We start from the raw sequence: 86,558 nt of genomic DNA, 5'->3' as shown, positions 1-86,558 counted from the left end.
TCACCTTCTTCGCATCACTTGCCTGCACCGTCTGAATGGCATTGCCGGCATAGATCGGCCGCTTGAAGGTGTCGGATGAGATCACCTCGATGATCTCCGAGACCTGGGCGACATCAAGCAGGGCAGCGACGCGCGGCAACACGTTCTTGCCGGTCGAGGTGGCAGCCGAGATGATCGTGTCGTAGGCACCCGCCAGTGAAACGATCAGGTCGGAAAGCGGTTCGGCCAGATTGTTGGCAAGTTCGTCGCTTTCGGCCAGCAGCACCTTGGCGACGCCGGAGAGTTTTGCCGCGGCATCGGCGGCTGCCTTGGCGCCCTTGCCGGCGACCAGAACATGGACGTCGCCGCCGATCTGGCTTGCCGCCGTCAGCGCCTTGGCGGTCTGGTCGGAAAGGCTTTGATTGTCGTGGTCGGCCAGAAGAAGAATAGTCATGATGGTGTTCTCTCTTTCATGGCTTAAAGCACGCCGGCTTCGTTTTTGAGCTTGTCGACCAGTTCGGCGACCGACTTGACCTTGACACCGGCCTTGCGGCCCGACGGTTCCTCGGTCTTCAGAACCTTCAGCCGCGGCGTGGTGTCGACACCGAAATCGGCCGGGCTCTTCTTGTCGAGCGGCTTCTTCTTCGCCTTCATGATGTTCGGCAGCGAGGCATAACGCGGTTCGTTCAGCCTGAGGTCCGAGGTGATGACCGCCGGCAGCGTGATCTCGATCGTCTGCAGGCCGCCATCGACTTCGCGGGTGACCTCAGCCTTGCCGTCAGCGATTTCGATCTTCGAGGCGAAGGTGGCCTGGGCGGACCCCAGCAGTGCTGCCAGCATCTGGCCGGTCTGGTTCGAATCGTCGTCGATCGCCTGCTTGCCGACGATGACAAGACCCGGCTGCTCGGCATCAACGATGCCCTTGAGGATCTTGGCGACGGCGAGCGGCTCGACGGCATCGTCGGTCTCGACCAGGATCGCCCGGTCGGCGCCCATGGCAAGGGCGGTCCTCAGCGTCTCTTCGGCCTTGGCCGGACCGATCGAAACGACGATCACTTCCTCGCACCTGCCGGCTTCCTTCAGCCGCAGCGCCTCTTCCACCGAGATTTCGTCGAACGGGTTCATCGACATCTTCACATTGGCAAGCTCGACACCCGTGCCGTCCGGCTTCACCCGGATCTTCACGTTGTAGTCGACGACCCGTTTTACGGGTACGAGAATCTTCATTTGCAAAACCCCTTTTATTTCCTAGACTGCCGGCCGTCAGTGCGGCCGTTCGGCAAGCAGCGCCCAGAAGGCGAAGAGCGGTGTGCCCACCGACCTCATGGCATGTTTGATTCCAGGGATATTGTAGAACGATCCGCCGATACCAGGCGAAAACCAGTCCCCTTCCCCTTGCTGAAACTCTCCCTCGGAAAGCACCAGATAGACTTCCTCGGGCGCATGGTCATGGTCCGGATAGCGCACCTGAGGCGCCATTAACGTCACACCGAGCCACAGGTCGTTCCGCTCCTCCAATCCTCCCGGGCCGATGATCATGGCATTGGCATGCCCATCGACGAAATTGTCGTCGGCCGTGTGGTCATACTTGGTGCGCCGACGCCATTCAAGCATCGGCTCGATGCCTTTGAAGGCCTCGATTAATCCCGTCAGCGAAGGATAGGACGTATCGATCGCGAGCGCCAGATCGAGGTGATGACACACCGGCAACCGGCTTCCCTCTCCCGCACGTGCGGCTCCCCGCCGTTCCAACGCCGCAAAAAACTGACCGATCGAGCGGCGTGCTTCCGGCGCCCTTGCGAATTGGTCGAAAGCGGCAGACGCCGCATCCACGAAAAGCTGCAGGCTTTCTCCGCGTAAACTCATGTCATCCCCCCGAAATGAGCGGCCGGCGAGCGGCCCCTCTTGCGATCATATATCCTTGGCGATGCGCAGGCCGTCATAGATGGCGGCATGCGTGTTGCGCGCAGCGACAGCATCGCCGATCCGAAACAGCTGGAACTTGCCCTCGGGATTGCGAATGACGGATTGAGGTTCCCCGGAAAGAAGCTGGTCGTGCGACATCTCGCCGAGATTGCTCGAGCTGGGTTTCAGCTCGAAATAGAGCTCGTCGAGCGGGATGGTCCCATGGTTGACGACGATCTGGTCGAAGCTGTGCTGCCGGGCAATCCCGCCATAATCGCTGCCGACATGAGCGACGAGCTGATTGCCGCTTTTCTCGACAGCTTCCAAGCGATAGGTGACGGTGAAGGTCACGTCGTGCTTCTGAAGCGAGCGCATATAGGGCACCAGGTTCATGGCCATAACTTCGGGCGCGAAGGACCGGTCCGGCGTCATGATCTCGACCTTGGCGCCGGCCTTGGCCAGAAACTCCGCCGCCTGAAGGCCGGCATGGTCGCCGGCATCGTCGAAGATCAGCACGTTGGTTCCAGGCTTCACGTCGCCGGAGATGATGTCCCATGACGAGACCACCAGCTCGTTGCCGCTCGAGAGAACCTCGGTATGCGGCAAACCGCCCGTCGCGATGATGACGACATCGGGATTCTCGGCTTCGATCGAGTGAGCTTCCGCCCAGGTGTTGAAATGGAAGGTGACGTCGTATTTCTCGCACTGGCTCATGCGCCAGTCGATGATGCTTATCATTTCCTTTCGGCGCTCGCTCTGGGCGGTGAGCCGGATCTGGCCGCCGGGATTGTTCGCCGCTTCGAAAACGACCACCTGGTGGCCGCGTTCTCCGGCAACGCGCGCTGCTTCCAGACCGGCCGGGCCGGCGCCGACGATGACGACCTTTTTCCTGGCGTCGGCCTTCGCCACCATATGCGGCATGGTCAGTTCGCGGCCGGTGGCGGCATTGTGGATGCAGTAGGCGGCCCCGCCTTGATAAATGCGGTCGAGACAGTAATTGGCGCCGACGCAGGGACGAATGTCCTCTTCCCGCTTCTCGATGATCTTGCGGACGATGTGCGGGTCGGTCATGTGGGCGCGGGTCATGCCGATCATATCGACCTTGCCGGAGGCGATCGCATGGCGCGCGGTGGCGACATCAGGGATCTTCGCGGCGTGGAAAGTCGGGAAGTCTGTCGCGGCGCGGATTTCGCCGGCGAAATCGAGATGCGGCGAATTCGCCATGCCCTGGATCGGGATCACGTCGGTCAGGCCAGCGTCGGTATCGATGTGACCGCGGATTACGTTCAGGTAGTCGATAAGGCCGCTGTCCCTGAGGCGCCTGGAGATTTCGATGCCTTCGGCCTTGCCGGTGCCGCCCGGAAGACATTCGTCGGCCGTGTAGCGCACGCCCAGGATGAACTCGTCCCCGACCCTCTGCCGGATCGCCTTGAACACATCGAAACAGAAACGCAGCCGGTTGTCGAGCGAGCCGCCATAGGGACCATCGAGCTCGTTGGTGAGCGGCGACGTGAACTGGTCGATCAAGTGGCCGTAGGCCTCGAGTTCGACGCCGTCCATACCGCCCGCCTTCATGCGTTCGGCTGCGTCGGCGAAATCCTTGATGATGCGCTCGATATCCCAATCTTCCAACTTCTTCGGAAAGGCACGATGGGATGCCTCGCGATGATGCGATGGGGCGACAACCGGCAGCCAGTCGCCCTTGTCCCAGCGTGTGCGCCGGCCGAGATGGGTGAGCTGGATCATGATCGCCGCCCCCTCTTCGTGCACGGCGTCGGTCATTTCCCTGATCCACGGAACGATTTCGTCCTTGTAAGCCAGCAGATTGTTGAAAACCGGCGGACTATCCCTGGACACCGCAGCCGAGCCCGCCGTCATCGTCAATGCCACTCCGCCCTTTGCCCGCTCCACCGTGTAGGCACGATACTTCTCCTTCGGCATACCGTCTTCGGGATAGGCCGGCTCGTGGGAGGTGACGATAATACGGTTACGCAACTTCAAGTGCTTGAGCTGATAGGGCTGAAGGAGAGGATCGTTCGACATGGGCCGCGGTTCCGATTAAAAATACCAGAGGAAACGCTAGGCGTAATGTACATATGTGTCAATATTGAAAACATTATGGTCGTTATTTTTGACACTTCTGTACATTTTTCTTGTGCGCGACCTCGGAATTTGATAGGAGATAACCTATGGATCAGGCTTTGAACGACACCGGTTGGCGCGGATCACAGGAAGGATGGCTGGAAGCAGCTTACCACTCACTGCTGGAGTCCGGCGTGGATTCGGTGAAAATTCTGCCGCTGGCGAAAAAGCTAAATCTCTCGCGCACGAGCTTCTACTGGTTCTTCAAGGATCGGGAGGAGCTGTTGAGTGCACTCGTGGCGCTATGGCGCGACAAAAACACCGGCAACATCGTCAAGCGATCTGAGGCTTATGCGGAATCGCTCGCCGAAGCGATGCTCAATGTCTTCGATTGCTGGCTCGACAACGATCTGTTCGACGCGAAGTTCGAATTTGCCGTGCGCAGTTGGGCGCTGCAGTCCGACGAGCTTCTCGCAGAGGTCCAGAAGGCCGATCAGATTCGGCTGGAGGCGCTCAAGCGCATGTTCATGCGGTTCGGGTTACCAGAAACGACATCGGATGTCAGAGCGCGTACAACTTACCTCGTCCAGATCGGATACATCTCCATGCAATCAAGGGAGGAACTCGCCGTCCGCATGAAACGGATTCCCGAATATATCGCGATCTACACGGGCGAAGTGCCGCAGCAGAGGGAGCTCGATCGCTTCTTCTCCCGGCATGGCCACAAGCCCGATTAGAGGAAAGCCGAGATGAGCGTTTCCTTGAGGATCGGTATTATTGGCGGCAGCGGCTGGCTTGGCGGAGCCATCGCCGCCTCGATCCTCGACGCGGGTTTGCTAGAGCCTCGAAAGCTCTCTCTCTCCTATCGCGGTAAACAGCCGGATCGTTTCTTGAATTCTTTCTGGACGGCCGACAATCAGGCGCTGGCCGACCGCTCGGACGTGATCTTCCTCTCAGTCCGTCCTGATGACTGGCATCCCCTTGATGTCGATGCCGGCGGCAAGCTCGTCATTTCGGTGATGGCGGGGATTGGTCTCGCCGCCCTTTCGCAACACCACAAGACCGGCCGTGTCGTCCGCGCCCTGCCGAATGCGGCTGCCGAAGTGGCTAAGTCCTATACGCCGTGGATCGGCACAAGCGAGGTCACGGAAAATGACCGGGCCGTCGTCCGCGCCATTTTCGAGGCCTGCGGATCGCAGGACGAGGTCGCAAGGGAAAGCGACATCGATTACCTCACCGGCCTTTCCGGCTCCGGACCGGCGTTGCCGGCGCTGCTTGCGGCTGCCATGATGGATGACGCCGTCGCCCGCGGCCTGCCGGCGGAGATTGCGCGCCGCGCCGTCAATACGGTGATGACAGGCGCCGGTCGCCTTTTGGAGCGCCGCGACGAAAGTCCCGAAGACGTCGTTCAGACCTTTCTCGATTATCGCGGTACGACGGCGGCGGCCATCGAAAGCATGCGCGCTGCGGGATTCGACGCGTCGATCGCCAAGGGTTTGTCGGCGGCATTTGAGAAATCGGTGAGTATGGGAAAGGTTTCCTGACGACCGTTGGGGCGGGCACTGCGGCACCCCGCTCGGCAAGACCAGCCGCTAAACAGAGGGAACGACAATGAAAAAACTACTCGCAACGACATGTCTGACATTCGGCCTGATTGGCGGAGCGTCTTTCGCCAGCGCCGCCGAATGCGGCAGCGTGACCATCGCCAGCATGAACTGGCAGAGCGCCGAAGTTCTCTCAAACCTGGACAAGTTCATCCTGAACGAAGGCTATGGCTGCAGCGCTGACATCACCGTTGGCGACACCGTCCCGACGATCACCTCCATGGCCGAAAAAGGCCAGCCGGATATCGCGCCCGAAGCCTGGATCGATCTTCTCCCCGACGTCGTCAAGAAGGGCACGGAAGAAGGCCGCATCGTTCAGGTCGGTTCTCCACTGCCGGATGGCGGCGTGCAGGGCTGGTGGATTCCGAAATATCTCGCCGACGCTCATCCCGATATCAAGACCATCGGCGACGTGCTGAAGCATCCGGAACTCTTCCCCGATCCCGAAGACGCGAAGAAGGGCGCCATCTTCAACGGCCCGCAGGGCTGGGGTGGCACTGTCGTCACCTCGCAGCTCTACAAGGCCTTCGAAGCCGAGAAGGCGGGCTTCACCCTCGTCGATACCGGCTCGGCCGCCGGTCTCGATGGTTCAATCGCCAAGGCTTACGAGCGCAAGGAAGGCTGGGCCGGTTACTACTGGGCGCCGACCGCGCTGCTCGGTAAGTATCAGATGGTCAAGCTCGAAGCCGGGGTGCCGCAGGATGCCGCCGAATGGAAGCGTTGCATCACCGTCGCCGATTGCGCCGACCCGAAGCCCAATGCCTGGCCGGTCGATCATGTCGTCACCCTGGTTGCCAAGCCCTTTTCGGAAAAGGTCGGGCCTGAGGTCATGGGCTATCTGGCGAAGCGCTCCTGGAGCAATGACACGGTCAACAAGCTGATGTCGTGGATGACCGACAACCAGGCAACTGGTGAAGACGGCGCCAAGCACTTCCTGAAGGAAAACAAGGACCTTTGGACCAAGTGGGTCTCGCCTGAGGCGGCCACGAAGATCGAAGCTGCGCTTTAACATTGACTATCGCGGTGCGCGAAAAGCGCACCGCCTCTCACAGCCGATAAAATCAAAAAGACTGCAGCGGCTCTTTGAAGAAAAAGGGGATCCGAATGGAATGGTTTTATAAATTCCCACATATGGATGACGACGCGCTTCGCAATTTGAAGAAGGCGATCGATGACGGCTTTCGCGGATTTACCCGCGCCTACGGCGACGGCATCGAAACCCTCTTCATTCCGCTGCAGCATTTCCTCATCGCCGCCGAACGGTTCATGACGCAGACGCCGTGGCCGATCATCACCGCGATCATCCTAGCCATCGCATGGCTTGGGAGCCGCAGCCTGAAGGTCGTCTTCGGCTGTCTGGTGACGCTGCTGCTGATCGGCTATTTCGACATGTGGGACGATACGATGCGGACGGTCTCGATGATCTTCGTCTGCACGGTTCTTTCCATCGCCATCGGCATTCCGATGGGAATATTCATGGCACGTTCCGACCGGCTGCAGCGCGTGATCAATCCGATCCTCGACGTCATGCAGACCATGCCCAGTTTCGTCTATCTCATCCCTGTCGTCATGCTGCTCGGCATCGGCAAGGTGCCGGGACTGATCGCCGTCGTCATCTACGCCATTCCGCCGATGATAAGGCTAACGGACCTCGGCATCCGGCTGGTCGACAAGGATGTGCTGGAGGCAGCCGATGCCTTCGGGACCTCGAGCGCGCAGAAGCTGTTCAAGGTGCAGCTGCCGCTCGCGCTTCCCACCATCATGGCCGGCATCAACCAGACGATCATGATGGCGCTGGCCATGGTGGTCATCGCATCGATGATCGGCGTCCAGGGCCTCGGCCAGCCGGTGCTGAAGGCGATTGCAAACCAGTATTTCACCCTGGGTATTTTCAACGGCCTTGCCATCGTCGGCATCGCCATCATCTTCGACCGAGTCAGCCAGGCGTATGGCAAGAGGCTCCAGAAGCATCGGGAGATCGTCCATGGCTGATCAGCGTTTCGGCGGCATCAAGATCCGCCATCTCTACAAGATCTTCGGTCCCAACCCCTCCGCGCATGTCGATGCCGTCCAGAAGGGAATGTCAAAGACCGAACTCAACGAAAAGCACGGTCACGTGCTGGGCCTGAGGGATATCAATGTCGAGATTCCCTCCGGCCGCATCCAGGTAGTCATGGGCCTTTCGGGGTCGGGGAAATCGACGCTCATCCGCCACATCAATCGTCTGATCGATCCAACCGCCGGCGAAGTGCTGGTCGACGGCGTCGATGTCGTGAAGATGAACGAGACCGAATTGCGGGCGTTTCGTCGGCACCAGACGGCGATGGTGTTTCAGAAGTTCGCGCTTCTGCCGCACCGGAATGTTCTCGACAACACCATCTTCGGCCTCGAAGTGCAGGGCGTGGAGCGCGCGAAAGCGACCGACATCGCCATGCGCTGGCTGGAGCGGGTCGGCCTGAAGGGCTTCGAGCAAAGATATCCCAACCAGCTTTCCGGCGGCATGCAGCAGCGCGTCGGCCTGGCGCGCGCCCTTTCCAACGACGCGCCGGTCCTTCTGATGGATGAAGCCTATTCGGCGCTCGATCCTTTGATCCGCACGGACATGCAGACGGTGCTTCTCAACATTCAAAAAGAGATCAAAAAAACTATCGTCTTCATCACCCACGATCTCGATGAAGCACTTCGCCTGGGCGACCAGATTGCCATCCTGCGCGACGGCGAAGTCATCCAGCAGGGCACCAGCCAGGACATCGTTCTGCGTCCGGCGGACGAATACATCGCCAACTTCGTCAAGGAGGTCAATCGAGGCCGGGTCATCCATGTCGAAGCCGTCATGACGCCGCTGCACTCCGGTGCGGCGCCGGTTGGACTGGCGATTGCGGCAGGCACGACCGTCGAAGAGGCCGTCCGAATGCTGGCATCGGCGCCAGAGGGCGATGCCAGGGTCGTTTCGCCCTCCGGGGAAACATTGGGGCTTGTCACTTTCCGGCAGCTCGCGGGCGCGATGGTGAATTCGCAGGAGGTTGCCCCCCGACGCGATAGTGCCCTGTCGGTCGCCCTCTGACGCTCCAGATGCGGCCGTCTTTCCGTTTGCTGGCGACACCGATTCAGGCACGTCGCCAGCTCATGTCGGCGCGCATGGGGATTCCGATAGCTCATACCGCTCGCATCGGTCTCCGTCCGGCTTGCCGAGCTATCACGACAGCGACGGCTCGCATGCCATGAGCGAGGCCGAGATCTGGGAAATCATCGACGGATTCGTGCAGGCTGCCCGACAGCGTGCTGGAATGGCGTCAGCCTACTCGATAACAACACCAGTGAGCATTTCTTCGAGGAAGGCGACAGCCTGGTGCTGGCCACCACCGATGCGTCCGCGAACTGGCTGGGCGAGGAATTGCGCTCGCAGAGTATCGATGTCATAGAGATCGGAGATTGCGCCGCCCCGCGCCAGGCGCCCTATGCCTTCTATGAGGATAGGCGAGCTGCCTTGGAGCTGTGACGCCCGCTCCCGCTACGCCCTAATCGACCTCTTCCTGTGTCCGCAAGCCGCGCACGAACAACCTCTCGCCAGCGCTTGCGTATACATTTTGCGCAAGGCCAGTCCAGACTGCGTCGCGAAAAGCCGCTTAGCCGACTTTATCGGGCGCCGGCAATTGCTCCATCGCCACGGAGTAATAAGATGATTTTCGACCAAACCATGATGGTTCACGGTCCCAGAGCCAAGCCCCTCCACCCATCACCCCCCAAAAAAGGATGGAAGGGATCATACATACGCACCCCATCCCGTGCGTATGCCTGCATGCCTGTCTGCTTGCCGAAGGCTATAAGCGGTCCACTATAGAACCTTCGGCAGGCGACTGCGCAGATCCCGGATTGGGGCGTTTTCCATAGCTTCAGATGATGATGCGCATCAAGGCCAGACCGTAGCGTTTGTGCCTTTCGTGGCCTCACGGATACACCCTATAAAATTGCCCCTCTGCGTAATCGTTTCATCACCGGCTTATCATTATAGCAGGTGGTGCGAAGGCTTGCCTATTGTTCAAAGGTCTGCCAGTTCCTGGCTTCAGGCTGCGGAGAGCTGACCGGATTGGATCTGTCGACAAATGCATTTAACCGCTTGGTTTCCTTGACGCATGCCACGCTCGAACTCGACCTGTGTCGACTTGCACATGGTGCTGATCTCTCTGCCGATACCACGCGGATATCCACATGCTCCGCCGAGGCGTGCTGCGTTCCAGGCCCCGTTCGGCTAAGATATAGCCAAGCATCGCCCATTACTCCCGCCCGCAGGCGCTGACAAAGCGGAGGACACCGATCGATGGCGACCGGCGGGGCCAATAGAGGTACGCACATCAATCCGTCGACACGGATCGCGTGTCGCGTCGAAATCTGCGAGCGGTTGAGAAGGACAAGTCAACGCAGCCACGTTGAACAATGGGGGCAGCATGTCGGAAAATAGCGCGCCGCAATTCTCATTTCGATTTCGCGGCTCGTCCTTCGACAACATGGTCGAAACCCTCGGAGGCGCTTTTGGCGCATTCGATGCAGAGCCTGTCGGCCGGGCTCAGGAGTTCCACTGGGGATTGGATTTTGCCGCGACTGACGATGCGGTACTGCTCACCGGTTATCATGAGGCCGAGTTTCAGTTCAATATCGAGCCGACCGTCGATACGGCGGAGTATCTGTCGATCGTTGTGCCACGCAGCGGCGGTATGGGGGTCACCTATGGCCCCCGCGTCGCCGAGGCCGGGCAAGGAAAACTGCTTCTTTACAATAATTTCGAACCCAACAGCGTCATCATGCACGGGCAAGCGAACGTCATCGACGAGCTGCTGGTCAACTGGCCCGTCATCCTGCAGACGATCGGCCAGACCTTCGAGATGCCCTTCAGCGGCTCTCTCGACCTGCTGCCAGAACTCGATCTATCCAAGCCGGCCGGCCGGATGATCGGCAGCCTCACGGAAACGATCATCCAGGGCATGCGCGACGATGGCCCCTTGCTGCAGTCGCCGATTGCCATGGCGCACCTGACGCAGGCGCTGGCCGATCTGGTCGTACGCCTGGTGCCTCACCGGCTGTCGCATTTCCTGGAGAACGGGCCTGCCCTGATCGCACCCCGGCATGTCCGCAAGGCGATCGAATTCATGCACGCCAATATCGATCAGCCGATCACCATGCCGAAGGTGGCCGAAGCGGCGGGCGTATCCAGTCGGGCGCTGGAAACCGGTTTTCGTGCCTTCAGGGATACCTCTCCCGCAGCATACCTGCTGACGCTCCGTCTGCGCGCAGCGCGCCAGGATTTGCTCGATCCAGAGAGCAAGGACACCATGAAGGCCGTCTGCCTCAAATGGGGTTTCTTTCATTTCGGCCGGTTTTCCGCGGTTTATAAAACGACATACGGGGAATATCCGTCCGACACCAGGAAGCGCGCGATGCGGCGATAATGGCCGTGCATTGCCGAAGTGAATAAACCATCCGGGGCGCTGGCGCGATGGTTCGACAGAAAAAACAGGATGAGCAGATTTGGCCGCGTCCGTTGATAGAGCGGCCTAGCCAGCTTCCTTTATCTCGTGCCGTTCGCCGCTGGGCGAATGGGCCATAATGCGATTGCGGCCTTGCGTTTTGGCGTCGTAGAGGGCGGCGTCGGCCTCGGTCAGGAGACGGTTCGGGTTGGCCCGCAGGACCGCTCCCGTCGCGCAGGATACGCCGATGCTGGCCGTCACCCTTCCGAATTCGCTGCCGGAATGAACGATACTCTCTTGGGCCAGGCGACGAGCGAACTGCTCGGCAACGATCATTGCTCCTTTGGCGCTGGTGTCGGGGAGGAACACCACGAATTCCTCTCCACCGTAGCGGGCAACGATATCCGCCGGTCGGCTGACCGACTGGCGCAAACACATGCTGACGACACGCAGGCATTGGTCGCCGGCGGGGTGGCCATAGGTGTCATTATAGGCTTTGAACCGGTCGATATCGACCATCAGAAGGCTGAACGGCGTGTTCTTCCGGGCGCTGCCTGCCGTCTCACGTGCGAAAGCTTCGTCGAAGGCCCGGCGGTTGACCATGCCGGTCAGCCCATCGGTCTCGGCAAGATTTTTCAGCTGTTCCGCCGATAGCCTGAGTGCGATTTCTGCCTGCTTCGTCGCCGTGATGTCCGAGACCACAGCCATTGCCGCACCGTCTTCCGCAAGCCTTGTCCGGATGCTGCGCCAGTCGCCGTTATGAAGCTGAACTTCTTCGTCCTTGTTGCTGTGCAGTGAAGCAGTAGCAGCCTTGATCCACTCCTCCACATCCCCTTCCGGAACACCGGGCCGCTCACCGGTTTCGGCGACGCGGCGCAGGATGTCGCTGATATGGGCGCCGACCACGCGGGCCTCTCCGGAGAGCGGGAACGCATTGCGATACTGATCATTGCAAAAGAGGATAAACCCTCTGCTGTCGTACATGGCGATGCCATCGGACATGCCGGCCATCGCATGCGAGAGCAGGTTCTTGCTTTCGCGCAATTCCCGCTCCAGGGCGGTGCGCTCCGTAACATCTCGCGTTACGCCTGCGAGGCCGATCACACGCCCCTGCTTGTCCCTCAGCGGAACCTTGGAGGCGAGCAGAAATCTGCCTTCGATACGCTCGGTGGAATCGATCAGCGGCACCCCGGTGTCAATGACCTGCTGCTCGAGATGATATAATTCCTCGGCGAGTGGTCGCGACATCAGATTGAAATCCGACAATCCGATCATCTCCGCCGTCGTCCTGAAACGGAAGAGGCGGGTCATGTTTTCATTGACGGTGATGAACCGGCTGTTTCGGTCCTTCACATAGAGATAGTCGGGTGACTGCGAAAATGCGGTCACCAATATGCTTCGTTCCAACTCCCATTGCTGCGTCTTCAGGAGAACGAAACCGCCCAGAACGGTCGCCAGGCAATTCAATACGGCCAGGGGAAAACCGACGCCGGCCAGCACATGGGCATTCACCAAGGTGGGAAGCATAGCCATCGACAGGACCAATGCAAAGCCGAGTGCCAGGCTCAGCAGCGCAACATCCATCGGTCCCGGAGATCTCTTGCGGGTCCAGACATGACCGGCCAAACCGATACCGGTGGCGATGGCCATTGTGATGATCCCGTCGACCATCGCCGTACCGCCGACGGCAAAACGAAAGGCAATCGCCAGCGCTGCGGCAAAAGCCGCCGCGATCGGCCCCCCGAACATGCCGGCCAATACAAGTGGCGAAAAGCGCAGGTCGACATAGATGCCGGGATGGAATTCAACGGCCAGCAATATGGATCCGATGGAGGCGCCGCCGGCTATGATTCCGAAGGCGATTTTTTCCTGCCTGAAGGCACGGCGCTGAAACTGGATGGAAAAAAGCGCCCACAGCGAGATCGCCAGGCACACGAATGAAAGGTTGCCACCGAATTGCGTCCAATTGCCATTCACCGCGCTGGATCCACCTTCCAAGCTATGTAACGAAGCTGTCATACGACAACACTAGTTTGAGCTTCGTTAAACCGGGGCCTGTCAGCCTCATTCTTTGGCTGATGCGCCCGCGAGCCTGGCACGAACTCCTAGCGCAGCAAGGCGTCGATCTCGGCGCGCGAAGGCATGGCGGGGGCCGTGCCTGGCCGGGTCACGGCGATTGCCGCCGTCGCGCAACCGAAGCGGACGGCCTCGATCGGCGCATATCCTTCGGAGATCGCTGTCGCGAAGCCGCCCAGGAAGGCATCGCCAGCGCCCGTAGTGTCGACGACGTTGCCCGCAGAAAAGGCGGGTACAAATTCGCTCTGACCGGCCGTGTGATAGAAAGCGCCGCGTGCACCGAGGGTGATGATGACCGCTCTCGCTCCGCGATCCAGCAGGGTACGGGCCGCGGCTCGTGCCTGGTCATCCGTTTCGATCGCATGCCCCGCCAATTCGGCCGCCTCCACCTCGTTTGGAACGATGAAATCGCACAGGCCATAGATGCTGTCCGGTAGCGTGCGGGCGGGCGCCGGATTGAAAATCGTGGTGCCCCCTGCCCTTTTCGCCATCGTCAGGCCATGGACAGCCGCGTCGAGCGGTTGTTCAAGCTGGGTCATAAAAATGGCGGCGCTTTCGATCTCCGCCCGGTTCGCATCGACATCTTCTATGCCGATTAGACCAGCAGCACCCGGCGCGACGATGATGGCATTGTCGCCGCTCATTTCGTCGACGAAGATGAAGGCAGCACCGCTGGAAACGCCGTCCATCTTCATCACATTGGCTTTGACGCCGGCCACGGCATAGGCCGCAAGGGCCATCTCGCCGAACGGGTCGTTGCCGACCCGAGAGATGAAGGTTACCGTGCCGCCGGCCTTTGCCGCGGCTATTGCCTGGTTGGAGCCCTTGCCTCCCGGCCCAAGCGTGAAGCCCGACCCCATCAGCGTCTCGGCAATATGGGGCAGGCGCTTGGCCTTATAGGCGGTGTCGGCGGCAAAAATACCCAGAATGACGATTCCGCTTTTCCCGCTCATCTGACCGCCTCATCCGCCGGGATGACGCCCTTGGTCAGAAGGAAGCATCCATAAAATCGCAGTTCTCCCGTTGCGATCACACAATAGGCTTTTTTGGCGATGTCGTAGAACGTCATCCGCTCGACCGGATACATGGGCGATGACTTGCCTTCGGCGCGATCGACGATGACCTGGACTTCCTGTTGAATCGGCGGGATTTCGTCAGGCTTGCCGATCACTTCCATGCGCCCCGCCGAAGGCTGAATCGGGGTGTCCAGCGGGAAGACGGAGAGGACCGCATCTATCGCCTGCGGCGCGGAAATGTTTTCCATCGTCAGAAGCCTACCCAGACGCGTCTGGCGGGCGATCGAATCCGACGGAAAGTTCGTGTCGGAGATGACGAGATAGTCGCCGTGTCCCATGTTGCAAAGTGCTTGAAGAATATCGCCGTTGAGTTCGGCCCTGATTCCCTTGAGCATTTGATCTTTCCATCCCTTATAATGGCGGCAGTGCCGGCCTTGCATCAATTTTTATGCCCGGCGACCTTGGGCTGCGCGCACGGGCCACTCGAGCCCCGCACGATCAGCGATCCGTCGATCATCTCGTCTCCTGTGCCTGGCGGCTCTTCAAGGAGAAGGCTGACCGCCCGCCGTGCCAGCGTGTCGGCCGGCTGGCGTATGGTTGTCAGCCGTGGCACGACGAGGTTAGCGAGCGAAATGTCGTCGAACCCCGTCACGGACAGCTTGCGCGGCACGTCGATCTTTAGGTCGCGTGCAGCGCGTAGCGCGCCGATGGCCTGCTGGTCGCTGGCGGCCGCGATTGCCGTGGGTCGATCCTGTGGTGGGCGCGACAGCAGGTTGCGGGCAACTTTCTCACCGGACTCATAGTCGAATTTGCCATACGCGATTTCCAGTTCAACAGCCTCGCCGGTCTTTCCAAACAGGTCAATGCGGCCGACAAAGCCCTCTTTACGCATGCGCCCCGCCTCCGTGTCGGGTGGCCCAGCGATGTAGGCGATGTGGCGATGGCCCAACCCATAGAGATGGTCTGCAATCAGCGCGGCAGCTTGCGCATGGTTGGTCGACACCAAGGGAAAGGTGCCGAAGCGCCGGTCCAGCGATATGATTGGAACCGCTCCCTCCAAGGGGAGGCCCGAACCGTCGCTCGAAGCCACCACGATGATGCCACGCACCGACCGGTCGAGGAACGCGAAAACGTGGCTCTGCTCCGCCTCGCGATCGTCATGCGAACTAGCCAGCATGAGGCTATGCCCGCATTCGAGCGCGGCGCGCTCGACGCTTGCAGCAAGTTGCGCGAAGAACGGATTGGTGATGTCGGGAACGACGAGACCAATGACGTCGGTTTTGCTGGTGCGCAACGCTCTCGCGGTCACATTCGGCCGGTATCCGAGCGCAGAAATGGCGGCGCTGACCTTTTCGCGCAGCACAGGTTTGACCGCGGCTTCGCCCGACAGCACGCGCGAAACGGTGCCCACTGATACGCCCGCATACTCGGCGACATCCTTGATTGTAGGCATCTTTGACATTTTCGAACGTCCCGCTGCTACTTTACCGCTCCCGCGGTCATCCCGGCGATGATGTGCTTTTCCAGCATGACGCCGACAACAACCAGTGGCAGGATGCCGGCGGTGGAAAGAGCGGCCATCGACCACCAATTGATGCCCTGGCTGCCCGTCTGGCTGGCAATCATCACCGGCAATGTATTGGTATTGGTGGAAGTCAGCAGCGCGGCGAAGAAATATTCGTTCCAGCACAGGATCAGCGCCAGCAGAAAGGCGGCCACCATGCCCGGCAGAACGAGCGGCACGATGATGCGGGCAAACGCGCCCCAGATCGACAGTCCGTCGACAAGCGCTGCCTCCTCGAGCTCAACCGGAACCGTGGCGAACTGGTCGCGCATGATCCAGACGACAATCGGCAGGACCATCAGTGTATAGACGGCGATCATTCCCACATAAGTGTCCAGCAGCGCCAGTTCCTTGTAGAGAACGAGGAACGGCAGGGCGAGAACGACGGGCGGCATTATGAGCTGCGACAAGAAGAAGAACGAAATGTCGGAGTTGCGCATATGGCCGAACTTGTACGAAAAACGGCTGAGGCCATAGGCCGCGAGCGATCCGAGCACGACCGCAAGAGCCGATGCCGCGACCGAAATGATGACGCTGTTCCAGAGCCTGCGCATGAACTCGTCGCGCACGGTCGAGATCTGGAAAATCGTATCCGGGGAGAGCCCGAGCGAGCGCCAGCCAAGCCAGTTGGGGGCAAAATTGAACCAGGGGATCAGGTTGCCGCGCATGACGTCAGCCGCTGTCTTGAACGAGGTCGAGACCGTCCAGAACAGCGGGAAAATGCAGACAAATGCCCAGGTGACCAGCAGGCCGTAGATGGCGAAACGCATGGCCCACCAACGAATGCGCTGACCGCGCGCGTATTTTTCGAAATCGATCCGAACCATCAGAGCCTTCCTGTCATGCGCTTCACGATACGGTCGGAAATCTTCATCAGCCCGGTCATGCCGAAAACGATGATCACCAGATAGACGAGCGCGAGAAGGGTGCCGTATCCAACATTTGAACGGTCGCGATATTCGCGATAGATGAAACTGGTGACGGAATCGGTCGCCCCGCCGGGACCTCCCGATGTCACCGTAATGATGATGTCGGCGAGCTTGAGCTTGAAGATGATGCGGATCATCACCGCCGTTACCGAAACCGGCAGCATGAGCGGGAAAATCACCTTCCAAAAGCGTTGCCACCTGGTGGCACCATCGACTTCGGCCGCCTCCAGCACTTCCCGCGACAGGCCCTGCAGTCCGGCGAGCAGCATGATCATCATGAACGGAATGAAGGTCCAGGCATCCATAATCATGATCGAAAGCCGCGCCACGAGCGGATCGCCGAAGAAGGAGGGATTTTCCCAGCCGAGCCAGCGGGCGAACCGCGCGACCGGGCCGAAGCGGGTTTCCATCATCGACTTGCCGACCATCCAGCTCACCGCGACCGGCGACAACATCAAGGGCACCAGAAAGGTGACGCGCCAGAACTTGCGGGCAAGGATTTCCTGATTGAGGAGCAACGCCAGGCCGAACGCGATTGCGTATTCGACGACGATCGCCAGGCAATAAAGGATCATGTTGAGCAGGGCATTGCCATAGAACGGATCGGTGATCATCCGGCGTACATTGTCGAACCCGTTGAAGCGCCGCCCGGCCGAAGAGGCGAGGTTCCAATCAGAAAAGCCGATCCAGAGCGCAAAGATCAGCGGGAATACCACCATCGACACAACGAAAAGCGCGGCCGGTAGAACAAAAAGCGCCTTCTTGCCCGACTCGCCGTAAATGACGACGCGGGTGACGCAGAGAACTGCGGCCCAGAGAAAATAGGCATAAAGTATCGGGCGCCAGTTCGAAAAACCCCAATCGATCCAGCCCAACGTATGGGCACCCTGCAATGCAAATGACGTTACGAACCATATGGCGCTCAGCCACAGAACCGCTTGGCCCCAGAAACGACGGCTCGCGGAAATTGAGCCGGCTTCGACCGTGTGCAGCAGGTCGCCTTCGACTGTCGACATGATATTCCTCGCCCGAACAGAATGGGCGCTGGCGAAATCGTTGCCGATCCGCCAGCGCGCTCACAGCGCCGCGCGTCTGAAAGACGCGCAAAGGACGCTGTACACTTTGAATTGCTGCATAATTTTATCCTCAAATCGATTCCGATTTAAGGAATTATGCAGCAGTCACCGATCAGAGCCCGAGGCTCGTCCGATAAAGTTTCAGCTGGCTATCGCGGCCGATCTGGTCGGTGATCTTTTCCCAGGCGGCCGCAATCGCATCCGCGGTCTCCTGTGCCGACTCGTACTGTCCGGCAAAACCCTTCGCCAGTTCGTCTTCGGCGACGGAGTAATATTGGAAGATGCCGGGGATACGCGGTTCGATAGCGGCGTTCGGGTGGTTGTAGCTATCGACGTTCGAACCCAGATAGTCCTCGATATAGGCGCGGTCGTAACCTGCCTTTTCCCATTCGTCATAGTTGAAGTTGGACTGACGATAGGGTTGGAAGCCGGAGGGATAGGCCGACGTCCACAGAGAAAGATCCTTGCCGCCGAGATGGGCAGCAGCAGACCAGGCCGCCTTGCGCTTTTTCTCGTCGCTGGAGACCTGCTTGGTAACGTAAATGCCCCAGCCCAGATAGGCCATGTTAGGCGCTTCGTTATACTTGTCTTCCCACTGCCCGGTCTTGCGGTTGTAGACACGGTTGGAGCCGCGGTTGATGCCGAAGCCGACCACGTCGCCGACGACCGAGGTGTCGGAGGTGCGTGCGCTGGAGCCGACATCGCCCCACCACATCAACATTGCGCCGGTGCCGGCCAGGAACTGCGAGAAGGCTGTGGTGCCGGGATCGGCATTGATCTGGTCGGCTGGATAGGCCTTCGCCGCAATCAGATCCAAGACGTCCTGGATCGCCTGAACCCATGCCGGGTTATTGACCAGCGGCTTCATGTTTTCAGGATCGAAAAGCCAGGCCGGGTCGCCCGGATATTTAGCATAGGCCGTTGCGCGGTTCTCGATGAAATAGAAGCCGAAACCGCCCCATCCCTTGAGGGGATCGAGATAGCCGTAGGCTGGCTGACTGGTCAGCGGATCGGTCTTGCCGATCAGCGCCTGGGAAGCTGCATTCACTTCTTGCCAGGTCTTCGGCGGCTCGGCCATGCCGCTGATCGAGCCTTCGCCGAAGTAATCCTTGCGGTAGGCGAAGGTGTGGCAGTCGCCATCGATCGTCACGCGATAGGTCTTGCCATCCCAGGTGCCGACCGGTGGCTTCAGGTAGCTGACCATGTCGTCCGCCTCGATCTGCTTTGCAACCCAGTCAGGCATCTCGTCCAGAAGCCCGCGTCCGGCGGTGTCGCCTTCGAACGGTGCACCCATCTCCAGGATGTCGAAGTCGACCGTGCCGGTTGCGATCGATTGTTGAAGGCGAGCGTTGTAATCAGCCTGAGCAAGGTCGATCCAGTTGATCTTGGCGCCCGTATAGGCTTCCCACGGCTTCAGGAATCCGCGGAACAGGAAGTTGTGGAGGTTCTGATTGTTGAGCCCCATGAAGGTCAGCTCGACACCGGCGAACTCGCCCTGCTTGACATTGGCCTTGGTCGGACCGAGGCAAAGCTCGCCGACCTTCTGCCAATCTGAGTCCGTCGGCGAGCCCTTGCCGACACCTGGAATTTTCAGGATCTGGGCGCGCAGATCATCGGCAGCAAACGCCGTGCCGGCAATGCCGCCCATCGCGCCAGACAGCCCGAGCAGAGCTGCGGCACTTGCCGTTCCGCGCAAGACGTCGCGGCGACTTGCCTGACGGCGCATCAATGCATCATATATTTCAACTCTCATGCCTTCCTCCTCCATGTTTCGTTGTGCTGCCGCCAGCTGGCCTTGCCGGGCTGGCTCCAGTGCTTTTTTACACTGGCCTCGTGCGGAACTATCTGGTAACAAGAAAATGAAACGTTTCATATCTTGCCTGAAACCGCTCCTCCCGGTCTCGATTTCGAGAATTAGACGGCAGGTGGAAAAAGTCAACAGGAAATGAAACGTTTCATGGAGGAGGCCGGACAGGTAGTTTCAAATCGGCAAAAGGCGGCTCATCGGCCCTCTTGCAGGAAGCACCTGTCGTGAGATGTACGGCCCTTGGGGAGCGCCCGGGGGCCGGCAGAAAGCGAGTGGGAGGCACATGGCTGAGGTCAATATTTCGGGGGCACGCAAGGCCTACGGCGCGTTAAATGTCCTGCATGGCGTCGATATAGAAATCCGCGACGGCGAGTTTGTGGTGCTTGTCGGCCCTTCCGGTTGTGGCAAGTCAACTCTGTTGCGCATGGTGGCAGGGCTCGAAAGCATCACCGACGGCACGATTTCAATCGGCAGAAACGTCGTCAACAATCTCCCCCCGAAGGACCGCGATATCGCAATGGTCTTCCAGAGCTATGCGCTCTATCCGCACAAGACCGTTGCCGAAAACATGGTTTTTGCGCTTCGCCTACAGAAGCAGCCAGCCGACGTTATCAAACAGCGCCTGCAGGCGGCGGCCGAAACACTCGATCTCGTGCCTTACCTCGACCGTTATCCGCGCCAGCTTTCGGGTGGCCAGCGGCAGCGTGTGGCGATGGGGCGGGCCATCGTCAGATCTCCGCAGGTATTTCTGTTCGACGAACCTTTGTCGAACCTCGATGCCAAGCTGCGCGTTCAGATGCGCAAGGAGATCAAGGAACTGCACCAGCGGCTGAAAACCACGACCATCTACGTCACGCATGACCAGGTCGAAGCGATGACCATGGCCGACAAGATCGTGGTGATGCAGGGAGGCAAGGTCGAACAGATCGGCACGCCGCTGAAACTCTACGACCGTCCCAACAACACGTTCGTGGCAACCTTCATCGGCTCGCCGTCGATGAACCTCCTGAAAGGCCGGTACAAGGCCGATGGCGCTATCTTCGTCACCGAGACCGGCGACGAGATCAGTCTTGGTTTCACACCCGAAGCAACAGACGGGCAGTCCGTGCTCCTCGGCGTTCGCCCCGAACATCTGTCGCTCGCCGAACGCGGCTTGAAGGCAACGGTCAGCGTCACCGAACCCACCGGCCATGAAACGATGGTGTTCCTGCGCTACGGGCCGGGCGAACTTGTCGCGGTGTTTTCGGAACGCCATGAGTTCGAGCCCGGGCAAGTCGTGACGGTGGCTCCCCGTACGGAAAAGCTCCATCTATTTGATGCTGGATCGGGCAAGACGCTGCGGCTCGATTAAGCCGCCACGCCTTCGGATAAGGGACGCTTGACGGTACGTCGAATGAACAGGGATCGATGGCCTCGCAAATATGCGGTGCCATCAATCCCTGTTCTGTCGTTACTTGCAGATCGCCGCGGCCAGGAAGCCGCGCATTGCCTCGCCGAAGGGCGGGCGCATCATATATTCCGCTTCCACCATCTTGCTCTGGTGGTAGACGGCGCGCGGATGCGAGAAGGCGAGGAAGCCGAATTTGCCGTGATAAGCGCCCATGCCCGAATGGCCGACGCCGCCGAAGGGTAAGCCTTCCGCCGTGACATGGCTCATGCAATCGTTGACCGTCACCCCGCCGGAGGTCGTATTGTCGAGAACCCGGCGCTCCTCGTCACCATCCTGGCTGAAGTAATAGAGAGCGAGCGGGCGCGGCTTGGCATTGATCCGATCAATGACGTCGGCGATATCGCGATAGGCAATAACCGGCAGCACCGGCCCGAAGATTTCCTCCTGCAGCACGCGCATGTCTTCGGTGGGATCGAGGATCAGGGTCGGCGGTATGCGATGGGCCGATTGCTGGGAGAAATTCTCCGCCGCCGGGTTGATCTCGACGACGCGGGCACCCTTGGCCCTGGCGTCGGCGACCAGGCTCTGGACGCGGGCATGATGGCGGGCATTGACGATCGAGGTGTAATCAGGATTTTCCTTCAGCCCCGGATACATCGCGCCGACCGCTGCGGCCGCATGTTCGGCGAAGGCCGTCACACTTTCCTCGGGCACATAAACATGGTCCGGTGCCAGGCAGATCTGGCCGGCGTTCAGCGTCTTGACGGTCATGACGCGACGCGACGCGTCCGCGAGGTCGGCCGAGCGGCCGATGACGACGGGGGACTTGCCGCCGAGCTCAAGTGTCAGCGGCGTCAGGTTTTCCGCCGCCGCGCGCATGACGTGGTGGGCGATCGCGGTGCCGCCGGTGAAGATCAGATGGTCGAAGGCAAGTGATGTAAAGGCCGTGCCCGTGGCCGGTCCGCCCTGCACGACGGCGATTTCCGTTTCGTCGAAGGCGCCGGCAATGAGTTGCGCCATCAAGGAGGAGGAAGCCGGCGTCACCTCTGACGGTTTGATCATGGCGCGGTTGCCGGCGGCGAGAATGCCGGCAAGCGGCGCAAGGGCCAGCTGATACGGGAAATTCCAGGGGCTGAGTATCCCGACCACCCCCTTCGGCTGATAGACCACTTCGGCCACCGCGTCCGGGAATAATGCCTCGTGCTGCTCGGGCTTCAGCCATTCGGCGAGATGGCCCTTGGCATATTTGAGCGAACCGACGCAGGTGAAGACATCGAGAAGCAGGCTCGCCTCGACGCTGCGGCTGCCGAAATCCTGCGACAGCGCCGCGGCGATCGCATCCTTGTAGTCGACGAGAAGAGCGATGACGCGATCGATGCGATCGGCACGGGTTTGGATGCTTGGTGGCCCTTCCCTCAGGAAGGACGCCCTTTGCCGTTCGAGCAGCGCCTTCATGGCATCGGGACTGGTATCGGTAGCGATTGGGGCGACGGTGTTCATTCTTTCCTCCCTTGAACGGTGTCAGACGGCCGGCTGGCGCACGACCGGTTTCAGCACGATGCCCTTTTCGGCATCCTCCACCGCCCGGTTGATGTCGGCGAAATCATAGAAGGTGACGAGCCTGTCGAAGGGGAAGCGGCCCTGTCGGTGAAGGTCAATCAGCAGCGGGATCAGCACGTCGGGATTGGAATCACCCTCGACGATGCCGCGCACCCGGCGTCCACCGGAGAGAATATGAGTGAGATCGAGCGTCAGCGTCGCGCCATGGGGCGAAGCGCCGACAATGCCGCAGGTGCCGCGCGGCGCCAGCACCCGCACGCACTGGTCGATGACGGCGGGCACGCCGGAGGCATCGATCGCATAATCGACGCCCGCGCCCGTCAGCGCCATGATCGCGGCGACGGCGTCGCTCGCTTTGCCGTTGACGATATCGGTCGCGCCGAGTTCAGCGGCAAGCGCCAGCCGCGCCTCGTTGACGTCGACGGCGATGATGCGCGAAGCGCCGACGATCCGCGCCGCCATGACGGCGGCGAGGCCCACGGACCCCATGCCGAAAACCGCAAGCACTTTTCCCGGTTCGACCTTGAGCGCATTCATGACCGCGCCGGCGCCGGTCTGGATGCCGCAGGCAAGCGGCCCGAGCAGCGCCAGATCGGCATCGCTTGGCACTTTCACGATATTGCGCTCATGACAGAGCGCGTGGCTGGCAAAGGAGGATTGCCCGAAAATATTGCCGTTCACCCGCTCCCCTCTATAGGAGAGCCCGCTCGAACCATCGGCGCGCGAACCGAAGAAATTGCGCGGGAAGAATTCGTGGCAATAGGTCTCCTCGTGATCGTTGCAGCTCGGGCAATGACCGCAGGAATTGAAGGTCATGACCACGTGATCGCCTGGCGCTACCTTGGCAACGCCCGGCCCGACACGCTCGACGATTCCAGCACCTTCATGGCCGAGCACCACCGGCTGCGGCACCGGCAGATGCTGGTCGCGCATGACGATATCGGTGTGGCAAACCCCGGTCGCGACGACGCGAACCAGGATCTCCCCCTCGCGCGGCTCCTCCAGATCGAGGCTTTCCAGCGAAAACGGCATATGCGGCGCACGCGCCACCGCGGCATGAATCTTCATGGTTTCCTCCTCCTGATGATTTGCCCGCGAACCCTCAGCGGCCGCGCTTGTAGGCACCGAGCCCCGGCTGATAGGTCTTGTCGTCGAGGAACTGCTTCAGCCCCTCGTCGCGCCCCTTGGTCTTGTCGAGAAACAGCATCTGCTCCAGCTTGGCGTAGATGTAATCGTCGGCCAGATCCCAGGGCAGGTTGCGCACGCGCTTATAGGTATCCTTGGCGGCCTTCAGCGTCACCGGGTTCTTTTCGAGCAGGCTGGCGCAGATCTTGCGGACCCGAGTTTCAAGCTCGGCCAGCGGCACGGCCTCATTGACCAGACCCATTTCGGCGGCCTTGCGCCCGCCGAACAATTCGCCGGTCATGATGTAGTAGAGCGCGTCGCGATGGCGCATCACCTCGGCGACCGCGCGGGTAACGTTGCCGCCCGGCAGGATGCCCCAATTGATCTCGGAAAGGCCGAAATTCGCTTCCTCGGCGGCGATGGCGAGATCGCAGGAAACCAGCGGCGTGAAGGCGCCGCCGAAGCACCAGCCATTGACCATGGCGATCGTCGGCTTTTCGAAATACATCAGCCGGCCCCACCAGCCGCCGGATTGGCGCCGCGCCTTCAGCGTGGCATCGCGCGGCTTGTCGTCATTGTCGCGGAAATATTCCTTCAGATCCATGCCGGCGGACCAGGACTCGCCGGCGCCGCGCAGGACGAGAACGCCGCAGCGCTCGTCGCCCTCGAGTTCATCGAGCACTTCCATCATCCGGGCGTTCAAAGCCGGATTCATCGCATTGCGCTTTTCAGGGCGGTTCAGGGTCACGAAAGCGATGCCGTTATCGAATTCGACCAGAACCGGCGATTGATTTTCAGTCATGGGTCTACTCCATTGGTTTCGGCATTGAATGCCGGGGCCGCTTCATCAGGCCTGTCGTTGAAGGGTTTCGTCGGAATGCAACCGGCGTAGAACATGTTTCTGCACCTTGCCGGAGGCGGTGCGGGGAATACTCTCGATGAAGAGGATGCGGGCCGGGCGCTTGAAGGCGGAGAGCCTTGCCGCGCAATGGCCGGCAATCTCCTCGCCCGTTGCCGCGGCACCCGGCCGCTGCACGACATACGCGACGCCGCATTCGCCCCACCTGATATCGGGAATACCGACGACCGCGACGTCGAGGATATCGGGATGGCTTGCGAGCGCTGCTTCGACCTCGGCGGGATAAACATTCTCGCCACCGCTGATATACATGTCCTTCAGCCGGTCGACGATCTGATAGAAGCCGTTGGCTTCGCGGCGGCCGAGATCGCCGGTGCGGTACCAGCCGTCGGTGAAGGCGACAGCGGTCTCTTCAGGCTTGTTCCAATAGCCCGGCGTCACCGCCGGCCCGCGCAGCCATAATTCGCCGATCTCGCCTTCCCCGACGTCGCTGCCCTCTTCGCCGACGATACGGATGTCGAGAAGCGGTGCGGGAAGACCGACACTGCCGGGATTATCCTGGACGGCACGCCGGTCGATCGGCACATGCAGCACCGTTCCCGCCTCGCTCATGCCGTAACCGTTGACCAGTGCCACGCCATCGCCGAGATAGCTTTCGATCAACGGCTGGGTCAGCGGCGCGCCGCCGACGAAGAGCGCGTGCAGGCCGGAAAGAGCCGCGGCGCTATAAGCGGGGTCGCCGCGCAGGGCGAGCGCGATCTGCGGCACGGCGAAATAATGGCTGATGGCGCGTTGCCGATCGGCAAGGACTGCGAGTGTGCGCGCCGGCGTGAACCGGTCGGAGACGACAAGCGTGCCGCCCAGCATCAATGTTGTGCGCGCCACGGCGATCAGGCCGATCGTGTGGAAGAACGGCAGGTCGCACAAAGCGACCGATCCCGGCCCTATCTCGCCGACGAAGGAAAAATTGACGGCAGCAAAGAAGGCGTTGCTGCGGGTGATGACGACGCCCTTCGGCTGGCCCGTCGTGCCCGACGTATAGAGCAGGACGCAAGGCTGATCCGCATCGACGGGCACGGGCTCCCCCGGGAGGCTCGCCTCGATCCGCGCGGCAAACCCGCCCGGGCCATCGGCCGTCGCGATCACCGTCATCTGGGGATCAACGTCCGCAAGGCTTGTCACGGCTGCCGAAAACTCTTCGTCGTGGACCAGGAGAGCTGGCGTGCAATCGGCAAGGATCGGCCGAAGCTCGGCGGCATTGAGGCGCCAGTTAAGCGGCACGTAGATGGCGCCGGCGCGCTGGCAGGCAAAGGCAAGCACGAGCGAATCCATCGAATTGCGCGCCAGCATGGCGACACGCGCCCCGTCCCGCCGCTCTCCCAGCATATCGCGGAGGAAACCGGCGCAGCGGGCAATCCGCACATCGAGTTCGGCATAGGTCAGCTGCCGGCCGGTGGCGATCTCGAACAGAGCCCGACGATCCGGCGCGACGCGGGCGCGGTAGAGGATCGGATCATCCTTCACCAGTCCGCAATCCGCCGAAGAAGCCATCCCGGAAAAGGAATGCACCATTTTCTCCTCCCATGCCCGCCGCTCCTCCGCCGCAGGCATCAAATTTGTATGCAACACATACTAATATCTTTTTCCGACGAGATGCAAGAGGCTGTTTTTCGGCAAATCCGAGCCTTCGGAGGATCGCGGGAAAATATCCCTGCTGCCGCCAACAGGGATATTGACTAACCCGCTGATTTTGATGGTTATGATCCCCGAACGAAACGAGAGCGGACGATGCGCACAAAACCCCCGCCGGAGGATGTCGAAGCCGAGGAGGCCTCCTTTACGCCGCCGCTCGACGTCGGTCGGCTCGGCGATCTCCTGGGCTTTCATCTGCGCATGGCGCATGTCGCGATCTATCGCGACTTCGCTGAAACCATGGAGGAGCTTCGGCTGACGCAGAAGCAGCTCGCAGTGATGGAACTTGTCGCGGGCAATCCCGGCGTATCGCAGATCGACCTTGCCAATACGCTCGGCACCGATCGCGCGACCATGATGGCCCTCGTCAATCGGTTGGCGGCCCGTGACTTCATCGAGCGCCGTCCTTCCGCGGCAGATCGCCGGCGCCAGGAACTGCATCTGACGGAGGCGGGACGCGCCATGCTCGCGCGGGCACGCGCGCTGATCGCCATGCATGAACAGCGCTTCATCGAGCTGTTTTCGCCGGACGAAATGGATGCGCTGTTGGCCGCGCTGAAGCGGATCTATAAGGGGGGCTGAAACCCGCTTCCGCTTGTGAAGCAAGCAGCATTTAAGCCCATAGATTTCTATTGGGAAACTCCCGTGTTATGATCCCGGCCCTGGCGTTGTCCGCCGTGGGTTATGCACACGGAGACTTGTCTCATGAGTGAAATGGACGGGCTTTTTGCCACATTGCGACAGGCGGCTGACCCGCAGACGGTCGAGTGTATAGAAAACGTCGTCATGCATGGCTCGGATCGCGATCTCAATCGCATCAATGCGCTCGCCTTCGCCAAGACGCATCATCTCGATGAAGAGAAAACGATCGCAGCGCTTCTGCATGCAGCCCGCATAGGGGCGTTCGAGATGACCTGGAATGTCCTTTGCCCGGGATGCGGCGGAGTTCTTGACAGTGGCGCAACTCTCAAAGGGGTCGTCCATGAGACGTACCATTGTGCGCTTTGCGCCGCCGGATACGAACCCACCCTCGACGAGATGGTCGAGGTAACGTTCACAGTCAGTCCACGCGTTCGCAGGATCGCTGCCCACGACCCCGATCGGCTGACTCCGCTTGAATACTACCGCCAAATCTTCTTCAGCTCCGGCGTCGACTTGCCGGAGGATCTGGAAGCGAAGTTCGCCCGCATCATGTTGGAGATGATCGAGTTGGCTCCGGGCGAGAAGGCTTTCGTCTCACTGCAACTGCCGGCGCAATTCGTCATCATCTTCGATGCGGTAACGCACTCGGCGCAGTTCATCGACGTGAAGGGTGAGCCCACCGACGAACGTCAAAACCTCTCAATGGTCATCAGTCGGGGGCATGCGCTGAACGAAACGGTCACGCTGCGTCCCGGCTTGCTGCGGCTGACCCTTGAAAACCACACCGATAGCAGAGTCGTACCAAACGTTTGCATCGCTGGAGATGACCTGCACGATCTGCTGGGTAGCAGGCGCGCTTTTCTGACCGCTAAACGTCTGCTGACGAACCAGAGTTTCCGCGACATCTATCGGACCGACACGCTCGACGTCGACCAGCGCCTCAAAATCACCAGCCTGACTTTCCTCTTCACCGACCTGAGAGGCTCGACTGCTCTTTACGAGCGCGTCGGAGATCTTGCCGCTTTCGATCTGGTGCGGGCGCATTTCAGGGTTTTGCACGAGATCGTCGCCACGGAGGCCGGAGCGGTGGTCAAAACCATAGGCGATGCCGTGATGGCGACCTTTCCGAGCCCGGACCGCGCAGTGGCGGCCGCACTTCGGATGCGGGAGGCGATGCTTCGTCTAAATGCCGAACACGGCAGCGACGATCTCCTGCTGAAGATCGGCATCCATGAAGGACCATGCCTTGCAGTCAACCTGAACGACCGGCAGGACTATTTCGGCCAGACCGTCAACATCGCTTCCCGCGTTCAGGGCCTTGCCGATCCCAACGTGATCATGACGACGGAAGCGATTGTCGGGGATGCCCAGGTTTCGGAGATCCTGCGTGACAGCGGCATAAAATCCGCCTCCCGGATGGCGGAACTTCAGGGCATCGGGCGGGAAGTCAGAATTTTTGCCCTGTCGTGAGGTTGGTCTGCTCTTCGAGGTCAAGTGAACGTCAGCAGTTTCCGCTACGGTCCATTGCGGACTTTCATTGGGCAATCTGTGTTTGGCAGCTTCGCGCTTTCGCTCCGGCCAGAAAGGCCGTGGAGTCACGTCCTCCCAAGAGCAGACGTTCCCACGAGGCGAGCTTCCCGACCCTCGCTACTCGCCCAGGCTGGAAAGCAATTCGTCGAGCTGCTCCAACTGCTCCGGCAATGCGGCCGCCGAGCCCTGTAGTGCTTCCTCAAGCGCCTGCTTGGACGGATAGACTTCGTGGAAATTGAGTAGTGTCCTCCCGCCCTGGTCCTCGAAGGTCACGGTCGTGATCGCGCCCTCTTCGCCCTCGTCGTTGGTCCAGACGATGCGCTCGTTCGGCACCACCTCGAGATACTTGCCGTAGAAGGCCATGGTGTCCGAACCGCCGGCGCCGAATTCCAGCCGATATTTGCCGCCGGTACGGACGTCCATATCGCACGACACGAGCGACACGCCGGATACCGATTTTGGCATCCACCAGCGCTGGAACAGCTCGGGCTGGCTCCACGCCTTGTAAACCGTGCTCGGCGGCGCATTGAATGTCCGCGTTACGACGAGTTCGCGATCCCCTCTGCGCTCGACTGACGTGCGGTTCTGCGCATCACCTGCACTGTTAACTTGCTGAGTCATCCCTTCCCTCCTGTTTCATTTCGCTGATGATTTCGTCCAATGCTTCGAAGCGGGCCTGGAAGAGCTTGCGATGCGCCTCGATCCACTCGGCCTCCGCCTTGAGGCCGCGTTCCCCAAGCTTGCAGGTTCTCACCCGTCCGATCTTCTGCGTGACGACGAGCCCCGCCCGCTCAAGAACCTGGACGTGCTTCTTCATGCCGGTCAGCGTCATCTGGAACTTATCCGCGAGACTGGTGATCGACGCGTCCCCTCGCCCAAGCTGATCGATGATCCCGCGGCGGGTCGCGTCGGACAGCGCCGCAAACGAGAGATCGAGAGGAGGACCTAGATACTGAACCATCTAGTTCAGTATCTACCCTGTTCGCGCAGGAAGCACAAGCGTCCCGAACTTTCCACGCCGTAGACCGGCATCCGAGGTCATACGCCGCGGCGGCGGCAGCAAAAATCGTCTGGCGTGGGCCGACAGCTGCAGAAGTGTTTCGGCAGCTTCGCGCCCTCATCCTCGCCGTTCCCAGGCAAAGTGAGCCGCCCCCGAAAGCGACCATTCGTTCCCATTGCCCGTTTGCTGCCTTACGGAGATCGACGGGCGGCCCCGGATAAGGTTGCGAGCAACAGGATAGCTCCGAACCTGATACGGAATGGTTCTGTTGCATTGGCACGGCGTTGTGGAGACAGAAGGCGGAAAGTTTGAGGATATCTCTGTCAGATTTCAAAAGGTCGCCGGTTTCAGTGTCGCATTCTGTTGGACCGCCGGCCGCCGACCGGCAGACACAACTTCAGAATGTTGATTTCGAGGGCCGGATGAAGATGTTCGTCTCCTATTCCAGATACGGTGTCAGCACATCTTCGATCCATTTCATGAATGCGCGGACTCGGCGCGAAAGATTGCTCCGATGTGCTACGACGAGGGAAACGGCGAGCGCCCGGCGACGAAAATCGGGTATGATCTCCACAAGCGCTCCACTCTCTAAGTATGGGCCAATCCCCAAGAGTGGCGCCTGAATCAAGCCAAGGCCAGCGAGGGCAGCAGCTTCGTAGGTCTGCGCGCTGTTGACGTGTAGCGCACCTGGCAACTGAATCGTCGCGTAACTGTCGCCGTCCGGATATTCCCATCCATAGGGTCTTGCGCCTAGCATCGTCGAAAAATGAATTGTCCGGTGTTCCTGACGCTGGAGATCTTCTAGCGATCGAGGAGTGCCATAGCGCGCCAGGTAGGCGGGACTGGCAGCGTTGACCATGCGCAACAGTCCCAGTGGGCGGGCAATTAGCGTCTCGTCCCTTATGGGTCCAAGCCGCAATACACAGTCGAACCCCTCTTGAACCAGATCAACCTGGCGGTCCGTACTCGACACCTCCAGCTCCAATTCGGGATAAGTCGCCATGAAATCCGGCAAGACCGGCACGATCGTTTTGCGCGCAACCTCGGTCGGAAGATCGACCCGTAAACGCCCGCGAAGTGCCACGTGATCGCCTGCGAACATCGAGTGTAGGTCATCGACTTCAGCAAGCAGATCGCGGGCACGGGCATGAAATGCGCGCCCGTCCTCCGTCAACTGCACGCTGCGCGTCGTCCGGTGCAGGAGCCTGACACCGACATCTTCTTCCAGCTTCCGGACCGCCGTTGAGGCTCTCCCCTTTTGGATGCCCAGGCTATCGGCCGCGCGGGTGAAGCTCCCCATTTCTGCTACCGTTATGAAAATGAGGATGGGTTCGAGATTCTGCATTTTCGTGCCTCGGCATTGTTCTCCACAAAGAGAACAGTTAGTTAATTTCCTCGGTGTTTATCGTACCTAGGCGACACAGTAAGCTCCGAATATGGGATCCCCTCATCGGAGAATGACAAGTGTCCGAAACTATGAAGCTGCATCAGGTGCCTGAAACTATGACCTTGCATCGTGCCCTGTGGGCCGGCCGGATAATGAGCGCGTTTGTCGTTCTCGCTCTGGTGGCAGACGGCACTATTCAGCTTTTCGCGCCGGCACAGATCGCGAGCATGTTGCAGGAAACCGGGTTCGCGATGGACCTGACCCGTGTCGTGGGTCCGATCATACTCGCCTGCGCCATCCTTTACGCCATCCAGGCCACTGCCGTCCTCGGCGCGATCCTAGTGACGGGCTTTTTGGGAGGTGCCATCTGCGCCCATGTCCGCATTGGTGAGTTGGGGTCGCCGCCGGAAATCATTTCCCTGCTTCTGGGCGCGATGACATGGGGCGGCCTCTACGCGCGCGATCCCCGAATCCGGGCCATTCTACCGCTCATTCATTGAACCAACAGGGGCAGTGCTCTGTCCCTCATCATCAGGAGAAAACACATGTTTTTAGTAATGGGAATCACGGGAAAAGTGGGCGGCGCAACGGCGGAACATCTGTTGACGCACGGCAAGGAAGTGCGCGCGCTCGTCCGCAATCGCGAGAAGGCGGTTAACTGGGCGAACCAGGGCGTGGAACTGGTAGACGGCGATTGGAATGATTCGGCAGCCATCGAGCAAGCGCTCAAAGGCGTCGAAGGCGTGTTCGTCATGTTGCCGGCTGTCTGGGCGCCCTCGCCCGATTACAAAGAAGCAAAGGGCGTGATTGCAAACTATGTTGAGGCGCTCACCAAGGCAGCGCCGCCGCGAGTGGTTGCCCTTTCGTCGATGGGTGCGAACAGAACCAGCGGGCTCGGGATGCTCACGGCCTTGTCGCTTCTGGAGCAAGGTTTTCGCGACTTGACATCCCCAATCGCATTTGTGCGTGCAGGCGGCTTCTTCGAAAATTTCCTCTACGGCTTGCAGGTCGCCCGGGGCGGAACGCTACCGGTCTACTACAATCCGACAGACCGGAAATCGACCATGGTCGCGACGAACGACATCGGCGCGGAAGTCGCAACCCTTTTGACCGGGCCAGCGTGGTCAGGGCAGCGCGTCGTCGAGCTTGGTTCGATGGTCACCGCGGATGAAGTCGCGGAGCAATTGGGTGAAGTCCTGAATCTCGACGTGAAAGCCTTTGCAGTCCCGCGTGCAGGATGGGCGGAAGCGTTCGAGCAATTCGGCATCCCGAAGGGCCACACCGGACCTGCCGAAGAAATGTTTGAGGCCGTGAATGCAGGATGGATGGACCTCGGAATCGCGGGTACGGAGCACGTAGCGGGTACGATGTCCGCACGCGATGTATTCGAGGCTGCACAGAACACCGCCAAAGCGTAAATCCGGGACGGATCAAGTATGAGACGGAGACTGCCCGCTTCTGCGCCGGACGCATCGCGGGCAGAGCTCAACAGCTCAAAGCAACGCGAAGCGCCTCCACTCCCGCCTGCCAGGCTCAACCTTGCCGCGCAGGCGGTTCCTAGGCCAAATGCGGCTATCCACGTCTCTTCATTCCATAGCGGACCGGCAGCTTGCGGCCCCAAAGCGGTCGTTCACCCGATCCGTTGTGACGGTTACTATTGGCGCATTGCAGTCCTACGTCTGTTGGAACTTCCATATCAATGTGATTTGCGATCCAAGACCGGCAAATTCCAACTTTGACCAATGAACCCCGAGCCTAAGGCCAATCGGCATAGCCCGAGGAGAGCATGCTGTTTTCCGATCCGGCCGACGCGCGGGCGATCTCGCGGTAGCCGGCGGGGGAAAGGCCGGTCTTGCGTTTGAAGAAATGGCTGAAATAGGTCGGGTCGCGAAAGCCGAGGCCGTCGGAGATTTCTTGGATATTGCGGGCCGAGCGCTCCAATCTCAGCTTTGCCTCCTGCACCACGCGCTCGTGCAAAAGCTGGATCGGCGAGCGGCCGAGCGCCCTTTGGCAGATCGAATGAAGCCGGTCGGCGGTGACGCCCAATTCCGCGGCGTAGTCGCTGATGGGCCGGTGCTGGCGGAAGCCGGCCTCGACGAGTTGCCGATATCTTTGCAGGATCGATCCGGTTTCGCCCTGCCCGCGCGGCTCGCTTCTCTCGCCATCCCCGCGCCACAGCGCCATCAGGATCAACCTGATATAGGCGGACGCGACCATCCAGGAGGAACGCAAGGGATCACTGAGTTCCCGCACGAAACCCAAAATCAGCGGACTGATTTCGGCTATCAGCAGGGGATCCAATGCCTCGACCAGCCTGCGCTGCTCGGTGAAGATGCGCAGCGAATAGGATTCCACCTTGTCGCCGATCGCATCGACCATGATCTGCGGCGAGGTTCCAACGAGATGGGCAGCGGTTCCGGCAGAAATCGACAGGTCGCAGCGAGCCTGAGGCGGCAGGAAGGCAAGCAGCGGTCCCTGCAACGGCCGATCCTCGCCGCTGTCGAAGTGAAGCTCGGCCCGCCCCTCCCCGAGCAGAAGGAAATGGTGGAAATCGGCATAGAGTCCTTTCTGAAGACGGATGCGCCGATGCGAAAGCGACGGCGCGTGCCACTCGCCCCTGGCATAATGATGAATGCCTCCGTCCGTCGCCAACGCCTCTCCTCCGCTTCCACCAATCATTGCAGCAATCGCCGGATAATTACAATATTAACCCAATAAATCGCATTCCATCCGCCGATGATCGGCGTAACCTGACCGTCATCAGCCTTTGGGAGGAGGCATTCCGACAGACACACAGATGGTCAGGCGGCCTTGAGGCTGCGGCGTCGGCTCGTCTTTCTCCCCATGGCAACAATGCAAGCGCCAGCACATGGCGGGTGGGTGAAACAGTGTTTTCGGCAAAGCTGATGATCAATAACGAGGCGATGGAGGCTTTCGAGGGGGCCACCTTCGAACGCATGGATCCGCTGACCGGCGATGTCGCAACGATTGCTTCGGCGGGATCCGTCGCCGACATGACGCGGGCAGCCAATGCGGCCGCAGCCGCCTTTCCCGACTGGTCACAGACCGGCCCCGGCGAACGGCGCCGGCTTCTGAATGCCGCCGCCGATCTGCTGGAGGCCCGCACGCCGGAGCTCATTGCCGCCATGACCGGCGAAACCGGCGCCACCGCCCAATGGGCGGCGATCAATTGCGGGCTCGGCGCCGATATTCTTCGCGAGGCGGCGGCGATGACCACGCAAATATCAGGCGAACTCATTCCGTCGGGCATTCCCGGCAGCCTCGCTATGGCCGTGCGCCAGCCGGCAGGCGTCTGCGTCGGCATTGCCCCCTGGAACGCGCCGATCATTCTCGGCACCCGCGCCGTCGCCATGCCGCTTGCCTGCGGCAACACCGTTGTCCTGAAGGCCTCCGAACTCTGCCCGAAGACCCATGGCCTGATCGGCGACATCATGCGTGACGCCGGTTTCCCGCGCGGCGTCGTCAATGTCGTCTCCAATGCGCCGAGCGATGCCGCCGCAGTCGTCGCCGCCCTGATCGCCCATCCGGCCGTGCGCCGCATCAACTTCACCGGCTCCACGCGTGTCGGCAGGATCATCGCCGAAGCCTCGGCACGCCATCTGAAGCGCTGCCTGCTCGAACTCGGCGGCAAGGCGCCGTTCATCGTGCTTGCCGACGCCGATATCGACGAGGCCGTCAGCGCCGCCGCCTTCGGCGCCTTCATGAACCAGGGCCAGATCTGCATGTCGACGGAGCGGATCATCCTGATGGACGAGATCGCCGACCACTTCGTCGGCAAGTTCGGGACGAAAGCCGCGACCCTCGTTGCAGGCCACCCAGGGGACGGCAACACGCCGCTCGGGACGCTGATCAACGCAGAGGCGGTGCGCCGCGTCAGGTCGCTTATCGACGACGCGCTGCAGAAGGGTGCAGTCCTCGTCTGCGGCGGTCAGGCCCACGGGACGCTGATGGACGCGACCGTCATCGATCACGTGACGCCGGCCATGCGCATCTACCGTGAGGAGAGCTTCGGGCCTGTCGCGGCGATCGTCAGGGTCGGCAGCGTTGACGAGGCCGTGACGGTCGCCAACGACAACGAATACGGGCTCTCGGCCGCCGTCTTCAGCGCCGACGTCAGTGCCGCGCTTGCCGTTGCCATGCGGCTCGAATCCGGCATCTGCCACATCAATGAGGCCACAGTTTCCGACGAGCCGCAGATGCCGTTCGGCGGCGTCAAATCGAGCGGCTACGGGCGCTTCGGCGGCAAGGCCGCGATCGACGAATTCACCGAGCTGAGATGGATCACCATGGCATCGGGAAAACGGCACTACCCGATCTAATCACCAGATCGGGCGGGATGAACAATGGGAGCAGGCCCAAGAGGCCAGCATCAAGAGGGAGGAATGATTTCATGAACGGCATTTTCCGCAACGGAAAATTCAACGCAGCATCGCTCACCCGCCGCTCTTTCATCGCATCGGCCGCAGCGGGCGGAACAGCACTGGCGCTCTCCGGTCGCACGGCCTTCGCTCAGAGCGGCGATACGCTGAAGGTCGGCTTCATCAGCCCGCGCACCGGCCCGCTCGGCGGCTTCGGCGAGACCGACGGTTACGTGCTCGACCTCGCGCGCAAGGCGCTGGCGAACGGCCTGCAGGCGGGCGGCAAGACCTGGAAGGTGGAGATCCTCGACCAGGACACCCAGTCCGATCCCTCGCGCGCCGGCCAACTGGCGAAGGACCTGATCAACAACAAGGCGATCGACCTGATGCTCGCCGTCTCGACGCCCGAAACCATCAATCCGGTGGCCGACGCCTGTGAAGCGGCCGGTATTCCCTGCCTCTCGACAGTCATGCCCTGGGAAGCCTGGTATTTCGGTCGCGGCGCCAAGCCGGGCGCGCCTTCACCGTTCAAGTGGACCTATCATTTCGGCTTCGGCGTCGAAGAGTTCCACAAGGCCTATGTTTCGCAATGGAACCTGATCGAGACCAACAAGAAGGTCGGCGTCATGTATCCAAACGACGCCGATGGCAATGCGATCCGCACCCATCTGGCGCCGGCGCTTGCCAAGGCGGGCTTCACCATCGTCGATCCCGGCGCCTATGAAACCGGAACCACCGATTTTACGGCGCAGATCGCTCTCTTCCGGCAGGAGGGCGTCGAGATCTTCAACTCGTTCCCGATACCGCCAGATTTCGCCGCCTTCTGGCGTCAGGCCGCGCAACAGGGCCTTACCCAGCAGATCAAGATCTGCCAGGTCGCCAAGACGGGGCTGTTTCCTTCCGACATCGAGGCGCTCGGCGACCTCGGCTTGAACATTGGCAGCGCCGCCTACTGGCATAAGGCCTTCCCCTACAAATCGACGCTGACGGGCGTGTCCGGAACCGAGCTCGCAGACGGCTACGAAACGGCAAGCGGCAAACAGTGGACACAGCAGCTCGGCGCCAGCCTTGCACTTCTCGATGCAGGCTTCGATGCGCTGAAGGCCAGTACCGACGTCAAGAGCAAAGAGGCAGTGGCCAAAGCGATCAGCACGCTGAAGACGACGACGATCGCCGGCAAGGTCGACTTCACCAGCGGCCCGGTCGCCAACGTCTCTCCCGGGCCGATCATCGGCACGCAATGGGTGAAGGCGGCAGAGGGCTCGAAATTCGCGCTCGACTATGTCGTCACCGAAAACGCCACCGACCCCAATGTGCCGGTCGGCGCCAAGCTCATCGCTTATAACGGATAACGGATAACGGATAGTGCAGCAGCTAGCTCAAAATCGGCCGGGGGGAGCCTTTCTCTCGGCCAAGGGGATCCACAAGCGGTTCGGCGCGCTCGTCGTCCTGGAAAACCTGGATTTTTCCATGGGCGATGGCGACGCGGTCGGCATCGTCGGGCCGAATGGCGCGGGCAAGACGACGCTGCTCAGCGTGCTCGCCGGCGCCTTCCCGCCAAGTGCGGGAACCGTCACCTTCGATGGCGCCGATGTCACGAGCCGGACGGCGGCGGAGCGCTGCCGCTCCGGGCTCGTCCGGACCCATCAGGTTCCCAAACCCTTCAGCGGCATGACGACCTTCGAAAACGTCTTCGTCGCCGCATCGCACGGCAATGCCGCAAGCCGCGACGAAGCATATCAGCGGGTGGTGGATTCGCTGTCGCTCTGCGGCATGCTCGACGTCGCCAACCGCCCGGCCGACACGCTCGGCCTTCTCGATCGCAAACGCCTGGAGCTTGCCCGTGCGCTGGCCACGCAGCCGAGGCTGTTGCTGCTCGACGAGATCGGCGGAGGACTGACCGATGGCGAGGCGAGCGAGCTCGTCGAAACCATCCTCGAATTGCGCCGCCGCGGTATCGGCATCGTCTGGATCGAGCACATCGTCCATATCCTTCTGCAGGTGGCGGAACGGCTGATCTGCATGGACGCGGGCAGGATTATCGCCGACGGCGAGCCGAAAATGGTCATGAGCAATGCGGAGGTGGTCAAGGCCTATCTCGGAGGGACACCCGCATGAGCCTTCTCTCCATCCGCGACCTCGACGTCCGCCACGGCCTGCTTCAGGCGGTGCGCGGCGTCAGTTTCGATATTGCCAAGAGTGAGGTGCTGGCACTGGTCGGCGCCAACGGCGCGGGCAAGACGACGCTGCTCAGATCGATCGCCGGCGCCCATCTTCCATGCTCCGGCCAAGTCCTTCTCAACGATGAAGACCTGGCCGCCGTCCCTTCCCACAAACGGATCGCCAAGGGCATTGCCCTGGTGCCGGAAGGCCGGCGCCTTTTCTCGCAGATGACCGTGGAAGAGAACCTGCTTCTCGGAAAGAGCTGCGGCCGCAAGGGTGAATGGAGCGTCGACCGCGTCCTCGACGCCTTCCCGAACCTCAAACCCCGCCGCCACGCAAAGACCGGGCATCTCTCGGGCGGGGAACAGCAGGCGACTGCCATCGGCCGGGCGCTGATGAGCAATCCCGATATTCTTCTGCTGGACGAAGTCTCGCTCGGACTTTCGCCTCTGGTCGTCGATCGCGTCTACGCCCAACTGCAGGCATTGCTGACCTCGGGAACGACCATCGTGCTCGTAGAGCAGGACCTTGCCCGCGCCATGAGCGTGGCAAGCCGCGTCATCTGCATGCTGGAAGGACGCATCGTCCTCGACAGGCCGGCCGCAGCCGTCACTCGCGGGCACGTCACCCAGGCCTATTTCGGATTGCACCGGGCCGCCGGCGAAAGGAGCGCATCATGATCAACACTCTGATCCAGGGCATTCTGCTCGGGGGCTACTACGCCGTCATCGCCTGCGGCCTGTCCTTCATGTTCTCCGTCATGCGGATCATCAATCTCGCCCATGGCAGCCTGACGGTCGCGGCCGCATATGGGCTGTGGCTGCTTGCCGCCAAGGCCGGCATTCCGCCTTTCGCCGGCCTGCTGATCGTGCTGCCCGTCATGGCGATCCTCGGCTGGCTGCTGCAGCGATTCATTCTGGAACGCAGCGCCCGTGGCGGGACGCTGCTGCCGATCCTCACAACCTTCGGCCTGTCGATCGTCATCGACAACCTGCTGTTTGAGCAGTTCGGCGCCGACACACGGTCGCTCGCGCCCTTCATCGGCAACCTGTCCTATGCGTCCTGGCAGTTGCCGGGCCACATCTTCGTCGGCAAGCTTGCCGTCATGATGATGGTGACGGCAGTCTTCATTCTCGGGGGGCTGCAGTTTTTCCTCGGCCGCTTTGCGCTCGGCCGCGCCATCCGCGCCACGGCCGAGGATCCCGATACGGCAGGGCTGGTCGGCATCGATGCGCGCAGGGTCAATGCCGTCGCCACCGCGATCACCATGGTCACCATCGGGATTGCCGGGGCCTTTCTCGGGATGCGGGCAACTTTCAGCCCCTATGCCGGCGGCCCGCAGCTTCTCTTCGCTTTCGAGACGGCTGTCATCGGCGGAGCGGGATCGCTGTGGGGCACGCTTGCCGGCGGCATCGTTCTTGGCCTTGCCCAATCGCTCGGTGCGCAATTGCATCCGCAAGGCTTCCTGATTGGCGGCCACGCCGTATTTCTGCTGGTACTTTTCATCAGGCTGTCCCGCTTCGGCATGCCTCAACTCGACAAGCTCGGTGCGTTTTTCAACCTTCGTGCACGTCTCCGGAGCCCGACATGACCTTTGTCTCCAACGGCATATCGATAGAACGCTGGACGAAATCGTCGCGGGTGGCGCTTGGCTCCATGGCCGCGGTGCTTGTCCTGCTGATCTTCGCCCCCGCCGTCCTCGGCGCCGGCGCGATCGACCGGATGACGGCCCTGTTCATCTACGTAATTCTTGCTGCCATGTGGAATGCGCTCGCCGGTTTTGGCGGGCTGGTTTCGGTCGGCCAACAGGTGTTCTTCGGGCTCGGCGCCTACTTCACCATTCGGCTCGCCGATGCCGGGCTCGATCCGTTCATCGCGCTCTTTGCGGCCGCGATCGTGACCGGCGCGCTGTCGATCCCGCTTTCGCTGTTCATGCTGCGGCTGAAGGGCGGCGAGTTCGCGATCGGCATGTGGGTCATCGCCGAACTCGCCCACCTGCTCGTCAACCTCGACCGGCTGATCCAGGGAGAAACCGGAACCTCGCTGATCTCGCTCAACGTCTATGACAGCGGCACGCGGCGGGCGACAATCTACTGGCTTGCGCTCGCGTCCATGACCGCCCTGCTCGGTGCGCTCTTCATGCTGATGCGCAGCCGCGCCGGCGCGGCCATGCAGGCGATCCGCGACAATGAAGAGGCGGCGACCTCGGTCGGCGTGCGTGTGATCGCCACCAAGAGGCTGCTCTTCGTGCTCGCCGCCTTCGGCATCGCGATCGCCGGAGGCCTGTGGCTGGCGACTGCCACCACCTTCCAGCCGAAGACTTATTTCAGCGTCCAATGGACGGCCTACATGATCTTCATGGTGCTGGTCGGCGGGATCGGCAAGTTCGAAGGCGCGATCATCGGCGCCGTCCTGTTCTTCATGATCGAGACCTTCTTCGGCGGAGCCGGCGTGTGGTACCTGATCGGCCTCGGCGCCACCGCCCTGATTTTCTCGCTCTACCTGCCGCGCGGCCTCTGGGGCGAAATCGAGCGCCGCTTCGACCTGCAACTTCTTCCCGTCGGCTACCGGCTGAAATTGCCCGGTCCGAATAAGATCAAATGGGAAGAATGAGCCGGCTTCCGGATTCTATTGTGAAAGGTGACGTTGATGCTTTTTGGTAAAACAATCCTGGTAACCGGAGTGGCTTCCGGCATCGGCGCCCGGACGGCGGAACTGGCCGGCCAGATGGGCGCCGAGGTCATCGGTGTCGATGTGCGCGAGCCGGCCAATGGAGGCGCCGCCTTCATCACGGGCGATCTGTCCACGCCATCGGGCGTTGCCGAGATCGTTGCACGGCTCCCGACGCGCCTGGATGCGCTCGCCAATGTCGCCGGCCTTTCCGGCAGCACCGGCGTCGTCGCGACGCTCGCGGTCAACTTCTACGGTCTTCGCGCCCTGTCGGAAGCCGTGGCACCCCGCCTGCGCGAAGGCAGCGCCATCGTCAACGTCGCCTCGATCGCCGGCTACGGTTGGCGCGCCAATCTCGAGCGAGCAAAGTCGCTGACATCAATCGAGGGCTTTCCCGATGTGGCGGCGATCGTTCGCGAACACGGCCTCAAGGACGAGCAAGGCTACCCGCTCTCCAAGGAACTGCTCCTACTCTGGACCATGCGCGCGGCCCACCAACCATTGTTCAAGAACCGTGGCATCCGGGTCAATGCGGTCAGCCCCGGGCCGGTGGAAACGCCGATCCTTAAACAGTTCCGCGCCGTGCTCGGCGACGCCAGGGTCGACAGCGACATTACCCGCGTCGGCCGCGCCGGCACCGCCGCCGATATCGCGCCCGCCGTGCTCTTCCTCTGCTCTGACGGCGGGCGCTGGATCAACGGCGCCAATCTAGCCACCGACGGCGGCCTCGAAGCATCCATCAACGCCGAAGTCCTCGGCTTCTAGTTCTTTCCCTCAGGAGACCCCAGATGAATATTTCCCTCCTCATCAACGGCGCGGACCGCGCAGCCTCCGGCGGCCGGACCTACGACCGCCTAGATCCCTTCACCGAGAAGCTCGCAAGCCGCGCCGCCGCCGCCAATCTGGAAGACGTTGCCGCGGCCGTCGATGCCGCCGCCGTCGCCTTTGGCGCCTGGTCAAAGACCGGCCCTGGCCAGCGCCGCGCCATCCTGATGAAGGCTGCCGACATCATGGATTCCAAAGTGGGCGAATTTACTCGGCTGATGATCGAGGAAACCGGCGCGACCGCGCCCTGGGCCGGCTTCAACGTCATGCTCGCCGCCAATATCCTGCGCGAGGCCGGCGCCATGACGACGCAGATATCAGGCGAAATCATCCCGTCCGACAAGCCCGGCACGCTCGCCATGGGCGTTCGCCAGGCGGCCGGCGTCTGCCTGGCGATCGCTCCCTGGAACGCGCCCGTCATTCTCGCCACCCGCGCCATCGCCATGCCAATCGCCTGCGGCAACACCGTCATCCTCAAGGCATCCGAACAATGCCCGGGCACACACCGGCTAATCGCCACAGTGCTGACCGAGGCCGGCCTGCCAGCTGGCGTCATCAACGTTCTTACCAACGCGCCCGAAGATGCGCCTGAGATCGTCGCCGCGCTGATTGCCCATCCCGCGGTCAAGCGCGTGAACTTCACCGGATCGACCAAAGTCGGCAGGATCATCGCCGAGACCTGCGGCAGGCATCTCAAACCCGCTCTCCTCGAACTCGGCGGCAAGGCGCCGCTGGTTATCCTCGACGACGCCGATATCGACGGCGCCGTCAATGCCGCCATTTTCGGCGCCTTCATGCATCAGGGCCAGATCTGCATGTCGACGGAGCGGATCATCGTCGACGCGACGATCGCCGATCAGTTCGTCGCCAAGCTGGCCGCCCGCGCCAGCCAGCTGCCGGCAGGTGACCCACGCGGCCATGTCGTTCTCGGTTCGCTGATCAGCCTCGATGCAGCCAAAAAGATGGAAGAGCTGATCGCCGATGCGACGGCCAAGGGGGCAAAACTCGTAGCCGGCGGCAAGCGCTCCGGCACCGTGGTCGAGGCGACGCTGCTCGATCACGTCACATCCGACATGCGCGTCTATGCGGAAGAATCCTTCGGCCCGGTCAAGCCGATCATTCGCGTCTCCGGCGAGGAAGAAGCGATCCGCATCGCCAACGATACCGAATACGGCCTGTCGTCGGCCGTCTTCAGCCGTAACGTGCAACGGGCGATGGCAGTTGCGGCCCGGATCGAATCCGGCATCTGCCACATCAACGGCCCAACGCTGCACGACGAGGCGCAGATGCCCTTCGGCGGCGTCAAGGGCAGCGGCTACGGCCGCTTCGGCGGCAAGGCGGCGATCGCCGAATTCACCGACCTCCGCTGGATCACGATCGAGGATTCCGCCCAGCATTACCCCTTCTGACGACGAAACACATCACCGTGCCACAACGGCTATTGCAGTTGTGGCGCGGTCAATGTTCAGGCTGAGAAGCCATCCAGCGCATCGGCAAGTTTCAGCCAGAGATCATGGGGAGGCGAAGGAATTGGCCATGAATCTTCATCGGAGATCCGGATTTCGAAAGCGACCCCATTCGATCTGAAGCCCGCCAGCATCCGGCGAATTTCGTCGCCTTCTCCGTGAACGGGCCCGAACCCTGTTCGCCCAGCACGGTGCGGACCGTCGCCAGGGCGAGATTGAAGTTCTTCTGCAATTGTCCGAAGGCGCCGCGATGTTTGTCCCGCATGCCTCAATGGAGATCCCCGTGGGCGAGAGCGGCCATCGCATCGTTGAAATCGGACAAGTTATCGTCAATCGACACGATCAGCTCATTGAGGATGACAGCCGAACGGGAGATATCCGGATCGGCGTAGTCGGCATTCATCCGCCGCGTCAGATCTCCGCTCAGGACAGCCGTCGCCAATGCCGCGATCTCCGCGCAGAATCTGTCTTTCTGATCTTTGAGATCAGTTGGCGCTTCAATGCTGCCGGGATCATCGGGAAGTCGATCCTGATGGGCCGCATTCCAACCCGAACCGTTCGTTGTCTCGACCATGCACATCGAGCCTTAACGCAATACACCGCAGCCGTAGAACCAGCGGCAGATCATAAGTGCACAACTGCTATGGACCATGTCGTATTCCCGTATCCCTGCCGACCAATCGTGCCGCTGTCCCCGTGACAAGCGCGATCCCATCCAAGGCGGCAAGGCTTAAAAAAAGTGCTTCGGCGCCATCCCCGGTCGGATGTTTTGCGCGCGAAACGGATAGCATCGACGTATTTTTGACTATGATTGGGCGGCCTGCCACGCGTTTCGAAAGCTGCTGGTGATCCGAGGGGCTTGGCGGCGGCCGACGCCGATGAGGCGCCGCTTGCCTGCAAAAATTTCCGGGAACCTTTTCGGCCGATCTGCATCCAATGCCTGCTTCCAAAGGCGCCACCGCCGCAGAAGCCATTCCGTCACATGGACACAAAGGAGACAGATCATGTTGAAACAGATTCTCGGCGCAACCCTCCTGGCAGCCTCGCTCGGCACGGCTTCGATCGCCGCCGATGCAAAGCCGACCGACCCTCAGATTGCTCATATCGCCTATACGGCGGGGCAGATCGACGTCACCGCCGCGGATCAGGCGTTGAAGAAAAGCAAGAATGCCGAAGTCATTGAATTCGCCAAGACCATGGAGCGCGACCACAAGGCCGTCAACGATCAGGCGCTCGCCCTCGTCAAGAAACTAAAGGTGACGCCTGAAGACAACAAGATCAGCCAGTCGCTCTCGACTCAAGCAAGCAAGGAGTTGAAGACGCTTGACGCTCTCGACGGCGCGGCTTTCGACAAGGCCTATGTCGAAAACGAAGTCGCCTATCACAAGTCGGTCAACGATGCGCTTGCCAAGGTGCTGATCCCCTCGGCGCAGAACAACGAGCTCAAGTCGCTCCTGGAAACGGGCCTGACCCTGTTCAAGCAGCACCAGATGCATGCCGAGCATCTTGCCTCGACGATGAAGTAGACTGGCGATGCATTTGCTGACGAAATCGCTGCCGCTGCTGTGTGCGCTACTCTGGACAGGCGGCGGCGTCGCCTCTGCCGCGGAATACCAAGTCACCATTGCAGGGATGAAATACAGCGCGCCGCCTGCCGAACTGCATGTGGGCGACGTGATCGTCTGGCGAAATGATGATATCTTCCGGCACACGGTGACGGCCCGCGACAAAAGCTTCGATATCGACCTGCCGCCGAAATCGGAAGGTCGCATGACGATCAGCCGAGCGGGAGCAGTCGACTTCTATTGCCGCTTTCATCCGGCCATGACGGGCAAACTGGACGTCCGGCCATAGGGCCGGGCTTCAATCAAATACGGCAGGCGGAGGATTCCCATGACAGCCATTCCGGTTCCGACCGAGCGACAGCAGCAGCACCAGCAGCAGATGTCGACATTCTCCGACGCAGATCTCGTACCCTTGGCGAAAATGGGCGACGAGCCCGCCATCCGCACCATCATTCAACGCCACAACCAGCGCCTGTTCCGCACCGCGCGCGCCATCATCCGCAACGATGCCGAGGCGGAAGACGTCGTTCAGGCCGCCTATATCAAAGCATTCACCAATCTGGCGGCGTTCCGAGCCGATGCGCAGTTTTCGACGTGGCTGACCCGAATTGCGATCAACGAAGCGCTGGGCCGCGTGCGGCGCCGAAAGAACACAGCTAGGCTCGAGGAAATCGACATGCAGACGACATCGCCGGGCGGTGAAGTACTACAATTTCCTTCCTCCTTGTCCGCAACCGATCCAGAAACCGAGCTGTCGCGGAGCCAGGCGCGGCATCTCCTCGAACATGCGGTCGACGAACTTCCGGATGATTTTCGCGCCGTCTTCGTACTGCGTGATGTCGAGGGCATGAGCACCGACGAGGCCGCATCCTATCTCGGCATAAGACCCGAAACTGCCAAGACCCGATTGCACCGGGCGCGGAAGATGATGCGTCAGTCGATCGAAAAACGGCTCTCCGGCGCATTCTCGGCGCTGTTTCCGTTCAATGGCGCCCGGTGCGCTTTCATGGCCGATCGCGTCATTGCCGCCCTAGGCTCAGGACTCACAACGGGGTAGCCAAATAGGAGGATGGCGGCGAGGGTGATTGCGCCCATGAAGGTGTTGGCGCAGCGATCGTAGCGGGTGTGAATGTGTTACCCGTGTCCCCACCAAAAACTGCTTGACAATAACAAGACGACCGGTCATATATATATTCATGCCTAGACCAGCCAATCCCGAAACGCGATCGCGCCTCCTGGATAAGGGGGGAAACCTCATCAGCACCCGCGGCTTCAATGCCACGGGCGTGCAGGAGATTACGTCGGTCGCCGGTGTGCCCAAGGGTTCGTTCTACAATTATTTCGAAAGCAAGGAGGCCTTCGCTGTCGAGGTACTGACTGAGTATTGGGATTCGGTGGTTGCTACCTACGGCCCGATCTTGGCCGATCACAACATGGCGCCGCTCGCGCGTATCGCGCGCTATTTCGCGAGCCTAGCAGAGTTTCACGAGCGCCGCGGTTACGCGGTTGGCTGCCTGATCGGGAATATGGCGCTCGAGGTCACGCCGTCGAGCGAGCATGTACGCATTACGCTGGCGGCAATCTATCGCCAATGGATGGCCTCGCTCACCGAATGCCTCCGGGAAGCCCAGGCCCAGGGCGAATTGCCGGCCGGAAAGGACCCGGGACAGGTTGCCGTCGCGTTGATCGACGCGTTCGAAGGCGCGGTCACGCGTGCCAAGGTCGAACGTAACCGGTCGCCATTCGACAGCTTTGAAGGTTTCGTTTTGCCCGCCCTTGTAACCTGAACAATTTTGGCCGGTAAATATGCGACCGGTCATGTATTTGACAAGTTTCTCGCTGGAACGCCGCGACAACGAGTGCTGACCTTTATCCGCGGCAATCAAAGGAGCAAATCATGTCCACGATAATTACTACAGACGGCGTAAATATCTTCTACAAGGACTGGGGATCAGGTCAGCCGATCGTTTTCAGCCACGGTTGGCCGCTGACAGCGGACGACTGGGATGCCCAGATGACATTCTTCCTTCATCACGGGTATCGGGTGATCGCCCACGACCGGCGCGGCCACGGCCGGTCCGACCAGCCCAGCACCGGCAACGACATGGACCACTGGGTTGCCGACCTCGCGGCGCTGACTGAACACCTCGACCTGCGCGACGCGATCCATATCGGGCATTCGACGGGTGGCGGTGAGGTAGCTCGCTATGTCGCTCGCCACCAGGAGCGGGTTGCGAAGGCGGTGCTGGTCGCTTCGCTGACGCCGAACATGTACCGGAGCGAGGATAACCCGGCCGGTCAGCCGCCGGAGTGGTTCGAAGCGATCCGGGCCGGCGTGCTGGGCAACCGGTCGGAGTTCTACCGTTTCGTCCCTGAGAACCCGTTCTACGGCTACAACCTCGATGGGGCGAAGCCTTCGGAGGCAATCATTGCGAACTGGTGGCGCCAAGGCATGGCCGGCGGTGCCCTCGCTCATTACGCGACCGTCGACTCTTGGCTCGAAGATTATACCGAAGACCTCAAGAAGATCACTGTGCCGGTGCTGGTGATGCATGGCGAGGCTGATCAAGTCGTCCCGTTCGCAAGTTCAGTGCCGCGTGCGGTCGACCTGCTTAAGAACGGGTCGCTGAAGACTTATCCGGGCTACCCCCACGGCATGCTAACCACACATGCGGATGTCCTCAACCCTGACCTGCTGTCTTTCATCAGGTCTTGACGACACCTCTTGTCCATCATCGTATAGTGGTAACACTTGGGTTCGTAAATTGAGGAGGGTTCGGGTTTCGTCGTAGTGTTGAAGGAACGAACAAGAAGCTCAAACCCTCCTCGAGAATTCGTCGGCCAAGGCCCCTATCGAAGCGGCGGCCTTGGCAGCGTTACTCGGCCTTGGCGGAGGTCCACTCCGACGTCGGCCTCGCGCCCTACCTGCCCTAGACGATGCCCGACAGCGCCGCCGGTCGTCCACCCGCGCTCGACCACGCGACAAGGGGAAGTAGGGCTCGATCCGGCGCATCTGCGCCTCGTTCAGCAGGAACATGTCGGCCATCGGCAGCGCCACCTCGACGCCGCCACTGAATCAAACTGGCCCCGCTCCACAAGTCCGTTTATGGGTCCTGAGCCTAATCCAAAAGACATCATGACTGGCGATGCAGCTCAAAACTCAATCTGTCGAGTTCGTCCAAAACCTGTTGGATCCGGGCGCGCGCCTCCCGATCGGCGGCGTCCGTCATTGGCGCGGCGTAATCGGCGCCCTCTTGCCGCGGCCCCACAGGATGAAAGCTGAAAGGGCAAGCAGGATGACATTGAGGGGCAAGGCGGACGCTTCGCCGCGGGAGAGATGAAAGATCATCGCAGTGATCTGCAGCAGCACGCAGCCAAGCGCCGCAAGCACGGTCAGACGCGGCTGAATCCGAGTTAGGGCCGGCAGCAACACGCCCACTCCGCCGGCGAAATCGATAATACCCATGAGGCGCAGAAACCATGCGGGAACGTCGCCGGGCCATACCCACATTGCCGCCAGTTGGTCGACCGGCATGAAAAACTTCATACAGCCGAACAGCGTGAAGGCAATAAAGAGAAGCACCTGAGCGGACCATAGCCCGATTAGAAGCAACTTCCCCTGGGGCGCAGGCAAACCAGTCGCGGTGTTGGACATTCGAACCTCCTTGATAAGGGATGACGGCAATCCCGTCGAGCGAACAGATACAGCTGGAAGCTCATCGTGAAAACCGTTATATTTTCGTGAAAATTTATCGACAGGATCGATGAGATATGCAGCCCCACCCGACTTTGGATCAGCTTCAGGTCTTCCTGACCGTGGTGGAGAAAGGCAGTTTTTCAGCCGCGTCCCGCGCCCTCAACCGAACGCAGTCGGTCGTCAGCTATACGATCGCCAATCTCGAGGCGCAGCTCAGGGTGGCGCTTTTCAGCCGCTCCGGCACCAAACGGCCGCAGCTGACGGAAGCCGGAAGGTCGGTGCTCGAGGATGCCCGCCGGTTGCTCGGCGATCTCGATCTGATGCGGGCGCGCGTCCAGGCCCTGAGCGACGGGCTGGAGGCCGAGCTCAATGTGGCGATGAGCGCTATCGTGCCGACGGACATTGTCGTCGACGTGCTGCGTGCCTTCCGCAGTCATTATCCCACCGTCTCCCTGAATGTAACGGTCGGCACATTGGGGATCGTCATAGATGCGGTTAGCAATGCGAGGGCCGTCGTCGGCTTTGGCGGCGCCATGGCGACGAGGAACGATCAGATCGTTTTCGAACGGATCGGCCAGTCGGCGATGATCCCCGTCGCCGCCCCCGACCATCCACTTGCAAAGTTGCGCCGGCCGATGACCCTCGCTGATGTGCGGGACGAAACCCAGCTCGTCGTCTACGACGCTTCGGGCTTGACGAAGGGACGCGATTTCAACGTGTTCTCGCTCAAGACTTGGCGTGTCAGCGACAACGCGACAAAACATCTCTATATCCGCGGCGCATTGGGCTGGGGCGGACTTCCGGCATCCTTGGTTAGAGATGATCTCGCCGATGGCCGTCTCGTCCATCTCCAGTTTCCCATCTTCGACCAGGGTGAGTACCCCATCCACGTGATACGCAATGTCGCAAACCCGCCGGGGCCGGCGGCAAGGTGGCTTACCACCGAACTTCAGGCGCGGCTTTCAGCCACTGACAAAGACGGGGGAGATCAAAAGGGCGTCCATTGAACGAGCCGCACTCAGTTCGATGCGTATCCTTGCGATATCCAAATTTCGCAGGCATGTACAATATGCGCAGGAAACCGTGCGTCGGCTACCCGTTTTTCTACAGGAACTGCAGGAATTAACAGAGGCTTAAGCGCTTTAGCGACATCTCGCACGGGACTATTTTCATAATCCATATGCGGTGTTTCTTTGCGGTCGACTCTTTCACATTCACTTGCCCGGGTCTTCGGAACCCTTCGCAGTCTCGGAAGAGATAGAGGCGGCAACGTCGCGATCGTCGTCGCCCTCACCCTGGTCCCGATGATCATCGCGGTCGGCGCGAGCTTCGACTACATTCGCACCTACAATATCCGACAGAGGATGCAGAGCGATCTTGACACTGCCCTGATTGCCGCTGTCAAAGAGATCGACACCGACGACAGCACCGCCCTCAAACAGAAAGTGTCCGACTGGTTCGGCGCGCAGGTGGAAAGCAGCTATACGCTTGGTGACATCAATATCGATACCAGCAACCATAAGATAACCGCGACGGCAAGCGGCACCGTTCCGACGACGTTGATGAAGATTGCCAACATCAACACCGTTCCCATCAGCGTCGGCAGCGCCGTCAAGGGGCCGGCCACCTCCTACCTCAACGTCTATATCGTCATCGACACGTCGCCTTCGATGCTTCTGGCGGCAACGACTGCAGGTCAGGCGACCATGTATTCCGGGATCGGCTGCCAGTTCGCCTGCCACACGGGCGATTCCCACACTATCGGCAACAAGACATACGCCAACAACTATGAATACAGCACGGCCAAGAACATAAAGCTGCGCGCCGATGTCGCCGGTGACGCCGTCAAGGACGTGCTTGCTTTGGTCGACACGTCCGACAGCAATCATCAACGAATCAAGGTCGGATTATATAGCCTGGGCGATACGCTGACGGAGGTTCTGGCCCCAACGCTGAGCACGGACACCGCGCGCAGCCGCCTCGCGGATTCGAGCTACGGCCTCACCAGCGCGACCTCGAAGGCGGCCACCTATTTCGACGTGTCGCTGGCGACGCTGAAGCAGAAGGTCGGCACCGGAGGGGACGGAACTACCTCAGGCACGCCGCTCAAGCTCGTTCTGCTGTTGACGGATGGCGTCCAGTCGCAGCGCGAATGGGTTACCGACAGCGTCGTATGGAAGAACAACAAGGCTGTATCCGGAGCATACTGGAATAAAGTCGCGCCGCTCAATCCGGACTGGTGCGGTTATCTGAAAAATCAATCCGACACGATGGCCGTGCTTTACACTGAATACCTGCCGCTCACCTCGGATTGGGGTTACAACGCGACCGTCGGCTCGACCATGGCAAGCGCCAACTGGAAGAATACCTGGGGCGGCACCATGCAGAGCGGCGTGTCTACAAGCATCACGAGACGCGACTACATTCCCTATGCGCTCTCGGACTGCGCATCCTCCAAGAGCCTGTTCATTTCAGCAGCGTCATCAGCCGAGATCACGGCAGGTCTGTCGGCGCTCTTCACACAATATCTCTCTTCCGTTCGGCTGACCCAATGAGGCGAAGGGGATTGTTTGTCTTGCTTCGCCGCATCTTGGGTGATCGCGATGGCGTCGCTGCAATTGAATTTGCGATCCTGGCCCTGCCGCTCTTCATCATCATATTTGGCATTATCGAAGTGTCGCTGATGTTCTTCGTCAACGCCACGCTTGACGCTTCGGTGCACAAGATCTCGCGGATGATCCGCACCGGCGAGGTAGCGTCTTCGAAGATCACATTGGCCGATTTCAAAGCCAGAATTTGTAATGACATGCTGCTCTCGTTCAACTGCTCCAGCGATCTCCTGGTCAAGGTGAGCGTGCTTTCCGATCTGTCGTCCGCGACCAGCGGCAATCCAATCGACACCAGCGGCAAGCTCGCCGTCACCGAGACTTACAATATCGGTCAGGGCAGCGACTATATCCTGGTCCAGACCTTCCTGCCCTGGACGGCCGTCGTCAATTTCCTCAGTCTTTCGAGCGCTAAGCTTTCCGACGGCCGCTATCTCATCGGATCTTCCGTGCTGTTTCGTAACGAGCCTTTCTGAGATGATGATAAAGCGGAATCTCTCCTTTTTCCGATGCGTCCTATCCCGCATCCTCCATCTTACGCGCGACCGCAGAGCCGCCTCGGGGGTCGAATTCGCGCTCGTGCTGCCGCTCCTGGTGATGCTGCTGTTCGGCACTGTCGACCTCGGCCATGCGCTCACGGTCAGCCGCAAGATAGACGAAATCGCCTCCACAACGGGCGACATGATCTCGCAGCAGAACACCTGGACGACGTCTGACGTCGCCAAGCTTCTTTCCGGCGCCAGCTTCATCCTCCAACCCTATGACACGACGGGTCTCACGATAACGGTCACCGTCAACGATATCAGCAAGACTGGCAGCGCGACGGTCAACTGGTCTGCCGCATTCAACACCACCGCGCTCAAATCCGGTACCGCGAGCGCGATCGAAATCCCGTCGCAAATCCAGGATCAAGGCGTTCAGGTCGTACTGACGCGGGTGCAATACAAATTGACGACACCCGTCTCGGCGTTCTTTTCAAGCTTTACCGGAATGAACGGCTACAGCTTCGATCAGCATTTCTTCAATCGACCGCGGACCAGCGATACGATCACCTACAAGTAGACCGTAAGTGACGAGGCATGGGTCAGAAGAGTAACGGACGACCGCCGCCGCGGCGCGCCCTCGTTCTGCTGACCACGCTGCGTTCGCATATGTCGTCGCGGCATCCTGAGATCGGCAATGCCCGCAAGATCCCGGCAGCCACTGCAATTCGTAGCACCGGCCTGCTTGACCAGCGGGCCACACCCTTGGATCGGTGCCCCGTCAATGGAAAGGCGCCAGGCGAAGGGATGTTGCCCCGCCGGGACGGCGAGCGAGTCCGGCGGCGTCTCAATCCAATGGCGAATTCACGCATCAAAGCGCGTCGCGATCTTTCATATTCGCTCCTTGCGCTTTAGCTCTTTGTTTTTGCGCATGTCGTTGACGCAAAACCGCTGCACACTTTTGCGCGACATGCTTTAGTCTTGCAGACACTATTGTACATTTTGCTGTTGGCGGTCCCCTGCTTTTGCTAGGACGGTCGGGCCACGGCACCGATCGGACCGGATGCCCTGAAAGAGCGGAGATTTGAGATGCCGGATGAGGTCGTAGTCTATCAGGCGGAAGCCGAGGCTTTAGCGATGCGAGCCTGCCTGGCAGCCGGCGCTCGGGAAGCCACCGCCCGCTCCCTTGTGGGCGCCACCTTGTCCGCCGCGCTTTATGGGCCTTCGACACTCGGATTTCCGCACATGGTGGATTACCTCGACAGCTTCCGCGAGGGCCGCATCAACTGCGATCCTGCGCCGACCTGCGAGCGTCCCTATCCCGCCTTCTTCGTCGCCAATGCCGATCAGGGCATCGCCCAACTCGGTTTCGATCTTGCGTTCGACGATCTCACGGCCGCGGTGCGCAATTTCGGGCTCGCCGTCTTCACACAGACGAACAGCTATACGGCAGGAGAACTCGGCTATTATGTTCGCAGGCTCGCCGGCGAAGGGATTGTCGGCATCGCCGCAACCAACGCCAATGCCATGGTGGTCGCCAAAGCAGGCGGCCCGGCTGTCTACAGCACGAACCCGCTGGCCTTCGGCTTTCCGCTTGGAGAAGGGTCGCTGCCTCTCATCATCGATCAGGCCTCCAGCGCCACCGCCTATGTCAATATCGTCGCAGCAGCAGCCGAGGGGCGCAGCATCCCGGAAGGATGGGCCGTCGACAAAGCGGGAAAGAACACCTCCGATGCCGCAAAAGCGCTCGGCGGAGCCCTGCTTCCCTTCGGCGGGCGCAAGGGCGCCAATGTGGCGCTGATGGTGGAAATGCTGTCGGCCGGCCTGTCCGGCGGCCCCTGGTCATTGGACACGCCGTCTTTCAGAGAGGGGAGCGCCAGCCCCGCAGTGGGCTTGACGGTCGTGGCGATGATGCCCGGGCGCCCTGATGATGGCCTTGTCGAACGTGCACGTCGCCAGGCAGCCCGCCTCCAAGAGCACGGCGTGTTCGTGCCTGGCGTCAGCGGCATCGAACATCCCAGGCCAGGGTCGGAAGGGCTGAAAATGCCGCGCGCGGTATTCGAAGCCATCGTGAAGATTGCGGGCGCCTGACGGGTCCCCGTCGATCATGAACTGCCGCACAGCGGGGCTTTTTTCGGGGAGATGTTCGAGGAACGATCCGGATGCAAAGCCGATCGGCACTTTCACGCCACGGCTTGTGCGCCGGTAATTTCCACGAGCGAGCCGCACATGAATGCCGCCTCGTCGGAGGCGAGGAATGCGACGAGGGCCGCGACCTCCTCCGGCCTGCCGATGCGACCGTAGGGAACGAGCTTGTCAAGATCGGCGATCGTCCGGCCCGAGCGGGTGACGCCGGCCTCCAGCATCGGCGTGTGGATTTCGCCAGGACAGACGGCATTGACCCGCACTTTGTCGGGCGCGTAGTCCCTGGCGAGATTCTGGGTGAAGGCGGCGACCGCCGCCTTCGTCGTGTTATAGGCAATGTGGTTCGGCGCGGGATGGAGCCCCCATTGCGAGCCCGTGTTGACGATCGCACCGCCACCGCCCGCGATCATATGCGGCAGGGCCGCGCGGCAGAGATGGAACATCGAATCCAGATTGACCGCGAAACTCGTCTGCCAATCTTCATCCGACAGAGAGAGCAGGTTGCCGCGCCGGTTGATACCGGCATTGTTGACCAGCACGTCGAGCCGCCCCTTGATGGCAAAGGCTTTCTCGACCAACTCGACGCATTCCGGCTTGCGGGAGATGTCGGCCGCAATGGCGGTCGCCGATCCGCCTGCCGCCTCGATGAGCGCGGCGACTTCGCCTGCGGCCTGGGCGTTGGCATCCGTCACCACCACCAGAGCGCCTTCATCGGCGAGCCTCCTTGAGATGGCCGACCCGATGCCGCCTCCGCCGCCTGTCACGACCGCGACCTTGCCCGAAAATCTCTTCATGTCACTCTCCTACCTGATATAGCTGCCGCCGTTGACATCGAAGGTCGCTCCATTGACCGACGCCTGCGAAGGGCGGAGCAGGAACGCCACCAGCTCGGCGATCTCGGCTGTCTCTGCCATCTCGCCGATCGGGATGTCGCCGACAACAGCGTCCTTTCCGTGTTTCACCACGAACTCTTCGGCCATGTCGGTGCGCACCCAGCCCGGCGCAATGGAGACGGCGACGACCCCATCGCGCCCGAAGCTGCGCGCGATCGATTTTGTGAGATTGATGAGCGCGGCCTTGGTCGCGCCGTAGGGCATGGCGTCGGCGGCGTAACCGCGCTGTCCGGCGCGGCTGGCCATATTGACGATCCGCCCGCCGCCCTGTTGTTTGAAATACATGATGGCCTCCTTGCAGAGGTCCGCCGCTGCGAAGAAATTCACCTGAAATTCTTTCTGCCAGGCGGCCCGCCAATCGGACGGATCGGCGTCGATCGAAATCTCGTTGCGGATGCCGGCATTGTTGACGACGGCATGAATGCGCCCCGCCGCCGCGAGCGCGTCGCGCCATAGCGCGAAGGCGCCGTCCAGGCTGGAGAGGTCGGCCTGGACGATCAGGCCGTTGCCACCGAGCTTGCGGAGCAGGGCTTGCGCCCTCTCTTTGTCACGCCCGTAATGGATGACGGGGCGCGCGCCTTCGGCAGACAGGCGCTCGACGATGGCGGCGCCGATCCCGCCCGATGCTCCGGTGACGAGGACCGTCTGGCCGGCCAGGGATTGAACGTGGGACATCGTGACTCCTAACCGAGCAGGTCGACCCGGGGGCCCCAGGTGTCGGACAGGGCAAATCCTGCGGCGAAGGGATCGTCGTCGGAGATACGCAGCTGTTCCCGGCCATAGATATATGCTTGGCCGGTTATTCTCGGCAGCACGGCGCGGCGGCCGCCCACCTCGGTTTCGCCGATCGCCTCTGCCAGGAACTCGCCGCCGATGATCGACCGCGACGTCCTCGCATCTCCAACGGAGACCTCGCCGCGGGCATAGAGCGTTGCCAGGTTCGCCGAACTGCCGGTTCCACAGGGCGAGCGGTCGACGCGGCCCGGCTGCAGCGTCGTGCAGGTCCTCACCGCGCCATCGGCTTCACGGCCGCGGAACATCACGTAAGCGATCTCGTCGACGCCGCTCAGGACGGGATGAGCGACCGAGACCTGGCCAGCCAGAAGCGCCTTGAGCTCGATACCGGCTTCCGCCAGCAGTCGGGCATTGACAGGCGCAATATCGAGGCCGAGCTGGTCGACGTCGACCAGCGCATAATAGACGCCGCCGAAAGCGACATCGATCTTGATGCGCCCCCATTTCGGCGTCTCCACTTCCCGGTCCAGCGCTTCCGCGAAGCTGGGCACGTTGTCGAGACTGACGGACAGGCATCTGTTGTCACGGCAGATGGCACGCGCGACGATGAGACCGGCCGGCGTATCGAGGCGGACGATCGTCTCCGGCTCCGACATCGGCAGCCGCCCGCTCTCGAGAAGGGCGGTGACCACGCAGATGCAGTTGCTGCCGGACATCGGATGAGCGCGGTCGGCCTGCAGCACGATGAAGCCGGCGTCGGCATCGGCGCGCGTCGGCGCGACCAGCAGGTTCACCGACATGGCGACATTGGCGCGCGGCTCGAAGGTGACGAAGCGGCGCAGGCTGTCGTTGACCGTGTTGATATGGTTCATTTTATCGAGCATCGTCGCACCCGGTATCTCGGGCGCGCCTGAGACGATGACCTTGCCGATCTCACCCTGGCAGTGGACCTGCAGCAAGTCGAGGCTGCGGTCCCAGTTCATTCGGCCGCCTCCGGCTTGATGTACCAGCCCCAGGGATCTTCGCTGGCGAAGCGGGTGATCTGCTTGGTCTCGAGATAGTTGTCGAGACCCCAGCGGCCGAGTTCGCGGCCGATGCCGGATTCCTTGTAGCCGCCCCAGGGCGCCTCGGTGAAGGTCGGCTGCGAGCAGTTGATCCAGACGATGCCGGCGCGGAAGGCGGCCGCGACGCGCTCAGCCCGAATGTCGTCCTTCGACATCACCGCGGCTGCAAGGCCGAAGCGGGTATCATTGGCGAGCTCGATCGCCTCCTCCTCGGTCTTGAACGGCCTTATGCAGACGACGGGCCCGAAGATTTCCTCCACCCAGGCGGCGCTGTCGAGCGGAACGTCCGTCAGAACGGTCGGCTGGAGATAGTAGCCCCTGTCGAACCCTTCGGGACGGGCTCCACCACAGGCAACCGTCGCGCCTGCCTGCCGGGCCGCTTCGATCGCCGCAACGACCTGCTCGTGCTGGCGCTCGGAAACCAGCGGCCCCAGCAGAACGCCCGCGTCCAGGCCGTTGCCGATCTTGATCTTGGTCGTTTCCTCGATGAGACGCGCAAGCAACCGCTCGTAGACGGTGTCCTGCACCAGGACTCTAGACGTCGCGGAGCAGACCTGGCCCTGGTTCCAGAAGATGCCGAACATGATCCACTCGGCGGCCTTGTCGATATCGGCGTCCTCGAAGACGACGAAGGGCGACTTTCCGCCGAGTTCGAGGCTGACGCGCTTGATGTCGCGAGCGGCTGCCGCCATGATTTTCGAGCCGACCGGCCCGGAGCCGGTAAAGGCCAGCTTGTCCACCTCCTTATGATCGATGATCGCCTGTCCGGCGACCGACCCCGCTCCCGTAACGATGTTGAGCACGCCCGGCGGCAACCCGGCTTCGTCGGCGACCGCCGCCAGTTCGAGCGCCGTCAGCGACGTCAATTCGGCAGGCTTCAGCACCATGGTGCAGCCGGCGGCCAGTGCCGGCGCAACCTTCCACGCCGCCATCAGCAGCGGATAGTTCCAGGGAATGATCGCGCCGGCGACGCCCAGCGGCTCGCGGACCGCCTTGGAGGTAAAGCGCTGATCGGGAAGCGCGATCGCCTCCTCGGGATTGTTGTCGAGCTGTTCGGCGAGCCCCGCATAGAAATCGAAGCAGCCCGCCGCGTCGGCAACGTCCCAATCGGCCTCGGGGAACGGCTTGCCATTATCGAGAACTTCGAGGTGTGCGATCTCGGCCTGATGGGCACGGATGCCATCGGCGATCGCGCGGAGATACCGCGCGCGCTGGGCACCCGTCAGCTTCGGCCAGCCGTCCTTGTCGAAGGCTCGGCGAGCTGCCTTGACGGCAAGATCGACGTCCTCGGCCGTTGCGGCGCCGATCGTCTGGATCACCTCTTCCGTTGCAGGGTTGGTCACCGTGCAGGTACCACCCTTGATCGGCTTCACCCACTGTCCGTCGATATAGAGTTCGCTTCGCATGTTCACTCCCTTGCTTTCGTAGGTGTCAACCGCCCTAGAAGCGGTCGATACGGTAGGGTCTCATGTCCACGGGCGGCTGCGCGCCCGTAACAAGATCGGCCATCAGGCGGCCGGTCGTGGCTGCATAGGTGAGACCGAGATGTCCATGGCCGGTGGCGTACCAGACGTTGCGGCGCTTGGCGGACGGCCCCATGACCGGCACGGTGTCGGGCAGCGCCGGGCGATGCCCCATCCATTCCGTCGTCTCCACCGCCTTCAGCTCAGGCAGCGCCTCTTGGGCTCGCTTCACCAGGATCTTTGCACGCCGATAATCCGGCGGAGCATCGAGGCCGGCCATTTCGACCGTACCGCCGACGCGGATGCCGCCTGCCGTCGGCGTAACCATGAAAGCGCGCGCCGGCCAGATGATCGAATGGCGCATCGAAATACCAGGCTCCATGATCTGCGTGTGATAGCCGCGTTCGGTTTCGAGCGGGATATGTTCCCGCAGCAGCGCGGAAAGCCGGGCAGTGAAGGCGCCGGCCGCAAGCACCACCGCGTTCGCGGCAAAGATCTGCCCATCTGCCAGGCGGACCGCGGAAACGCCGGCCTCGTTTTGCTCGAAATCGACGACATCACCCTGAACGATCCTGCCGCCGAGCGCCTGGAATTTTTCAGTCAGCGCGGTGACGAGCTTGTACGGATCGGTGATCGACCGGTTGTCGGGAAAAAGGACCGCCTTGCCGATCGTGGTCGTCAAAGCCGGCTCGAGATCGCGGATGGCATTGCCGCCAAGGATTTCGTGCCGGAAGCCGAAGCGCTCCAGGATATCGATATGTTCCCGGTCCGTCTGGAACTCGGCCTCGTCGGCATAGAGGCTGAGGCACCCCTCGGCCGTCAGCATGTGCGTGAGGCCCGTCTCCTTCAGCAACACGTCCAGATCTTCGTGGACGCGCCGGCAGAGCACGGCGCCGGCCGCCTCCAATTCCCTCAGCTTCGAGGGACGGCTCGCAGCGAGGAACATGAGGAACCAGGGCACCAGTTTCGGCAGATAGCCGGGCCGGATGCGCACAGGACCTTCCGGATCGAGCAGCCATTTGGGCATCTGCGCCCAGATGCCGGGGCGCGAGGCCGGCATGAATTCGGTGACGGCGATGCTCGCCATATTGCCATAGGAGGCGCCTCGACCCGGCGCCGCCTTGTCGAGCAAGGTGACGTTGTTTCCCCGGCGCTGCAGTTCATAGGCGATGGTGGCGCCGATAATGCCGGCGCCGACGACCACAATGGATGACACGGTGAACCTCGCAAATTCAGAGATCCTCGGGGCGGCTCGGCCACCCCGACCTGTTCTTATTACCAGTTGAGGATCGGTTGCATCGCCGCCTTGAACTCGGCCTTTTCCTCCACCGTCAGTTCGCCGAGTGGTGCGCGGCACGCACCCACGGGCAAGCCCTGAAGCTCGCAGCCGTACTTGATCTTCTGCACGAACTTGCCGCTCTCGAGAATATTCATCGCCCGGTAGAGCGTTTTCATCTGCTGGCGCGCCTTGTCCAGATCGCCGGATCTGAACGTGCGGTCGAGATCGCAGCAGGCCTTGGCCATGCAGTTGGACGGACCGCAGATCCAGCTTTCCGCGCCCCAGAACATGAAATCGAGCGCGATATCGTCGGAGCCGCTGACGAGCTGGATCTTGCCCTCATAGCGACTGGCGATGTCGATCGCGCGCTGCAATACCCCAGAGCTTTCCTTGATCCCGATCACATGCGCATTATCGGCAAAATGATCCATCAGCTCGAAACTGATGTCCGAGCCATCCTTGGCCGGATAGGAATAAAGGACGAGGCTCACATCGACGGCACGGAGCACGGCTTCGTAGTGCTTGATGAGCTCTGCCTGGGTCGGACGGGTATAAAATGGCGGCGCCAGCAGCACCGTGTCATAGCCGATATCCTTGGCCATCGCCGTCTGCTCGATCACCTCGCGGGTGGCGGGCGCGTTGGTGCCGGCGATCAGAATTTCGCCCGGTTTGGCAAATTCCTTGACGAACTGCAGCACGTCACGGCGCTCTTCCTTGGATTGGCTGAAATACTCGCCGGTCGACCCGTTTGGAACCCAACCGGTGACGCCTGCCTCACGCAGATGTGCCAGGAGCTTTTCGAATGCCTTGAAGTCGATCTTGTTGTACGCGTCGAAGGGAGTGATGAGCGCGGGCATGACGCCGGAAAGTTTCATGGGATTCTCCTGTCTGGGAACGACATTGTTAGATTGCGAGCTTCTTGAGAATGCGTCCCTCGATGAGGGAGACGGCCCGCGTGAGTGGGAAGGCGATGATGAAGTAGATCAGGGCGACGATCGTCAGCACCTCGACGGGACGGGCGGTGTTGTTGGAGATGTTCTGGCCGACGAACATCAGATCGGCCATCCCCACCGCCGAGACGAGCGCGCTCTCCTTGAAAAGGCTGACGCAGTTCGACAGCAGCGTCGGAATTGCCCGCAGCACCGCTTGGGGTAGCACGACGTTCAGGACCTGGGCCCTGCGCGGCAGGCCGAGAGCGACGCAGGCGTCCAGCTGTTCCCGGCCGATGGACTTGAGGCTGGCCCGGAAGGTTTCGCTGGCAATCGCTCCCATGTAGAGCGTGAGCGCGATGACGCCCGATACCAAGTTCGAAAGCTCGACGCCGAGGATGAGCGGCAGGCAGAAAAATATCCAGAAGAGCTGGATGAGGACCGGCGTGCCGCGGAAGAATTCGACGTACAGGCTCGAGACCGCGCGAAGTACGAGGTTGCGCGACGTTCGGGCAAGGCCGACGAGGAAGCCGAGGGAGCATCCGAGCACGACGCAGATGACCGTGAGCTTGATCGTCATCCATAGGCCAAGCAGGAGTGCGTTTTCGAAGCGCAGCAGGATCGAGAAGTCGAGTGTCATTCTGGCCTCCTAGCTGACGAGGATCTGGCGGCGGCGTTCGAGCAGGCCGACGATCTGGGTTATCGGGAAGGAGACAGTGAAATAGATGAGGGCGACGACGGTGAAGGTCTCAATCGGACGATAAGTCTCCGTCGCCAGCGTTTTGCCCTGGTACATCAGGTCCTGGATCGCCACGATCGCGACCAGCGCGCTCTGCTGGAAGATGACGATGCCGTTGGTCAAAAGCACCGGGATCGAGGCGCGGAACGCCGTCGGAAACACGATGTAAAGCACCCGTTGCAGCGGATTGAGACCGAGCGCGATGCCGGCGTCGAGCTGCTCGCGCGGAACCGCCTGGATGGATGCCCGGTAGGCCTCGGCGTTGAACGCCATCAGGTTGAGACCGAGCGCCATGATGCCCATCGTCATTGGATCGAGGAAGACGTCGAACAGCATCGGTACGCAGTAGAATATCCAGACGATCTGAACGATGGCCGGCGTGCAGCGGAAGAATTCGACGAAAAGCATGAACGGCAGCCGCACGACCTTGATCGGGCTCATGATCAGCAGGGCCAGTCCGAAGCCCAGAACGATGCCGATGACGTTTGCCGCGGCCGTCAATTGCAGTGAAACCCACAGCCCCTGCAGAAGCGGAGCGATGGAGACTGCGTTGAAGTCGAACGTGTAGTTCACTTGTGCCTCCCTACTTCTTGATGGGCCTACTGCTTAATATGGAAAACGCGGTCGATGAATTCCTTCGTACGCTCCTCGCGCGGGGCGGCGAGCACCTGCTCGGGAGGGCCGTCCTCGACGACCACGCCGCCGGCGCAGAAGATGACGCGCGAGGCGATGTTCTTGGCGAACCACATGTCGTGGGTCACGATCATCATCGGCATGTTCTGGGCGGCGAGTTGCAGGATGACCTGCTCCACCTCGCTGACGAGCTCCGGGTCGAGAGCCGACGTGACTTCGTCGAAAAGCATCAGTTTCGGGTCGAGCATGAGCGCGCGGGCAATAGCGACGCGCTGTTTCTGGCCACCGGAAAGCTGGGCCGGATAGGCATTGGATTTGGCTGCGAGCCCGAACCGCTCGAGCAGCGCCTGCGCGCGGGCCGTGGCCTTCGCCTTGGCTTCTCCGCGCACCTTGCAGGGAGCAAGAATCAGGTTCTGAATGACGTTCAGATGCGGAAACAGCGTGTAGTGCTGGAACACCATGCCGATCGAACGGCGGACATCGGTGTCGATCTGGGTCTTCCGGCCTGCGCTATCGGATGAAATATATGCACTCCCATCGAAGCTGACTGACCCGCTGTCGATCTGCTCCAGCCCCATCATCACGCGCAGCAGCGTGCTTTTGCCGCCGCCGCTGGGCCCGATGACGACGACACGTTCGCCGGGCTTCATTTCGATGTCGATGCCTTTCAGCACCTGAATGGCTCCGTTTCCATAGCTTTTGTGGAGCGCCTGCATTTTCACGAGGGGAAGGCTGAAAGACGTGGTCATGGCCAATCTCCGATGATCGAAGCTGGAAGGGCCGGCGCGATCTTCGCACCGGCCCGGCGAGGTTACTTTGCGCCCTTGAGCACGTCGTCGACCGCCTTGCGGATCAGTTCATCGACATGGCCGGTGGCGACCCTCTCTTCGAGGAAGATATTGATCACTTCGACGTCGGCGGCCGAAAGCTGATGCGGCAGGCCGAAAGCAACGCCCTGCTTGGCGAGTGCCGGCGTCGGGTTGAGCGCCAGCGCCCAATCCGGGTTCGATTGCGTGAAGAGCTGGTTGGTGTCGGAAGCGTCGACCAGGATATCGGCGCGCTTCGAGCTCACTGCCAGGCGGGTTTCGTCGTTGCCGGGAAGACGCATGACCGTGGCATTCTTCACCGCCGCGGAGATGGCTTTGTCCTGCGCCGTGCCGGACATGACCGCGAGCGTCACGCCCGCCTTGTCGATATCGGCCACCGAGGCGGCGCCGGCCGGAATTTTCGGATTGTTTTTGTTATAGGCGAGCGAGATCTGGTACTCCATCGCCGGGATCGAAAACTGCACAGCCATGGCACGCGCCGAGGTCCGGTTGAGCGCCAGTGACAGATCCCATTTGCCCGCCTGCAGGCCGGCAACGATGTTGTCCCAGGTCGTATCGACGAATTCAGGCTTCACCTTAAGGACGTCGGCAAATTCCTTGCAGAGATCGGCAAAGAAGCCGGAATATTCGCCGGTTGCCGGATCGCGCATGACATAGGGCGGCGCCACTGCCGCGCCGCAGCGCAGCACACCCGCCTTCTGCACGCCCTGCCAATATCCTTCGGCGGTCTCAGCATGTGCGGCGGTTGCGCAAAGACCGCCCATCAGGGCGAGCGCGGGCAGCGCCCGCAAGGCGGACGTCATCAGTTTCGAAAGCATCGGGCATTCCTCTTTTGCTGTGCGCGAAGCGCGCGGTTCCACTCGTCGGCTGCAGCCGTTTCTCTTATTTTCTTGTCGGCTTCGTGTCGACCGTGAATAATATGTCAACAGCGTGTCGACAAAGTCAAGCGGAAAAATTCCATTGCCGACACGCTGATTTTCTGGCCCAATGGGACCTGCGTTTGGAGAAAGGGACTTGAGTGTCTGATGAATCGGAAGTGAAACGAATCCGTGGGACTGGCTGGAAGAGCGTCTATGAGACGCTCCGCAACGAGATCCTGTCGCTCGCTCTGCCGCCCGGTCAGCTCCTCGACGAGATGACGCTCGCCGAACGCTTCGACATGTCGCGCTCGCCGGTGCGCGAAGCCCTGATCCGGCTCGGCGGCGACGAACTGGTCGTGACGCTTTCCAACCGCAGCACGATTGTTGCGCCGATCGAAGTGGCGACCTTTCCCAAATATGTGGAGGCGCTCGATATCGCGCAGCGCATGAATACGCGGCTTGCCGCCGCACTCAGGACGGAAACCGACCTGAAGACCATCACCAAGCGGCTGAAAACCTTCGAGGCGGCAGTCAAAACCGGCAATCACCTGGCCATGTCGGAAGCCAACAAGGAGTTCCACATGGCCATCGCCCATGCCGGAAAAAATCAGTATCTCGCCTCGTTCTACGAGAAACTGCTGTCGCAGGGACAGCGCATGCTCCACCTGCATTTCGAATATCTGGAGCGGACCCATGAGGGCTATCTCTTGACCGACGAGCACTCGCTGATGCTCGATGCCATCAAGGACAAGAACGTCGATCTCGCCGATGAGCTCGCTCACGCCCATACACGCCAGTTCCAGGACAATTTCATCAACTTCATGCGCGAGAACTACACGACGGATGTCGCGCTGGGACCGTTGCGGGCTGCGGAGTAATTAGATGAAGATCGACAGAATCGGATTTGTCGGCACCGGCGCCATCACCGAAGCGATGGTTCGTGGGCTACTGGCCGAACCGGCCTATGCCGCCGAGATTCACGTTTCGCCACGAAGCGCCCATATCGCCGAGGGCCTGGCGGCCGAATTCGCCGCCGTGACGATCGCCCGCGACAATCAGGATGTCGTCGCGCGCAGCGACATGGTGTTTCTGGCGATACGGCCGCAGATCGCCGAGGAGGTCGTGCGGGAACTTTCGTTCAGGAATGGCCAGATGGTCGTCAGCCTCGTCGCGGCGACGGAGCGCCAAGCCCTGCTCGAATGGATCGGCGCCGATGTCAGCCTCCTGCAGGCGATACCCCTGCCCTTCGTCGCACACCGGCAAGGTGTGACCGCCGTCTATCCCCCGGATGCCACGGTTGCGGCGCTGTTTGACACGCTCGGAACGGCCGTCCAATGCCAGTCCAGGAAGGAATATGATCTCCTCGCAGCCGCAAGCGCCGTCATGTCGACCTACTTCGGCATCATGGAATCGGTTGCCGGCTGGCTGGAAAAAAGCGGGCTCGAAAGGGCGAAGGGACAGGCCTACATAGCCCCGCTCTTCGCAGGCCTGGCGCAGAAGGCGAGCGGAGCCGGCGCCGAGCCGTTCAGTGCGCTGAGCCGCGAATTCGCCACCAGGGGAGGACTGAACGAGCAGGTTCTTTCCGACTTCGACAAGAAGGGCGGCGTTGCCGCACTTACCGCAGCACTCGACGGGGTGCTCGCCCGCATCGAGGGCAAAGGCTAGAGCATGATGCCGAAAGGTTTAAGCGGTTTTCGGACGACATCCTGTTCTAAAAAGTTGGTGGCGTGCAGGCGCTGATGACGTCGCAAGGTACAGGCCCGACACAGCGGAACCGATGCGGTCGCCGGCTCTCGAAATAATAGGCATCGCCCGGCCCGAGGATACGCCGCTCGTCGTCGACGGTCACCTCAAGCCTTCCCGAGAGTACGATCCCGCCCTCCTCTCCCTCGTGGACAAGCGGAATCTTTCCGGTGTCGGCGCCTGGCTGGTAGCATTCCTTGAGCATTTGCAGGCTGCGCCCGAACAAGTTCTCCCCAACCTGCCTGTAGGAGATGGCGCCCTTGCCGATCTCAACCAGTTCCTCGGCCGCATAGAAGGCCTTCCTTGGACGCTCAGGCTCAAAGGCGAAGAATTCCGCCAGACCGATCGGGATCCCGTCCAGAATTCTCTTCAAAGCCCCGACCGAGGGGTTGGAGGCGTTCGATTCTATCAGCGAAATCGTCGAATTCGGCACTCCCGTACGCTTGGCAAGTTCACGCTGCGAAAGCTTGCGGGCGATACGGAGATGGCGAAGGCGGTTGCCGATATCGACTGACATGGTGCGGTCCGTTTATGTTGTCCAGAATATCGAAAAGACTACCTTCTCGTCTATTTAATTTCAATGACTTGTGCCGACTGAGAAAAGGACTTGTTTGACAAGAAGAAATTGCCATGCTCGGCGGCAATCACAGGAGGCCAGCATGGACCAGATCAGCAAAACCAACGCGCCCGTACTCGATAATTTCTGGATGCCGTTCACCGCGAACCGGCAATTCAAGGCGACGCCGCGCCTTCTGGCGGCCGCGGAGGGCATGTATTACACCGATGTCGATGGAAATCAGGTGCTTGACGGCACCGCCGGGCTCTGGTGCTGCAATGCCGGCCACGGCCGCAGGAAGATCTCCCAGGCGGTCGAGCGGCAGCTTGCGACGCTCGACTATGCCCCGACCTTCCAGATGGGCCATCCGATCGCCTTCGACTTCGCCGCGAAGCTGGCTGCGAACGCGCCAGGCGGCCCGGAAGCCAAGCTCGACAGGGTCTTCTTTACAGGCTCTGGTTCGGAATCGGTCGATACGGCGCTGAAGATCGCCATCGCCTACCAGCGTGCGATCGGCCAGGGCACGCGTACGCGGATCATCGGGCGCGAGAAGGGATATCACGGCGTCGGCTTTGGCGGCATTTCCGTCGGCGGCCTCGTCAACAACCGGCGGGTCTTTCCGCAGATACCGGCCGACCATATGCGCCATACGCTCGACGTCGAGCGCAATGCGTTTTCGAAGGGCCTTCCTGCCCACGGCGTGGAACTGGCCGACGATCTGGAACGCCTGGTGCAACTGCACGGCGCCGAAACCATCGCCGCCGTCATCGTCGAGCCGATGTCGGGATCGGCGGGCGTGGTCCTGCCGCCGAAGGGCTATCTGGAAAAGCTGCGTGCAACCGCCGACAAGCACGGCATCCTGCTGATCTTCGACGAGGTCATCACCGGCTTCGGCCGCCTCGGCACGCCTTTCGCGGTCGATTATTTCGGCGTCGTGCCCGATCTCGTCACCACGGCAAAGGGCCTCACCAACGGTGCAATCCCGATGGGCGCGGTCTTTGCCAGCCGCAAGATCTATGACGGCCTGATGGTAGGCCCGGAAAATGCGATCGAGCTCTTCCATGGCTATACCTATTCCGGCCATCCGGTCGCCTGCGCAGCCGGCCTCGCGACCCTCGAAATCTATGAGGAGGAGGGGCTATTGTCCCGTGCATCCGAGCTTGCCGAATACTGGCAGGAGGGCCTCCATTCGCTGAAAGGCCAGCCTCATGTCGTCGATATCCGCAATCTCGGTCTGGTGGGCGCGGTCGAACTGGCGCCCCGTGACGGGGCACCGGGAACCCGCGGTTACGACATCTTCGTCGACTGCTTCAACAAGGGCCTGCTGATCCGCGTGACCGGCGACATCATCGCGCTCTCGCCACCGCTCATCATCGAGAAAAACCAGATCGACACGATCGTTTCGACCCTCGGCGATGCACTGAAGCGCGCCGCATAGACCTGCATCCGGCGTCCCCCGTCAGCGATCGGACATTTAGTCCATCGCCGACGGAACCATCCGGCCGCCGACGTGGAACTCAGCGCTTCAAGGTCTGCGACGGCAGTTGACCGAAACGCTTCTTATATTCAGCTGAAAATCGCCCGAGATGGGTAAACCCCCATCTGAGCGCGATGTCGGCGACGGCCTGTTTCAGGCCGGATTCGAGCAAATCGCGATGGGCGGCAAGCATCCTGAGTTCATGCAGGTAGGCCATCGGAGTGGTATCCCTGAACTGCCGGAAACCCTGTTGCAAGGTCCGAACGCTGACCTCGGCTGCGGTCGCGATGTCGCTCAGCGAAATCGGCTCGGCGATATGTTCCCGCATGAAGTCAATGGCCCATTTCACATGGCGTGGAGCGGGCGCCGGAGCGGGGAGCGCGAGTGCCTCCGAATAGCGATGGGGACAGGTCTCCAGCAGCAGATAGATCGTCGCGTCGCAGAGCGCGTTCAGAGCCAGCGGCGACTGTCGCAGCGGCCCGTCGCGGTTCAGCCCGCGATGGAGGTTCACGGCCAGTTGCTGCAACACAAGTCCCGAACCGGTCGTCAGGTCGATAATGGGATGAAAATCGGTGTCACCGATGATCGTTCGCTCAAACATATGCGTCAGCTGCCTGTTGATCCTCGCTTGATCGATGAACAGACCGAGATGATGGCGCGGGCCGACTAGGCGGGCACCCGAGGCGCGGCCTGCCCCGAGAATGGTACCGCAACCGGGAACCGAATGGATCTGCTCCTTCCCCGCATGGAAGACGGCGTTTCCCTCCATCGGCAGGAATATGATCACCTTGCCGCTGGGTGCCTCCCGCCTGATCGAGATCGTGCCTTCGTAGGCGCATTCGGCTATGGCCAGATCTTCCGTCGAGACGAAATTGCAGCGGTAGGCGATGGGCGCGTCAGCCTGAGCCGCAGCCTTGATCGGGGAGTTCGGCGTCGACAATATTTCCGAGAGTGCGTCCGGGTCCGTCCCGCTGAAGGCCGTCTCCCAAAACGACGGACTCTGCCTCGCCGGATCGTGGAGGAAGCTGCCATTGACGGGGTTATGGGAACGACCGGACATTCATGACCTCGAAGACAATGCCCATCGGTGATAAGCGATTTGCGCAATCAATTCTCTTCATTTAGCGCCGTCGGATGAGGTTTCAGCCGTAGCGATTGATTGCGAGATCCCGAGCGTCGATCTCAGGCGTGCGGCCGCCGACCAGATCGCTGATCAACCGCGCCGAACCGGTGCTCATCGTCCAGCCGAGCGTACCGTGGCCGGTATTGAGGAAGAGGCCGATGATCTTTGTCGGACCGATGACCGGCGTGCCATCCGGCGTCATCGGGCGCAGGCCGGACCAGAAGGACGCTTTGGAAACATCGCCGCCGGGGAAAAGGTCGGTCACGGAATGCTCCAGCGTGCTGCGGCGGGCCAGGCCGAGATCGTTGGTATAGCCTGAGATTTCAGCCATGCCGCCGACCCGGATCCGGTCGCCGAGCCGGGTGATCGCAATCTTGTAAGTCTCGTCCATGACGGTCGATTCCGGTGCGCGCGACGCGTCAGTGATCGGGATAGTGAGCGAGTAACCCTTGACGGGATAGACCGGCAGGCTGATGCCGAAGGGCTTGAGCAGCAGCGGCGAATAGCTGCCGAGCGCAACCACCACCGCATCCGCACTCATCCGTTCACGATCGGTGATAACGCCGCGCACGCGGCCGGCCTCGACATCCAGTGCTTTGATCGTCGTCCCGTAAACGAATCGGACACCAAGCGCTTCGGCCTTCGCGGCCAGCGCATTGGTGAATATGAAGCAGTCACCGGTCTCGTCCTTCGGCGTCAGCAGGCCGCCGACGATCTTGTCGCGCACGTGCTTCAATGCCGGTTCGAAGCGGATGCAGCCGTCCCGGTCCAGCACTTCATAGGGAATGCCGTCGGCGGCCAGCGCCTTGACATCCTTTGCCGAGGCATCAAGCTGCTGCTGCGTGCGGAACAGTTGCAGGGTTCCCTGCATGCGTTCGTCATAGGCGATGCCGGTTTCTGCGCGAAGCTCGGCCAGCGCGATGCGGCTGTAATCTGCAAGGCGCAGCATGCGGCTCTTGTTGATTGCATAGCGCTCGGAGGTGCAGTTCGACAACATCCTTGCCATCCAGGAGAGCATGGCCATGTCGAGTTTCGGGCGCAGGACGAGCGGCGCATGTTTCATGAACAGCCACTTGATGGCTTTGGCAGGAATGCCGGGCGCTGCCCATGGCGAGCAATAGCCGAAAGAGACTTCGCCGGCATTGGCAAAGCTCGTCTCCAGCGCCGGACCTTTCTGCCGGTCGACGACCGTGACCTCATGGCCTGATTTAGCCAACTGATAAGCGGATGTGATGCCGACAATGCCGGCCCCCAGAACGATGACTTTCATGATCTTCCCAATGATGCAGCCGGCGGGCTCTCAGCGATATTGCCTGTGATAACGATCGCCCAGACCGGTTAGGATTTCGTAAGATACAGTGCCGGCGTCGCCGGCGATGTCCTCGAGCGTCTGGCTGGGGCCGAGCACTTCGACAAGGCTGCCGAGGCTCAGCGCGCCTTCCGGCAATGCCGATATGTCGACGGTCGTACTGTCCATCGACACGCGGCCGACGATTGGCAGGCGGATACCGTTGAAATAGACGGCGCCGCGATCGCTGAGGCTGCGCGGCAGGCCGTCGGCGTAGCCCGCGGCAATGGTGGCGAGACGCATTTCCCCTCGCGTGACATGCGCGCCTCCGTAACCGACTTTCGCGCCGGATGGTACAGTGCGCGTCTGCACGACGGCGACATCAAGGTTGACGACCGGTTCCATCGGGTTCTCGACGCTGGAGTTCGGAGCGCCGCCATAAAGGGCGATGCCGGGGCGAGCGAGCACGTCGTGACAGGCCCGGCCCAGGAACACGCCGCCGGAATTGGCGAAGGAGATATCGTAGCCGGGAAATTCGTCGGCAATGCGCGACATTTCGGCAAATTGCTCGCCGTTCTGCTCGCTCCCCACGTCGTCGGCTGAAGCCAGATGGCTCATGATGAACAGGATTTCGACGCTGCTGGCTTCGCCAAGGGCCACCGCCAGCTCGGTTCGCTCCTCCTCGGGAAAACCGAGCCGCGACATGCCGGTGTCGAATTGCAGCACGGCAGGCAGGCAGCGCTTCAGCATGCGCGCTGCCGTCGCCCATTGCCGCCACTGGGCCAGCGAGTTGAGAACCGGGACGATGCCCATCTCGGCGCAGGCGATCTCGTTGCCCGGCTGCAAGCCGTTCAGCACGAAAATCTGAGCGTCGCGCGCAAGGGCCGGCCGCAACCTGACGGCCTCGACGAACTGGGCGACGAAGAAATGCCTGCAGCCGTGATCATAGAGTGTTTGGGCGACCCGTTCGGCGCCGAGGCCGTAGGCGTCGGCCTTGACAACGGCCCCCGAGCGAACCGGCGCCAGCACCGATACGAGCTTACGGTAGTTACGGCCGAGCGCTGCCAGATCGATTGTCAGATAGCCCGTCGCACCCTGCATGGCCGGGACGGTGCGGGTGCGGGAAACCAAAATGTCGCTATCCATATCGACCCCTTATCCATTTGCCACCCGGAGTCTATGAAATAATGAGCGAAATTGCTCATCATTTCGTCGCATGATCTTGCACAATTTATCTATTATCCGCATAATCAGCTAAAAATTGGAATGAACAATCATGTCCGCCCTCGACGCTACCGATCGCAATATTCTGAGACTGCTGCGCCTCGATGCCCGCATGAGCAATGCCAAGCTCGCAGCAGAGATCGGCCTTTCTCCATCGGCCTGCCTCCGGCGCATCAAGATCATGGAAAAATCAGCCGTGATCCGCGGGTATACGGCGCTGGTGGACACCGGCAATGCGGATGAGATGATCGCCGTGATCATCAACATCACCCTCGAACGGCAGACGGAGGACCATCTCGACCGCTTCGAGGCGGCGGTCCGCCGGCATCCTGAGATCCGCGAATGCTTTCTGATGACGGGCGGTTCCGACTATCTCCTGCGCGTGGAGGTCGCCAGTCCGGGCGAATTCGAGCGGATCCATAAGGAAATACTATCGACCCTGCCGGGCGTTCTCAGAATTCATTCCAGTTTCTCGATCCGCAATGTTCTGGCGACGCGCACGAGGGGCAGGCGGTGAATCACACCGCGCTGGTCGAAATGCACAACGCACCTCCCTCTCCTTATTACTCAACGGTTTCAGGCGGAAGAGGAATAGCGGCCACCGTGCCTTTCCCGGTATGCGTGTTCTCGACAGCCGGCATGACCCAATTTATCGTATCCCATAGAAGTCGACCCGATTGACGCCGCAATGCGGCAAGGGCACCGACCTTCACCGCAAACGTGGCACGCCCATTCAAAGGCATGAGCCTTGTCGGAACAATCGGCCGCATCATCGGTTCGGGAGAGCGCTTAACCGGGGAGGCTTTCATGCGTGCGGCTCTGATTGCTGCCATATTCTCGCTGTCGTGCCTGCCTGACACCGCAAAGGCGTCGGAGACAGGGTTTTTGCGATCCTTGGCAGGCGATTGGCACGGGACCGGGATGGTGCTCACCAAGATCGGCGGCACAAACCTCAATGTCTCCTGTTCGCTCCGATCCGACGCCAGTGAATCCGCTGTGTCGATGAACGGGAAATGTCGCGGCCTTGCGGTTTTCACAAGAGCTTTCTCGGCCAATGTAAAGGTATTGGGACAGCGTTACACCGGCAGCTACATCGGACCATCGGGACAGCCATCCAAACTGGTGGGCAGCAGGCAGGGCGACGCGCTCAATCTTCGCGTGACCTGGGCTCGCGTGGTCAATGGCGACCGGAACGCAATATTGATGATCGAAAAAATCGGACAGGATAGGCTCCGACTGCAGACGGTCGATCGAGACCCGGCGTCAGGCCAATCCGTAGTAACGAGCCGCATCGATCTCCAACGTCCTACTTCAGCGGGAAGATAGGGAGGCAGTCGGGAGTATTGGCGTGGTCAGCTTCAACCCGCTCATGCTTCCCGGCATATCTGCTCGACTGATATCCCTGTCTGGACTTTACCTTCCGCCTCCAGGTCCCCCGGTTGAGAAGACAACTTCGAAGACGAGCCCTTCGGGCCTGTAGTCCGACCTGGATTGCGTCCGCGCCTTGGAGGAAAAGGCCCGCTCTATAAGGACGGAGCCGAAGCCTCTTTTCGTCGGCATCGACACCGCCGGGCCGCCGGTTTCCGTCCAGACGAGAAGGACGCGCCCATCATCGTGCCTCCACTCGATGGCCACGGTTCCCTGCTCGCCTCCGAGGCTCCCGTACTTCGTCGCATTGGTCGCCAACTCGTGGAGCACGAGTGAAAGCGGCAGGGCGATGTCGGCGGGAAGAACCACGTCGGGGCCAGCCAGACGAATGCGTTCCTCCGAGGCAATGTGCGCCCGCAAGGCGGCGGAGATGATCTCCCGGATGGGCGCGGCCGATCCCTCCCGCGACAGGATCAGATCATATGTGCCGGCAAGCGCCGCCAGCCTTTCGGCAAAGGCGTTGTAGCTTTCCGGATTGGCGCGCGAGAAGGTCTGCCGGGCGATTGCCTGAACGAGGGTGAAGCCATTCTTGACCCGGTGCGCCATTTCGCGGACGAGCAGAGTTCGCTCCTCCTCGGCCTGCTCGTTCTGGCGTCTGCGCTCGTCGAGTTCGTCGAGCAGCCGATCGAAGGTAGCGCCGACGACTTCCAGCTCGTCCGGCCCCGTCATGCCGGTGCGCGCCGTCGTCTGGCCGCTGCGCCACTTCTCCATCACCTCTGCTATCCTGGAGATCGGCAGGAGGATGAAGCGGTTGCCGATGAAGATCGCGGCGAGGAAGGCGAAAAGCGCGCCGCCGATGATGGCGAGCGTATTCATCAGCGTCGCCCGGTTGATCGGCGCAAAAGCCTCCGGTTTCGAGAAGCCGGCACTGACATAGAGGGGACTGGCAGGCAGGGCTATCGGGCGATAGCCGAGAACGCTCGTTGTTCCATCCTTGCCTGTAATCTCGACCACGTCGGGCTGCTCGGCATGGACCAGGCGCTGGTATTCCTCGGATATGACAGTGCCGACGAACTGCTCCGGAAGGGGAACGTGCGCGACAACGGTTCCCTTGCCGTCGGCTATGGTCACCTCGTTACCGGGCGCGACGCCACGCTCGGTGATGCGGTTCTGCAGCCAGTCCACCCGGATCCCGCTGACGATGACGGCCTTGACGGTCTCGCCTTCCATCAAAGGCATCGCAAGCGGCAGGACGGGGCGGTCGGTTAGGCGGCTCTGCGTGTAGGTCCCGACGGAAAAGTCTTTGGTTTCCAGCGTCTGCTGGAAGTAATCGCGATCGGAGAATACCACGCCGTCCGGAAAGGCCATGCTGCCGCAGACGGGCCGTCCATCAAGGCCGACGACGAAGATGGTGCGAATGTTCGGAATGCTTTCGGCGACCGACTTGAGCGCCTCGTTGCAAGCCTGGACATCGAGGTGGCGGACCGAAGGCATGGCGGACACGGACACCAGAAGGGCGTGCAGCCCCTCCACGATCCGTTCTACTTCCGAGGATGCTTGTCTGGCCGCCTCCGCCGCGGATGCGCGCATCTCTTCGTTGCGCTGATTGCGAAGCGCGACTTCGTTGTAGGCGAGCATCGCAACCACCGGCGCGAGCGCCGCGACCGCAACTGCAACCAGCTTGAGTCTCATCCTGTTCCCTCTCGGACAAGGGTTCGTAGCACGATCTGGCCCAGATCACGCGGGCTAACTTGTTTACAAAATATCAACGCACGAATCCGGCCGTCGGCGCGCAAGCCTTGCCGACCTTTCGATCGCGGCTAGATAATCCAAGGATGATTGATGCCAAAAGCATGCCTTCCGAAGGTTCTGCAGCCGGGTCTTGCTCGTCGCGGCCGCTGACTGGCGCGATGGCGGATGAGGTCGAACGTCTTTTGTCCGGCCGAACCCGTGATATCAGGCTGTCAGGAGATCTGCGCCGCCGATTCGACGAAAAGTCATGGCGACAGACGGCGAAGGTCATCCGTTCCTGGATGATCTGGGTGGCATTCGTCGATGTTCTGACGCTGGCGCTGAACGCTATTCTGCTTCCTCACCCAGTCGTCCTGTCGATGGTCGCTCCCGCCTGCCTTTTGCCGCCGGCGGCAGTATTTACGGCGATCGTTTGGAGCAAGCCGCGCGCCGCAACGGTTCAGCGAGCGTCGCTGCTTGCGGGAATGTCTCTCATTCTTCTCTCGGTGGCACTCGTCGGCGTTTTTGCCGGAGGGGAGTTTTACGAACGGCATTTGAACATCATGCTGTTCGTCGCAACGAGTGCAATCACCATCTTCAGCGTGCCGCTGGCGTGGACAATCGCGATCGCCTGTTATGCCGTCTGCCTTTATTTTATCCTTCAATGGCATAACCCGATCTTGGAAGCGGGCAGCGTCGTCGCCGCGACGCTGTTCTTTTCCTGCGGTATTATCGCGACCGTGGTTGCCCGGCGGACGATGAACATCCTGGCGCAAAAGACATTTCTGCTGGATTGCAGGGATCGGCGCCGGGTCGCGGAGCTTGCCGATGCAAATGCAAGGTTGGAGCGGCTGGCCAGAACCGATCCGCTGACGGGAATTGCCAATCGCCGCTGGATGATGGAAACGCTCGAGGGTCTGTGGCGCGACGGTCGTGAAACCGGCGTCGTCGCAGCCATGCTCATGTGCGACATTGATCACTTCAAGGCGCTCAATGATAAGCTCGGCCATGGCGAGGGCGACCGCTGCCTCGTCAAGGTTGCCGGCATCATCCAGAGCTGCGTGCGAGCCGATCGCGACCTCGTCTCGCGCCATGGCGGCGAGGAATTTTTAATCGTGCTTCCGGATGCCGAAGAAGAAGAGGCAGTCGGGGTTGCAAAGCGAATACGCGAGAGCGTGGAAGCCGCCGCCCTTCCAAACCCCTCCTCCGGTGTCGGCCCTTCCGTGACGCTCAGCGTCGGAGTAGCCTTGAAATCGGCTCTCGATACCGACATTTCACTGACCAACCTCCAGCACCAGGCCGACATGGCGCTTTATCGCGCTAAGGAGGCGGGACGCAACCAGGTCTGCGTCTTTCGTCGGCCGCAACAGGCTGCGCTATCCGCCGCCGAGCAGATCGCCGCCCGACGCTAGAACGGGAATCCCAGTGGCCAACGGCTGATCGACGTCATCGGATCACCAGGATTGCAACCATGGCGACTGCCGAGGCGAGGCCCGCGGCGTTGAGCCCGAACATCAGATATTCCGCCGCTTTTTGTCGGGGATGACCGGGCTCCACGTTTCCGAAGACGGCCGTCAACCCGCCTGCGATCCAGCTCGCCAATGTCAGGGCACCGAGAAGAAGCGCCCACTGCGTTGCTGTATCCATGTCCTGCTCCAATGCGGATACACGCCAGGCAGGGAAATGCTGCTGCGCGGGTTGATCGGTAACACGCGGGGTCCGTTTTTGTTTCCCGGCGGTAACGCACTTTGTTGTGAGCACCCTTAGGCAGCAGGCATGAGAGATTGAGCGACGAAGACTTGACGTGCGCCTAATGTCTACATAATGTCTTCAAAAGAAATTATATAGACGAGCAACATTATGAATGCCATCGCCGCCCCGGACCGTAAATCCAGCCTCGAACTCGCCTTGCGCAGACGCATCCTGACGATGGAACTGCCTCCCGGTGCGGTGCTTGATGAAGTGGCCCTGAGCGAAGAGTTCGGGCTGTCGCGACCGCCGGTGCGCGAGCTGATGCGGCAGATGGCTGGCGAAGGTTATATCGAGCTTGAGACGAACCGCGCCGCGCGCGTCAGCTCGATGAGCTACCACTCCCTGCGCGACTTCTTCCTGCTTGCGCCGATGATCTACATTACCGCCAACAAGCTTGCGGCGGAAAACCGGACGAAAGCAGAACTCGAGATTCTCAAAAACACACAGCGCGCCTTCCGCAAGGCGGTCGACGACTGCGATGTCGAGGGCCGGGTGTTCTTCAATGACCAGTTCCACCGGCAAGTCGGCGAGATGGCTCACAATGTCTACGTGGTCCCAAGCCTGCGCCGCCTGCAGATCGACCATGCTCGCATCGGAAAGATCTTCTACAAGCATCCAAATACGCCACGCATGCAGGAAGAACTCGAACTGGCGACGGATCAGCACGACGAGATGATCGAGGCCATTGAGCGGCGCGACGCCGAAGCCTCCGGGGAATTGGCGCGGCTTCACCTCGAACTGTCCCGGCGGAACATGGCCATGTACGCGGCCCCTGAGGGAATGGAAGCGCCGACCCTCTAGGCCGACCAAGATCAATACACGCAGCTCAAGACAACCTAGCTCGAACTTTCGGCCTAACGCAACGGGATTTCACTCCATGACAGCCTTTCCGTTTCCAGGACTCAATCTCGCAATCACCACCCCGTTCGACGATGCCGGCCGCATCGACTACGGGCGGCTCGAAGTCAATGTCGAGCGCTATCTCGCGGCCGGGGTCCGCAGCTTTCTGTTCAGCTCCGGGACCGGAATGCACGTCTATCTCTCCAAGCAAGAATCCGAGGAACTGATCGCCCGTGGCGTGAAACTCGTCAACGGCCGTGCGAAGGTGATTGCCCAGACCTCGGCGCTGCTGGTGGAAGACGTCGTGGAGCGGACCGCCCGGGCGCGTGATGCCGGGGCCGAAGGCGTCATGGTGCTTCCGCCCTTCTTCGAAGGGCCGACCGACGACCAGGGCATTCTCGATTTCTACGCCGAAGTTGCTAAGGCCGGCCTACCCGTCATTGGTTACAATGTGCCGCAGACGGTTGGCGTCGCGATCACGCCGGAACTCCTCAATAGGCTGAATGAAATTCCAGGCTTCTGCGCCGTCAAGGACAGCAGCGGAGACCTAGGGAAACAGGCGGCACTCATCCGCACCGGCCGTTTCGTCATGAACGGCGCTGACCCCCTCGTTCCCTATGCACTCTATGCCGGCTGCGACGGTTTGATCTGGGGCGGAGCGAACTTTGCGCCGCGCACTTCTGTCGCCCTCGTCGAGGCGGCAGCACAGTGCAAATGGGATGAGGTGCGCGCGCTCTGGAAAATCCTGGAGCCGTCGATGGGGCTGATCTGGGAAGGCGATTACGTGCAATCCGTCTATGTAGCCGCCGAGCTCATCGGCTACGGCGCCGGCGCGCCGAGAAAGCCGCTGCGGGCGCTCGATCCGGAAAAGCTTCCAGCCCTCCGGCGCTCCCTGGAAATGCTCATGGAGCGAGAAGCGATTTGACCGAGACCATGGCCGCCAAGAACATCTTCGTCGCATCGAAGTTTCCGAAACGCGCCGGCGTTTCTGGCTGGGTGGCCACACTTCCGCCACGCACGCCTCGACCCGCATTGGGCGAAGCGATCAGCGTCGACGTCGCGATCATCGGTGGTGGTTTTGCCGGCCTATCCGCGGCCCACCGGATCTCGCGGCTCGACCCGGCCGCCCGGGTGGCCGTTCTCGAAGCGGGCATTGTCGGCGAGGGACCGGCGGGAGCCAATTCGGGCTTCATCATCGACCTTCCGCACGAGGTTTCCTCGGCCGATTTCAGCGGCGAGTCCGAAGGCAAGTTCCGCGACTCCGTGCTCTTGCAGCGTTCGGCGATCGCTTTGGCGACTGAGCTGGCCGCTGAGAACGGCTGGGGAAAGGCGCTGTTCGATCCGTGCGGCCGCTACAGCGTCGCGATGAGCACGGAAGGCGATAAGCATCTCGAGACCTATTCGATGCAGCTTTCCAGGATGGGCGAAGCGCATCGCCTGCTGAAGGCAGCGGAAATCGAAGCAGTGACGGGTTCGAAGGCCTTCACATCAGGTCTATTCTCGCCGGGCACGATCATCATCCAGCCGGCCGCCTATATCGGAGCGGTGGCCGATTGTCTGAAGGAGCCGGTGAAGCTTTTCGAGCAGACGCCGGCTCTCTCCTTCGAGCGCTCCGGCGACGGCTGGCTGGTGAAGACACCAAAGGGAAGCGTGCAGGCGGGGAAGATCATCCTGGCCAATAATGGCCATGCGGAGAGCTTCGGCTTCTTCCGCGGGCGCCTGCTCCATGTCTTCACCTACGCATCTCTGACGGAGGAATTCGATCCGGCAAGGCTCGGCGGCGACCGGAAATGGGCGGCGACTCCGGCGCTGCCGATGGGAACGACCGTTCGGCGCATCAACACCGACGGCGGCGACCGGATCCTGGTGCGCTCGCGCTACAGCTACAATCCGAGCATCGAAATCAGCAATGCCGCCATCCAGAGCGCCGGCCGCCTGCACGACGGCAAATTCTCCCACCGTTTCCCGACGCTTGCCGGCGTCGGCATGCAGTATCGCTGGGCAGGCGCGATGGCGCTGACACGCAACCATGTACCGGCCTTCGGGGAAATCGAACGGGGTGTTTTCGCAGCCTGCGGCTGCAACGGCCTCGGGGCGTCGAACTCGACCGCCGCCGGCATCGCCGCGGCCGAACGCGTGCTTGGGCATCAATCTGAACTCGGTCGCGTCTTTAGCCGACTGGCCGAACCGGTTTCGCTGCCGCCGCGGCCGCTGACGACGATCGGCGCCAGGGTTCATCTGGCCTATCGCGAATGGCGTGCGGGAGCGGAATGACAGCGTGCCGGCGCCACACCGCTAAAACGTAAGCTGTACCTTACAGGCGGCACTGCGGTCACCAGCAAGAACGAAAGCTGCCATGGCCTGTTCGAGCGGCAGGCTGTGGCTGATGATCGGCCGTATGTCGATCGTGCGGCTCGCGATCAGGTCGACCGCGGTGGCGAATTCCTCGTGGAAGCGCTGCGTGCCGTGGATGTGAAGCTCCTTGCCGACAATGGCATTGAGAGGAATCGGAATCTCTCCCGTTACGCCGACCTGCACGATCGTGCCGCGCGGCCTGATGGCGGCGATGGCGCTGCGGATCGCCGGGGCGGCGGCGGAGCATTCGAAAACGAGATCGAAATAGCCCTTCCCCGCCTCGAATTCCCCAAGCGCTGCGGCATCCCGGGAAACGTTGATCGTCCGGCTGGCACCCATCGCCTTGGCCCTCTCCAGCGCCGCGTCCGCCAGATCGGTCACCACGATCTCGGCTGCACCGTGATAAGCGGCAACGGCGACCATCAAGGCGCCGATCGGGCCGGCTCCGGTGACGAGGACACGTTTGCCGGTGATATTGCCGGCGCGCGATGCGGCGTGCAGGCAGACCGAGAGGGGCTCGCTGCAGGCCGCTTCCGCGGCGGTCGTCGCGGCCCCCACGTCGAAGCACTGCCTGGCCGGCACCACCAGCCACTCGCGGAACATGCCCTGCTCATGCGGCAATCGCATCGCGCTACCCATGAAGCGCATTTCAAGGCAGTGGATCGGCAAGCCCTGCTGGCAATACTCGCAATGTCCGCAAGGCTGGCTCGGATTGACCGCCACCAGCGTGCCGGCCTTGAGATCGACGCCCTCGCCTGCCTGGCTCACGGTTCCCGAGGCCTCGTGGCCCGGTATGATCGGCTCGCGAACCCTGACAGGTCCGAAGCCGCCATCCTGATAATAATGCAGATCGGAGCCGCAGATGCCTGCGGCGGCCATTTTGAGAAGCACCTCGCCTGAACCGGGGACCGGAACGGTGTCGGTTTCTATCCTGAGATCGCCCTTTTGGTAAAGCCGTGCCAGACGTGTCTGCATTGTATCCCTCCTATCTCAGCAGCCCGAGCTGCTCCGGCAGCCAAAGCGATACCGAGGGCACGAAGGTGATCAGGATCAGCGCCAGGAAAAGCGGCACCAGCCAGGGCAGGATCGCCATCGTCGTGCGTTCGACCGAGAGTTTCGCGACCCTCGACAGCACGAAAAGCACCATGCCGAGCGGCGGGTGTAGCAGGCCGATCATCAGGTTCAGCGTCATGATCAGGCCGAATTGAACCGGATCGATGTCGAACTTCGCGACGATCGGCAGCAGGATCGGCACGAGGATTGTGATCGCCGCGATCGTATCCAGGAAGCAGCCGACGAAGAGCATCAGCAGGTTCACGAGGATCAGGAACACCCATTTATTGTCGGTGATCGACAGGATCGCATCGGACAACAGTGCTGCGGCCTGGCTCACCGTCAGCAGCCATGCGAAGACCGAGGCCGCGGTAACGATGAAGAGAACGGATGCCGTCGTCTCGATCGTATCGAAGCTTGCCTTGGCAAGCGTCGAGAACGTCATCGTGCGGTAGCGCACAAGGCCGAGAAATAACGACCAGAGGACGGCTGCGACGGCGGCCTCCGTCGGCGTGAACCAGCCCATCGTCATGCCGCCGATCAGAATGACCGGGGTCATCAGCGCCATGACGGCGGAAAAGCGGAAATGCCAGTCGAGCGCCAGAAGCACGAGAAGAGCAATGCCCGCCGCCGCGTTCATCGATAGCCCGGCGCGCATCATCAAATAGATTGTTACAGGCACCAGCAGGACGACGACGATTTCCATTCCGGCCGACAGCAGCTCGCGCATATTAAACGGCGCGTCCGAGCCCCATCGCTTCCAATAGGCAAAGGCGGCGACGGTGATCATCATCAGCAACGTCATGACAATGCCGGGCAGGATGCCGGCCATGAAAAGTGCGCCGATCGAGACGTTCGCCATCATGCCGTAAATCACGAAAGGCAGCGACGGCGGGAAGATCGGCCCGAGCGTTGCCGACGCCGCCGTCACGCCAACCGCGGCCTCGACCGGATAGCCGTGGTCCTTCATCGCCTTGATCTCGATCGTGCCGATACCGGCCGCATCGGCAAGTGCGGTGCCCGACATGCCGGAGAAGATGACGGAACCAATGATATTGACCTGCGCCAGCCCGCCCTTCATCCAACCGACGAGCGCAACCGCAAAGGAATAGATGCGGCCTGTGACACCCGCCGAATTCATCAGGTTGCCCGCCAGAATGAAGAACGGCACGGCGAGGAGGGGGAAGCTTTCGACACCGGCGATCATGCGCTGGGCGACGATGATGTCGGGGGCAACGCCGTAGAGAACGATGTAAAGCACGGACGCGACAGCCATCGAGATTGCGACGGGCACCCCGATCAGCATCAGCACCAGAAACGAGCCAAGAAGCAGCAGCATCGGATCAATCCTCGACGGTCTGGAATTCTTCCGGGCGCTCCAGAACGGAGTAGCCGCGGCGCATATTGGCGATGAAGACGATGACCGCGCGGATCAGCATCAGCACGAAGGCGACGAGAACGGAGTAGAAGACGATGTTGCGCGGCAGCTCGACGGTGACCATCTGCTCGTCGGCGACGATATCGACATAGCGCCACATCAGGTGGCAGCCATAGGCGAAAAAGCCGATGCGAACGATGTCGACGACGGTCGCCAGCACGCGGGCAAGGCCTGCCGGCATATAGTGATAGAACACGTCCACCTGGATATGCCGCGAGGTGCGCACGCACATGACGGCGCCCAGAAAGACGACGCCGATCAGGCAGTTGATCGCGATCTCCTCGGTCCATGCATAGCTGTCGTTCAGCACATAGCGCGTGAAGAACTGCAGGAAGACACAACCCGCCATCAGCCAGAAGACCATTAGCGTGATCCAGTCTTCGATGGCGTAGTCCGACATGTTTGCGGTCGGCGCGTGGCCTTCGAATTCGTGACCGATTTCCTCGGCCGTGATTTGCGTGTGTATTTCTTGCGACATGATCGGCCTTGTTCCGGTTGGGGAAGAAGGGCGCGGCGGCTAACGCCGCGCCCTGGCTTTACTGGATCGCGCGGATTGCTTCCCAATCGGCTTTCTCGTAGCCGAAGTCCTCGAACTTGACCTTTTCCATCACGGCCTTCTCGAAATCGCCCTTATCGACCTCGGCAACGTTCAGCCCCTTTTCCCTAAAGGTCGCAATCAGGCTGTTTTCCTTGCCGGCGATCGTCTTGCTCGTGCGCTCGGCGGCTTCCTGCATGACGTCGCCGAAGATCTTTTTGTCTTCGTCGGACAGGCTCGCCCACCGCGTCTTCGAGATCACGGTGTTGAGGTGATCGACGATGTGTCCGGTGAGGATGATGTTCTTCTGGACTTCGTAGAACTTCTTCGCCTCGATTGTCGTCAGCGGGTTTTCCTGTGCCTCGACCGTGCCGTTCTGCAAAGCGAGATAGACTTCGGCAAAAGCGATCGGCGTGGTGTTGGCGCCGCAGGCCCGCGGCATGGCGAGATAGGCCGGAACGTCGGGCACCCGGATCTTCAATCCCTGCATATCGGCGCATTTGGCGATCGGCTTGTTCGCAGTTGTGTGGCGCGTGCCGTAATAGCTGACGGCGGCAATGTGGTTGCCGGTTTTATCCTCATAGCCTTTGGCAAGGCGTTTGAAGACATCGCTCTTGGTGTAGGCGATCAAATGATCGGGACCGCGAAAAATATAGGGGAAGTAGGTGACGCCGATCGGCTTGTAGTCGCGTGCGGCAAAGCTCGATCCCGAGATGATGATGTCGACCGTGCCGAGCTTGAGGCCCTGGTTGATATCGGCTTCCTTGCCGAGCTGCGAGGCCGGATAAACCTCGATCTTGTAGCGCCCGTCGGTTCGCTTGTTGATCTCTTCCGCGGCCCAAACGGAATCCGTGTGGAAGGGCTCGGACGTTTCATAGACATGCGCCCATTTCAGCACTGTCTCAGCATGCGCGACCGCCGTCGTCGCCATGATCGCGGCTGCGGTGCAAAGTATCGTTGTCAGTCTGCTCTTCATCGCTCTCTCCTCCGGGCTCAGTTAAGTCTCAAGTCTTGGTCGTTCCTTTCGCAGGCCGCTTGCTGCGGCCGCGCTGCTCCTCTCCCGAAAGCTCCTCCCCGAAGCTCTCGGAAAACCTCTTCTGCGACATGGTGAGATGGGCGCGCATGGCCGCCTTGGCGCCTGCGGCATCGCCGGCGGCGATCGCGTCGCGAATGGTCCGATGTTCGTCGACGGCGCTGCGCCATGTTCCCGGCCCCTCGAAGTGGCTGGCGAGCTTGGCGAAATAAGGCGTCATCCGCATGTCGAACATCTCGCCGGTTACCCGGATCAGCGTCGCATTGCCGACGATCGCGGCAATGCCGGTGTGGAAAGCGCGATCGGCGGCAAGCACCGTGCTCGCATCATTGACGCCGCCGCTCATACGCGTCAGCGCTTCATCGAGCAGGGCGATATCGTCCGGCTTGGCGCAGCCTGCAGCTTCCTCGGCAATCGCGCATTCGATGATGGCGCGCGCCTGCAGCAGCTCGAAAGGCCCCTCCACCGGCTCGCGCTCGCTCCCCGCCACAGTCGCGGCATGCTGGCGCACCACATAGATGCCGGATCCCATACGGATGTTGACGAGGCCTTCGACCTCCAGGACGATCAGCGCTTCGCGGACGGTCGGGCGTGACACCGACAGCTGTTCCGCCAGGTCACGTTCGGCCGGCAACCGCTGACCGACGGCAAGCTCGCCGCTTACGATCATCAATCGAATCTGATCGGCCACCTGCCTATAGAGGCGGCGTGATTCAACAGGCGAAAACATCTTGGGCCTCCTCGGCGCGCTTCTCCTCAAGGCACGCATCTGGTCAACTGGCCTGACCAATTGGCGCATAGGTATCATCGCTGGGGTTGTGCGTCAATCCGTCGCATAAACGTTAAACAGGAAAACCACAGATGGGAACCTTCATGATTTCCAAGGGTCGCGGGCTATAGGGAGAATGCGACGATCGAACAGGATCTGCCGGGGAAGTGACGCCAGACAGGCCGACTATCTGGGAGATGATCGGCCAATGGCGGATAGTGGGGCGATGGCTGATCCCGTCCTCTTGTACCAGGAACGTCATGACGGCTTCGAGCGACGCTCGCAGATCATTGCCACACCCCGGGTGGAATAGATGGGAGGCTCGCCTCGGTTTCAGAGCCCTACCGAGGAGCTATATCCCGGCATACCATTCGTAGCCGCGATCCTCCCAGAATCCGCCATTGCCGCCGTAAAGCCGACCGAGATCCGCGACCGCTTCGATGCGGGTCAGATACTTCGCCTGCTTGTAACCGAGCTGCCGCTCGACTCTGAGCCTCAGCGGCGCTCCATGCGCCACTTCCAGGTCGCGGCCGTTCATCGAATAAGCAAGGATCGTCTGCGGGTGGAAGGCATCGACCAGATCGATACTCTCATAATACCAGCCGGTGCCATCAAGCGACTTTTCGTATTCGTCGGCGCAGTGGAACACGATATAGCGCGCCTCGGGCTTCAGCCCGACCGATTGCAGCAAGGCGCCAAGCGGCAGACCAGTCCATTTGCCGATCGCACTCCAGCCTTCGACGCAGTCGTGGCGGGTGATCTGGGTGTGCGACGGCATCGCCTTCAACTGGGCGAGCGACAGCTGAGCCGGTTTTTCCACCAGTCCGCCGATATCAAGTCTCCAGGTCGAAAACTGCTGGCTCATCCAGTCGAGATATTGCGGGTTGTCAGGCATGCTGGTGCCGTTCGAGCGAAAGACCGGCGAGAGATCCGTCTCGCTGAATTCACGCGCCAGCGCGTTGTCGCCTTGCAGGAAGCGCTGCGCCTTCATGCTGAACCCCTCAGCGATCTTCAGGACCGATTTCGTCCGGTCGCTTTCGACCAAGGCGTCGCAGCCGCTCAATCCCAGCGCGGAGGCAGTCAGGGTCGAACCGATCAGGAAGCGGCGGCGGGTGATGAGGCGGCTCATTGTTCATCTCCCTGTTCGATGGCGAAATAACCGGTGATCATCGAACGCAGATTGTTGAAGACACCCGACAGGATCACCATGGCGACATGCACCAAGACGAAGGCGACGAGCGAGAAGGCAGTGAGAAAATGCAGTGTGCGGGCCGATTGCCGCCCACCGAAGATATCGAGCAGCCAGGGCGCCACGGCATCGAAGCCCGGCGACATGGTCAACCCCGTCGCAACCATCAACGGCAGCAACAGGAAGATCACCAGGAGATAGGTCAGCTTCTGCAGCGTGTTGTAGTGGCGTGCCTCGGCTCCTTTGGGAAAGCGCAGCCGGGCATGGTTGACGACCTCATGGCCGAGATGCGTGAGTGTCAGCTCCGCGCCGGCCGGGGCGAGATCCCGGCGGAAATGCCGGCTGACCAACCCATAGGCGAGATAGACGAGACCGTTGAGGACGAACAACCAGGCAAAAAAGAAATGCCAGTGCCGACCGGTCGACAGATCCTGATAGCTTGGAAGGGTAAGCCAGCTTGGAAAACCCCTCGCTGTCGCCTCGCCGTCGACATTCGAAAGACCGAGCATGCCTGTCGTATCGAAGGTGAACGAACCGACATGCGTCAGCCCCTTCACCTGACTGCCGTCTTCGGTAGCTTCCATGGAGATGAAGGACGGGTCGTTGTCGGCGCCATACTGGCCCCAATAGAGCGCCGGATGTGCATTGAATATCTGCAGGCCGCTGAACAGCAGCACCGTGAGGCACAGCACGTTCACCCAATGCGAAAGGCGCACAGTAAGGCTGTGGCGGTAGATGAGCGTGCGGCCGGTTTGCGTGCCGGCATCGATCGTCGCCATGACTGTTCTCCGGATGAATGGACATTTCGGGACAAGAAGACGCGGCCGCCTACAAATACATAATTCAAAGTGCGACAGCGTCCTTTGCGTCTCTAAAAAGACGCGCGGCGCTGTAGAAAGTTTCAGCAGCCGCGCAGATGCGAAACGCCTACTTCATCGCATCGCAGGTCTTCATCATGTCGGTCTTTTTCATCGCGTCCTTTTCCATGCCGGCCTTGTGCATGCAGTCCTTCTTGGTGCCCGACATCTTCATGGCATCCTTCGACATCTTGCCGCTCTCCATAGTGTCCTTCTTCATCGCATCGGTCTTCATGGCGTCCTCAGCCGATGCGACGCCTGCGAGAGAAAGACCGACGACGAAGGTGCAGGCTGCAAGGCTGGAAAAAAGCTTGGTCATGGAACTCTCCTGAAAATGGATTTTCGTGTCCGCTGGCGGCGTGCCGATGGCTCACATTAAGCTATTCGAGAGAGCGTCGGAATGCGTTACAGCCTCACGTGCATGTGATAGAGCTGTGATGCCGTTACTTTTTTGATCTTCCCTGTAACCGATTGGCCGCTTCTAGCGAATGAACTCTCTGACAGCATGACAACCGCCCATTCGGAAGAAGCCCTGAAAGCATTGATGCTTCTGTCCCTTGACGGGGACGAGGCGGCGTATCGGCGTTTGCTGGCGGCTTTGCGCCTGCTGCTCGTCGGTTATTACAGCCGCAGGATGGCCGCGGCGACGAAAGCGGATATGGAAGACCTGGTCCAGGAGACATTGCTGGCACTGCATTCTCGCCGATCCACCTATGACCGAAGAAGACCGTTCACGGCCTGGTTCTTCTCGATCGCCCGCTACAAGCTGATCGACCATCATCGCGGCCGCGGCGGACGCAGGCTGGCAGAGACCGAGCTTGGCGAGGAAATCGAAAGCGACTTCAGCGAGGATAGCTTGACGGCCCGCATGGACGTCGAGCGGTTGCTCGACGGCTTGCCATTGAGACAACAGGAGCTGATCCGGCTGGTGAAATTGGAGGGCCAGTCGGTTGCCGACACCGCAAACCGCACCGGCCAGTCTGAATCGGCGGTCAAGGTCGGCATCCACCGGGCGCTCAAGGCGCTCGGAGAGAGATTGCGAGGCGCATCGTGACAAAGACGGACGACATCATCGAAAGCCTGGCAAGGGACCTGACGCCGGTGCCGCGCAATTCACTGTGGCAGCACTTTGCGCTCGGCATATTGCCGGCCCTCGGGCTCTCCCTGGTGCTGATGCTGACCATTCTCGGTCCGCGGGTCGATATGCCTGACGTGCTGATGCTGCCGGTCTTCTGGATCAAATCGGCCTATAATGCGCTGATTGCGGTAGCGGCCTTCCTCGCCGTCTATCGGCTCTCCCGACCCGACGGTTCCGAGGGCCGCTTTTTCGGTTGGCTTGCCGTGACCTTCGCCGCCATGGCAGCGGTGGCAGCCGTCCAACTCATCATGGCTCCGACCGAGACTTACCCGGTGCTGATCCTTGGCTCCTCGGCGCTCCATTGCCCGCTGCTGATCCTTGGCTTCGCGATACCTATTTATGCCGGCGCCGTCTGGGCACTGCGCCGTACGGCACCCTCGGATCTGCGGCTGACGGGCTTCGTCGCCGGTATCGCCGCGGGAGCAGCGGGCGCCTGGGTCTATTCCTGGTTCTGCACCGAAAACGGCATGCCCTTCGTGCTGATCTGGTATTCCCTCGGCATCCTGCTCACCGGCGCGCTCGGCGCTTTCACCGGCCCTCGCCTGCTGCGCTGGTAGATCCTTCCCGGCTGGAGATCAGCGATGTGCGAACGACACATGATCTATTGTTTCATCCAATACGAAATCACCCGAATGCTTTCCCGGCTCTTCCATTGCATGGTCAATCTGAAATCAGGCAATTCCCAGAAATGGATACCAAGGCGGCCGACTCTCGTTGGCGTCCCCAATTTCTCCTCCGCATCGGCCAGTGTGCTGGAGAAGCTCAAGTCCTTCCAGATCGGACCCTTATAGCTTTCGTACTCATCCTTATCCCCCCAGAAGGCGCAGTGCGTCAACAGGAACGGACCTTTGCCGTCATGACCTGCCACTGCGAATTTCTTCCAGAATTGATTAGAGTCCGGCCTTACGAAGGACGGACGAATGAAGAAGCAGAGATTTACAGAAGAGCAGATCATCGGTGTGCTGCGTGAGCAGGAGGCTGGCG

Annotated in this window: 86 protein-coding genes and 1 pseudogene; 41 read left to right on the top strand and 46 right to left on the bottom strand. The window is 61.1% G+C overall.

The features are described 5' to 3' along the window. The 4 genes and pseudogenes from HJB83_RS28935 to HJB83_RS28920 form a co-directional block, all read right to left on the bottom strand. A pseudogene (locus tag HJB83_RS28935) lies at positions 1-433 on the bottom strand (electron transfer flavoprotein subunit alpha/FixB family protein); the annotation flags it as partial. 23 nt (positions 434-456) lie between these two features. After that, positions 457-1,206, bottom strand: a complete 750-nt coding sequence (locus HJB83_RS28930; RefSeq protein WP_207584607.1) for an electron transfer flavoprotein subunit beta/FixA family protein — start codon at positions 1,204-1,206, stop codon at positions 457-459. Between the two features lie 36 nt (positions 1,207-1,242). Further along, entirely contained in the window at positions 1,243-1,845 is a 603-nt protein-coding gene (locus tag HJB83_RS28925; protein ID WP_221133077.1) for a dimethylsulfoniopropionate lyase, read from the bottom strand. Between the two features lie 45 nt (positions 1,846-1,890). After that, on the bottom strand, positions 1,891-3,927 hold the full coding sequence (locus HJB83_RS28920; protein WP_207584605.1) for an NADH:flavin oxidoreductase: 2,037 nt from the start codon (positions 3,925-3,927) through the stop codon (positions 1,891-1,893). A gap of 146 nt (positions 3,928-4,073) precedes the next feature. On the opposite strand from HJB83_RS28920, the gene HJB83_RS28915 reads away from it, so the two are divergent. From HJB83_RS28915 to HJB83_RS28885, 7 genes are all read left to right on the top strand, one after another. Beyond that, complete coding sequence (locus HJB83_RS28915; protein WP_207584604.1) at positions 4,074-4,703, top strand: TetR/AcrR family transcriptional regulator; 630 nt, start codon at positions 4,074-4,076, stop codon at positions 4,701-4,703. Between the two features lie 12 nt (positions 4,704-4,715). Next, positions 4,716-5,510 (top strand): pyrroline-5-carboxylate reductase, encoded by a 795-nt coding sequence (locus HJB83_RS28910; protein ID WP_221117226.1) that lies wholly within the window; start codon positions 4,716-4,718, stop codon positions 5,508-5,510. Positions 5,511-5,577: 67 nt separating this feature from the next. Then, positions 5,578-6,579 (top strand): ABC transporter substrate-binding protein, encoded by a 1,002-nt coding sequence (locus tag HJB83_RS28905; RefSeq protein ID WP_207584602.1) that lies wholly within the window; start codon positions 5,578-5,580, stop codon positions 6,577-6,579. 95 nt (positions 6,580-6,674) lie between these two features. Next, a complete protein-coding gene (locus tag HJB83_RS28900) occupies positions 6,675-7,562 on the top strand; it encodes a proline/glycine betaine ABC transporter permease (RefSeq protein WP_207584601.1) in 888 nt (295 codons plus the stop codon). Continuing rightward, positions 7,555-8,634, top strand: a complete 1,080-nt coding sequence (locus HJB83_RS28895) for a glycine betaine/L-proline ABC transporter ATP-binding protein (RefSeq protein ID WP_221117225.1) — start codon at positions 7,555-7,557, stop codon at positions 8,632-8,634. Before HJB83_RS28900 ends, HJB83_RS28895 begins: the two co-directional genes overlap by 8 nt. A gap of 285 nt (positions 8,635-8,919) precedes the next feature. Then, entirely contained in the window at positions 8,920-9,069 is a 150-nt protein-coding gene (locus HJB83_RS28890; protein ID WP_246762881.1) for a hypothetical protein, read from the top strand. A gap of 946 nt (positions 9,070-10,015) precedes the next feature. Beyond that, entirely contained in the window at positions 10,016-11,014 is a 999-nt protein-coding gene (locus HJB83_RS28885) for a helix-turn-helix domain-containing protein (RefSeq protein ID WP_207584599.1), read from the top strand. 105 nt (positions 11,015-11,119) lie between these two features. Here HJB83_RS28885 and HJB83_RS28880 read toward each other — a convergent pair whose 3' ends face one another. The 7 genes from HJB83_RS28880 to HJB83_RS28850 all read right to left on the bottom strand — a co-directional run bounded on the left by HJB83_RS28880 (position 11,120) and on the right by HJB83_RS28850 (position 19,446). Continuing rightward, on the bottom strand, positions 11,120-13,051 hold the full coding sequence (locus HJB83_RS28880) for a diguanylate cyclase (protein WP_207584598.1): 1,932 nt from the start codon (positions 13,049-13,051) through the stop codon (positions 11,120-11,122). Between the two features lie 86 nt (positions 13,052-13,137). Next, positions 13,138-14,061: a ribokinase gene (locus HJB83_RS28875; RefSeq protein ID WP_221133076.1), complete on the bottom strand. Its 924-nt coding sequence runs from the start codon at positions 14,059-14,061 to the stop codon at positions 13,138-13,140. Further along, positions 14,058-14,519: an RbsD/FucU family protein gene (locus HJB83_RS28870; RefSeq protein WP_221133080.1), complete on the bottom strand. Its 462-nt coding sequence runs from the start codon at positions 14,517-14,519 to the stop codon at positions 14,058-14,060. Before HJB83_RS28870 ends, HJB83_RS28875 begins: the two co-directional genes overlap by 4 nt. A 44-nt stretch (positions 14,520-14,563) precedes the next feature. Continuing rightward, positions 14,564-15,586 (bottom strand): LacI family DNA-binding transcriptional regulator, encoded by a 1,023-nt coding sequence (locus HJB83_RS28865; RefSeq protein ID WP_221133075.1) that lies wholly within the window; start codon positions 15,584-15,586, stop codon positions 14,564-14,566. A 17-nt stretch (positions 15,587-15,603) separates the two neighbouring features. After that, positions 15,604-16,515 (bottom strand): carbohydrate ABC transporter permease, encoded by a 912-nt coding sequence (locus tag HJB83_RS28860; RefSeq protein WP_221133074.1) that lies wholly within the window; start codon positions 16,513-16,515, stop codon positions 15,604-15,606. Then, positions 16,515-17,633, bottom strand: coding sequence for a carbohydrate ABC transporter permease (locus tag HJB83_RS28855; RefSeq protein ID WP_221133073.1), 1,119 nt, complete (start codon positions 17,631-17,633; stop codon positions 16,515-16,517). Before HJB83_RS28855 ends, HJB83_RS28860 begins: the two co-directional genes overlap by 1 nt. Positions 17,634-17,805: 172 nt before the next feature. After that, positions 17,806-19,446 (bottom strand): extracellular solute-binding protein, encoded by a 1,641-nt coding sequence (locus tag HJB83_RS28850; protein ID WP_221133072.1) that lies wholly within the window; start codon positions 19,444-19,446, stop codon positions 17,806-17,808. Between the two features lie 337 nt (positions 19,447-19,783). Here HJB83_RS28850 and HJB83_RS28845 point away from each other — a divergent pair, with 337 nt between their 5' ends. Then, positions 19,784-20,851: an ABC transporter ATP-binding protein gene (locus HJB83_RS28845; RefSeq protein ID WP_207584591.1), complete on the top strand. Its 1,068-nt coding sequence runs from the start codon at positions 19,784-19,786 to the stop codon at positions 20,849-20,851. Positions 20,852-20,950: 99 nt separating this feature from the next. On the opposite strand, the gene HJB83_RS28840 is transcribed toward HJB83_RS28845, so the two are convergent. The 4 genes from HJB83_RS28840 to HJB83_RS28825 are packed head-to-tail and all read right to left on the bottom strand — an operon-like array spanning position 20,951 to position 26,006. Continuing rightward, on the bottom strand, positions 20,951-22,390 hold the full coding sequence (locus tag HJB83_RS28840; RefSeq protein WP_207584590.1) for a coniferyl aldehyde dehydrogenase: 1,440 nt from the start codon (positions 22,388-22,390) through the stop codon (positions 20,951-20,953). Positions 22,391-22,411: 21 nt separating this feature from the next. Then, a complete protein-coding gene (locus HJB83_RS28835) occupies positions 22,412-23,518 on the bottom strand; it encodes an NAD(P)-dependent alcohol dehydrogenase (protein ID WP_221133071.1) in 1,107 nt (368 codons plus the stop codon). A gap of 34 nt (positions 23,519-23,552) precedes the next feature. After that, on the bottom strand, positions 23,553-24,377 hold the full coding sequence (locus HJB83_RS28830) for a p-hydroxycinnamoyl CoA hydratase/lyase (RefSeq protein WP_207584588.1): 825 nt from the start codon (positions 24,375-24,377) through the stop codon (positions 23,553-23,555). A 45-nt stretch (positions 24,378-24,422) separates the two neighbouring features. Continuing rightward, the gene (locus HJB83_RS28825) at positions 24,423-26,006 is read right to left on the bottom strand and encodes an AMP-binding protein (RefSeq protein WP_221117220.1); all 1,584 of its coding nucleotides are present in this window, start codon (positions 26,004-26,006) and stop codon (positions 24,423-24,425) included. A gap of 216 nt (positions 26,007-26,222) precedes the next feature. On the opposite strand from HJB83_RS28825, the gene HJB83_RS28820 reads away from it, so the two are divergent. Both HJB83_RS28820 and HJB83_RS28815 read left to right on the top strand, forming a co-directional pair. Next, positions 26,223-26,708 (top strand): MarR family winged helix-turn-helix transcriptional regulator, encoded by a 486-nt coding sequence (locus tag HJB83_RS28820; RefSeq protein ID WP_221117219.1) that lies wholly within the window; start codon positions 26,223-26,225, stop codon positions 26,706-26,708. Positions 26,709-26,831: 123 nt separating this feature from the next. Next, the gene (locus tag HJB83_RS28815; protein WP_221117218.1) at positions 26,832-28,238 is read left to right on the top strand and encodes an adenylate/guanylate cyclase domain-containing protein; all 1,407 of its coding nucleotides are present in this window, start codon (positions 26,832-26,834) and stop codon (positions 28,236-28,238) included. A 177-nt stretch (positions 28,239-28,415) separates the two neighbouring features. Here HJB83_RS28815 and HJB83_RS28810 read toward each other — a convergent pair whose 3' ends face one another. From HJB83_RS28810 to HJB83_RS28800, 3 genes are all read right to left on the bottom strand, one after another. Continuing rightward, entirely contained in the window at positions 28,416-28,919 is a 504-nt protein-coding gene (locus tag HJB83_RS28810) for an SRPBCC family protein (RefSeq protein ID WP_207584584.1), read from the bottom strand. Further along, complete coding sequence (locus tag HJB83_RS28805) at positions 28,903-29,259, bottom strand: helix-turn-helix transcriptional regulator (RefSeq protein ID WP_221117217.1); 357 nt, start codon at positions 29,257-29,259, stop codon at positions 28,903-28,905. The genes HJB83_RS28810 and HJB83_RS28805 overlap by 17 nt, the downstream gene beginning before the upstream one ends. 478 nt (positions 29,260-29,737) lie before the next feature. Next, on the bottom strand, positions 29,738-30,643 hold the full coding sequence (locus tag HJB83_RS28800; RefSeq protein ID WP_207584582.1) for a LysR family transcriptional regulator: 906 nt from the start codon (positions 30,641-30,643) through the stop codon (positions 29,738-29,740). A gap of 119 nt (positions 30,644-30,762) precedes the next feature. Here HJB83_RS28800 and HJB83_RS28795 point away from each other — a divergent pair, with 119 nt between their 5' ends. Together HJB83_RS28795 and HJB83_RS28790 are read left to right on the top strand one after the other, a co-directional pair. Continuing rightward, positions 30,763-31,185: a DoxX family protein gene (locus tag HJB83_RS28795; RefSeq protein WP_207584581.1), complete on the top strand. Its 423-nt coding sequence runs from the start codon at positions 30,763-30,765 to the stop codon at positions 31,183-31,185. Positions 31,186-31,230: 45 nt separating this feature from the next. Then, entirely contained in the window at positions 31,231-32,103 is an 873-nt protein-coding gene (locus HJB83_RS28790; protein WP_221117216.1) for an NmrA family NAD(P)-binding protein, read from the top strand. Positions 32,104-32,440: 337 nt separating this feature from the next. Here the strand turns inward: HJB83_RS28790 and HJB83_RS28785 are convergent, their stop codons facing one another. Continuing rightward, positions 32,441-33,337 carry an AraC family transcriptional regulator gene (locus HJB83_RS28785; protein ID WP_221117215.1) on the bottom strand — a complete coding sequence of 299 codons (897 nt, stop codon included), beginning with the start codon at positions 33,335-33,337 and terminating at the stop codon, positions 32,441-32,443. A 254-nt stretch (positions 33,338-33,591) separates the two neighbouring features. On the opposite strand from HJB83_RS28785, the gene HJB83_RS28780 reads away from it, so the two are divergent. The 8 genes from HJB83_RS28780 to HJB83_RS28745 all read left to right on the top strand — a co-directional run bounded on the left by HJB83_RS28780 (position 33,592) and on the right by HJB83_RS28745 (position 42,131). Then, the gene (locus HJB83_RS28780) at positions 33,592-35,025 is read left to right on the top strand and encodes an aldehyde dehydrogenase (RefSeq protein ID WP_246762832.1); all 1,434 of its coding nucleotides are present in this window, start codon (positions 33,592-33,594) and stop codon (positions 35,023-35,025) included. 71 nt (positions 35,026-35,096) lie between these two features. After that, positions 35,097-36,416 (top strand): ABC transporter substrate-binding protein, encoded by a 1,320-nt coding sequence (locus HJB83_RS28775; protein WP_207584577.1) that lies wholly within the window; start codon positions 35,097-35,099, stop codon positions 36,414-36,416. A 13-nt stretch (positions 36,417-36,429) separates the two neighbouring features. Then, on the top strand, positions 36,430-37,182 hold the full coding sequence (locus HJB83_RS28770; RefSeq protein ID WP_405049179.1) for an ABC transporter ATP-binding protein: 753 nt from the start codon (positions 36,430-36,432) through the stop codon (positions 37,180-37,182). Continuing rightward, positions 37,179-37,907 (top strand): ABC transporter ATP-binding protein, encoded by a 729-nt coding sequence (locus HJB83_RS28765; RefSeq protein ID WP_221133070.1) that lies wholly within the window; start codon positions 37,179-37,181, stop codon positions 37,905-37,907. The genes HJB83_RS28770 and HJB83_RS28765 overlap by 4 nt, the downstream gene beginning before the upstream one ends. Then, positions 37,904-38,818 (top strand): branched-chain amino acid ABC transporter permease, encoded by a 915-nt coding sequence (locus HJB83_RS28760; RefSeq protein ID WP_221133069.1) that lies wholly within the window; start codon positions 37,904-37,906, stop codon positions 38,816-38,818. The genes HJB83_RS28765 and HJB83_RS28760 overlap by 4 nt, the downstream gene beginning before the upstream one ends. Further along, a complete protein-coding gene (locus HJB83_RS28755; protein WP_207584574.1) occupies positions 38,815-39,840 on the top strand; it encodes a branched-chain amino acid ABC transporter permease in 1,026 nt (341 codons plus the stop codon). Before HJB83_RS28760 ends, HJB83_RS28755 begins: the two co-directional genes overlap by 4 nt. A 36-nt stretch (positions 39,841-39,876) precedes the next feature. After that, positions 39,877-40,662 carry a coniferyl-alcohol dehydrogenase gene (locus HJB83_RS28750; RefSeq protein WP_207584573.1) on the top strand — a complete coding sequence of 262 codons (786 nt, stop codon included), beginning with the start codon at positions 39,877-39,879 and terminating at the stop codon, positions 40,660-40,662. A 23-nt stretch (positions 40,663-40,685) separates the two neighbouring features. Continuing rightward, a complete protein-coding gene (locus tag HJB83_RS28745; RefSeq protein ID WP_207584572.1) occupies positions 40,686-42,131 on the top strand; it encodes an aldehyde dehydrogenase in 1,446 nt (481 codons plus the stop codon). A 325-nt stretch (positions 42,132-42,456) separates the two neighbouring features. On the opposite strand, the gene HJB83_RS34370 is transcribed toward HJB83_RS28745, so the two are convergent. Further along, complete coding sequence (locus tag HJB83_RS34370) at positions 42,457-42,762, bottom strand: hypothetical protein (protein ID WP_259671434.1); 306 nt, start codon at positions 42,760-42,762, stop codon at positions 42,457-42,459. Positions 42,763-43,192: 430 nt separating this feature from the next. Between HJB83_RS34370 and HJB83_RS28735 the strand changes: the two genes are divergently transcribed. The 5 genes from HJB83_RS28735 to HJB83_RS28715 all read left to right on the top strand — a co-directional run bounded on the left by HJB83_RS28735 (position 43,193) and on the right by HJB83_RS28715 (position 46,469). Next, positions 43,193-43,714 (top strand): DUF4142 domain-containing protein, encoded by a 522-nt coding sequence (locus tag HJB83_RS28735; protein WP_221117213.1) that lies wholly within the window; start codon positions 43,193-43,195, stop codon positions 43,712-43,714. A 7-nt stretch (positions 43,715-43,721) separates the two neighbouring features. Beyond that, a complete protein-coding gene (locus HJB83_RS28730) occupies positions 43,722-44,042 on the top strand; it encodes a cupredoxin family copper-binding protein (protein ID WP_207584570.1) in 321 nt (106 codons plus the stop codon). A gap of 39 nt (positions 44,043-44,081) precedes the next feature. After that, a complete protein-coding gene (locus HJB83_RS28725) occupies positions 44,082-44,810 on the top strand; it encodes an RNA polymerase sigma factor (RefSeq protein WP_207584569.1) in 729 nt (242 codons plus the stop codon). 139 nt (positions 44,811-44,949) lie between these two features. Next, entirely contained in the window at positions 44,950-45,540 is a 591-nt protein-coding gene (locus HJB83_RS28720) for a TetR/AcrR family transcriptional regulator (RefSeq protein WP_207584568.1), read from the top strand. Positions 45,541-45,650: 110 nt separating this feature from the next. Then, entirely contained in the window at positions 45,651-46,469 is an 819-nt protein-coding gene (locus HJB83_RS28715) for an alpha/beta fold hydrolase (protein WP_207584567.1), read from the top strand. A gap of 510 nt (positions 46,470-46,979) precedes the next feature. On the opposite strand, the gene HJB83_RS28710 is transcribed toward HJB83_RS28715, so the two are convergent. Next, complete coding sequence (locus HJB83_RS28710) at positions 46,980-47,408, bottom strand: DoxX family protein (RefSeq protein WP_207584566.1); 429 nt, start codon at positions 47,406-47,408, stop codon at positions 46,980-46,982. A gap of 116 nt (positions 47,409-47,524) precedes the next feature. Here HJB83_RS28710 and HJB83_RS28705 point away from each other — a divergent pair, with 116 nt between their 5' ends. The 5 genes from HJB83_RS28705 (at position 47,525) to HJB83_RS28685 (ending at position 52,629) form a co-directional block, all read left to right on the top strand. Then, positions 47,525-48,457, top strand: a complete 933-nt coding sequence (locus HJB83_RS28705; RefSeq protein WP_221117212.1) for a LysR family transcriptional regulator — start codon at positions 47,525-47,527, stop codon at positions 48,455-48,457. A gap of 186 nt (positions 48,458-48,643) precedes the next feature. Continuing rightward, on the top strand, positions 48,644-50,005 hold the full coding sequence (locus HJB83_RS28700; protein WP_207584564.1) for a TadE/TadG family type IV pilus assembly protein: 1,362 nt from the start codon (positions 48,644-48,646) through the stop codon (positions 50,003-50,005). Continuing rightward, positions 50,002-50,532: a TadE/TadG family type IV pilus assembly protein gene (locus HJB83_RS28695; protein ID WP_207584563.1), complete on the top strand. Its 531-nt coding sequence runs from the start codon at positions 50,002-50,004 to the stop codon at positions 50,530-50,532. The genes HJB83_RS28700 and HJB83_RS28695 overlap by 4 nt, the downstream gene beginning before the upstream one ends. A gap of 1 nt (position 50,533) precedes the next feature. Further along, positions 50,534-51,118 (top strand): TadE/TadG family type IV pilus assembly protein, encoded by a 585-nt coding sequence (locus tag HJB83_RS28690; protein WP_207584562.1) that lies wholly within the window; start codon positions 50,534-50,536, stop codon positions 51,116-51,118. A 509-nt stretch (positions 51,119-51,627) separates the two neighbouring features. Next, the gene (locus HJB83_RS28685; protein ID WP_221133068.1) at positions 51,628-52,629 is read left to right on the top strand and encodes an Ldh family oxidoreductase; all 1,002 of its coding nucleotides are present in this window, start codon (positions 51,628-51,630) and stop codon (positions 52,627-52,629) included. Between the two features lie 92 nt (positions 52,630-52,721). Here HJB83_RS28685 and HJB83_RS28680 read toward each other — a convergent pair whose 3' ends face one another. From HJB83_RS28680 to HJB83_RS28635, 10 genes are all read right to left on the bottom strand, one after another. Beyond that, a complete protein-coding gene (locus HJB83_RS28680; protein WP_221117210.1) occupies positions 52,722-53,477 on the bottom strand; it encodes an SDR family NAD(P)-dependent oxidoreductase in 756 nt (251 codons plus the stop codon). A 9-nt stretch (positions 53,478-53,486) separates the two neighbouring features. Then, positions 53,487-54,251 (bottom strand): SDR family NAD(P)-dependent oxidoreductase, encoded by a 765-nt coding sequence (locus tag HJB83_RS28675; RefSeq protein ID WP_221133067.1) that lies wholly within the window; start codon positions 54,249-54,251, stop codon positions 53,487-53,489. A gap of 8 nt (positions 54,252-54,259) precedes the next feature. Beyond that, on the bottom strand, positions 54,260-55,294 hold the full coding sequence (locus HJB83_RS28670; RefSeq protein ID WP_221117208.1) for a proline racemase family protein: 1,035 nt from the start codon (positions 55,292-55,294) through the stop codon (positions 54,260-54,262). Then, positions 55,291-56,781, bottom strand: coding sequence for an aldehyde dehydrogenase family protein (locus HJB83_RS28665; protein WP_207584557.1), 1,491 nt, complete (start codon positions 56,779-56,781; stop codon positions 55,291-55,293). Before HJB83_RS28665 ends, HJB83_RS28670 begins: the two co-directional genes overlap by 4 nt. Before the next feature lie 34 nt (positions 56,782-56,815). After that, a complete protein-coding gene (locus tag HJB83_RS28660) occupies positions 56,816-58,054 on the bottom strand; it encodes an FAD-binding oxidoreductase (RefSeq protein ID WP_221117207.1) in 1,239 nt (412 codons plus the stop codon). Between the two features lie 59 nt (positions 58,055-58,113). Further along, positions 58,114-58,992, bottom strand: a complete 879-nt coding sequence (locus tag HJB83_RS28655; protein WP_207584555.1) for a dihydrodipicolinate synthase family protein — start codon at positions 58,990-58,992, stop codon at positions 58,114-58,116. A gap of 28 nt (positions 58,993-59,020) precedes the next feature. Beyond that, positions 59,021-59,686, bottom strand: coding sequence for an amino acid ABC transporter permease (locus tag HJB83_RS28650; RefSeq protein ID WP_207584554.1), 666 nt, complete (start codon positions 59,684-59,686; stop codon positions 59,021-59,023). Between the two features lie 9 nt (positions 59,687-59,695). Further along, positions 59,696-60,358: an amino acid ABC transporter permease gene (locus HJB83_RS28645; protein WP_207584553.1), complete on the bottom strand. Its 663-nt coding sequence runs from the start codon at positions 60,356-60,358 to the stop codon at positions 59,696-59,698. A gap of 26 nt (positions 60,359-60,384) precedes the next feature. Further along, positions 60,385-61,167 carry an amino acid ABC transporter ATP-binding protein gene (locus HJB83_RS28640; RefSeq protein WP_207584552.1) on the bottom strand — a complete coding sequence of 261 codons (783 nt, stop codon included), beginning with the start codon at positions 61,165-61,167 and terminating at the stop codon, positions 60,385-60,387. A 62-nt stretch (positions 61,168-61,229) separates the two neighbouring features. Beyond that, on the bottom strand, positions 61,230-62,063 hold the full coding sequence (locus tag HJB83_RS28635) for an ABC transporter substrate-binding protein (RefSeq protein ID WP_207584551.1): 834 nt from the start codon (positions 62,061-62,063) through the stop codon (positions 61,230-61,232). Between the two features lie 200 nt (positions 62,064-62,263). Between HJB83_RS28635 and HJB83_RS28630 the strand changes: the two genes are divergently transcribed. Together HJB83_RS28630 and HJB83_RS28625 are read left to right on the top strand one after the other, a co-directional pair. Continuing rightward, positions 62,264-62,983: a GntR family transcriptional regulator gene (locus HJB83_RS28630; RefSeq protein WP_207584550.1), complete on the top strand. Its 720-nt coding sequence runs from the start codon at positions 62,264-62,266 to the stop codon at positions 62,981-62,983. Positions 62,984-62,987: 4 nt separating this feature from the next. After that, positions 62,988-63,770 (top strand): pyrroline-5-carboxylate reductase, encoded by a 783-nt coding sequence (locus HJB83_RS28625; RefSeq protein WP_221117206.1) that lies wholly within the window; start codon positions 62,988-62,990, stop codon positions 63,768-63,770. 46 nt (positions 63,771-63,816) lie between these two features. On the opposite strand, the gene HJB83_RS28620 is transcribed toward HJB83_RS28625, so the two are convergent. Beyond that, positions 63,817-64,365: a cupin domain-containing protein gene (locus tag HJB83_RS28620; protein WP_207584548.1), complete on the bottom strand. Its 549-nt coding sequence runs from the start codon at positions 64,363-64,365 to the stop codon at positions 63,817-63,819. Positions 64,366-64,507: 142 nt separating this feature from the next. Between HJB83_RS28620 and HJB83_RS28615 the strand changes: the two genes are divergently transcribed. Next, positions 64,508-65,842, top strand: a complete 1,335-nt coding sequence (locus tag HJB83_RS28615) for an aspartate aminotransferase family protein (RefSeq protein WP_207584547.1) — start codon at positions 64,508-64,510, stop codon at positions 65,840-65,842. 79 nt (positions 65,843-65,921) lie between these two features. On the opposite strand, the gene HJB83_RS28610 is transcribed toward HJB83_RS28615, so the two are convergent. The 3 genes from HJB83_RS28610 to alr form a co-directional block, all read right to left on the bottom strand. After that, positions 65,922-66,941 (bottom strand): AraC family transcriptional regulator, encoded by a 1,020-nt coding sequence (locus tag HJB83_RS28610; RefSeq protein WP_221117205.1) that lies wholly within the window; start codon positions 66,939-66,941, stop codon positions 65,922-65,924. Between the two features lie 82 nt (positions 66,942-67,023). Further along, complete coding sequence (locus tag HJB83_RS28605) at positions 67,024-68,274, bottom strand: D-amino acid dehydrogenase (RefSeq protein WP_221159695.1); 1,251 nt, start codon at positions 68,272-68,274, stop codon at positions 67,024-67,026. Positions 68,275-68,304: 30 nt separating this feature from the next. Next, positions 68,305-69,438 carry an alanine racemase gene (gene alr / locus HJB83_RS28600; protein ID WP_221133066.1) on the bottom strand — a complete coding sequence of 378 codons (1,134 nt, stop codon included), beginning with the start codon at positions 69,436-69,438 and terminating at the stop codon, positions 68,305-68,307. A gap of 130 nt (positions 69,439-69,568) precedes the next feature. On the opposite strand from alr, the gene HJB83_RS28595 reads away from it, so the two are divergent. Continuing rightward, complete coding sequence (locus HJB83_RS28595) at positions 69,569-70,033, top strand: Lrp/AsnC family transcriptional regulator (protein WP_207584543.1); 465 nt, start codon at positions 69,569-69,571, stop codon at positions 70,031-70,033. 290 nt (positions 70,034-70,323) lie between these two features. Further along, the gene (locus HJB83_RS28590) at positions 70,324-70,842 is read left to right on the top strand and encodes a hypothetical protein (RefSeq protein ID WP_221133065.1); all 519 of its coding nucleotides are present in this window, start codon (positions 70,324-70,326) and stop codon (positions 70,840-70,842) included. An 87-nt stretch (positions 70,843-70,929) separates the two neighbouring features. On the opposite strand, the gene HJB83_RS28585 is transcribed toward HJB83_RS28590, so the two are convergent. Further along, positions 70,930-72,576 carry a sensor histidine kinase gene (locus tag HJB83_RS28585; RefSeq protein WP_221159694.1) on the bottom strand — a complete coding sequence of 549 codons (1,647 nt, stop codon included), beginning with the start codon at positions 72,574-72,576 and terminating at the stop codon, positions 70,930-70,932. 143 nt (positions 72,577-72,719) lie between these two features. On the opposite strand from HJB83_RS28585, the gene HJB83_RS28580 reads away from it, so the two are divergent. Beyond that, a complete protein-coding gene (locus HJB83_RS28580; protein WP_221133064.1) occupies positions 72,720-74,027 on the top strand; it encodes a GGDEF domain-containing protein in 1,308 nt (435 codons plus the stop codon). A gap of 34 nt (positions 74,028-74,061) precedes the next feature. Here HJB83_RS28580 and HJB83_RS28575 read toward each other — a convergent pair whose 3' ends face one another. Beyond that, positions 74,062-74,262, bottom strand: a complete 201-nt coding sequence (locus tag HJB83_RS28575) for a hypothetical protein (RefSeq protein ID WP_207584539.1) — start codon at positions 74,260-74,262, stop codon at positions 74,062-74,064. A 213-nt stretch (positions 74,263-74,475) separates the two neighbouring features. Here HJB83_RS28575 and HJB83_RS28570 point away from each other — a divergent pair, with 213 nt between their 5' ends. The 3 genes from HJB83_RS28570 to HJB83_RS28560 all read left to right on the top strand — a co-directional run bounded on the left by HJB83_RS28570 (position 74,476) and on the right by HJB83_RS28560 (position 77,481). Further along, entirely contained in the window at positions 74,476-75,168 is a 693-nt protein-coding gene (locus HJB83_RS28570) for a GntR family transcriptional regulator (protein ID WP_207584538.1), read from the top strand. Positions 75,169-75,244: 76 nt separating this feature from the next. Next, complete coding sequence (locus tag HJB83_RS28565; protein ID WP_221133063.1) at positions 75,245-76,132, top strand: dihydrodipicolinate synthase family protein; 888 nt, start codon at positions 75,245-75,247, stop codon at positions 76,130-76,132. Positions 76,133-76,140: 8 nt separating this feature from the next. Further along, positions 76,141-77,481, top strand: coding sequence for an FAD-binding oxidoreductase (locus HJB83_RS28560; RefSeq protein ID WP_221133078.1), 1,341 nt, complete (start codon positions 76,141-76,143; stop codon positions 77,479-77,481). A gap of 21 nt (positions 77,482-77,502) precedes the next feature. Here the strand turns inward: HJB83_RS28560 and HJB83_RS28555 are convergent, their stop codons facing one another. The 8 genes from HJB83_RS28555 to HJB83_RS28520 all read right to left on the bottom strand — a co-directional run bounded on the left by HJB83_RS28555 (position 77,503) and on the right by HJB83_RS28520 (position 84,755). Further along, on the bottom strand, positions 77,503-78,537 hold the full coding sequence (locus HJB83_RS28555) for an L-idonate 5-dehydrogenase (protein WP_207584536.1): 1,035 nt from the start codon (positions 78,535-78,537) through the stop codon (positions 77,503-77,505). A 10-nt stretch (positions 78,538-78,547) separates the two neighbouring features. Further along, a complete protein-coding gene (locus HJB83_RS28550; RefSeq protein WP_207584535.1) occupies positions 78,548-79,954 on the bottom strand; it encodes a TRAP transporter large permease in 1,407 nt (468 codons plus the stop codon). 4 nt (positions 79,955-79,958) lie between these two features. Continuing rightward, positions 79,959-80,531, bottom strand: coding sequence for a TRAP transporter small permease (locus HJB83_RS28545; protein ID WP_221133062.1), 573 nt, complete (start codon positions 80,529-80,531; stop codon positions 79,959-79,961). 58 nt (positions 80,532-80,589) lie between these two features. Continuing rightward, the gene (locus HJB83_RS28540; protein ID WP_221117197.1) at positions 80,590-81,564 is read right to left on the bottom strand and encodes a sialic acid TRAP transporter substrate-binding protein SiaP; all 975 of its coding nucleotides are present in this window, start codon (positions 81,562-81,564) and stop codon (positions 80,590-80,592) included. Positions 81,565-81,592: 28 nt separating this feature from the next. After that, positions 81,593-82,351, bottom strand: a complete 759-nt coding sequence (locus tag HJB83_RS28535; protein ID WP_207584532.1) for a FadR/GntR family transcriptional regulator — start codon at positions 82,349-82,351, stop codon at positions 81,593-81,595. A 391-nt stretch (positions 82,352-82,742) separates the two neighbouring features. Beyond that, on the bottom strand, positions 82,743-83,519 hold the full coding sequence (locus HJB83_RS28530) for a molybdopterin-binding protein (protein WP_221133061.1): 777 nt from the start codon (positions 83,517-83,519) through the stop codon (positions 82,743-82,745). Further along, the gene (locus HJB83_RS28525) at positions 83,516-84,358 is read right to left on the bottom strand and encodes a cytochrome b/b6 domain-containing protein (protein WP_221133060.1); all 843 of its coding nucleotides are present in this window, start codon (positions 84,356-84,358) and stop codon (positions 83,516-83,518) included. Before HJB83_RS28525 ends, HJB83_RS28530 begins: the two co-directional genes overlap by 4 nt. Positions 84,359-84,506: 148 nt before the next feature. After that, on the bottom strand, positions 84,507-84,755 hold the full coding sequence (locus tag HJB83_RS28520; protein WP_221117195.1) for a pentapeptide MXKDX repeat protein: 249 nt from the start codon (positions 84,753-84,755) through the stop codon (positions 84,507-84,509). A gap of 186 nt (positions 84,756-84,941) precedes the next feature. On the opposite strand from HJB83_RS28520, the gene HJB83_RS28515 reads away from it, so the two are divergent. Together HJB83_RS28515 and HJB83_RS28510 are read left to right on the top strand one after the other, a co-directional pair. Then, positions 84,942-85,490, top strand: coding sequence for a sigma-70 family RNA polymerase sigma factor (locus tag HJB83_RS28515; RefSeq protein ID WP_207584528.1), 549 nt, complete (start codon positions 84,942-84,944; stop codon positions 85,488-85,490). Then, positions 85,487-86,131, top strand: a complete 645-nt coding sequence (locus HJB83_RS28510) for an NrsF family protein (RefSeq protein ID WP_207584527.1) — start codon at positions 85,487-85,489, stop codon at positions 86,129-86,131. Before HJB83_RS28515 ends, HJB83_RS28510 begins: the two co-directional genes overlap by 4 nt. Positions 86,132-86,175: 44 nt before the next feature. Here the strand turns inward: HJB83_RS28510 and HJB83_RS28505 are convergent. Then, a partial coding sequence (locus tag HJB83_RS28505) for a hypothetical protein (RefSeq protein ID WP_221133059.1) occupies positions 86,176-86,558 on the bottom strand: 383 nt, incomplete at its 5' end.

Origin of the sequence: Rhizobium sp. NZLR11, assembly GCF_019685115.1 — a bacterium.
Lineage (GTDB): Bacteria > Pseudomonadota > Alphaproteobacteria > Rhizobiales > Rhizobiaceae > Rhizobium.
Note: the sequence above shows the minus strand (reverse complement) of the source record. Positions and strands in the feature narration are given on the sequence as shown.

What these genes read in the sequence shown, in the direction of transcription:
- HJB83_RS28765 (WP_221133070.1), top strand. Translation starts at nt 37,179, where the DNA reads ATGAGCCTTCTCTCCATCCGCGACCTCGACGTCCGCCACGGCCTGCTT.
- HJB83_RS28780 (WP_246762832.1), top strand. Translation starts at nt 33,592, where the DNA reads ATGATCAATAACGAGGCGATGGAGGCTTTCGAGGGGGCCACCTTCGAA.
- HJB83_RS28730 (WP_207584570.1), top strand. Translation starts at nt 43,722, where the DNA reads ATGCATTTGCTGACGAAATCGCTGCCGCTGCTGTGTGCGCTACTCTGG.
- HJB83_RS28825 (WP_221117220.1), bottom strand. Translation starts at nt 26,006, where the DNA reads ATGGTGCATTCCTTTTCCGGGATGGCTTCTTCGGCGGATTGCGGACTG.
- HJB83_RS28705 (WP_221117212.1), top strand. Translation starts at nt 47,525, where the DNA reads ATGCAGCCCCACCCGACTTTGGATCAGCTTCAGGTCTTCCTGACCGTG.
- HJB83_RS28615 (WP_207584547.1), top strand. Translation starts at nt 64,508, where the DNA reads ATGGACCAGATCAGCAAAACCAACGCGCCCGTACTCGATAATTTCTGG.
- HJB83_RS28650 (WP_207584554.1), bottom strand. Translation starts at nt 59,686, where the DNA reads ATGACACTCGACTTCTCGATCCTGCTGCGCTTCGAAAACGCACTCCTG.
- HJB83_RS28515 (WP_207584528.1), top strand. Translation starts at nt 84,942, where the DNA reads ATGACAACCGCCCATTCGGAAGAAGCCCTGAAAGCATTGATGCTTCTG.
- HJB83_RS28545 (WP_221133062.1), bottom strand. Translation starts at nt 80,531, where the DNA reads ATGTCGCAAGAAATACACACGCAAATCACGGCCGAGGAAATCGGTCAC.
- HJB83_RS28565 (WP_221133063.1), top strand. Translation starts at nt 75,245, where the DNA reads ATGACAGCCTTTCCGTTTCCAGGACTCAATCTCGCAATCACCACCCCG.
- HJB83_RS28560 (WP_221133078.1), top strand. Translation starts at nt 76,141, where the DNA reads ATGGCCGCCAAGAACATCTTCGTCGCATCGAAGTTTCCGAAACGCGCC.
- HJB83_RS28835 (WP_221133071.1), bottom strand. Translation starts at nt 23,518, where the DNA reads ATGAAGATTCATGCCGCGGTGGCGCGTGCGCCGCATATGCCGTTTTCG.
- HJB83_RS28925 (WP_221133077.1), bottom strand. Translation starts at nt 1,845, where the DNA reads ATGAGTTTACGCGGAGAAAGCCTGCAGCTTTTCGTGGATGCGGCGTCT.
- HJB83_RS28845 (WP_207584591.1), top strand. Translation starts at nt 19,784, where the DNA reads ATGGCTGAGGTCAATATTTCGGGGGCACGCAAGGCCTACGGCGCGTTA.
- HJB83_RS28810 (WP_207584584.1), bottom strand. Translation starts at nt 28,919, where the DNA reads ATGACTCAGCAAGTTAACAGTGCAGGTGATGCGCAGAACCGCACGTCA.
- HJB83_RS28755 (WP_207584574.1), top strand. Translation starts at nt 38,815, where the DNA reads ATGACCTTTGTCTCCAACGGCATATCGATAGAACGCTGGACGAAATCG.
- HJB83_RS28745 (WP_207584572.1), top strand. Translation starts at nt 40,686, where the DNA reads ATGAATATTTCCCTCCTCATCAACGGCGCGGACCGCGCAGCCTCCGGC.
- HJB83_RS28655 (WP_207584555.1), bottom strand. Translation starts at nt 58,992, where the DNA reads ATGAAACTTTCCGGCGTCATGCCCGCGCTCATCACTCCCTTCGACGCG.
- HJB83_RS28900 (WP_207584601.1), top strand. Translation starts at nt 6,675, where the DNA reads ATGGAATGGTTTTATAAATTCCCACATATGGATGACGACGCGCTTCGC.
- HJB83_RS28920 (WP_207584605.1), bottom strand. Translation starts at nt 3,927, where the DNA reads ATGTCGAACGATCCTCTCCTTCAGCCCTATCAGCTCAAGCACTTGAAG.
- HJB83_RS28735 (WP_221117213.1), top strand. Translation starts at nt 43,193, where the DNA reads ATGTTGAAACAGATTCTCGGCGCAACCCTCCTGGCAGCCTCGCTCGGC.
- HJB83_RS28580 (WP_221133064.1), top strand. Translation starts at nt 72,720, where the DNA reads ATGATTGATGCCAAAAGCATGCCTTCCGAAGGTTCTGCAGCCGGGTCT.
- HJB83_RS28905 (WP_207584602.1), top strand. Translation starts at nt 5,578, where the DNA reads ATGAAAAAACTACTCGCAACGACATGTCTGACATTCGGCCTGATTGGC.
- HJB83_RS28860 (WP_221133074.1), bottom strand. Translation starts at nt 16,515, where the DNA reads ATGGTTCGGATCGATTTCGAAAAATACGCGCGCGGTCAGCGCATTCGT.
- HJB83_RS28595 (WP_207584543.1), top strand. Translation starts at nt 69,569, where the DNA reads ATGTCCGCCCTCGACGCTACCGATCGCAATATTCTGAGACTGCTGCGC.
- HJB83_RS28855 (WP_221133073.1), bottom strand. Translation starts at nt 17,633, where the DNA reads ATGTCGACAGTCGAAGGCGACCTGCTGCACACGGTCGAAGCCGGCTCA.
- HJB83_RS28880 (WP_207584598.1), bottom strand. Translation starts at nt 13,051, where the DNA reads ATGACAGCTTCGTTACATAGCTTGGAAGGTGGATCCAGCGCGGTGAAT.
- HJB83_RS28915 (WP_207584604.1), top strand. Translation starts at nt 4,074, where the DNA reads ATGGATCAGGCTTTGAACGACACCGGTTGGCGCGGATCACAGGAAGGA.
- HJB83_RS28850 (WP_221133072.1), bottom strand. Translation starts at nt 19,446, where the DNA reads ATGAGAGTTGAAATATATGATGCATTGATGCGCCGTCAGGCAAGTCGC.
- HJB83_RS28870 (WP_221133080.1), bottom strand. Translation starts at nt 14,519, where the DNA reads ATGCTCAAGGGAATCAGGGCCGAACTCAACGGCGATATTCTTCAAGCA.
- HJB83_RS28625 (WP_221117206.1), top strand. Translation starts at nt 62,988, where the DNA reads ATGAAGATCGACAGAATCGGATTTGTCGGCACCGGCGCCATCACCGAA.
- HJB83_RS28775 (WP_207584577.1), top strand. Translation starts at nt 35,097, where the DNA reads ATGAACGGCATTTTCCGCAACGGAAAATTCAACGCAGCATCGCTCACC.
- HJB83_RS28610 (WP_221117205.1), bottom strand. Translation starts at nt 66,941, where the DNA reads ATGTCCGGTCGTTCCCATAACCCCGTCAATGGCAGCTTCCTCCACGAT.
- HJB83_RS28690 (WP_207584562.1), top strand. Translation starts at nt 50,534, where the DNA reads ATGATGATAAAGCGGAATCTCTCCTTTTTCCGATGCGTCCTATCCCGC.
- HJB83_RS28620 (WP_207584548.1), bottom strand. Translation starts at nt 64,365, where the DNA reads ATGTCAGTCGATATCGGCAACCGCCTTCGCCATCTCCGTATCGCCCGC.
- HJB83_RS28530 (WP_221133061.1), bottom strand. Translation starts at nt 83,519, where the DNA reads ATGAGCCGCCTCATCACCCGCCGCCGCTTCCTGATCGGTTCGACCCTG.
- HJB83_RS28800 (WP_207584582.1), bottom strand. Translation starts at nt 30,643, where the DNA reads ATGCAGAATCTCGAACCCATCCTCATTTTCATAACGGTAGCAGAAATG.
- HJB83_RS28575 (WP_207584539.1), bottom strand. Translation starts at nt 74,262, where the DNA reads ATGGATACAGCAACGCAGTGGGCGCTTCTTCTCGGTGCCCTGACATTG.
- HJB83_RS28815 (WP_221117218.1), top strand. Translation starts at nt 26,832, where the DNA reads ATGAGTGAAATGGACGGGCTTTTTGCCACATTGCGACAGGCGGCTGAC.
- HJB83_RS28895 (WP_221117225.1), top strand. Translation starts at nt 7,555, where the DNA reads ATGGCTGATCAGCGTTTCGGCGGCATCAAGATCCGCCATCTCTACAAG.
- HJB83_RS28720 (WP_207584568.1), top strand. Translation starts at nt 44,950, where the DNA reads ATGCCTAGACCAGCCAATCCCGAAACGCGATCGCGCCTCCTGGATAAG.
- HJB83_RS28665 (WP_207584557.1), bottom strand. Translation starts at nt 56,781, where the DNA reads ATGCGAAGCGAACTCTATATCGACGGACAGTGGGTGAAGCCGATCAAG.
- HJB83_RS28520 (WP_221117195.1), bottom strand. Translation starts at nt 84,755, where the DNA reads ATGACCAAGCTTTTTTCCAGCCTTGCAGCCTGCACCTTCGTCGTCGGT.
- HJB83_RS28820 (WP_221117219.1), top strand. Translation starts at nt 26,223, where the DNA reads ATGCGCACAAAACCCCCGCCGGAGGATGTCGAAGCCGAGGAGGCCTCC.
- HJB83_RS28670 (WP_221117208.1), bottom strand. Translation starts at nt 55,294, where the DNA reads ATGAACTGGGACCGCAGCCTCGACTTGCTGCAGGTCCACTGCCAGGGT.
- HJB83_RS28760 (WP_221133069.1), top strand. Translation starts at nt 37,904, where the DNA reads ATGATCAACACTCTGATCCAGGGCATTCTGCTCGGGGGCTACTACGCC.
- HJB83_RS28715 (WP_207584567.1), top strand. Translation starts at nt 45,651, where the DNA reads ATGTCCACGATAATTACTACAGACGGCGTAAATATCTTCTACAAGGAC.
- HJB83_RS28685 (WP_221133068.1), top strand. Translation starts at nt 51,628, where the DNA reads ATGCCGGATGAGGTCGTAGTCTATCAGGCGGAAGCCGAGGCTTTAGCG.
- HJB83_RS28875 (WP_221133076.1), bottom strand. Translation starts at nt 14,061, where the DNA reads ATGAGCGGGAAAAGCGGAATCGTCATTCTGGGTATTTTTGCCGCCGAC.
- HJB83_RS28695 (WP_207584563.1), top strand. Translation starts at nt 50,002, where the DNA reads ATGAGGCGAAGGGGATTGTTTGTCTTGCTTCGCCGCATCTTGGGTGAT.
- HJB83_RS28525 (WP_221133060.1), bottom strand. Translation starts at nt 84,358, where the DNA reads ATGGCGACGATCGATGCCGGCACGCAAACCGGCCGCACGCTCATCTAC.
- HJB83_RS28710 (WP_207584566.1), bottom strand. Translation starts at nt 47,408, where the DNA reads ATGTCCAACACCGCGACTGGTTTGCCTGCGCCCCAGGGGAAGTTGCTT.
- HJB83_RS28585 (WP_221159694.1), bottom strand. Translation starts at nt 72,576, where the DNA reads ATGAGACTCAAGCTGGTTGCAGTTGCGGTCGCGGCGCTCGCGCCGGTG.
- HJB83_RS28605 (WP_221159695.1), bottom strand. Translation starts at nt 68,274, where the DNA reads ATGAAAGTCATCGTTCTGGGGGCCGGCATTGTCGGCATCACATCCGCT.
- HJB83_RS28750 (WP_207584573.1), top strand. Translation starts at nt 39,877, where the DNA reads ATGCTTTTTGGTAAAACAATCCTGGTAACCGGAGTGGCTTCCGGCATC.
- HJB83_RS28635 (WP_207584551.1), bottom strand. Translation starts at nt 62,063, where the DNA reads ATGCTTTCGAAACTGATGACGTCCGCCTTGCGGGCGCTGCCCGCGCTC.
- HJB83_RS28570 (WP_207584538.1), top strand. Translation starts at nt 74,476, where the DNA reads ATGAATGCCATCGCCGCCCCGGACCGTAAATCCAGCCTCGAACTCGCC.
- HJB83_RS28680 (WP_221117210.1), bottom strand. Translation starts at nt 53,477, where the DNA reads ATGAAGAGATTTTCGGGCAAGGTCGCGGTCGTGACAGGCGGCGGAGGC.
- HJB83_RS28930 (WP_207584607.1), bottom strand. Translation starts at nt 1,206, where the DNA reads ATGAAGATTCTCGTACCCGTAAAACGGGTCGTCGACTACAACGTGAAG.
- HJB83_RS28675 (WP_221133067.1), bottom strand. Translation starts at nt 54,251, where the DNA reads ATGTCCCACGTTCAATCCCTGGCCGGCCAGACGGTCCTCGTCACCGGA.
- HJB83_RS34370 (WP_259671434.1), bottom strand. Translation starts at nt 42,762, where the DNA reads ATGGTCGAGACAACGAACGGTTCGGGTTGGAATGCGGCCCATCAGGAT.
- HJB83_RS28865 (WP_221133075.1), bottom strand. Translation starts at nt 15,586, where the DNA reads ATGTCAAAGATGCCTACAATCAAGGATGTCGCCGAGTATGCGGGCGTA.
- HJB83_RS28535 (WP_207584532.1), bottom strand. Translation starts at nt 82,351, where the DNA reads ATGTTTTCGCCTGTTGAATCACGCCGCCTCTATAGGCAGGTGGCCGAT.
- HJB83_RS28840 (WP_207584590.1), bottom strand. Translation starts at nt 22,390, where the DNA reads ATGAACACCGTCGCCCCAATCGCTACCGATACCAGTCCCGATGCCATG.
- HJB83_RS28555 (WP_207584536.1), bottom strand. Translation starts at nt 78,537, where the DNA reads ATGCAGACACGTCTGGCACGGCTTTACCAAAAGGGCGATCTCAGGATA.
- HJB83_RS28910 (WP_221117226.1), top strand. Translation starts at nt 4,716, where the DNA reads ATGAGCGTTTCCTTGAGGATCGGTATTATTGGCGGCAGCGGCTGGCTT.
- HJB83_RS28790 (WP_221117216.1), top strand. Translation starts at nt 31,231, where the DNA reads ATGTTTTTAGTAATGGGAATCACGGGAAAAGTGGGCGGCGCAACGGCG.
- HJB83_RS28540 (WP_221117197.1), bottom strand. Translation starts at nt 81,564, where the DNA reads ATGAAGAGCAGACTGACAACGATACTTTGCACCGCAGCCGCGATCATG.
- HJB83_RS28725 (WP_207584569.1), top strand. Translation starts at nt 44,082, where the DNA reads ATGACAGCCATTCCGGTTCCGACCGAGCGACAGCAGCAGCACCAGCAG.
- HJB83_RS28550 (WP_207584535.1), bottom strand. Translation starts at nt 79,954, where the DNA reads ATGCTGCTGCTTCTTGGCTCGTTTCTGGTGCTGATGCTGATCGGGGTG.
- HJB83_RS28640 (WP_207584552.1), bottom strand. Translation starts at nt 61,167, where the DNA reads ATGACCACGTCTTTCAGCCTTCCCCTCGTGAAAATGCAGGCGCTCCAC.
- HJB83_RS28885 (WP_207584599.1), top strand. Translation starts at nt 10,016, where the DNA reads ATGTCGGAAAATAGCGCGCCGCAATTCTCATTTCGATTTCGCGGCTCG.
- HJB83_RS28805 (WP_221117217.1), bottom strand. Translation starts at nt 29,259, where the DNA reads ATGGTTCAGTATCTAGGTCCTCCTCTCGATCTCTCGTTTGCGGCGCTG.
- HJB83_RS28590 (WP_221133065.1), top strand. Translation starts at nt 70,324, where the DNA reads ATGCGTGCGGCTCTGATTGCTGCCATATTCTCGCTGTCGTGCCTGCCT.
- HJB83_RS28830 (WP_207584588.1), bottom strand. Translation starts at nt 24,377, where the DNA reads ATGACTGAAAATCAATCGCCGGTTCTGGTCGAATTCGATAACGGCATC.
- alr (WP_221133066.1), bottom strand. Translation starts at nt 69,438, where the DNA reads ATGGATAGCGACATTTTGGTTTCCCGCACCCGCACCGTCCCGGCCATG.